Source organism: Pseudomonas sp. Z4-7, from assembly GCF_051131965.1.
Lineage (GTDB): Bacteria > Pseudomonadota > Gammaproteobacteria > Pseudomonadales > Pseudomonadaceae > Aquipseudomonas.
Genome location: NZ_CP071642.1, coordinates 5943434 through 6056580 on the forward strand (window position 1 = coordinate 5943434; position 113147 = coordinate 6056580).

At 61.8% G+C, this 113147-nt stretch carries 111 protein-coding genes and 1 pseudogene (2 of these 112 running past the window's edge); 56 read left to right on the top strand and 56 right to left on the bottom strand.

Annotated elements, in window-relative coordinates; all coding sequences use genetic code 11:
• From J3P91_RS26830 to dadA, 6 genes are all read right to left on the bottom strand, one after another.
• Positions 1–291, bottom strand: the 5' end (the start) of a protein-coding gene (locus tag J3P91_RS26830) for an acetyl-CoA hydrolase/transferase C-terminal domain-containing protein (protein WP_434602241.1). Its footprint begins 1644 nt before the window's first position; 291 of the gene's 1935 nt are visible here — the first part of the coding sequence; the start codon lies at positions 289–291; its stop codon lies off the left edge, out of view.
• A 137-nt stretch (positions 292–428) separates the two neighbouring features.
• Positions 429–842 (bottom strand): c-type cytochrome, encoded by a 414-nt coding sequence (locus tag J3P91_RS26835; protein ID WP_434574329.1) that lies wholly within the window; start codon positions 840–842, stop codon positions 429–431.
• 183 nt (positions 843–1025) lie between these two features.
• Complete coding sequence (locus J3P91_RS26840; RefSeq protein WP_030138196.1) at positions 1026–1574, bottom strand: cupin domain-containing protein; 549 nt, start codon at positions 1572–1574, stop codon at positions 1026–1028.
• A gap of 128 nt (positions 1575–1702) precedes the next feature.
• Positions 1703–2776 carry an alanine racemase gene (gene alr, locus J3P91_RS26845; protein WP_434602242.1) on the bottom strand — a complete coding sequence of 358 codons (1074 nt, stop codon included), beginning with the start codon at positions 2774–2776 and terminating at the stop codon, positions 1703–1705.
• Positions 2777–2873: 97 nt separating this feature from the next.
• Positions 2874–3227 (bottom strand): RidA family protein, encoded by a 354-nt coding sequence (locus J3P91_RS26850; protein ID WP_434602243.1) that lies wholly within the window; start codon positions 3225–3227, stop codon positions 2874–2876.
• Entirely contained in the window at positions 3199–4503 is a 1305-nt protein-coding gene (gene dadA, locus J3P91_RS26855) for a D-amino acid dehydrogenase (protein ID WP_434602244.1), read from the bottom strand. Before dadA ends, J3P91_RS26850 begins: the two co-directional genes overlap by 29 nt.
• Positions 4504–4658: 155 nt before the next feature.
• Between dadA and J3P91_RS26860 the strand changes: the two genes are divergently transcribed.
• On the top strand, positions 4659–5147 hold the full coding sequence (locus tag J3P91_RS26860; protein WP_003206849.1) for an Lrp/AsnC ligand binding domain-containing protein: 489 nt from the start codon (positions 4659–4661) through the stop codon (positions 5145–5147).
• Positions 5148–5256: 109 nt separating this feature from the next.
• Here the strand turns inward: J3P91_RS26860 and J3P91_RS26865 are convergent, their stop codons facing one another.
• Positions 5257–5610 carry a YkgJ family cysteine cluster protein gene (locus J3P91_RS26865; RefSeq protein WP_434602245.1) on the bottom strand — a complete coding sequence of 118 codons (354 nt, stop codon included), beginning with the start codon at positions 5608–5610 and terminating at the stop codon, positions 5257–5259.
• 146 nt (positions 5611–5756) lie between these two features.
• Between J3P91_RS26865 and J3P91_RS26870 the strand changes: the two genes are divergently transcribed.
• Entirely contained in the window at positions 5757–7070 is a 1314-nt protein-coding gene (locus J3P91_RS26870) for an NAD(P)/FAD-dependent oxidoreductase (protein WP_434602246.1), read from the top strand.
• A gap of 113 nt (positions 7071–7183) precedes the next feature.
• Here J3P91_RS26870 and J3P91_RS26875 read toward each other — a convergent pair whose 3' ends face one another.
• Complete coding sequence (locus J3P91_RS26875; protein WP_305497928.1) at positions 7184–7429, bottom strand: DUF1127 domain-containing protein; 246 nt, start codon at positions 7427–7429, stop codon at positions 7184–7186.
• Between the two features lie 178 nt (positions 7430–7607).
• On the opposite strand from J3P91_RS26875, the gene J3P91_RS26880 reads away from it, so the two are divergent.
• Positions 7608–9041 (top strand): PLP-dependent aminotransferase family protein, encoded by a 1434-nt coding sequence (locus J3P91_RS26880; RefSeq protein WP_434570923.1) that lies wholly within the window; start codon positions 7608–7610, stop codon positions 9039–9041.
• A 62-nt stretch (positions 9042–9103) separates the two neighbouring features.
• Positions 9104–10669 (top strand): phospholipase D family protein, encoded by a 1566-nt coding sequence (locus J3P91_RS26885; protein ID WP_434602247.1) that lies wholly within the window; start codon positions 9104–9106, stop codon positions 10667–10669.
• 39 nt (positions 10670–10708) lie between these two features.
• Here the strand turns inward: J3P91_RS26885 and J3P91_RS26890 are convergent, their stop codons facing one another.
• Both J3P91_RS26890 and J3P91_RS26895 read right to left on the bottom strand, forming a co-directional pair.
• On the bottom strand, positions 10709–11851 hold the full coding sequence (locus J3P91_RS26890; protein ID WP_434570919.1) for an MFS transporter: 1143 nt from the start codon (positions 11849–11851) through the stop codon (positions 10709–10711).
• Positions 11852–12059: 208 nt separating this feature from the next.
• Complete coding sequence (locus J3P91_RS26895; RefSeq protein ID WP_434602248.1) at positions 12060–13553, bottom strand: aldehyde dehydrogenase; 1494 nt, start codon at positions 13551–13553, stop codon at positions 12060–12062.
• A 231-nt stretch (positions 13554–13784) separates the two neighbouring features.
• Between J3P91_RS26895 and J3P91_RS26900 the strand changes: the two genes are divergently transcribed.
• Positions 13785–14147: a cupin domain-containing protein gene (locus tag J3P91_RS26900; RefSeq protein ID WP_434570915.1), complete on the top strand. Its 363-nt coding sequence runs from the start codon at positions 13785–13787 to the stop codon at positions 14145–14147.
• A gap of 104 nt (positions 14148–14251) precedes the next feature.
• Positions 14252–14560: a hypothetical protein gene (locus J3P91_RS26905; RefSeq protein ID WP_434602249.1), complete on the top strand. Its 309-nt coding sequence runs from the start codon at positions 14252–14254 to the stop codon at positions 14558–14560.
• Positions 14561–14663: 103 nt separating this feature from the next.
• On the opposite strand, the gene rpmG is transcribed toward J3P91_RS26905, so the two are convergent.
• A complete protein-coding gene (rpmG, locus tag J3P91_RS26910; protein ID WP_003177274.1) occupies positions 14664–14819 on the bottom strand; it encodes a 50S ribosomal protein L33 in 156 nt (51 codons plus the stop codon).
• A gap of 11 nt (positions 14820–14830) precedes the next feature.
• Positions 14831–15064 (bottom strand): 50S ribosomal protein L28, encoded by a 234-nt coding sequence (gene rpmB, locus J3P91_RS26915; RefSeq protein ID WP_003177273.1) that lies wholly within the window; start codon positions 15062–15064, stop codon positions 14831–14833.
• Positions 15065–15511: 447 nt separating this feature from the next.
• Between rpmB and J3P91_RS26920 the strand changes: the two genes are divergently transcribed.
• Positions 15512–17098 (top strand): ABC transporter substrate-binding protein, encoded by a 1587-nt coding sequence (locus J3P91_RS26920; RefSeq protein WP_434602250.1) that lies wholly within the window; start codon positions 15512–15514, stop codon positions 17096–17098.
• 136 nt (positions 17099–17234) lie between these two features.
• Here the strand turns inward: J3P91_RS26920 and radC are convergent, their stop codons facing one another.
• Positions 17235–17909 carry a RadC family protein gene (gene radC, locus J3P91_RS26925; RefSeq protein WP_434602251.1) on the bottom strand — a complete coding sequence of 225 codons (675 nt, stop codon included), beginning with the start codon at positions 17907–17909 and terminating at the stop codon, positions 17235–17237.
• Positions 17910–18053: 144 nt separating this feature from the next.
• Here radC and coaBC point away from each other — a divergent pair, with 144 nt between their 5' ends.
• The 4 genes and pseudogenes from coaBC to argB all read left to right on the top strand — a co-directional run bounded on the left by coaBC (position 18054) and on the right by argB (position 22308).
• Complete coding sequence (gene coaBC / locus J3P91_RS26930; RefSeq protein ID WP_305497916.1) at positions 18054–19262, top strand: bifunctional phosphopantothenoylcysteine decarboxylase/phosphopantothenate--cysteine ligase CoaBC; 1209 nt, start codon at positions 18054–18056, stop codon at positions 19260–19262.
• A 5-nt stretch (positions 19263–19267) separates the two neighbouring features.
• Positions 19268–19723 (top strand): dUTP diphosphatase, encoded by a 456-nt coding sequence (gene dut, locus J3P91_RS26935; RefSeq protein ID WP_092476557.1) that lies wholly within the window; start codon positions 19268–19270, stop codon positions 19721–19723.
• A 251-nt stretch (positions 19724–19974) separates the two neighbouring features.
• Positions 19975–21378, top strand: a pseudogene (locus tag J3P91_RS26940) (phosphomannomutase/phosphoglucomutase); the annotation flags it as partial.
• Between the two features lie 24 nt (positions 21379–21402).
• Positions 21403–22308, top strand: coding sequence for an acetylglutamate kinase (gene argB, locus J3P91_RS26945; protein WP_305497915.1), 906 nt, complete (start codon positions 21403–21405; stop codon positions 22306–22308).
• A gap of 192 nt (positions 22309–22500) precedes the next feature.
• Here argB and pyrE read toward each other — a convergent pair whose 3' ends face one another.
• Positions 22501–23145, bottom strand: a complete 645-nt coding sequence (pyrE, locus tag J3P91_RS26950; RefSeq protein ID WP_186612653.1) for an orotate phosphoribosyltransferase — start codon at positions 23143–23145, stop codon at positions 22501–22503.
• A gap of 82 nt (positions 23146–23227) precedes the next feature.
• Here pyrE and J3P91_RS26955 point away from each other — a divergent pair, with 82 nt between their 5' ends.
• Positions 23228–24007 (top strand): exodeoxyribonuclease III, encoded by a 780-nt coding sequence (locus J3P91_RS26955; RefSeq protein WP_013694557.1) that lies wholly within the window; start codon positions 23228–23230, stop codon positions 24005–24007.
• Between the two features lie 173 nt (positions 24008–24180).
• On the opposite strand, the gene J3P91_RS26960 is transcribed toward J3P91_RS26955, so the two are convergent.
• Together J3P91_RS26960 and rph are read right to left on the bottom strand one after the other, a co-directional pair.
• Positions 24181–24549 carry a DUF4870 domain-containing protein gene (locus J3P91_RS26960; protein ID WP_434570906.1) on the bottom strand — a complete coding sequence of 123 codons (369 nt, stop codon included), beginning with the start codon at positions 24547–24549 and terminating at the stop codon, positions 24181–24183.
• A gap of 30 nt (positions 24550–24579) precedes the next feature.
• On the bottom strand, positions 24580–25302 hold the full coding sequence (gene rph, locus J3P91_RS26965; RefSeq protein ID WP_434570905.1) for a ribonuclease PH: 723 nt from the start codon (positions 25300–25302) through the stop codon (positions 24580–24582).
• Between the two features lie 264 nt (positions 25303–25566).
• Here rph and J3P91_RS26970 point away from each other — a divergent pair, with 264 nt between their 5' ends.
• The 6 genes from J3P91_RS26970 (at position 25567) to J3P91_RS26995 (ending at position 30872) form a co-directional block, all read left to right on the top strand.
• A complete protein-coding gene (locus J3P91_RS26970; RefSeq protein ID WP_305497911.1) occupies positions 25567–26430 on the top strand; it encodes a YicC/YloC family endoribonuclease in 864 nt (287 codons plus the stop codon).
• 12 nt (positions 26431–26442) lie between these two features.
• The gene (gene gmk / locus J3P91_RS26975; protein WP_305497909.1) at positions 26443–27063 is read left to right on the top strand and encodes a guanylate kinase; all 621 of its coding nucleotides are present in this window, start codon (positions 26443–26445) and stop codon (positions 27061–27063) included.
• Positions 27064–27230: 167 nt separating this feature from the next.
• Positions 27231–27494, top strand: a complete 264-nt coding sequence (rpoZ, locus tag J3P91_RS26980; protein WP_003177259.1) for a DNA-directed RNA polymerase subunit omega — start codon at positions 27231–27233, stop codon at positions 27492–27494.
• A 60-nt stretch (positions 27495–27554) separates the two neighbouring features.
• Positions 27555–29660, top strand: coding sequence for a bifunctional GTP diphosphokinase/guanosine-3',5'-bis pyrophosphate 3'-pyrophosphohydrolase (spoT, locus tag J3P91_RS26985; RefSeq protein WP_407682909.1), 2106 nt, complete (start codon positions 27555–27557; stop codon positions 29658–29660).
• Between the two features lie 35 nt (positions 29661–29695).
• Positions 29696–30076 (top strand): RidA family protein, encoded by a 381-nt coding sequence (locus J3P91_RS26990; RefSeq protein ID WP_030142177.1) that lies wholly within the window; start codon positions 29696–29698, stop codon positions 30074–30076.
• Positions 30077–30131: 55 nt separating this feature from the next.
• Entirely contained in the window at positions 30132–30872 is a 741-nt protein-coding gene (locus J3P91_RS26995) for a hypothetical protein (protein ID WP_434602252.1), read from the top strand.
• Between the two features lie 129 nt (positions 30873–31001).
• Here J3P91_RS26995 and J3P91_RS27000 read toward each other — a convergent pair whose 3' ends face one another.
• Positions 31002–31859: an SDR family oxidoreductase gene (locus J3P91_RS27000; RefSeq protein ID WP_434602253.1), complete on the bottom strand. Its 858-nt coding sequence runs from the start codon at positions 31857–31859 to the stop codon at positions 31002–31004.
• A 188-nt stretch (positions 31860–32047) separates the two neighbouring features.
• Between J3P91_RS27000 and exbB the strand changes: the two genes are divergently transcribed.
• The 6 genes from exbB to J3P91_RS27030 all read left to right on the top strand — a co-directional run bounded on the left by exbB (position 32048) and on the right by J3P91_RS27030 (position 39007).
• Positions 32048–33028, top strand: coding sequence for a tonB-system energizer ExbB (exbB, locus tag J3P91_RS27005; protein ID WP_434602254.1), 981 nt, complete (start codon positions 32048–32050; stop codon positions 33026–33028).
• Between the two features lie 6 nt (positions 33029–33034).
• The gene (gene exbD / locus J3P91_RS27010; RefSeq protein WP_434602255.1) at positions 33035–33463 is read left to right on the top strand and encodes a TonB system transport protein ExbD; all 429 of its coding nucleotides are present in this window, start codon (positions 33035–33037) and stop codon (positions 33461–33463) included.
• A complete protein-coding gene (locus tag J3P91_RS27015; RefSeq protein WP_305497900.1) occupies positions 33460–34215 on the top strand; it encodes an energy transducer TonB family protein in 756 nt (251 codons plus the stop codon). Before exbD ends, J3P91_RS27015 begins: the two co-directional genes overlap by 4 nt.
• Positions 34216–34524: 309 nt before the next feature.
• The gene (locus J3P91_RS27020) at positions 34525–35445 is read left to right on the top strand and encodes a hydrogen peroxide-inducible genes activator (protein WP_030142183.1); all 921 of its coding nucleotides are present in this window, start codon (positions 34525–34527) and stop codon (positions 35443–35445) included.
• Between the two features lie 9 nt (positions 35446–35454).
• Positions 35455–37530: an ATP-dependent DNA helicase RecG gene (gene recG, locus J3P91_RS27025; RefSeq protein ID WP_434602256.1), complete on the top strand. Its 2076-nt coding sequence runs from the start codon at positions 35455–35457 to the stop codon at positions 37528–37530.
• 79 nt (positions 37531–37609) lie between these two features.
• Entirely contained in the window at positions 37610–39007 is a 1398-nt protein-coding gene (locus J3P91_RS27030; protein ID WP_434602257.1) for an HDOD domain-containing protein, read from the top strand.
• Between the two features lie 201 nt (positions 39008–39208).
• Here the strand turns inward: J3P91_RS27030 and J3P91_RS27035 are convergent, their stop codons facing one another.
• The 13 genes from J3P91_RS27035 to tagH all read right to left on the bottom strand — a co-directional run bounded on the left by J3P91_RS27035 (position 39209) and on the right by tagH (position 57263).
• Positions 39209–39589, bottom strand: a complete 381-nt coding sequence (locus J3P91_RS27035; protein WP_434570887.1) for a helicase — start codon at positions 39587–39589, stop codon at positions 39209–39211.
• 365 nt (positions 39590–39954) lie between these two features.
• Positions 39955–40896, bottom strand: coding sequence for a type VI secretion system-associated lipoprotein TagQ (gene tagQ, locus J3P91_RS27040; RefSeq protein WP_305497890.1), 942 nt, complete (start codon positions 40894–40896; stop codon positions 39955–39957).
• Between the two features lie 85 nt (positions 40897–40981).
• Positions 40982–42709, bottom strand: coding sequence for a formylglycine-generating enzyme family protein (locus J3P91_RS27045; protein ID WP_434602258.1), 1728 nt, complete (start codon positions 42707–42709; stop codon positions 40982–40984).
• The gene (locus J3P91_RS27050) at positions 42702–43898 is read right to left on the bottom strand and encodes an FtsX-like permease family protein (RefSeq protein WP_434602259.1); all 1197 of its coding nucleotides are present in this window, start codon (positions 43896–43898) and stop codon (positions 42702–42704) included. Before J3P91_RS27050 ends, J3P91_RS27045 begins: the two co-directional genes overlap by 8 nt.
• Positions 43898–44614, bottom strand: a complete 717-nt coding sequence (locus tag J3P91_RS27055; RefSeq protein WP_434602260.1) for an ABC transporter ATP-binding protein — start codon at positions 44612–44614, stop codon at positions 43898–43900. Before J3P91_RS27055 ends, J3P91_RS27050 begins: the two co-directional genes overlap by 1 nt.
• A complete protein-coding gene (locus J3P91_RS27060) occupies positions 44614–47700 on the bottom strand; it encodes a protein kinase domain-containing protein (protein ID WP_434602261.1) in 3087 nt (1028 codons plus the stop codon). Before J3P91_RS27060 ends, J3P91_RS27055 begins: the two co-directional genes overlap by 1 nt.
• Positions 47697–48428 carry a PP2C family protein-serine/threonine phosphatase gene (locus J3P91_RS27065; protein WP_434570876.1) on the bottom strand — a complete coding sequence of 244 codons (732 nt, stop codon included), beginning with the start codon at positions 48426–48428 and terminating at the stop codon, positions 47697–47699. Before J3P91_RS27065 ends, J3P91_RS27060 begins: the two co-directional genes overlap by 4 nt.
• On the bottom strand, positions 48429–49085 hold the full coding sequence (gene tagF / locus J3P91_RS27070; protein WP_434602262.1) for a type VI secretion system-associated protein TagF: 657 nt from the start codon (positions 49083–49085) through the stop codon (positions 48429–48431).
• Entirely contained in the window at positions 49082–52582 is a 3501-nt protein-coding gene (tssM, locus tag J3P91_RS27075; RefSeq protein ID WP_434602263.1) for a type VI secretion system membrane subunit TssM, read from the bottom strand. Before tssM ends, tagF begins: the two co-directional genes overlap by 4 nt.
• Positions 52579–53889, bottom strand: a complete 1311-nt coding sequence (locus tag J3P91_RS27080; RefSeq protein ID WP_434602264.1) for a DotU family type VI secretion system protein — start codon at positions 53887–53889, stop codon at positions 52579–52581. The genes tssM and J3P91_RS27080 overlap by 4 nt, the downstream gene beginning before the upstream one ends.
• A gap of 6 nt (positions 53890–53895) precedes the next feature.
• Positions 53896–55230, bottom strand: coding sequence for a type VI secretion system baseplate subunit TssK (gene tssK / locus J3P91_RS27085; RefSeq protein ID WP_434602265.1), 1335 nt, complete (start codon positions 55228–55230; stop codon positions 53896–53898).
• 15 nt (positions 55231–55245) lie between these two features.
• Positions 55246–55752, bottom strand: coding sequence for a type VI secretion system lipoprotein TssJ (tssJ, locus tag J3P91_RS27090; protein ID WP_434602266.1), 507 nt, complete (start codon positions 55750–55752; stop codon positions 55246–55248).
• A 68-nt stretch (positions 55753–55820) separates the two neighbouring features.
• Entirely contained in the window at positions 55821–57263 is a 1443-nt protein-coding gene (gene tagH / locus J3P91_RS27095) for a type VI secretion system-associated FHA domain protein TagH (protein WP_434602267.1), read from the bottom strand.
• Between the two features lie 405 nt (positions 57264–57668).
• Here tagH and tssA point away from each other — a divergent pair, with 405 nt between their 5' ends.
• The 11 genes from tssA (at position 57669) to J3P91_RS27150 (ending at position 70660) form a co-directional block, all read left to right on the top strand.
• Positions 57669–58694: a type VI secretion system protein TssA gene (gene tssA, locus J3P91_RS27100; protein ID WP_434602268.1), complete on the top strand. Its 1026-nt coding sequence runs from the start codon at positions 57669–57671 to the stop codon at positions 58692–58694.
• Between the two features lie 81 nt (positions 58695–58775).
• Positions 58776–59291 carry a type VI secretion system contractile sheath small subunit gene (gene tssB / locus J3P91_RS27105; protein WP_186633609.1) on the top strand — a complete coding sequence of 172 codons (516 nt, stop codon included), beginning with the start codon at positions 58776–58778 and terminating at the stop codon, positions 59289–59291.
• A gap of 12 nt (positions 59292–59303) precedes the next feature.
• Positions 59304–60800: a type VI secretion system contractile sheath large subunit gene (gene tssC, locus J3P91_RS27110; RefSeq protein WP_305497874.1), complete on the top strand. Its 1497-nt coding sequence runs from the start codon at positions 59304–59306 to the stop codon at positions 60798–60800.
• Positions 60801–61028: 228 nt separating this feature from the next.
• Positions 61029–61517: an Hcp family type VI secretion system effector gene (locus J3P91_RS27115; RefSeq protein ID WP_186615146.1), complete on the top strand. Its 489-nt coding sequence runs from the start codon at positions 61029–61031 to the stop codon at positions 61515–61517.
• Between the two features lie 81 nt (positions 61518–61598).
• On the top strand, positions 61599–62054 hold the full coding sequence (locus J3P91_RS27120) for a type VI secretion system amidase effector protein Tae4 (protein ID WP_434602269.1): 456 nt from the start codon (positions 61599–61601) through the stop codon (positions 62052–62054).
• Positions 62051–62500 (top strand): hypothetical protein, encoded by a 450-nt coding sequence (locus J3P91_RS27125; RefSeq protein WP_434602270.1) that lies wholly within the window; start codon positions 62051–62053, stop codon positions 62498–62500. Before J3P91_RS27120 ends, J3P91_RS27125 begins: the two co-directional genes overlap by 4 nt.
• Positions 62494–63006 (top strand): type VI secretion system baseplate subunit TssE, encoded by a 513-nt coding sequence (tssE, locus tag J3P91_RS27130; protein WP_305497870.1) that lies wholly within the window; start codon positions 62494–62496, stop codon positions 63004–63006. The genes J3P91_RS27125 and tssE overlap by 7 nt, the downstream gene beginning before the upstream one ends.
• Positions 63003–64862 carry a type VI secretion system baseplate subunit TssF gene (tssF, locus tag J3P91_RS27135; protein WP_305497869.1) on the top strand — a complete coding sequence of 620 codons (1860 nt, stop codon included), beginning with the start codon at positions 63003–63005 and terminating at the stop codon, positions 64860–64862. Before tssE ends, tssF begins: the two co-directional genes overlap by 4 nt.
• Positions 64826–65878, top strand: coding sequence for a type VI secretion system baseplate subunit TssG (tssG, locus tag J3P91_RS27140; RefSeq protein ID WP_434602271.1), 1053 nt, complete (start codon positions 64826–64828; stop codon positions 65876–65878). The genes tssF and tssG overlap by 37 nt, the downstream gene beginning before the upstream one ends.
• Complete coding sequence (gene tssH, locus J3P91_RS27145; RefSeq protein WP_434602272.1) at positions 65871–68561, top strand: type VI secretion system ATPase TssH; 2691 nt, start codon at positions 65871–65873, stop codon at positions 68559–68561. The genes tssG and tssH overlap by 8 nt, the downstream gene beginning before the upstream one ends.
• A gap of 158 nt (positions 68562–68719) precedes the next feature.
• Positions 68720–70660, top strand: a complete 1941-nt coding sequence (locus J3P91_RS27150; RefSeq protein ID WP_434602273.1) for a type VI secretion system tip protein VgrG — start codon at positions 68720–68722, stop codon at positions 70658–70660.
• Positions 70661–70852: 192 nt separating this feature from the next.
• Here the strand turns inward: J3P91_RS27150 and J3P91_RS27155 are convergent, their stop codons facing one another.
• From J3P91_RS27155 to J3P91_RS27180, 6 genes are all read right to left on the bottom strand, one after another.
• The gene (locus J3P91_RS27155; RefSeq protein WP_434602274.1) at positions 70853–71116 is read right to left on the bottom strand and encodes a hypothetical protein; all 264 of its coding nucleotides are present in this window, start codon (positions 71114–71116) and stop codon (positions 70853–70855) included.
• A 19-nt stretch (positions 71117–71135) separates the two neighbouring features.
• Positions 71136–72401, bottom strand: a complete 1266-nt coding sequence (locus J3P91_RS27160; protein ID WP_434602275.1) for a PAAR domain-containing protein — start codon at positions 72399–72401, stop codon at positions 71136–71138.
• A 100-nt stretch (positions 72402–72501) separates the two neighbouring features.
• Positions 72502–72924: a GTP pyrophosphokinase gene (locus J3P91_RS27165; RefSeq protein ID WP_434602276.1), complete on the bottom strand. Its 423-nt coding sequence runs from the start codon at positions 72922–72924 to the stop codon at positions 72502–72504.
• A complete protein-coding gene (locus J3P91_RS27170; RefSeq protein WP_434602277.1) occupies positions 72921–73151 on the bottom strand; it encodes a hypothetical protein in 231 nt (76 codons plus the stop codon). The genes J3P91_RS27165 and J3P91_RS27170 overlap by 4 nt, the downstream gene beginning before the upstream one ends.
• The gene (locus tag J3P91_RS27175) at positions 73141–74514 is read right to left on the bottom strand and encodes a PAAR domain-containing protein (protein ID WP_434602278.1); all 1374 of its coding nucleotides are present in this window, start codon (positions 74512–74514) and stop codon (positions 73141–73143) included. The genes J3P91_RS27170 and J3P91_RS27175 overlap by 11 nt, the downstream gene beginning before the upstream one ends.
• 54 nt (positions 74515–74568) lie before the next feature.
• Positions 74569–75003, bottom strand: coding sequence for a DUF1795 domain-containing protein (locus J3P91_RS27180; protein ID WP_434570845.1), 435 nt, complete (start codon positions 75001–75003; stop codon positions 74569–74571).
• 244 nt (positions 75004–75247) lie between these two features.
• Between J3P91_RS27180 and J3P91_RS27185 the strand changes: the two genes are divergently transcribed.
• On the top strand, positions 75248–77179 hold the full coding sequence (locus tag J3P91_RS27185; protein ID WP_434602279.1) for a type VI secretion system tip protein VgrG: 1932 nt from the start codon (positions 75248–75250) through the stop codon (positions 77177–77179).
• A gap of 31 nt (positions 77180–77210) precedes the next feature.
• Positions 77211–77645 (top strand): DcrB-related protein, encoded by a 435-nt coding sequence (locus J3P91_RS27190; RefSeq protein WP_434570841.1) that lies wholly within the window; start codon positions 77211–77213, stop codon positions 77643–77645.
• A 188-nt stretch (positions 77646–77833) separates the two neighbouring features.
• Here J3P91_RS27190 and J3P91_RS27195 read toward each other — a convergent pair whose 3' ends face one another.
• From J3P91_RS27195 to J3P91_RS27205, 3 genes are all read right to left on the bottom strand, one after another.
• Positions 77834–78043 carry a hypothetical protein gene (locus J3P91_RS27195; RefSeq protein WP_434602280.1) on the bottom strand — a complete coding sequence of 70 codons (210 nt, stop codon included), beginning with the start codon at positions 78041–78043 and terminating at the stop codon, positions 77834–77836.
• 114 nt (positions 78044–78157) lie between these two features.
• Complete coding sequence (locus J3P91_RS27200; RefSeq protein WP_434602281.1) at positions 78158–78808, bottom strand: HAD family hydrolase; 651 nt, start codon at positions 78806–78808, stop codon at positions 78158–78160.
• An 87-nt stretch (positions 78809–78895) separates the two neighbouring features.
• Positions 78896–79441: a gamma carbonic anhydrase family protein gene (locus tag J3P91_RS27205; protein WP_186643364.1), complete on the bottom strand. Its 546-nt coding sequence runs from the start codon at positions 79439–79441 to the stop codon at positions 78896–78898.
• A gap of 72 nt (positions 79442–79513) precedes the next feature.
• Here J3P91_RS27205 and prlC point away from each other — a divergent pair, with 72 nt between their 5' ends.
• The 3 genes from prlC (at position 79514) to J3P91_RS27220 (ending at position 83997) form a co-directional block, all read left to right on the top strand.
• Positions 79514–81592, top strand: coding sequence for an oligopeptidase A (gene prlC / locus J3P91_RS27210; protein ID WP_434602282.1), 2079 nt, complete (start codon positions 79514–79516; stop codon positions 81590–81592).
• Positions 81589–81867, top strand: a complete 279-nt coding sequence (locus J3P91_RS27215; protein WP_434602283.1) for a YheV family putative zinc ribbon protein — start codon at positions 81589–81591, stop codon at positions 81865–81867. Before prlC ends, J3P91_RS27215 begins: the two co-directional genes overlap by 4 nt.
• Before the next feature lie 117 nt (positions 81868–81984).
• Complete coding sequence (locus tag J3P91_RS27220) at positions 81985–83997, top strand: M3 family metallopeptidase (RefSeq protein WP_434602284.1); 2013 nt, start codon at positions 81985–81987, stop codon at positions 83995–83997.
• Here J3P91_RS27220 and J3P91_RS27225 read toward each other — a convergent pair.
• Positions 83973–84653: a dual specificity protein phosphatase family protein gene (locus J3P91_RS27225; RefSeq protein WP_434602285.1), complete on the bottom strand. Its 681-nt coding sequence runs from the start codon at positions 84651–84653 to the stop codon at positions 83973–83975. The two genes, J3P91_RS27220 and J3P91_RS27225, sit on opposite strands and share 25 nt — an antisense overlap.
• A gap of 183 nt (positions 84654–84836) precedes the next feature.
• Here J3P91_RS27225 and J3P91_RS27230 point away from each other — a divergent pair, with 183 nt between their 5' ends.
• The 3 genes from J3P91_RS27230 to J3P91_RS27240 all read left to right on the top strand — a co-directional run bounded on the left by J3P91_RS27230 (position 84837) and on the right by J3P91_RS27240 (position 88444).
• Positions 84837–85895, top strand: a complete 1059-nt coding sequence (locus J3P91_RS27230) for a PA0069 family radical SAM protein (protein WP_434602286.1) — start codon at positions 84837–84839, stop codon at positions 85893–85895.
• Positions 85896–86092: 197 nt separating this feature from the next.
• Positions 86093–86824 (top strand): carbonic anhydrase, encoded by a 732-nt coding sequence (locus J3P91_RS27235; RefSeq protein ID WP_434570828.1) that lies wholly within the window; start codon positions 86093–86095, stop codon positions 86822–86824.
• Between the two features lie 90 nt (positions 86825–86914).
• Positions 86915–88444 carry a SulP family inorganic anion transporter gene (locus J3P91_RS27240; protein ID WP_434602287.1) on the top strand — a complete coding sequence of 510 codons (1530 nt, stop codon included), beginning with the start codon at positions 86915–86917 and terminating at the stop codon, positions 88442–88444.
• Between the two features lie 174 nt (positions 88445–88618).
• On the opposite strand, the gene J3P91_RS27245 is transcribed toward J3P91_RS27240, so the two are convergent.
• Positions 88619–89269: a hypothetical protein gene (locus tag J3P91_RS27245; RefSeq protein WP_434602288.1), complete on the bottom strand. Its 651-nt coding sequence runs from the start codon at positions 89267–89269 to the stop codon at positions 88619–88621.
• 374 nt (positions 89270–89643) lie between these two features.
• Between J3P91_RS27245 and coxB the strand changes: the two genes are divergently transcribed.
• The 4 genes from coxB to J3P91_RS27265 all read left to right on the top strand — a co-directional run bounded on the left by coxB (position 89644) and on the right by J3P91_RS27265 (position 94027).
• Positions 89644–90771, top strand: a complete 1128-nt coding sequence (coxB, locus tag J3P91_RS27250) for a cytochrome c oxidase subunit II (RefSeq protein ID WP_434570823.1) — start codon at positions 89644–89646, stop codon at positions 90769–90771.
• A gap of 82 nt (positions 90772–90853) precedes the next feature.
• Positions 90854–92446, top strand: coding sequence for a cytochrome c oxidase subunit I (gene ctaD / locus J3P91_RS27255; protein WP_305497829.1), 1593 nt, complete (start codon positions 90854–90856; stop codon positions 92444–92446).
• Between the two features lie 117 nt (positions 92447–92563).
• Positions 92564–93115 (top strand): cytochrome c oxidase assembly protein, encoded by a 552-nt coding sequence (locus J3P91_RS27260; RefSeq protein ID WP_434570821.1) that lies wholly within the window; start codon positions 92564–92566, stop codon positions 93113–93115.
• 24 nt (positions 93116–93139) lie between these two features.
• Positions 93140–94027: a cytochrome c oxidase subunit 3 gene (locus J3P91_RS27265; RefSeq protein WP_305497825.1), complete on the top strand. Its 888-nt coding sequence runs from the start codon at positions 93140–93142 to the stop codon at positions 94025–94027.
• Between the two features lie 24 nt (positions 94028–94051).
• On the opposite strand, the gene J3P91_RS27270 is transcribed toward J3P91_RS27265, so the two are convergent.
• Positions 94052–94255 (bottom strand): twin transmembrane helix small protein, encoded by a 204-nt coding sequence (locus J3P91_RS27270; protein WP_305497823.1) that lies wholly within the window; start codon positions 94253–94255, stop codon positions 94052–94054.
• A 70-nt stretch (positions 94256–94325) separates the two neighbouring features.
• On the opposite strand from J3P91_RS27270, the gene J3P91_RS27275 reads away from it, so the two are divergent.
• The 5 genes from J3P91_RS27275 to J3P91_RS27295 are packed head-to-tail and all read left to right on the top strand — an operon-like array spanning position 94326 to position 98231.
• Complete coding sequence (locus J3P91_RS27275) at positions 94326–95063, top strand: SURF1 family protein (protein ID WP_434602289.1); 738 nt, start codon at positions 94326–94328, stop codon at positions 95061–95063.
• Complete coding sequence (locus J3P91_RS27280; RefSeq protein WP_434602290.1) at positions 95029–95622, top strand: hypothetical protein; 594 nt, start codon at positions 95029–95031, stop codon at positions 95620–95622. Before J3P91_RS27275 ends, J3P91_RS27280 begins: the two co-directional genes overlap by 35 nt.
• A 10-nt stretch (positions 95623–95632) precedes the next feature.
• Complete coding sequence (locus J3P91_RS27285; RefSeq protein WP_434602291.1) at positions 95633–96712, top strand: COX15/CtaA family protein; 1080 nt, start codon at positions 95633–95635, stop codon at positions 96710–96712.
• The gene (cyoE, locus tag J3P91_RS27290) at positions 96700–97599 is read left to right on the top strand and encodes a heme o synthase (RefSeq protein WP_305497816.1); all 900 of its coding nucleotides are present in this window, start codon (positions 96700–96702) and stop codon (positions 97597–97599) included. The genes J3P91_RS27285 and cyoE overlap by 13 nt, the downstream gene beginning before the upstream one ends.
• Positions 97596–98231, top strand: coding sequence for an SCO family protein (locus J3P91_RS27295; RefSeq protein WP_434602292.1), 636 nt, complete (start codon positions 97596–97598; stop codon positions 98229–98231). The genes cyoE and J3P91_RS27295 overlap by 4 nt, the downstream gene beginning before the upstream one ends.
• 232 nt (positions 98232–98463) lie before the next feature.
• Here the strand turns inward: J3P91_RS27295 and J3P91_RS27300 are convergent, their stop codons facing one another.
• Entirely contained in the window at positions 98464–99237 is a 774-nt protein-coding gene (locus J3P91_RS27300; protein ID WP_434602293.1) for a helix-turn-helix domain-containing protein, read from the bottom strand.
• An 88-nt stretch (positions 99238–99325) separates the two neighbouring features.
• On the opposite strand from J3P91_RS27300, the gene J3P91_RS27305 reads away from it, so the two are divergent.
• Positions 99326–100210 (top strand): alpha/beta fold hydrolase, encoded by an 885-nt coding sequence (locus tag J3P91_RS27305; protein WP_434602294.1) that lies wholly within the window; start codon positions 99326–99328, stop codon positions 100208–100210.
• Between the two features lie 530 nt (positions 100211–100740).
• On the opposite strand, the gene J3P91_RS27310 is transcribed toward J3P91_RS27305, so the two are convergent.
• The 4 genes from J3P91_RS27310 to J3P91_RS27325 all read right to left on the bottom strand — a co-directional run bounded on the left by J3P91_RS27310 (position 100741) and on the right by J3P91_RS27325 (position 104734).
• Positions 100741–101553, bottom strand: coding sequence for an alpha/beta fold hydrolase (locus J3P91_RS27310; protein WP_434602295.1), 813 nt, complete (start codon positions 101551–101553; stop codon positions 100741–100743).
• A 43-nt stretch (positions 101554–101596) separates the two neighbouring features.
• The gene (locus tag J3P91_RS27315; protein WP_434602296.1) at positions 101597–102475 is read right to left on the bottom strand and encodes an alpha/beta fold hydrolase; all 879 of its coding nucleotides are present in this window, start codon (positions 102473–102475) and stop codon (positions 101597–101599) included.
• Between the two features lie 208 nt (positions 102476–102683).
• Entirely contained in the window at positions 102684–103997 is a 1314-nt protein-coding gene (locus J3P91_RS27320) for an ATP-binding protein (protein WP_434602297.1), read from the bottom strand.
• Positions 103994–104734, bottom strand: coding sequence for a response regulator (locus tag J3P91_RS27325; RefSeq protein ID WP_186710633.1), 741 nt, complete (start codon positions 104732–104734; stop codon positions 103994–103996). Before J3P91_RS27325 ends, J3P91_RS27320 begins: the two co-directional genes overlap by 4 nt.
• A gap of 253 nt (positions 104735–104987) precedes the next feature.
• Between J3P91_RS27325 and J3P91_RS27330 the strand changes: the two genes are divergently transcribed.
• The gene (locus J3P91_RS27330) at positions 104988–105254 is read left to right on the top strand and encodes a DUF2790 domain-containing protein (protein ID WP_434602298.1); all 267 of its coding nucleotides are present in this window, start codon (positions 104988–104990) and stop codon (positions 105252–105254) included.
• Positions 105255–105359: 105 nt separating this feature from the next.
• Here J3P91_RS27330 and J3P91_RS27335 read toward each other — a convergent pair whose 3' ends face one another.
• The 6 genes from J3P91_RS27335 to J3P91_RS27360 all read right to left on the bottom strand — a co-directional run bounded on the left by J3P91_RS27335 (position 105360) and on the right by J3P91_RS27360 (position 108323).
• On the bottom strand, positions 105360–106043 hold the full coding sequence (locus tag J3P91_RS27335) for a hypothetical protein (RefSeq protein ID WP_434602299.1): 684 nt from the start codon (positions 106041–106043) through the stop codon (positions 105360–105362).
• Positions 106040–106747, bottom strand: a complete 708-nt coding sequence (locus J3P91_RS27340; RefSeq protein WP_434602300.1) for a hypothetical protein — start codon at positions 106745–106747, stop codon at positions 106040–106042. The genes J3P91_RS27335 and J3P91_RS27340 overlap by 4 nt, the downstream gene beginning before the upstream one ends.
• On the bottom strand, positions 106744–107388 hold the full coding sequence (locus J3P91_RS27345) for a hypothetical protein (protein WP_434602301.1): 645 nt from the start codon (positions 107386–107388) through the stop codon (positions 106744–106746). The genes J3P91_RS27340 and J3P91_RS27345 overlap by 4 nt, the downstream gene beginning before the upstream one ends.
• Positions 107389–107589: 201 nt before the next feature.
• Positions 107590–107832: a hypothetical protein gene (locus tag J3P91_RS27350; protein WP_434602302.1), complete on the bottom strand. Its 243-nt coding sequence runs from the start codon at positions 107830–107832 to the stop codon at positions 107590–107592.
• 12 nt (positions 107833–107844) lie between these two features.
• Complete coding sequence (locus J3P91_RS27355; protein ID WP_434602303.1) at positions 107845–107973, bottom strand: hypothetical protein; 129 nt, start codon at positions 107971–107973, stop codon at positions 107845–107847.
• 8 nt (positions 107974–107981) lie between these two features.
• On the bottom strand, positions 107982–108323 hold the full coding sequence (locus J3P91_RS27360) for a hypothetical protein (protein ID WP_434602304.1): 342 nt from the start codon (positions 108321–108323) through the stop codon (positions 107982–107984).
• 454 nt (positions 108324–108777) lie between these two features.
• Between J3P91_RS27360 and J3P91_RS27365 the strand changes: the two genes are divergently transcribed.
• Positions 108778–109116 (top strand): DUF6124 family protein, encoded by a 339-nt coding sequence (locus tag J3P91_RS27365; protein WP_434602305.1) that lies wholly within the window; start codon positions 108778–108780, stop codon positions 109114–109116.
• Positions 109117–109490: 374 nt separating this feature from the next.
• Positions 109491–110000, top strand: a complete 510-nt coding sequence (locus J3P91_RS27370) for a hypothetical protein (protein ID WP_434602306.1) — start codon at positions 109491–109493, stop codon at positions 109998–110000.
• 232 nt (positions 110001–110232) lie between these two features.
• Here J3P91_RS27370 and J3P91_RS27375 read toward each other — a convergent pair whose 3' ends face one another.
• From J3P91_RS27375 to rsmB, 3 genes are all read right to left on the bottom strand, one after another.
• On the bottom strand, positions 110233–110538 hold the full coding sequence (locus J3P91_RS27375; protein ID WP_434602307.1) for a tetratricopeptide repeat protein: 306 nt from the start codon (positions 110536–110538) through the stop codon (positions 110233–110235).
• A 176-nt stretch (positions 110539–110714) separates the two neighbouring features.
• The gene (gene trkA / locus J3P91_RS27380; RefSeq protein WP_305497805.1) at positions 110715–112088 is read right to left on the bottom strand and encodes a Trk system potassium transporter TrkA; all 1374 of its coding nucleotides are present in this window, start codon (positions 112086–112088) and stop codon (positions 110715–110717) included.
• 23 nt (positions 112089–112111) lie between these two features.
• Positions 112112–113147, bottom strand: the 3' portion of a protein-coding gene (gene rsmB / locus J3P91_RS27385; protein ID WP_434602308.1) for a 16S rRNA (cytosine(967)-C(5))-methyltransferase RsmB. Its footprint extends 275 nt past the window's final position; only the last 1036 of its 1311 coding nucleotides appear in the window; its start codon lies beyond the right edge, outside the window — the gene reads right to left on this strand; its stop codon occupies positions 112112–112114.

A 113147-nucleotide genomic window follows, 5' to 3' on the forward strand; every position in this document is an offset into this window, starting at 1 on the left:
GTCGCGCTGTAGATCGGCAAGGTAATCGAGTTCGGGATAGTCGCCGAAGACCCGTTCGACGAAGGGCTCGAGGAAACGTTTCTGCAGACCATCGCCCAGGCTCGGTCGGCCCAGGCTCAGCGCCGTGTAGATAGTCAGCTGCCGCTCGGGCAGTTGGGCGATGCGCCGGTACAGCGCGTTGGCGAACAGGTTGGGCTTGCCCAGCCCCAATGGCATGCCCAGGTGGATATGCGCGGGCAAGCGCTCGAGCACGTCATCCACTGCCTGTTCGATTGAACACAACTGCACCATCCGACCCTCCGGGACATTCCTTGAATGTGGGTTGGACCGAGCTTGCCGGGTCTTGGTTGCGATGAACAGCCCTGGGAAAAATTCCAGGCGCAAAAAAGCCGCTCGAAAGCGGCTTTTTCGTGAAAGATGCTGGCGAATTACAGGCCGGACATCTCTTTGATGGCGCCCTTGAGCTCATCATCGGAGCAGTCGGCGCAAGTGCCTTTGGGCGGCATGGCGTTTACGCCAGTAATAGCCTTGGCCAGGATGCCGTCGAGGCCGCCCTGGTGATCGGCGCGCTCTTTCCAGGCAGCCTTGTCACCGATTTTCGGAGCGCCCAGCAGGCCGGTGCCGTGGCAGGCGTTGCAATGCTTGGCAATGACGTCTTTGGGTGCCTTGGCACCGCCTGCGCCGCCGGCTGCAGTGGCCACTTCCATGCCTTTGCATTCCTTGCCCTGAACACAAACCTGGCCAACGGGTTCAAGGCGCTTGGCGATTTCGTCGTTCGGCGCCGCTTGAGCGCTCGCAGCCCATAGGGCCAATACGGTTGCTGGTGCAGCCAGCATTTTCATAATTAGGTTCACGCGTACACCCTCAATGGTGGCTAGTCACGCCTGCGGCCACGGTTTGCAGGCGGGCGCAAGTATAGCGGTAAGCCTGTCACTCTGAAACAACCCCAAAGTCACAAGGGTCTTGTTTGTCATGACAGCCCAACATGCGGGCGCCTGTGGCGTGCGGGCCTGGCGCCTCTCGGTCTAGAAATTCGCCGGAGTGGCTGCGCTGATCAGTCGCGCCGGCACGTCGAACGGATTGCGGAAACGATGTGGCTTGGTACTTTCAAAATAGTAGCTGTCGCCGGCCTCGAGCACGAAGGTTTCTGCGCCCACCACCAGTTCCAGTCGCCCTTCCACCAGGATCCCGGTTTCCTCGCCCTCGTGGGTGAGCATTTCGTCACCGGTGTCGGCGCCAGGCGGATAGATTTCGTTCAGGAAGGCAATCGCCCGGCTCGGATGCGCCCGGCCCACCAGTTTCATGGTCACGGCGCCGTCGGAGATGTCGATCAGTTCGTTGGCTTTATAGACGATCTGGGTCGGTTTCTCCTGGAGGATCTCTTCGGAGAAAAACTCGACCATGGACATGGGAATCCCGCCAAGGACCTTGCGCAGCGAGCTGATCGAGGGGCTCACGCTGTTTTTCTCGATCATCGAAATAGTGCTGTTGGTGACGCCCGCGCGCTTGGCGAGTTCACGCTGGGAAAGGCCTTTGAGTTTACGAATGGATTGCAGTCGTTCACCGACGTCCAATGCTGGAGCCTCCAGGGAATCAGGTTGTGTGGAAAGTGAGCGTTATCATGGCGACAGCGTTCAGTATTTACAACACTTTGACCCGAATCCTGTGCGGTGAAGCGACTTCCGGTAGGCGGCGCCTGGTCTCAGGTCCCGGAATAGAGCCGTGGGACACGTCGCAGGTTGCAAAAGATCTGGTAAGGAATCGTGTCGGCGGCCTGCGCCACATCGCTGGCGAGAATGCTCTTGCCCCAGAGTTCGACGGTCGAGCCGAGCCCGGCCTGGGGAATATGGCTCAGGTCGACACACAGCATGTCCATCGAGACCCGCCCGACCAGCTGGCTGCGCTGACCATCCACCAGCACTGGCGTACCGTTGGGCGCCTGGCGCGGGTAACCGTCGGCATACCCCATGGCGACCACGCCGACCCGGGTCGGCTGGGCGGTAACGAAACGAGCGCCGTAGCCCACCGGTTCGCCGGCGGGAAGCTCGCGCACGCTGATGATCTTCGACTCCAACGTCATCACCGGTTGCAGGCGCGAGGCCACGGCATTGGCCTCGTCGAACGGTGTCGCGCCGTACAACATGATGCCCGGCCGCACCCAATCGCTCGGTATCTGCGGCCAACCCAGCACCGCCGGCGAGTTGCGCAAACTGACCTCGGCCATCAGGCCTTGGCGGGCCTGATCGAATACCGCCAATTGTTGCAGACTGCTGGGGTCGTGCAGTTCGTCGGCGCGGGCGAAGTGGCTCATCAAGACGATTTTTGCCACGTTGCCACTGGCCAGCAGGCGACGGTAAGCCGATTGGTAGTCGGCCGGATGCAAACCGACCCGATGCATGCCCGAGTCGAGCTTGAGCCAGACCGTGATCGGCTTGCCCAGCGTCGCGCGCTCTATCGCTTCTAGCTGCCACAACGCATGCACGACACACCAGAAGTCGTGCTCCACGATCAATGCCAGCTCATCGGCCTCGAAGAACCCTTCCAGCAACAGGATCGGCCCACGTATACCACCGGCCCGCAGTTCCAGGGCCTCTTCAATGCAGGCCACGGCGAACCCATCCGCCGTCTCCTGCAAAGCCTCGGCGCAGCGCACCGCGCCATGCCCGTAGGCGTCGGCCTTGATTACTGCAAGGGCCTTGGCCCCAGTAACCTCACGGGCTAGTTGGTAGTTGTGACGCAGGGCTTGGAGATCGATCAGGGCACGGGCAGGACGCATGGCGGCAGGCTTCTAGGCGGTCATGGGTAAAAAAACCGGCGCAGGCTGACGGCATCAGCCATCAACGGCGCCGGGAGAGGGAGCTTTTTGACAGTTGTCAGGGCAGCGCGGCCACCACGGACAGCTCGACCAGGATCTGCGGTTCGCACAACTTGGCCTCGACAGTCGCGCGGGCCGGGGCGACACCCTTGGGCAGCCATTTGTCCCACACCGCATTCATGCCTTGAAAATGGGCGTCGATGTCCTTCAGGTAGATCGTCACCGACAGCAGGCGGCTCTTGTCGGTCCCGGCCAGGTCCAGCAGACGCTCGATATTGGCCAAGGTCTCGCGGGTCTGCTGCTCGATGCCGGCGCTCATGTCGTCGCCGACCTGCCCGGCCAGGTAAACGGTGCCGTTGTGCACAACGACCTGACTCATGCGGTCATTGGTGAGCTGGCGCTGGATTGCCATGTTTAGCGGACTCCTGAGGTTTGCTGCCATAACGGGAAATATCGAGGCCTTCGGCGCTGATCTGCGGCTTTTTCTTCGCCATCAGGTCCGCCAGAAGGCGACCGGAACCACAGGCCATGGTCCACCCGAGGGTGCCGTGGCCGGTATTGAGGAACAGATTCTTGAACGGCGTGGCGCCAACGATCGGCGTGCCGTCCGGGGTGGTCGGCCGCAGGCCGGTCCAGAAACTGGCCTGGGCCAGGTCGCCGCCCTGAGGATAAAGGTCGTTGACGATCATCTCCAGGGTTTCACGCCGACGCGGGTAGAGCGAGAGGTCAAAACCGGCGATTTCCGCCATGCCGCCGACGCGAATCCGGTTGTCGAACCGGGTGATCGCGACCTTGTAGGTTTCGTCGAGGATGGTCGAGGTCGGCGCCATCGCCGCATTGGTGATGGGCACGGTCAGGGAATAGCCCTTGAGTGGATACACCGGCGCGCGGATACCCAGCGGCTTGAGCAATTGCGGTGAATAGCTGCCCAAGGCCAGGACATAACGGTCGGCGGTTTCCAGCTTGCCATCGATCCAGACGCCATTGATGCGATCCCCGGCAAAATCCAGGCGCTCGATGTTCTGGTCGAAGCGAAATTGTACGCCGAGCTTCACGGCCATTTCCGCGAGGCGCGTGGTAAACATCTGGCAATCGCCGGTCTGGTCATTGGGCAGGCGCAGCGCACCGGCCAGGATATCGGTGACATTGGCCAGGGCCGGTTCGACCCGGGCGATGCCTTCGCGATCGAGCACTTCAAACGGCACGCCCGACTCCTTGAGCACGGCAATGTCCTTGGCCGCGCCATCGAGCTGGGCCTGGGTGCGGAACAATTGGGTAGTCCCCAGGCTGCGACCTTCGTAGGCAATGCCGGTTTCGGCGCGCAATTCGTCGAGGCAGTCACGGCTGTACTCGGACAGGCGGACCATGCGCTCCTTGTTGATCGCATAGCGGTTGGCGGTGCAGTTGCGCAGCATCTGCGCCATCCATAGGTACTGGTCGATGTCGGCGGTGGCCTTGATTGCCAGCGGCGCGTGACGCTGCAGCAGCCACTTGATGGCCTTGAGTGGCACACCCGGCGCAGCCCACGGCGAGGCGTAGCCCGGCGACACCTGGCCAGCGTTGGCGAAGCTGGTTTCCATGGCTGGTGCCGGCTGACGATCGACCACCACCACTTCAAACCCGGCACGTGCCAGATAGTAAGCACTGACGGTACCGATGACGCCGCTACCCAAGACCAGAACGCGCATGTTGAAACCCTCATCGCGGATAACCGCTGACGTTTGTTATACAAAGCTTAGATGCGCGCAGTGTAAAAAAGATCAGCCAGTGCTTTTCACTATATAAATGCCTATATTTGGCGAGAATTCTCGGCAAAAACCCTTTTCACGGAGGCGCATCACCTGTGCGTACCAATACCCAGACCAAACGCGAGCTGGACAAGATCGACCGCAACATCCTGCGCATCCTCCAGGCCGACGGGCGAATTTCTTTCACCGAGCTGGGGGAAAAGGTCGGGCTTTCCACCACGCCTTGCACCGAGCGGGTGCGACGGCTGGAGCGCGAGGGGATCATCATGGGCTATAACGCCCGGCTCAATCCGCAGCACTTGAAGGGCAGCCTGCTGGTGTTCGTCGAAATCAGCCTCGACTATAAATCCGGCGACACGTTCGAAGAGTTCCGACGTGCCGTGCTGAAGTTGCCTCACGTACTGGAATGCCACCTGGTTTCGGGGGATTTCGACTATCTGGTGAAGGCGCGAATTTCCGAGATGGCCTCGTACCGCAAGCTGCTGGGCGACATCCTGCTCAAGCTGCCCCACGTTCGTGAGTCCAAGAGCTACATCGTGATGGAGGAAGTGAAGGAGAGCCTGAACCTGCCGATTCCGGATTGATGGTTGGCTTCAGGCCGCCTTCGCGAGCAGGCTCGCTCCCACGTAAGTAGGTGGCGAGCTTGTGGGAGCGAGCCTGCTCGCGAAAGCCGCGACTCGGTATCCCAGACCGCTAGACCAACACCTGCCGAGTGCTGGCCATGTATTCATGAATCTGCTTCTCGACCCGCGGATGAATCAGCTCAACCGGCCGCCGCCCATTAGGGCATGGCAAGGTCGCGGTGGTGCCGAACAACCGGCAGATCAGCGGCCTTTCATCGTAGACCGTGCAACCGTTCGGCCCCAGGTGCACGCAATCGAGCGCCTCCAGGGCCGCGTCCTGTTCGGCGCGGCTCTTGCGTGGCAAACGAGCCATTTCTTCGGGCGAGGTGGTCACCGGACCACAGCAGTCATGACAGTCCGGTACGCACTCGAACGTAGGAATCTGCTGACGTAGCGTGCGGATATTTTGACTGTTGCAGCTCATCGAGGCCATTACCGAATCGGGACAGCTGAGGATTCTGCCTTAAAAGCCCCATGCCAGACAGCGCCAGCCGACCAGTGTTGCCGACTGAGGAAAGCCCGGCTTATGCTCCGTAAAATTTCTCAAACACAACAATCAGGATTACGCACATGAACGCCCGTGTTCAGCAACCTGTCCCGAGCCACGCGCACGCCGCCTCCTACTACGCCGCCAGCAGCCTGCCGCAGCCGGACCATCCGGTGCTGCAAGGCGAGTTGGTGGCGGATGTCTGCGTGGTGGGCGGCGGGTTCTCCGGGCTGAACACAGCCATCGAGCTGGCCGAGCGCGGCCTGAGTGTGGTTCTGCTTGAGGCCCATAAGATCGGTTGGGGCGCCAGCGGGCGGAACGGCGGCCAACTGATTCGCGGCGTGGGCCATGGTCTCGATCAGTTTGCGCCAATCGTGGGCACCGACGGCGTGCGTCAGATGAAATTGATGGGGCTCGAAGCGGTGGAAATCGTCCGCCAGCGGGTCGAACGTTTTCAGATTCCTTGCGACCTCACCTGGGGCTACTGCGACCTCGCCAACAAACCCGCCGATCTTCAGGGTTTCGCCGAGGATGCCGAAGAACTCCGCAGTCTGGGCTATCGCTACGAGACGCGACTGCTGCAAGCCGATGAAATGCACAGCGTGGTGGGCTCGGATCGCTATGTCGGTGGCCTGATCGACATGGGCTCGGGCCACCTGCATCCGCTCAACCTGGCGTTGGGAGAGGCGGCCGCAGCGCAGCAACTGGGGGTCCGGCTGTTCGAACGATCGGCGGTGATACGCATCGACTACGGGCCACAGGTAAAAGTACACACCCAACAAGGCTCGGTCCGCGCCACGACACTGGTGCTGGGCTGCAATGCCTACCTCAACGGCCTGAACCAGGAGCTGAGCGGCAAAGTGCTGCCCGCTGGCAGCTATATCATTGCCACCGAACCGCTGAGCGAAGCGCAGGCAAACGCGCTTTTGCCACAGAACATGGCGGTTTGTGACCAGCGGGTGGCGCTGGATTACTACCGGCTTTCGGCGGATCGACGTTTGTTGTTTGGCGGGGCTTGTCACTATTCCGGCCGAGACCCGCAAGACATCGGCGCGTACATGCGGCCGAAAATGCTCAAGGTCTTCCCGCAACTGGCAGACGTGAAGATCGATTATCAATGGGGCGGGATGATCGGCATCGGCGCCAACCGCCTGCCGCAGATCGGTCGGCTCAAGGATCAGCCCAACGTGTATTACGCCCAGGCCTATTCCGGTCACGGGGTGAATGCCACGCACTTGGCCGGCAAGTTGTTGGCCGAGGCTATCAGCGGCCAGCAGGGCGGTGGGTTCGACCTGTTTGCCAAGGTACCGCACATGACATTCCCGGGCGGCAAGCATTTGCGCTCACCGCTGTTGGCGCTGGGGATGTTGTGGCACCGGTTGAAAGAATTGATCTGACCGTGGCGAGGGAGCTTGCTCCCGCTGCGTTGCGTAGCAGCCCTGAGTTCCTGCGGTCGCTGCGCAACCGAGCGGGAGCAAGCTCCCTCGCCACAGGTTTGTGTGATAACGCTTCAAAGCCGCCAGAACGGCTTCAACCCTTCCGCCCGGGCCTGCTCCCGGCTCAGGCCGATATCGCGCAACTGTTCGGTTGTCAGCTCCAACAAGGCCTTGCGTGTATGCAGACGATGCCAGAACAGGCCCCAGCGGCTCAAGCCGGACGGGGCGTTGCGCAGCATGGCATCACGCAGCCCCTTTTCCTGCCCCGCCGCCAGTTCCTGACTGTGTAACGTCAGCCGTACATCGCTCAAGCCGTTCATTTTGATCGCTCCTGTTTACTTGGGTAGCCAGAGCTTTCATGATGCGCGGGCGGCCAGACTCAATACAGATTCAACCACTACCTTTTAAAGCCATACAGATTGAGCGTTTTGCGCACTGAATTGTAGTTTTGCGGTTCATCTGTATCGGTTGGCGTTTTCATCTCATCGGGGATGCACCATGACTCTTTACGTGAACCTCGCCGAATTGCTCGGCACCCGCATCGAACAGGGCTTCTACCGTCCCGGCGACCGGCTGCCGTCGGTGCGTGCCTTGAGCACCGAACACGGGGTCAGCCTGAGTACCGTGCAGCAGGCCTATCGCGTCCTGGAAGACAGCGGACTGGCGATGCCGAAGCCCAAGTCCGGCTATTTCGTCCCGGTCAGCCGCGAGTTGCCGGACCTGCCAGCGGTTGGCCGCCCGGCCCAGCGCCCGGTGGACATCTCCCAATGGGACCAAGTGCTGGAGCTGATACGCGCGGTGCCGCGCAAGGATGTCGTACAGTTGGGCCGCGGCATGCCGGATATCCATTCACCGACCATGAAACCGTTGCTGCGCAGCCTGGCGCAGATCAGCCGGCGCCAAGACATGCCCGGCCTGTACTACGACAATATCTACGGCAACCTCGAACTGCGTGAGCAGATCGCCCGGCTGTCCCTGGACTCGGGCTGCCAATTCGGCGCCAGCGATCTGATCGTCACCACCGGTTGCCACGAGGCGCTGTCGGTCAGCATCCGCGCCACCTGCGAACAGGGCGACATCGTTGCGGTGGACTCCCCCAGCTTCCACGGTGCCATGCAGACGCTGAAGGGCCTGGGCATGAAGGCTTTGGAAATACCCACCGATCCGCTCACCGGCATCAGCCTGGAAGCGCTGGAACTGGCACTGGAGCAATGGCCGATCAAGGCCATACAGTTGACTCCCAGCTGCAACAACCCGCTGGGCTACATCATGCCGGAAGCCAACAAGCGCGCTTTGCTGACCCTGGCGCAGCGCTTCGATGTGGCGATTATCGAAGACGATGTGTATGGGGAACTGGCCTACACCTATCCGCGTCCCCGCACCATCAAGTCCTTCGACGACGATGGTCGCGTCCTGCTCTGCAGCTCTTTTTCCAAGACTCTTGCCCCTGGCCTTCGGGTCGGCTGGGTAGCGCCGGGGCGCTATCTGGAACGGGTGCTGCACATGAAATACATCAGCACTGGCTCGACCGCGCCGCAACCCCAGATAGCCATCGCGGAGTTTCTCAAAGGCGGACATTTCGAGCCGCATTTGCGGCGGATGCGCAGCCAATACCAGCGTAATCGTGACGTGATGATTGATTGGGTCAGCCGTTATTTCCCGGTAGGTACCCGCGCCAGCCGTCCCCGCGGCAGCTTCATGCTGTGGGTCGAATTGCCCGAGGGCTTCGACACATTGAAGCTCAACCGGATGCTGCACGACCAAGGCGTGCAGATCGCCGTCGGCAGTATCTTTTCGGCCTCGGGCAAATATCGCAATTGCCTGCGCATGAACTACGCTGCCAAGCCAACGGCACAGATCGAGGATGCAGTGCGCAAGGTTGGTGCCGTGGCTATAGCGTTGTTGAACGAAACCCAGCGAGACACCGTCTGACCGTGTAGGCAGGGAAGCAGCACCCAACAGCCGACCCACGCTAACAATCGGAACGAGCCTACGTGAGATCCAGACCGATCCTGTACGCGCTAATGCTAGTCGCCTCGCTGTTGAGCGGCTGCGCCAGTCTTGATGTCACCCGCGAACCCTCCCAGGCGTTGCCGGCCTCCGACTCGGCGTTCGGCCGCTCGGTGGCGCAACAGGCCGCCCCGCACGAGGGCCGCTCAGGCTTTCGCCTGCTGTCCGACAGCACCGAAGCCTTCACCGCCCGGGCCGAGCTGATTCGCAACGCTCAAAGCAGCCTGGATTTGCAGTACTACATCGTTCATGACGGCATCAGCACGCGCATGCTGGTCGACGAACTGCTGAAGGCTGCGGACCGTGGGGTGCGCGTGCGGATCCTGCTTGACGACACCACCAGCGACGGCCAGGAGCAAGTCATCGCGACCCTGGCCGCGCACCCGAACATCCAGATTCGCCTGTTCAACCCGTTGCATCTTGGCCGCGCCACCGGCGTGACCCGCAGCCTGGGGCGCCTGTTCAATCTGTCGCTGCAACATCGTCGGATGCACAACAAACTCTGGCTGGCGGACAACAGCATGGCCATCGTCGGCGGCCGCAACCTCGGGGACGAATATTTCGATGCCGAACCCAACCTGAACTTCACCGACATCGACCTGCTCAGCGTCGGCCCGGTGGCCGAGCAATTGGGACACAGCTTCGACCAATACTGGAACAGCGCGCTGAGCAAACCGATCGAACAATTCCTTTCCCATCGACCGACCCCCAAGAACCTGGAGAGCAGCCGCTTGCGCCTGCAAGCTTCGCTTGAGCAGACGCACAAGGAAAACCAGACGCTCTACCAGCAACTGACCGCCTACAAGACCCAGCCGCGCCTGGACATCTGGCGCGGACAGTTGATCTGGGCCTGGAACCAGGCGCTGTGGGATGCGCCCAGCAAGGTACTGGCCAAGGATGAGCCAGACCCTCGATTGCTGCTGACGACACAACTGGGGCCGGAGCTGACCGGCGTCAGCAAGGAACTGATCATGATCTCCGCCTACTTCGTGCCCGGACAGCCAGGGCTGGTGTACTTGACCAGCCGTGCCGATGCCGGTGTCTCCGTAAGCCTCTTGACCAATTCGCTGGAAGCCACCGATGTGCCGGCGGTTCACGGCGGCTATGCGCCGTATCGCAAGGCCTTGCTGCAGCATGGCGTACGGCTGTTCGAGTTGCGCCGCCAACCCGGCGACAGCGGCGGCAGCCCGCATCTGTTCTACAGCAAGTCTTATGGCGAATCGGACTCCAGCCTGCACAGCAAGGCGATCATCTTCGATCAACAGAAGTCGTTCATTGGCTCGTTCAATTTCGATCCTCGCTCAGTGCTTTGGAACACCGAGGTCGGCGTACTGGTGGACAGCCCGGAACTCGCCGGCCAGGTTCGGGAGCTGGCTTTGCAGGGCATGGCCCCGACCCTGAGTTATCAGGCCCGCCTGGAAGATGAAAGACTGGTCTGGACCACCGAGGACAACGGTAAGCTGCACGACCTGGATCGCGAACCGGGCAGCTGGTGGCGCCGCTTCAATGCCTGGTTCGCCACGACGATCGGGTTGGAGCGGATGCTTTAGAATCTGGACACTCTGGAGCCACAGGGTATCTGGATGTGCTCAAGCGGTTTGTGTCGCGCCGAACGCCCCTTGGCGCAACAACAGAATGACCAGGCCGAGCGCCCCCGCCGCCATGAACAACGGCAGCGCATGGCCGCTGACCCACTGGCTGCCCGCCCCCGCCACCAGCGGCCCGACCAGGCAACCGATCCCCCACAGCTGCGCAACATGGGCGTTGGCCCGCACCAGCGCATCATCGCGGTAGCGCTCGCCGATCAGGATCAGCGACAAGGTAAACAGCCCACCCGCGCTGGCGCCAAACAGCACCCACAGCGGCCAGATCAACAAGGTATCGATCAGCAGTGGCACCGCCAGGCTGGACAACATCAGTGCCACCGCGCAGCCGGTGAACAGCGACCGGCGCGACAGGCGATCGGCCAGGGCGCCAATGGGCAGCTGCAACAGGGCGTCGCCGACCACCACCGTGCTGACCATCGCCAGCGCAATATCGGCACTGAAGCCCTGACGCAGGCAATAAACCGGGAGCAACGTCAGGATCATCGCCTCGAATGCGGCGAACAACGACACCGCCCAACCGATTGCCGGCAGGCCCCGGCAAAATTCCCACAAATCGCCGAAGGTAACGCTGCCCGCCTCACTGGCAGGCGCACCGCTGCGGCCAAGCAACAACAACGGGGCGATCAATAGCAGCCCGACACCCACCCAGAACCCGTAGTCATGATCGGTCCCCAGCGCGCCGAGCAGCAGCGGGCCGGACAATTGGCTCAAGGCATAGCTGGCCCCGTACAGCGCCACCAACCGCCCGCGCCATTGCTCGATGACCAGCTGGTTGATCCAGCTCTCGCCGAGAATGAACACCAATGTCAGCACGACTCCGATCAACAGCCGCAAGACCAGCCAGACCGGATAGCTGGGCAACAGCGCCAACAACCCGATGGACACAGCCCCGCCCCACAGGCACAGGCGCATCAGCGCCGCCGTACCGAAATGCGCCGCCAGCCGGCTCGAAACCTTGGCCCCGACCAGTACGCCAACGGCTGGCATCGCCGCCATGACGCCAATGGCAAACGAGCCATAACCCCAGCCCTCCAGGCGCAGCGACACAAGGGGCATGCTTACGCCGAGGGCAAGGCCGACGCTCAGGACAGAGGCCAACACGGCGAAATAGGTCGCCCAACGCATTTCCACGCTCCTGTGAAGGGTTATCGGTTTGAGCCATCACCCAAAAACATTGTGGGAGCGAGCTTGCTCGCGATGACGGCGCAACATTCAACAAATTCGTCGACTGTCATACCGCTAATCGCGAGCAAGCTCGCTCCCACAGGAGTTGTGTGTCGACTGCCAGCCTCAGTCTCACGTAGGAGCAGACTGCTCGCTCCCACAGGACGGATCAGAGCTTGATCCAGGTCGCCTTCAGTTCGGTGTACTTGTCGAACGCATGCAGCGACTTGTCACGGCCGTTGCCCGACTGCTTGAAGCCACCGAACGGTGCGGTCATGTCGCCACCGTCATATTGGTTGACCCATACGCTGCCGGCGCGCAAGGCCTTGGCGGTCAGGTGAGCCTTGGAGATGTCCTTGGTCCACACTGCCGCAGCCAAGCCGTACGGGGTGTCGTTGGCAATCTGGACAGCCTCTTCGGCACTGTCGAAGGCGATGACTGACAACACCGGCCCGAAGATTTCTTCCTGGGCGATTTTCATCGCGTTGCTCACGCCATCGAAAATCGTCGGTTCGACGTAGGTGCCGCCGGTTTCCTGGAGAATCCGCTTGCCACCCGCGACCAGCTTGGCGCCGTCGCTGTGACCGGCTTCGATGTAGGACAGCACGGTATTCATCTGCTGGGTATCGACCAGGGCACCGACATTGGTCGCTGGATCCAGTGGATTGCCAGGTTTCCAACCCTTGAGAGCCTCGATCACCAGCGGCAGGAACGTGTCCTTGATCGAACGCTCCACCAGCAGGCGCGAGCCCGCCGTGCAGACTTCGCCCTGGTTGAAGGCGATGGCACTGGCGGCAGCTTCGGCGGCGGCCTGCAGGTCCGGAGCATCGGCAAATACGATGTTCGGGCTCTTGCCACCCGCCTCCAGCCAGACGCGCTTCATGTTCGACTCGCCGGAATAGATCATCAGTTGCTTGGCGATCTTGGTGGAACCGGTGAACACCAGCGTATCGACATCCATGTGCAAGGCCAGGGCCTTGCCGACCGTGTGGCCATAGCCTGGCAGCACGTTCAGCACGCCTTTGGGGATGCCGGCCTCGATGGCCAGCGCGGCGATACGAATGGCGGTCAGCGGGGATTTTTCCGATGGCTTGAGCACTACCGAGTTGCCGGTGGACAACGCCGGGCCGAGCTTCCAGCAGGCCATCATCAACGGGAAGTTCCACGGAACGATGGCACCGACCACGCCGACCGGTTCCCGGGTGACCAGGCCCAGCTGGTCATGCGGGGTGGCGGCCACTTCATCGTAGAGCTTGTCGATGGCTTCACCGCTCCAGCTCAGCGCCTGCGCCGCGCCTGGAACGTCAATATTCAGGGAGTCGCTGATCGGCTTGCCCATGTCCACGGTTTCCAGCAAGGCCAGCTCTTCGGCGTGCTGCTTGAGCAGGCCGGCAAAACGAATCATGGTGGCTTTGCGCTTGCTCGGCGCCAGGCGCGACCAGGCGCCAGAGTTGAATGTCGCGCGGGCATTTTCGACGGCGCGCTGGGCGTCGGCCACGTCGCAACTGGCGATCTTGCCCAACAGGCGGCCGTCGACCGGGCTGAGGCAATCGAAGGTCTCGCCGGACACTGCGTCGGTGTATTCGCCATTGATGAAGGCGCGGCCTTCGATCTTCAGGTCGCGGGCGCGCTGTTCCCAGTCGGCACGAGTCAGGGTGGTCATGCGAGTGTCCTCCTCTTGTTTGGGTACGGACGCCACGCTATGCGTAGCGTTCAAGAATTCTGCCTTGCCGATGTGTATTCGGCACAAGGCACCCGCCACCCTAAACCAGCGACTGGGGATGTTTCAATATATTTGACAGAAAACCCGCAAACGGCCTTGCGATGTTCGTTTTAATAAACATAGACTTTTGCTCTCCCAGCCATCCGCGCCGCAAGCACCGAGGGTAACCGCATGAGCATCCAGGACATCGTCGATTTCAGCCAGGCCAATACCACCGCCGACCGCTATCGACCGGACCCGGTCAAGGTACTTAAAGGTGATCCCGAGCAAGCGGTGTTCAATCATTACAGCAGTCCTTGCGGACAGATGAATGCGGGGGTGTGGGAAGGCGCGGTGGGCCAGTGGACGGTCAACTATACGGAGCACGAATACTGCGAAATCGTCCAGGGCGTTTCGGTGCTGCGGGACAGTGATGGCAATGCCAAGACGCTTCGGGCGGGCGATCGCTTTGTAATTCCGGCGGGGTTCAAGGGAACCTGGGAAGTACTGGAACCGTGCCGCAAGATTTATGTAGTGTTCGAGCAGCGGGAGTGAATCAAACACTTACACAGTGCGATATACATAACCATCGCCCTCCTGTAATTATCTCTGGGCGCTTCAATGAGGAGGCGCTGTTATTAATTATGCCAGGAGGCAACATGGCCAAAAAAACTACTAAACCGCAGATCGCAGCGCTGGCTGCCCTGCTGACACTGAGCATCGGAGCGCTTGAAGCAGCTGCCAACGAGATCCGCCCTTCAGGCGTATGCACGGCTAATTTTGCTTTCAACTCCCTGCTGCCGATGAAGGTAGACGCGCAATTTCTGCAAGACATGCAAGCCTATTCGGGAGCAAAGATCATTCGCCATATACGCGCAGGCGAAGCCTACACCATGGACTACCGAGATGACCGGCTCTATGTTTTCAGCGACAAGGAAAACTTTTATACCGGTCATAAGTGTGGCTGATTAACGATCAGATAAAGTTGTAAACGATCAGGACTTTCAGCCCTTAAAGAAAAAGGCCCGTATCTCGCGATACGGGCCTTTTTCTTTAAGGAGGGAAAATCAATTACTTGATTTTGCCTTCCTTGTAGATCACGTGCTTGCGAACAACCGGATCATATTTCTTGATCTCGATTTTGTCCGGGGTAGTACGCTTGTTCTTGTCGGTAGTGTAGAAGTGACCAGTACCGGCGCTCGAGATCAAACGAATCAATTCACGCATGATTAGCTCCCTTAAACCTTGCCATCGCGACGAAGTTCGGCCAGCACGACACTGATGCCACGCTTGTCGATGATGCGCATGCCTTTGGCAGATACGCGCAGACGCACAAAACGTTTCTCTTCTTCAACCCAGAAGCGGTGATGCTGCAGGTTCGGCAGGAAACGACGACGGGTTTTGTTGTTTGCGTGGGAAATGTTATTCCCAGTCACCGGACCCTTACCGGTAACTTGACAGACTCTCGACATGCCTCAGCCCTCTAAAACCACATGCCCAACCCGGCATGGGTTGGCCGCTTAATCTCTCAGTCATTTGGCGCCAGGCGCCGCGTTTCTTTAAGGGTCTTACCGGCTACACCTACAGTGAAGGAACCGGGCCCCTAGAAAAGAGCGCTGCTTTATACCAGAAAGACCCAGGCACAACAACAGCCGGTGTGATTTGTCTTTACTGGAAACCCTCGACCAACAGCCCCAGGCGGCTGCGGCAAGGGCCCGCGATGCCCTGACCGCTCGTCGCGGCGCGCAGGTTTTTTTCATTCATTGGCGAGCTCGCGCCCTGAGCACGTCCCGCGAAGCGCTGCAAAGAGTGCCGGAAAATGCAAAAAGGGGATAGTCATTTGCAGGCGAGCCCACTAGGGTAGACCTTTTCCAGACTGCACTCGCAGATGGGCCTCCGACCTGCACAGGAAATCAATCATGCGCCTCGCTGCCCTACCGCTGTTGTTCGCCCCTCTGCTGATCAGCCCGCTGGCCCAGGCCGCTGCCTTGAGCGTCTGCACCGAAGCCAGCCCGGAAGGGTTCGATGTCGTCCAGTACAACTCCCTGACCACTACCAATGCATCGGCCGACGTGTTGATGAACCGCCTGGTGGATTTCGATACCGCCAGCGGCAAAGTGGTCGCCAGCCTCGCCGAGACTTGGGAGGTCTCCCCTGACGGCCTGACGTATGTCTTCAAGCTTCGTCCGCGGGTCAAGTTCCACCACACCGACTACTTCACACCGCGTCGCGACCTGACGGCCGAAGACGTCAAGTTCAGCTTCGAGCGCATGCTGGATCCGGCCAACCCCTGGCACAAGGTCGCCCAGAGCGGTTTCCCCCACGCCCAATCCATGCAACTGCCGGCGCTGATTACAAAAATCGATGCCCTGGACCCGCTGACGGTGCGCTTCACCCTCGACCATGCCGATTCGACCTTCCTGGCGACGTTGAGCATGGGTTTCGCATCGATCTATTCGGCTGAATATGCCGACCAGTTGATGAAGGCCGGCAAGCCGGAGCAACTCAACAGCCAGCCCATCGGCACCGGCCCGTTCATTTTCAACCGGTTCCAGAAAGATGCCTCGATTCGCTACAAGGCCAACGGGGACTATTTCGGCGGCAAGCCCCAGGTGGACCCGCTGATCTTTGCCATCACGCCAGACGCCAACGTGCGCCTGCAGAAGTTGCGCCGAAATGAATGCCAGATCGCCCTGTCGCCCAAGCCGCTGGACGTGCAGGCCGCGCGGCAGGAGCCGACATTGAAGGTGGCCCAGACTGAAGCATTCATGACCGCTTTCTTGGCGATCAACAGTCAGCATCCGCCGCTGGACAAGCCTGAAGTCCGTCAGGCCATCAACCTGGCTTTTGACAAGGCCAGCTACCTCAAGACCGTTTTTGAAGGCACGGCCGAAGCGGCCAACGGCCCTTATCCGCCCAACACCTGGGGCTACGCGAAAAACCTGCCCGGTTATGCCCATGACCCGGCCAAGGCCCGTGAACTGCTGGCCAAGGCCGGTTTGAAGGAAGGCTTCAAGACTACTATCTGGACTCGCCCCTCCGGCAGCCTGCTCAATCCCAATCCGAGCCTCGGCGCGCAGCTGCTGCAATCGGACCTGGCGGAAATCGGCATCCAGGCGGAAATCCGCGTGATCGAATGGGGCGAACTGATCCGCCGCGCCAAGGCCGGCGAGCACGATCTGCTGTTCATGGGCTGGGCCGGCGACAACGGTGACCCGGACAACTTCCTCACACCGCAGTTTTCCTGCGCGGCGGTCAAGTCCGGGACCAATTTCGCTCGTTACTGCAACCCGGACCTGGACAAACTGATCAGCGCCGGCAAGACCACCAGCGAACAGGGCGTGCGCACCAAGCTCTACGAACAGGCCCAGGCGCAGATCCAGCAGCAGGCCCTCTGGCTGCCCCTGGCACACCCGACGGCATTTGCGCTGACCCGCAAGGATGTGCAGGGTTATACGGTCAGCCCGTTTGGGCGGCAGGATTACTCCAAGGTCAACCTCAAGTAACCCGGCCTAGCCCCAGTCCCCTTGTGGGAGCGAGCCTGCTCGCGAAATCGGTTTGTCAGCCAACTTTGAGTCAACTGACACACCGCATTCGCGAGCAGGCTCGCTCCCACAAATGCTCCATATTGTCAGCCCCTGCCTACATCCACCCACACTCCGCCATCGACAACGGCTCCCCATCGCCGACGATAAAATGGTCGAGCACCCGCACATCGATCAGCTCCAGCGCGTCCTGGAGCCGCTCGGTGAGCATTCGGTCGGCCTGGCTGGGCTCGGTGCTGCCGGAGGGGTGGTTGTGGCACAGGATCACGGCAGCGGCGTTGTGGGCCAGGGCGCGCTTGACCACTTGCCGGGGGTGGACACTGGTGCAAGCGATGGAGCCACGAAAAAGCGCTTCGAACGCCAGCACCTGATGTCGTGAGTTGAGAAACAGGCAACCAAAAACCTCGTGAGGTTCGTGGCGCAGCATTGACTTGAGATAGTCACGAACGGCCTGCGGGTCTTCCAGCATCGACTTCTGTCGAGTCCGCGCCGCCAGATGTCGCCGGCCCATTTCGAGCACCGCACGCAATTGAGCGAATTTCGCCGGCCCCAGTCCCAGGTGGCTGCTGAACGTGAGCTGATCAGCCTCAAGCAGCGCCCGCAGGCAGCCAAATTGGGACAGCAGATGTCGAGCCAGATCCACCGCGCTTTTACCCGACACACCCGTGCGTAAAAATATCGCCAGCAGCTCGGCGTCTGAAAGACTCTCCGCCCCCGACACCAACAATCTCTCCCGTGGCCGCTCGGCCACCGGCCAGTCCCGAATACTCATGGCATCTCCCTGATAATGGGCGCCGCTGTTCCGTAGCGGACGCTGTGATATCTTAGCCCATCTTTTTTGCAGGCGATTTGCACCCAGGCAGGCTGCTGCCGAGGGTTCGCCCTGCACTGACCATTAAAATCGAAAGGCAGGCCTATGCAGCGGCTGTATCGGAAACGCATCGTTCTGGGCGTCGGCGGCGGCATTGCCGCCTACAAGAGCGCCGAGCTGGTTCGCAGGCTTATCGACCAGGGCGCCGAAGTACGGGTCGTCATGACCCGCGGCGGCAGTGAGTTCATCACCCCGCTGACCATGCAGGCCTTGTCCGGGCACCCGGTCCACCTGGATCTGCTCGACCCGGCGGCAGAGGCCGCCATGGGTCATATCGAGCTGGCCAAATGGGCTGACCTGGTGCTGATTGCCCCGGCCACGGCCGACCTGATCGCCCGCCTGGCCCAGGGCATCGCCAACGACCTGCTGACCACCCTCGTACTCGCTACCGACGCCGTAGTCGCCGTGGCGCCGGCCATGAACCAGGCCATGTGGCGCGACCCCGCCACCCAGGCCAACCTGCAACTGCTCGAAAGCCGCGATCTGAAAGTCTTTGGTCCAGCCTCTGGCAGCCAGGCCTGCGGCGATGTCGGCATGGGCCGCATGCTCGAAGCCAACGACCTGGTTCAGTGCGCCGCCGACTGCTTCCAGCGCCAGGCGCTGACCGGCAAGCATGTGCTGATTACCGCCGGCCCGACCCAGGAAAACATCGACCCGGTGCGTTACATCACCAACCACAGCTCGGGAAAAATGGGCTTCGCCCTGGCCGAAGCCGCCGTCGAAGCGGGCGCGCGGGTGACGCTGATCACCGGGCCGGTGCACCTGCCGACCCCGGATCGAGTGACCCGCATCGACGTCGTCAGCGCCCGGGACATGCTTGCGGCCTGTGAGGCCTCGATCCCGTGCGACCTGTTCATCGCCTCGGCGGCGGTGGCGGACTACCGCCCCGAAGTCGTTGCCCCGCAAAAATTGAAGAAAGACCCTACGAGCGGCGACGGCCTGCTCCTGCAAATGGTACGTAACCCGGACATCCTGGCCACCATCGCCACCCGTCCCGACCGTCCATTCAGCGTCGGTTTTGCCGCCGAAACCGAACACCTCCTCGATTACGCCGCGCGCAAGCTCAAGGACAAGAATCTGGACCTGATCGTCGCCAACGACGTCGCCAACCCGAGCATCGGCTTCAACAGCGAAGAGAACGCCTGCAGCGTGATCGACCGCCAGTTGCACGCCACGCTTTTCGCCCAGACCAGCAAGGGCAAGATTGCCCGCCAACTGATCACTTTCATCGCCGAACGGCTGAACCAGGTTTAATTTCAATGCACGCTCTACAAGCCAAGATCCTCGACCCTCGCATCGGCAGTGAATTCCCGCTGCCGCAGTACGCCACGCCGGGCTCAGCCGGCCTCGATCTGCGGGCGATGCTCAAGCAGGACACGATCCTGGAACCGGGCCAGACCCTGCTGATTCCCACCGGCCTGTCGGTCTACATCGGCGATCCGGGCCTGGCCGCGCTGATTCTGCCACGCTCGGGCCTTGGCCATAAGCACGGCATCGTGCTGGGCAACCTGGTGGGCCTGATCGACTCCGATTACCAGGGCGAACTGATGGTGTCCTGCTGGAATCGCGGCCAGACCGCTTTCAACATCGTCGTGGGCGAACGCATTGCCCAGCTGGTGCTGGTGCCGGTGGTCCAGGCCCATTTCGAATTGGTCGAGGAATTCGACGAGAGCCAGCGCGGCGCCGGCGGTTTCGGTCACTCCGGTAGCCACTGATCCGGCTGCTCGGGCCGGGCAGCAGGCCCGGCCGCTTTATTAAGCTTCTGTTTCAGGACGAAAAATGCGTAACGGCTCGAGGCGACGTTTCCCATCCGGAATCAACGTTTTAGACCGTTCGCGCTGGGGTAACGCTGTCTCATGGCACTTTCCCACCGCGAACTCTCTGTCAAAAACGCCGTCATACCCTTCAGCTTGAGCCTGCCGACGCCCGTCGTCGGCCTGTCCAGTCACTTTCCTGATAGAGCGCCCCGCCCATGAACACCCCAGCCGCAATCGCCCCGATCTTCCCTGACAGCATCTTCCGCGCCTACGACATCCGTGGCGTCGTGCCGGAAACCCTGACGGCTGAAACCGCCTACTGGATCGGCCGCGCCATCGGCTCCCAGAGCCTGGCCCAGGGCGAACCGAACGTGAATGTTGGCCGCGACGGTCGCTTGTCCGGCCCGGAGCTGGTCGAGCAGTTGATCAAAGGCGTTGCCGACAGCGGTTGCCACGTCAGCGACGTCGGCCTGGTGCCGACCCCGGCGCTTTATTACGCCGCCAATGTCCTGGCCGGCAAATCCGGCGTGATGCTCACCGGCAGCCACAACCCGTCGAACTACAACGGCTTCAAGATCGTCATCGCCGGCGACACCCTCGCCAACGAGCAGATCCAGGCCCTGCACACCCGTCTCAAGACCAATGACCTGAGCAGCGGCCAGGGCAGCGTGACCAAGGTCGACATCCTCCCGCGCTACAACGACGAAATCGTCAAGGACGTGAAACTGGCCCGCCGCCTGAAAGTAGTAGTCGATTGCGGCAACGGCGCGGCCGGCGTCATCGCCCCGCAACTGATCGAAGCGCTGAACTGCGAAGTCATCCCGTTGTTCTGCGACGTCGACGGCAATTTCCCAAATCACCACCCGGATCCGGGCAAGCTGGAAAATCTTCAGGACCTGATCGCCAAGGTCAAGGAAACCAACGCCGACCTGGGCCTGGCCTTCGACGGCGACGGTGACCGCGTGGGTGTGGTGACCAATACCGGCAGCGTGGTGTTTCCGGACCGCCTGCTGATGCTGTTCGCCAAGGACGTGGTGGCACGCAACCCCGACGCCGAGATCATCTTCGACGTGAAGTGCACCCGTCGCCTGGTGCCGCTGATCAAGGAATATGGCGGTCGTCCGCTCATGTGGAAAACCGGCCACTCGCTGATCAAGAAAAAAATGAAACAGAGCGGCGCCCTGCTGGCCGGCGAAATGAGCGGCCATATCTTCTTCAAGGAGCGCTGGTTCGGTTTTGATGACGGCATCTACAGCGCGGCACGCCTGCTGGAAATCCTCAGCAAGGAGAAATCCACCGCCGAAGAGCTGTTCGCGACCTTCCCGAACGATATTTCTACGCCGGAAATCAATATCCATGTGACCGAAGAGAGCAAATTCAGCATCATTGATGCACTGCACGACGCCCAGTGGGGCGAAGGCGCCGAACTGACCACCATCGATGGTGTGCGGGTCGACTACCCACAAGGCTGGGGCCTGGTTCGCGCCTCCAACACCACACCGGTGCTGGTGCTGCGTTTCGAGGCCGACAACGAGGCGGAACTGCAACGCATCAAGGATGTGTTCCACGCCCAACTCAAACGTGTTGCACCTGATCTCCAACTACCGTTCTGATTTGAATCACCACCGGAGCCCTGAATGACCCTCGAACGCGAAGCCGCCGCCAACACCGCCAAGGTCCTGTCCGAAGCGTTGCCTTATATCCGACGCTACGTCGGCAAGACCCTGGTGATCAAGTACGGCGGCAACGCAATGGAAAGCGAGGAGCTCAAGACCGGCTTCGCCCGCGACATCGTGCTGATGAAGGCGGTGGGCATCAACCCGGTGGTGGTTCACGGCGGTGGTCCGCAAATCGGCGACCTGCTCAAGCGCCTGTCGATCGAAAGCCACTTCATCGACGGTATGCGCGTGACCGATGCGCAGACCATGGATGTGGTGGAGATGGTCCTCGGCGGCCAGGTGAACAAGGACATCGTCAATCTGATCAACCGCCACGGCGGCAGCGCCATCGGCCTGACCGGCAAGGACGCCGAACTGATCCGGGCGAAGAAACTCACCGTAACCCGCCAGACGCCGGAGATGACTCAGCCGGAAATCATCGACATCGGCCAGGTCGGCGAAGTGGTCGGCATCAACACCGATCTGCTGAACCTGCTGGTCAAGGGCGACTTCATTCCGGTCATCGCGCCGATCGGCGTGGGCGCCAATGGCGAGTCGTACAACATCAACGCCGACCTGGTGGCCGGCAAGGTTGCCGAAGCGCTGAAAGCCGAGAAGTTGATGCTGCTGACCAACATCGCCGGTCTGATGGACAAGACCGGCAAGGTCCTGACCGGGTTGTCGACCCAGCAAGTCGACGATTTGATCGCCGATGGCACCATCTACGGCGGCATGCTGCCGAAGATCCGTTGCGCGCTGGAAGCGGTCCAGGGCGGTGTTGGCAGTTCGCTGATCATCGACGGCCGCGTGCCGAATGCGATCCTCCTGGAGATCTTCACCGATACCGGTGTGGGTACGCTGATCAGCAATCGCAAGCGTCATTAAGCGACACCTGTAAAAAAAGACCCCGCTCAACCTGGTTGAGCGGGGTCTTTTTCATCACTTCTTCAGAAGATGCTTATGTGGCGAGGGAGCTTGCTCCCGCTCGGTTGCGTAGCGACCGTAAAGTATTGGGGCCGCTGCGCAGCCCAGCGGGAGCAAGCTCCCTCGCCACAAGATCAAAACCAGCGGGGCTTTTTAGACGCCGAACTGGGCGCGATAGGCCTCAACCGCCGGCAAATGCTGCTTGAGCTGCGGATCATCGGCCAAAAACTCCAGCACCTGGTTCAGCGACACAATGCTGATCACCGGGATACCGAAGTCGCGCTCCACTTCCTGGATCGCCGACAGCTCACCGTTACCGCGCTCCTGGCGGTTCAGGGCGATCAGCACGCCGGCAGCCTTGGCGCCTTCCTGGGAAGCGATGATCTGCATCACCTCGCGAATGGCGGTACCGGCGGTGATGACGTCATCGATGATCAGCACTTCGCCGGTCAACGGCGCGCCGACCAGGCTTCCGCCTTCACCGTGAGCCTTGGCTTCCTTGCGGTTGAAGCACCAGGGCAGGTCACGGTCATGGTGCTCGGCCAGGGCGACGGCGGTAGTGGCGGCCAATGGGATGCCCTTGTAGGCCGGGCCGAACAGCACGTCGAACGGAATGCCGCTTTCAACGATGGCGGCGGCATAGAACCGGCCCAACTGCGCCAGGGCGGTTCCGCTGTTGAACAGGCCGGCGTTGAAGAAGTACGGGCTGGTGCGCCCGGACTTGAGGGTGAATTCACCGAAGCGCAAAACGCCGCGATCGATGGCAAAGCGAATGAAATCGCGCTGATACGCCTGCATGAAAAAAGCCTCAAATACCGCGGATTTAGCTAAATAGGTAGACGGCGTGTATCATACACGCACGTGATTTTTGGGGCCATTTATGCGGATCATCAGTGTGAACGTCAATGGTATTCAGGCTGCAGTGGAGCGTGGTTTGCTCAGTTGGCTGCAAGCACAGAATGCCGACGTCATCTGCCTGCAGGACACCCGCGCCTCCGCCTTTGAACTGGACGATGCAGCCTTCCAACTGGACGGTTACTTCCTTTACGCCTGCGATGCCGAAGTCCCCGCCCAGGGTGGCGTGGCTTTGTACTCGCGGCTGCAACCGAAGGCTGTCATCAACGGTCTCGGTTTCGAGACGGCGGACCGCTACGGGCGCTACCTGCAAGCCGATTTCGACAAGGTCAGCATCGCGACCTTGCTGCTCCCTTCGGGGCAGAACGGCGATGAAGATTTGAATCAGAAATTCAAGTTGATGGACGACTTCGCCCGTTACCTTGATAAACAGCGGCGCAAACGTCGCGAGTACATTTATTGTGGCTCGCTGTACGTGGCGCAACAGAAGCTGGATATCAAGAACTGGCGCGACAGCCAGCAGTCGCCTGGCTTCCTGGCGCCGGAACGGGCCTGGATGGACGAGATCATCGGCAACATGGGTTATGTCGACGCCCTGCGCGAAGTCAGCCGCGAAGGCGACCAGTACAGCTGGTGGCCGGATAACGAGCAGGCCGAGATGCTCAACCTCGGCTGGCGCTTCGACTACCAGTTGCTGACGCCCGGGCTGCGCCGCTTCGTCCGCAGCGCCCGCCTGCCACGCCAGCCGCGGTTCTCGCAGCACGCGCCGCTGATCGTGGACTACGACTGGACGCTGACCATCTAGGTCCTTTTCGTACCCATAAAAAACCGACAGCAATGTCGGTTTTTTTATGGGTACGAAAACAACTGTGGGAGCGAGCCTGCTCGCGATAGCGGTGGGTCAGCCGACATAAATGCGGACTGATAGATCGCCATCGCGAGCAGGCTCGCTCCCACAGGGGATATATGTGCTGCTCGTTACTTGACCAGCCGCCAGGTAAACGGATACCGATACGGCTGCCCTTCATTGGCCTTCACCCCAGCAATGATGGTCAGCACCAGCGCACCGATCGCCACCAGGCCAAACAGGAAGAAACCAATCACCACGATCATCAGCAGCAAGCTGATCGCCGCGGCGATCGCCACAGTGATCTGGAAGTTCAGCGCTTCCTTGCCCTGGGCATCGATGAACGGGTCGGATTCACGCTTGAGCTGCCAGATGACCAGCGGCCCGATCAGCGAACCGAACGGAATGAAAATGCCCAATAGTGCAGACAGGTGACAAAACATTGCCCACTGCCGCGCTTCTCTGCTCGGCTGGGGCAACAGGACTTGCTCATCACTCATGACACTCTCCTTGTCTGAAGCGCAAAAAAATCAGTCGGCCAACGCGGCCTTTTGCAATTCGAAGATTTCGCCCATGCCTTTCTTCGCCAGCTCCAGCATAGCGGTCAATTCTTCCGGCTGGAACGGCGCGCCCTCGGCGGTGCCCTGGACTTCGATGAAGCCGCCGGCACTGGTCATGACCACGTTCAGGTCGGTCTCGGCAGCGGAGTCTTCCAGGTAATCCAGGTCCAGCACCGGCTCGCCCTGGTACATGCCCACCGACACCGCGGCGATCATTTGCTTGAGCGGATCGCCGCCCTTGAGGCCGCCACGCTTCTTGATCACTTTCAAGGCATCGGCCAGCGCAACCATGGCACCGGTGATGGAGGCGGTGCGGGTGCCGCCATCAGCCTGGATCACGTCGCAATCGACATACAGCGTCACATCGCCGAGCTTGGACATGTCCAGCGCGGCGCGCAGCGAGCGACCGATCAGACGCTGGATTTCCAGGGTCCGTCCGCCCTGCTTGCCACGACTGGCCTCGCGCTGGTTCCGCTCGCCGGTAGCCCGCGGCAGCATGCCGTATTCGGCAGTCAACCAACCCTGGCCCTGGCCCTTGAGGAAACGAGGCACGCCGTTTTCGACGCTGACGGTGCAGATGACCTTGGTATCACCGAACTCCACCAGTACAGATCCCTCGGCGTGTTTGGTGTAGTTGCGGGTAATGCGGATCGAGCGAAGCTGATCGGCAGCGCGACCACTTGGACGTTTCATAGGGAACACCTGTACAGAGGACGGAAAACTGCCGGCATTATAGAGCCGCAGACCGCGAGAGGGCAGTTTAAAAAAGCCGACGCGACCGGCGAGCGCGCCGAAAGCCCCGCCCGACGGGCTGCAGCGCTTTGTAACCGGAGCTGTTTGGGCGCTTGCGTCCCACTGCGCTACAATCCTGCGCCTTTGCTGCCCTTCGGCATCCACCCACAGATCCCAGGCCCCACAATGAACGGTTGTGGCCAGCCTGCATTGCGAGGAACCCCCATGGTGCACAGCATGACCGCCTTCGCCCGCGTCGAAAAGGCCGGCGCCCAAGGCACGCTGAGCTGGGAGCTGCGCTCGGTCAACAGCCGTTACCTGGAGCCGCACCTGCGCTTGCCCGAGTCCTTCCGCGACCTAGAAGGCGGCGTGCGTGAAGCGCTGCGCCAGGGCCTGTCCCGGGGCAAACTGGAATGCACCCTGCGGTTTACCGAAGAGAGCAGCGGCAAAACCTTGCAAGTGGACCGCGAGCGCGCCGCGCAATTGGTCGCCGCCGCCGAAACCGTCGCCAGCCTGATCAACAATCCCGCCGCCCTGAACCCACTGGAAGTCCTGGCCTGGCCGGGCGTGTTGGTGGGTGACGCGAGCGACCCGCAGGCGCTGAACGCCGAGGCCCTGGCGTTGTTCAATCAAGGGCTGAACGAGCTCAAGGCCGGCCGCGAGCGCGAAGGCGCGGAACTGGCCCGACTGATCAACGAGCGCCTGACCTCCATTGAAGAGGACGTCGCCACCCTGCGCGAACTCGTTCCGCAGATGCTCGCCACCCAGCGCCAGAAAGTCCTCGACCGCTTCGCCGACATGAAGGCGGAGCTGGACCCGCAGCGCCTGGAACAGGAAATGGTCATGCTCGCCCAGAAGAGCGACGTGGCCGAAGAACTGGATCGCCTGAGCACCCACATCATTGAAGTCCGCCGGGTGCTCAAGTCCGGTGGCGCGGCCGGCCGCCGCCTCGACTTCCTGATGCAGGAGCTCAACCGCGAAGCCAATACACTGGGCTCCAAAGCCTTCGACCCGCGCAGCACCCAGGCGGCGGTCAACCTCAAGGTGTTGATCGAACAAATGCGCGAACAAGTGCAGAACATTGAGTAAGGCTAACCCGACATGACCCACAGCACTGGCACCCTCTACATCATTTCCGCGCCCTCCGGCGCCGGCAAGACCAGCCTGGTCAAGGCGTTGATCGACGCCGAGCCGCAAATTCGCGTCTCGGTCTCCCACACCACCCGCGCCATGCGTCCTGGTGAAGTGAACGGCGTGAATTATCACTTCGTCGACCGCGAAGAGTTCGTGCGGATGGCCGAACACGGGGACTTCCTGGAGCGCGCCGAAGTCTTTGGCAATCTCTACGGCACCTCGCAAAGCGTCCTCCAGCAGACCCTGGACGAAGGCCATGACCTGATCCTGGAAATCGACTGGCAAGGCGCCGAGCAGGTGCGCAAGTTGATGCCCCAGGCCCGCTCGATCTTCATCCTGCCGCCGAGCCAGCAGGCCTTGCGCCAGCGCCTGACCAACCGTGGCCAGGACAGCGACGAGATCATCGAAGGGCGGATGCGGGAAGCGGTCAGCGAAATGAGTCACTACGTTGACTACGATTACCTGATCATCAACGACGATTTCTCCCACGCGCTGGACGACCTGAAGGCAATTTTCCGCGCCAGCCAGCTCCAGCAGAAACGCCAGCAGCAACGTTTCGGTAAATTACTGGCCGAACTGCTGGGCTGAACAGCCCTTCCCAAAACCGCTGCGACGGCTTTACATTGGTAGTCGCAGCGCGCCGAGGGGTTTGCTCAAAAAATCAGCGCTTCCCTAAACGCTGGTGTTTTTTTAAACTGTCGAGTCCGCTCGCCCAACCGGGCAGCGCGCATATTGCATTCGCTCCGAGGAATACCATGGCCCGCGTAACCGTTGAAGACTGCCTAGAACACGTGGAAAACCGCTTTGAGCTGGTCATGCTCTCTACCAAGCGTGCCCGTCAACTGGCCACCGGTGGCAAAGAGCCGTTGGTCCAGTGGGAAAACGACAAGCCTACCGTGGTAGCGCTGCGTGAAATCGCCGAAGGCCTGATGAGCTACGAGTTCATCGCCAACGCTGAAATCGTTGAAGACGAACCGCTGTTCGCAGCGTTCGAGGACGAGTCCAACGAGGCGGTCTAAGCCTATGCCTGGTCGACGTAGCAAGGCGCGGGGTCACAGCAGACGGCAGGAGTCATCATCATGCCGAGCATAGACGCCCTCGCCGATCGCTTATCGGCCTACCTCGGCACGGACCAGGTCAACCTGGTCCGCCGAGCCTATTTCTACGCCGAACAAGCCCACGACGGCCAGCGCCGCCGCAGCGGCGAGGCGTACGTCACGCACCCGCTTGCGGTGGCGAATATTCTTGCCGACATGCACATGGACCATCAGAGCCTGATGGCGGCGATGCTGCATGACGTGATCGAAGACACCGGCATTGCCAAGGAAGCGCTGCAAGCGCAGTTCGGCGAAACCGTGGCCGAGCTGGTCGACGGGGTCAGCAAGCTGACCCAAATGAACTTCGAGACCAAGGCCGAGGCCCAGGCCGAGAACTTCCAGAAAATGGCCATGGCCATGGCGCGCGACATCCGGGTGATCCTCGTCAAGCTCGCCGACCGCTTGCACAATATGCGCACCCTGGAAGTGCTGTCCGGCGAAAAACGCCGGCGCATCGCCAAGGAAACCCTGGAAATCTATGCACCCATCGCCAACCGGCTGGGTATGCACGCGATCCGCATCGAGTTCGAGGACCTGGGCTTCAAGGCCATGCACCCGATGCGTTCGGCGCGGATCAACCAGGCCGTCAAGCGCGCCCGGGGCAATCGCAAGGAAATCGTCAACAAGATCGAAGAGTCGCTGAGCCACTGCCTCGCAATCGACGGCATCGAAGGCGAAGTCAGCGGGCGGCAGAAACACCTCTACGGCATCTACAAGAAAATGCGCGGCAAGCGCCGAGCCTTCAACGAGATCATGGACGTCTACGCGTTCCGGATCATCGTCGACAAGGTCGATACCTGCTACCGCGTGCTCGGTGCTGTGCATAATCTGTACAAACCATTGCCGGGGCGCTTCAAGGACTACATCGCGATCCCCAAGGCCAACGGCTACCAGTCGCTGCATACCACGCTGTTCGGCATGCATGGCGTACCGATCGAAATCCAGATCCGCACCCGTGAAATGGAAGAGATGGCCAACAACGGCATCGCCGCCCACTGGCTGTACAAATCCAGCGGCGATGAACAGCCCAAGAGCACTCACGCCCGCGCCCGCCAATGGGTCAAGGGTGTGCTGGAAATGCAGCAGCGCGCCGGCAACTCCCTGGAATTCATCGAGAGCGTCAAGATCGACCTGTTCCCGGACGAGGTCTACGTCTTCACGCCCAAGGGCCGGATCATGGAGCTGCCCAAAGGCTCCACCGCGGTGGATTTCGCCTACGCCGTGCACACCGACGTCGGCAACAGCTGCATCGCCTGTCGCATCAATCGCCGCCTGGCCCCGTTGTCCGAACCGCTGCAAAGCGGCTCCACCGTGGAGATCGTCAGCGCCCCCGGTGCGCGGCCGAACCCGGCGTGGCTCAATTTCGTGGTCACCGGCAAGGCCCGCACGCACATCCGTCACGCGCTCAAGCTGCAACGTCGCTCCGAATCCATCAGCCTTGGCGAACGCCTGCTGAACAAAGTGCTGAACGGTTTCGACAGCTCGCTGGACAAGATCCCGGCCGAGCGTGTGCAGGTCATGCTCAACGAGTACCGCCTCGAATTGATCGAAGACCTGCTCGAAGACATCGGCCTGGGCAACCGCATGGCCTATGTCGTCGCCCGCCGCCTGCTCGGCGAAGGCGAACAGCTGCCAAGCCCCGAAGGTCCGCTGGCGATTCGCGGTACCGAGGGCCTGGTGCTCAGCTACGCCAAGTGCTGCACGCCGATACCGGGCGACCCGATTGTCGGCCACCTGTCGGCCGGCAAGGGGATGGTGGTGCACCTGGACAACTGCCGCAACATCAGCGAAATCCGCCACAACCCGGAAAAATGCATCCAACTTTCGTGGGCCAAGGATGTCACCGGCGAATTCAACGTCGAGCTGCGTGTCGAACTCGAACACCAGCGCGGCCTGATCGCCTTGCTGGCGAGCAGCGTCAACGCCGCCGACGGCAACATCGAGAAAATCAGCATGGACGAACGCGACGGCCGCATCAGCGTCGTCCAACTGGTGGTCAGCGTGCACGACCGTGTGCACCTGGCCCGCGTGATCAAGAAACTGCGCGCCCTGACCGGGGTCATTCGCATCACCCGCATGCGCGCATAGCGCTTTATAGCCGCCCTCATTACAAGGAGTCATGAATGACCAAGACCGTTATTTCCAGCGACAAGGCCCCGGCCGCCATCGGTACTTATTCCCAGGCGATCAAGGCGGGCAACACGGTGTACATGTCGGGCCAGATCCCGCTGGACCCGAAAACCATGGAGCTGGTCGAGGGCTTCGAAGCCCAGACCGTGCAGGTCTTCGAGAACCTGAAGGCCGTGGCCGAAGCTGCCGGCGGTTCGTTCAAGGACATCGTCAAGCTCAACATCTTCCTCACCGACCTGAGCCACTTCGCCAAGGTCAACGAGATCATGGGCAAGTATTTCGACCAGCCTTACCCTGCCCGCGCCGCCATTGGCGTGGCCGCCCTGCCGAAGGGTGCCCAGGTCGAGATGGACGCCATCCTGGTCATCGAGTAATAAACCCGGCGCAGCTTCCTCCGCTGCGCCGTTTTCGTTCTGAAAGGATTCCTCCATGCGCAACGCGCTTGCTTTCTCGCTGCTCGCCCTGATTCTCGGCGGTTGCGCCAGCGACCCTGCCGACCGTGACATCAGCGGCACCTGGATCAACCAGGCCGCCATTGACGCTGCCGCCAAGGGCGGCCCTTTGCGCGAAGCGCTGCAAGGCTACGGCCCGAACCTGGAATGGGACGTCAACACCCGGGCCGGTCAGGCGCGCTACACCAACGGTTTTGAAAACGTCGAAGGCAAGCTGCTCGGCGAAGAAGACGGTGCCTGGAAAGTCGATTTTTATGGCAGCTCGGCCAGCGAACTGAAGCGCGACGGCGACCAACTGAGCCAGGCTGCCACCGAAAACGAACCGCAGCAGGTATTCGAGCGCGCCAAGGTGCAGGTCCCGGACGGCGCGCCCATCGGCGCCAGCTTCGAGCGGGCACTGTATGGCGCCTACCTGGGCGGCACCTGGAACATCGCCGAAGGCCCCGGCCAAGGCGCCACGGTGCAATTCCAGCCCGACGGCCAGGTCAGCGGCCTGCCGGGCGCTGATCGCTACGCCTTGTGCCTGGCCGGCGACTGCGCCTCGATGAGCGGCGGCAACGACAACATCTGGCTGCAGCAGAACGGCCAGGGCAACACCTGGATCTTCGCGCGTAATGGCAAGAAGCTGGAAATCTTCCAGACCGTGAATGCGGCGCTGGCCGATGAAATGCCTTCGTTCACGCCGGGTGACCGGCGCTGGGTACTGGAGAAACAGTAACTCAGTGTGCCATCCCTGTGGGAGCGAGCTTGCTCGCGATGAGGCCATAACGCTCGACATCGAGTTGACTGTTACGCCGCTATCGCGAGCAAGCTCGCTCCCACAGTTGCTTTTGCGGCGACAGGAAAGTCAGCAGCGCCGTTCCAGAATCGCCGCATACCCCTCGCGATAACTCGGATAACGGGGCACCCAGCCCAACGCCTTCGCCCGGGCATTGCTGCAACGCTTGCTACCCGTGCGACGCACGCTGGCGTCATCGGCCCACTCGGTCACGCCCAGATATTCGCGTAGCCAACCCACCACTTCGGCCAACGGCGCAGGTGCATCGTCGACACCGATGTAGAAATCCTCCAGCTGTCCGCCCTGCCGATCCTTTTCCAACAGAAACGCCAGCAATCCAGCAGCATCGTCCGCATGAATCCGGTTGCCATAGAGCGGCGGCTCCGTCGCCACGCGATAACCCCGACGCACTTGCGTGAGCAGCCATTCGCGGCCCGGGCCATAAATGCCCGTCAGGCGAAGGACACTTGCGCGAATACCGCTCTTTAGTGCTACCTGCTCGGCCTCAAGCATCAGGCGTCCGGAATAGCCGGTAGCGACAGTCTCGGAGGTCTCATCGATCCATGCACCGTCCTGCTGGCCATACACGCTGCTGCTGGATACAAAAATCAGTCGATCGGGCACCTGTCCATAGTCACCCAACCAACTCAGCACGTTCTGCAGCCCCTGGACGTAAGCCTTCCGATAGCCATCCTCATCGTGGTCGGTGGCGGCGGCGCAATAAACCACATAATCGATAGCGCCCACCGGCCAAGTCATTGGGCAGTCTTCGTTGAACAGGTCGCCGGCAACGCCAGTCACACCCTCCGGCAACCGCGAGACATCACGGCGCAGCCCGTAAACATGCCAGCCAGCCGCCAGCAATTTCGTGGCCAGGCGACCGCCGACATCACCACAACCGGCAATCAAAACAGAAGGCGCGGGCATCAGGATCTCCTTTTGGAAAAGCCGCAGCCTAGCTGCCAGAGGGACCAGCGGCTAGCCATGCGACAAAAAAAGTAACTGTATTACTTTTGTTAACAAGAATTACTTGCAATAATGCTCGCCACTTTTGTTCTCGGCCTCACGAGGCCTGGAAGAACATCAACCTTCTTTTCCTCTCAGGTCCGGCCAGCATGACACGCTCTCTTTCTTCCGCTTCGCCAACCAACCAACCTCGCGCCTGGGGCGCCGTGGCAGCCTTGCTGCTCAGCCTGGTGCTGGCGCCGAGCGCCGCCTTCGCTGATGCACAGACGCCCGCCACGACACCGGCCACCGCGCCTGCTGCCGCACAGGCACCTGCCGACCCGGCCGCCCCTGTTGCGACGCCAGTGGCCACGGATCCGGCCCAGGCCGTCGAAGCCAGCGCAGCCGACGCGCCTCAAGTGCTTGAAGCCGACAACACCCTGGGCATGGCCCACGACCTGTCGCCCTGGGGCATGTACAAGAACGCCGACGTGGTCGTCAAAGCCGTGATGATCGGCCTGGCCATCGCCTCGATCATCACCTGGACCATCTGGATCGCCAAAGGCTTCGAGCTGCTGGGTGCCAAGCGCCGCTTGCGTGGCGAGATCGCCGCCCTGAAAAAAGCCGCCACCCTCAAGGAAGCCAGCACCACCGCCGGCAAGGAAGGCACCCTCGCCAACCTGCTGGTGCACGATGCGCTCGAAGAGATGCGCCTGTCGGCCAACAGCCGCGAGAAGGAAGGCATCAAGGAACGCGTGAGCTTCCGTCTCGAGCGCCTGGTCGCGGCCTGCGGTCGCAACATGAGTAGCGGCACCGGCGTACTCGCCACCATCGGTTCCACCGCGCCCTTCGTCGGCCTGTTCGGCACCGTGTGGGGGATCATGAACAGCTTCATCGGCATCGCCAAGACCCAGACCACCAACCTCGCCGTCGTTGCTCCCGGCATCGCCGAAGCTCTGCTGGCGACGGCTTTGGGCCTGGTCGCAGCGATCCCGGCCGTGGTCATCTATAACGTCTTCGCCCGCTCCATCGCCGGCTACAAGGCCCAGGTCTCCGACGCTTCGGCCGAAGTCCTGCTGCTGGTCAGTCGCGACCTCGACCACCTGCCGCCCGAGCGCAGCTCGCAACCGCACATGGTGAAAGTGGGGTAATCGGCCATGGGCCTGCATTTGAAAGAAGGCGCAGACGACGATCTGGCCGAGAACCACGAAATCAACGTCACGCCATTCATTGACGTGATGCTAGTGCTGTTGATCATCTTCATGGTGGCCGCCCCGCTCGCCACCGTGGACATCAAGGTAGACCTCCCCGCGTCGACGGCCAAGCCTTCGCCACGCCCGGAGAAACCGGTGTTCCTGAGCGTCAAGGCCGACCAGCGCCTGTTCCTCGGTGAAGAGGAAATCAAGGTCGACAGCCTCGGCGCGACCCTGGACGCCAGGACCCAGGGCAAGAAAGACACGACGATCTTCTTCCAGGCCGACAAAGGCGTGGACTACGGCGACCTGATGAGCGTGATGGACGCACTTCGTGGCGCCGGCTACCTGAAGGTCGGTCTGGTCGGACTCGAGACGGCGCCGAAGAAATGATCACGACGCGCCAAAAGCTGACGCGTTACAGCGGTAGCCTGGCCGTGGTGCTGGGCGTGCATGCGCTTGCCATCGCACTGGCGCTGAACTGGACGACGCGTGCGCCCATCGAATTGCCTCCCCAGGCGATGATGGTCGAACTGGCGCCGGTTCCAGCACCGCCACCGCCTGCGCCGCCAAAAGTCGTCACGCCGCCGCAACCGCCCGAGCCGGTCGAAGAGCTGCCGCTGCCTAAACTGGCCGAGGCGCCGAAGGCGGAAATCGCCGTGCCCAAACCGGTCAAGCCAAAGCCAAAACCACAGCCGCCCAAGCCAAAGCCGGTGGAGAAAAAGCCGGAGCCGCCGAAGGAAACGCCGTCGGAGCAAAAGCCCGCCGACACTCAGCCGACCCAGGCACCGACGGAGAAGTCCGCGCAACCGGCCCCTGGCCCATCGCCCGCGCAGATGGCCGCCAAGGCCAGTTGGCAAGGTACGTTGCTGGCGCACCTGGGCAAGTACAAGAAGTACCCGGCCAGCGCCCAGGCACGTGGCAAGGAAGGCATGAACCGCTTGCGGTTCGTGGTGGATGCCGAAGGCAACGTGGTGTCGTTCGAATTGGTGGGCAAGTCAGGCAACGCCGATCTGGACCGGGCCACCCTGGAAATGATCCGCCGCGCCCAACCGCTGCCCAAGCCACCGGCCGACCTGCTGAGCAACGGCACGGTCGAACTGACGGCACCGTTCCTGTACTCCATCGACAAGCGCCGGCGCTGACCCAAATACCCAATGGCAGGGTGAATCTTGTGGCGAGGGAGCTTGCTCCCGCTGGGCCGCGCAGCGGCCCCAAACCGGTGAATGCAATGCATCAGACTGATCACCTCCACCGAACCGGGGCCTGCTGCGCAGGCCAGCGGGAGCAAGCTCCCTCGCCACGATGAAACCAAGGCATCGAAAGATGCCTTTTTCATATCCGGCAACGACCACACAGGCATTCGCCAGTGTCGCACCGCGCCTCCAGTCTGATAACGTGCGTCTATCGATTGCAGCCGGTATGCTTGGCTTGCAACTTCACGGACGCTCGCCATGACCCTCACAGAATTACGCTACATCGTGACCCTCGCCCAAGAGCAGCACTTCGGCCATGCGGCCGAGCGTTGCCATGTCAGCCAACCGACGCTGTCGGTGGGCGTGAAAAAGCTTGAAGACGAACTCGGTGTGCTTATTTTCGAGCGCAGCAAAAGCGCGGTGCGCCTGACGCCGGTCGGTGAAGGCATCGTCGCCCAGGCGCAAAAAGTCCTGGAACAGGCCCAGGGCATTCGCGAACTGGCCCAGGCCGGCAAGAACCAGCTGACTGCCCCGCTGAAAGTCGGCGCGATCTACACCGTCGGCCCGTACCTGTTCCCGCACCTGATCCCGCAACTGCACCGGGTCGCCCCGCAGATGCCGTTGTACATCGAAGAAAACTTCACCCATGTGCTGCGCGACAAGCTGCGCAACGGTGAGCTGGACGCGATCATCATCGCCCTGCCGTTCAACGAAGCCGATGTCCTGACCCTGCCGCTCTACGACGAGCCGTTCTACGTCCTGATGCCGGCCCAACACCCGTGGACCCAGAAAAAAACCATCGACGCCGCCCTGCTCAATGACAAGAGCCTGCTGTTGCTTGGCGAAGGCCACTGCTTCCGCGACCAGGTGCTCGAAGCCTGCCCGACCCTGACCAAGGGCAGCGAAGGCGCCAAGCACACCACGGTGGAATCCAGCTCCCTGGAAACCATTCGCCACATGGTCGCCTCCGGCCTGGGCATTTCGATCCTGCCGCTGTCGGCGGTGGACAGCCATCATTACTCACCCGGCGTGATCGAAGTCCGTCCATTGACCGCGCCGGTGCCGTTCCGCACCGTTGCCATCGCCTGGCGCGCCAGCTTCCCGCGACCCAAGGCCATCGAGATCCTCGCCGATTCGATCCGCCTGTGTTCCGTGGCCAAGCCGCCCGCCGCCAAGTAAGCCGCTGCCATGACTGAGCTGTCGAAAGTGCCGGTCACGGCACTCAAGGGTGTCGGTGAAGCCATGGCCGAGAAACTCGCCAAGGTCGGCCTGGAAACCCTCCAGGACGTGCTATTCCACCTGCCGCTGCGTTACCAGGATCGCACCCGCGTGGTGCCCATCGGCCATTTGCGACCCGGGCAGGATGCGGTGGTGGAAGGCACGGTCAGCGGCGCCGACGTGGTCATGGGCCGGCGGCGCAGCCTGGTGGTGCGCCTGCAGGACGGCACGGGTGGGCTCAGCCTGCGCTTCTACCATTTCAGCAACGCGCAGAAGGAAGGCCTCAAGCGGGGCACCCGCGTGCGCTGCTACGGCGAGGCGCGGCCCGGCGCGTCCGGGCTGGAAATCTACCACCCGGAATACCGCGCGATTACCGGCGATGAACCGCCGCCAGTGGCTGAAACCCTGACGCCGGTCTATCCGCTCACCGAAGGCCTGACCCAGCAGCGCTTGCGCCAGCTCTGCCAGCAGACCCTGACGATGCTCGGCCCCACCAGCCTGCCGGACTGGCTGCCCAAGGAACTGGCGCGGGACTATCAATTGGCGCCGTTGGCCGACGCGATTCGTTATCTGCACCACCCGCCCGCCGATGCCGACGTCGAAGAACTCGCCCTTGGACATCACTGGGCCCAGCATCGCCTGGCGTTCGAAGAGCTACTGACCCATCAACTGTCCCAGCAACGCCTGCGCGAAAGCCTGCGCTCGCTGCGCGCCCCGGCCATGCCCAAGGCGACAAAACTGCCGGCCCGCTACCTGGCCAATCTCGGTTTCACCCCCACCGGGGCCCAGCAACGGGTCGGCAATGAAATTGCCTACGACCTGAGCCAGCCCGAGCCGATGCTGCGGTTGATCCAGGGCGACGTGGGTGCCGGCAAGACCGTGGTCGCCGCTCTTGCCGCGCTGCAAGCGCTGGAGGCGGGTTATCAGGTGGCGTTGATGGCGCCAACCGAAATTCTCGCCGAACAGCACTTCATCACGTTCCAGCGCTGGCTCGAACCACTGGGCATCGAAGTCGCCTGGCTGGCCGGCAAGCTCAAGGGCAAGAACCGCGTCGCCGCCCTGGCGCAGATCGCCGAGGGCGCGCCGATGGTGGTCGGCACCCACGCCCTGTTCCAGAACGAAGTGCAATTCAAGAACCTGGCCTTGGTAATTATCGACGAACAACACCGCTTCGGCGTCCAGCAGCGCCTGGCCCTGCGCCAGAAAGGCGTGGGCGGACGAATGTGCCCGCACCAGTTGATCATGACCGCCACACCGATTCCGCGGACCCTGGCGATGAGCGCCTACGCCGACCTCGACACCTCGATCCTCGACGAACTGCCCCCGGGCCGCACGCCGGTCAACACCGTGCTGGTCACCGACACCCGGCGGGTCGAAGTGATTGAGCGCGTGCGCAGCGCCTGCGCCGAAGGCCGGCAAGCCTATTGGGTGTGCACCTTGATCGAGGAATCGGAAGAGCTGACCTGCCAGGCGGCTGAAACCACCTTCGAGGACCTCACCGCCGCCCTTGGCGAACTGAAGGTCGGGCTGATCCACGGTCGCATGAAGCCTGCCGAGAAAGCCGCGGTCATGGCCGAATTCAAGGCCGGCGCCTTGCAATTGCTGGTTGCGACCACGGTGATCGAGGTCGGCGTCGACGTACCCAACGCCAGCCTGATGATCATCGAGAACCCCGAGCGCCTGGGCCTGGCGCAGTTGCACCAGTTGCGTGGCCGGGTCGGCCGGGGCAGCGCGGCCAGCCATTGCGTGTTGCTGTACCACCCGCCGCTGTCACAGATCGGCCGCCAGCGGCTGGGCATCATGCGTGAAACCAACGACGGTTTCGTCATCGCCGAAAAAGACCTCGAACTGCGCGGCCCGGGTGAAATGCTCGGCACGCGCCAGACCGGTCTGCTTCAATTCAAGGTAGCCGACCTGATGCGCGACGCCGACCTGCTCCCTGCGGTCCGCGACGCCGCCCAGGCGTTGCTGGAGCGCTGGCCGGACCACGTCAGCCCGCTGTTGGATCGCTGGCTGCGCCACGGGCAGCAATACGGCCAAGTGTGAGCACGCGCTCAGTTTTCTGGACGCGCCTGCCCGACAAGCTGGTTATACTGACCAACTTGTAGGAAAACGGATACAGACCATGACCGAAGCTGCCCTCGTCCCCGAAACCCCGCACGCTCCGTCTGTTATTCGGCAGTTGCTCGAGAAATTGGGCATCGCCTTTGACGAAGTCATCGAGCGACCGGGCTTGAACCCCGCTCGTAAAGTGCAGGCCGTGCTGCTGCACGACGCTGTCGGCGCGCTCATGGTCCTGTTTCCGCAAAATCAGTTGCTGGACCTTAACCGGCTGGCCGAGCTCACTGGTCGTAAGCTCACGGCAGTGCAGACCGAGCGCCTGGAACGCATGCTCGGCAAGCACAACCTGAGCCTGCTGCCCGGCCTGCCAGCGCTCACCAGCTCGCCGTGCCTGTATGAAGAAGGCCTGCTGCGCGAGCCGAAACTGCTGATCAACTCCGGCGAGCCAGGGCTGCTCCTGGAAGTCACCAGCGAAGCCTTCAAGACCATGCTCACCAAGGCCAGCGCCGCGACGTTCGGCGAGCCTTTGAGCAATATCACGCCAAACCTGGACCGCCCGGACGACGACCGCAAGGAAATCACCATGGCCGTGCAGGCCTTCACCGCGCGGCGTATCCAGCAACGCCTGGAAGAAACCATCGAGATTCCGCCGCTGGCCGAAACCGCGCAGAAGATCATCAAGTTGCGGGTCGATCCCGATGCGACCATCGATGACATCACCGGCGTGGTGGAAACCGACCCGGCCCTGGCCGCGCAAGTGGTGAGCTGGGCCGCGTCGCCGTACTACGCCTCGCCAGGCAAGATTCGCTCGGTGGAAGACGCCATTGTCCGGGTGCTGGGCTTCGACCTGGTGATCAACCTGGCATTGGGCCTGGCCCTGGGCAAGACCCTGAGCCTGCCCAAGGACCATCCGCAACACACCACGCCTTACTGGCAACAATCGATCTACACCGCAGCCGTCATCGAAGGCCTGACCCGCGCCATGCCGCGCGCCCAGCGCCCCGAAGGCGGCCTGACCTACCTGTCGGGGCTGCTGCACAACTTCGGCTATCTGTTGCTGGCCCACGTGTTCCCGCCGCATTTCTCACTGATCTGCCGGCACTTGGAGGTCAACCCGCACCTGTGCCACAGCTACGTGGAGCAGCACTTGCTGGGCATCAGTCGCGAGCAGATTGGCGCCTGGCTGATGCGCTACTGGGACATGCCCGACGAACTGGCCACCGCCCTGCGCTTCCAGCACGACCCGCACTACGACGGCGAATACGCCGCCTACCCGAACCTGGTGTGCCTGGCCGTGCGCCTGCTGCGCTCGCGCAGCATCGGCTCGGGCCCGGACGAGGACATCCCGGACTCGCTGCTCGAACGCGTGGGGCTGACCCGGGAAAAGGCCAACGACGTGGTGAGCAAAGTGCTCGAAGCCGAAGTGCTGCTGCGGGAACTGGCTTCGCAGTTCAGCCATTGATCAGCTGCTGGACAAGCTCACTGATGAGCCTCCGTGGCGAGGGAGCTTGCTCCCGCTCGGCTGCGCAAGTCGCGAAACCAGCCGACGCGATCCGCCTGAAGGATCGCGCCAGCCCATCTTGGGGCCGCTGCGCAGCCCAGCGGGAGCAAGCTCCCTCGCCACGGGTGTTAACCATGACCCCGGACCAAACAGGGATCTTGGTTAAACCTTCTTCGGTTTCCTCGGCTTCAAATACTTCATCAACCCCTGAAACCAAATCACCAGCGCCGGGTTGCCTTTGATCTGGATCGATTTGTCCTGGATCCCGGTCATGAATGCCAACTGCTTGTTCTTCGCCTGGAGCGTGGCGAAGCCATAGGCTGCATCCTTGAAGGCGATGGCGAAGGCCGGTGTCGGGTACACACCGGAGTGGCTGGTGATGCGCTGGTTCTTCACGGTGTAATGCCTGGCGACCTTGCCGTCCAGGGTTTGCAGCTGGAACACCAGCTCCCGGTCGGCCAACTGTTGCTGGAACGCCGGATTGTTACGACTGGCCTTGCCCATCAACAACCCGAGCATCCACAGCAGCAAACGAAATTTCATGGGCACAGCCTCGTGAGAAAATGAACGGCCGGCGCAGTTTAGCGATTCCGCACCAGAACGCCATCATCGAATCCGGTTTGCGGAAGATAGACCTGGAATCCTGCATGATGACTGCCAAGTCACGTTTACATTGATGCCGACTGAACGGACGCTTTCGCGAGCGGGCTCGCTCCCACAGGGATTTGGGGTTGATGCGGATCTTTCAGCTACACACAAAACAACTGTGGGAGCGAGCCTGCTCGCGAAAGCGGTGCCTCAGTCGACATCAATGCCAACTGAACGGACGCTATCGCGAGCAAGCGCGCTCCCACAGGTTTTACGCGATGATCACCCCCCTGAGGGAGTGACCAACCGTCATCAATCAATCAGACATTCGGGCAAGGCACCGGTGCCCAATCGCCCAGGTCCGGGTTTTTGCACATGCTGTTGACCTGGGTGGTGCCGGCGCTGGCGACCTGCTTGCCTTCATCCTGCTTGGCCTTGGCGGTCTGCAGGGTCTTCTCGGTGGCGACCGCTTCTTTCGGCACGGTTGGCAGCTCTTTCTTCTTCGCCGGCGTCACTTTCTTTTTATTCTTGGTGCTGGTCTGTGCCGCCACAACTTGCGTGGTATCAGCAGTGGCCACGGTCACCACGTCGGTACGCTGCACACCCACTTGCTGCAGGTCTTTTTCATAGGCCTGGGTGTAGTTGTTCAGGTCTTCGGCGGCTTTGCCGTTCACGGCGACGATCAGGTCGTTGGACTCTTTCAGGCCGGCAACGATTTCCGCCAGGCGCTTGCGGCCTTCGGTGTCGTTGACAGTCTTGGCCTTGCGGTCGGCGACCAGTTTGCTGAACGCGTTCTGGTAGCACTGTTGCGAAGCCTTGGCGTACGCGGTGCTGCGGTCGATGTCCGAAGCGCTTTTGCTGACATCGGCGGCGTAGGAGGCGATGCGCATGTTGTCATCGGCGATCTGCTTCTGGCGCTCGGTGTAGTAACCGGCAGCACCACCGGCCAGGGCGCCGCCCGCGGCACCGATGGCGGCATTGCGGCCACGGTCTTCCTTGTCAGCGGTCAGCGCGCCCAGCAAGGCACCGCCGACGGCGCCGACGGCTGCGCCGGTGACCACCGACTTGGTCATGTTGCCTTCAGTGGAGCGCAGGTGCTGCACCGGCTCGTAGCAGTTCGGGTAGTACTCGACCTTGGTGCTCGAAGCGACCTTGGAGGTCGGCGACGTGGCGCAGCCGGTCAGCACGGTGCTGAAGCCAACAGCGACCATCAGCAAATGACGCTTGGAAACCGAAGCAAAAGGTTTACGGGAGAAAAGCATAGTTGTGTTCTCGTTTAAGTTTTGACCAGCTCAGCACAGCCCTATCGCCGCCTGAGTCCCTTCCAAGCTCGCTGACAACGAACACTCAAGACCGCTGAGCGCTCGATGCGAGCAATTCCTTCAATATCGCCGCCGGGTCGGCTCGTTTCTGCTGACGATAATCCCCGACATGACGAACGAATAACGTTGCACGCGCCACCAGGCTCTTGCCCAGTACCGGTTTGCGCTCCAGCTCTTCCTTGATGCGCTGGAATTGCGCCTGGATCACGGCATCGGTGTAGCGCGTGCCGGTTGCCAGGTTGTCGATGTAGATCGCCACCGCGCCATCCAGCGCGCTGCGGCCGTTGTCGATGGCCGTGGCGAACAACGTGGCGCTGGCCTCGTCCTTGGCGTCCAGGGCCGCCTGCCGGCTGTTTTGCAGGTTGGTCAGGCGAATGTTGTAGTTGTTGATGGTCTCCGCCACCAGGGCCGAAGACTGGATCAGGTTGCCCGCCGCTTCCTCGCGCTGCTGGGCAATGAGCGAGACGTTGCGCTTGAGTTCTTCGTTGACCAATCCCAGCTCGGCTTGCAGGCGCGGGTCGGCGCTGGCGGCGATGATGCTGTCCAGGCGCTTGGTCGGGTCTTCGGCATCGTCGATGGCATCGGTGAGGGACGCGAGCCGGCCTTCCTTCTGCCATTGGGCGAACAATTCCTTGTAGCGCGAGCGCGGCGCCGACAACGCCCCGACGGCCACGCGAAAGCCGGTGGTTTCGTTGCTCTGTTCGGTGCCATCGGCGGCGAACAACGGGTACTCGCGGCGCATGCCGGTAAACAACGTGCCCTCGCCTTCCAGGTAGTTGCCACCCTTGACCACAAAACCGCCATAGGCGCCCTGACGGCGGCCGGCATGCACAAGCTGGAAGGATTCCTGGACCATCTCGGCGGCGTTGCCCACCACATCGAACAACCCGATCGGGTTCGGCAGCTTGGTGCCGATGGGCATCAGTCGCGCCGCCTGGCCGGTGCCGCCGGCGACCTGGTTGAACACCGCCCACTCGGCCAATGGCCCGTCGCTTTCGCTGCCTTCCAGGCGGCGGGGAAACAATCGTCCTTCCAGGTCCTGGCGGCTCACGGCATGTCCACCACGGGCGGCGAATTCCCATTCGACCTCGGTGGGCAGGCGCACGAAGCCCAGCCCACCGTCTTCAGCGGAGGTACCGCGGCCGCTGACCGGCAACAGGTCCTTGTGGTATTTCATCAGCCAGGCGCTGTATACCGCCGAGAAGCGCTCGGCCTCGAATTTCGACAGCTTCACCTTGGGCAAGCGCCCGGCCATGCCTTGGGGCAACTCGGCCAGCAACGCTTCGCAAGTCGGCGCCGGCTCGCCGCTGGCCAGCGACTGGGCCTGGGCCATGACCTGGGCGTACTGGCGGGCGGTAACCTCGTATTTGCCGATAAAGTACAACATCGGCTTGAGCGGCGTCTTGGCGTCAGTCTTGGGCATCAACGGCGTGATGGTCTTGTTCCAGTCCTTGGGCAAATCCTTGAGGGTGAACTGGCCGTTGATGAAATCGCGCCGGTAGCCGGAAATGAACGACTGTTGATAGCCCGCCTCGCCTTCACTGAACGGGTAGCCGAGGCTGATCTCGCGGTCGTCCAGGGTGCCCTGGGCGAGGATGTAGACGTAGCGGAACACCATCTGCCCCTCGCACGGCAGCGGCAGGCTGACGTCGTCGGGCAATGGCTTGGGGTTGTCCAGTTTATCCGTGCCTTCATCAGCCCAGACCAGACCGGCCAGGCTCAGCGCCACGGCGGCGCCCAATAACTTATACATCGCGAATTCCTTCACACGCCTGGATGCGCGCCACCCGCCAACCGCCACAGGCCGCCGCAACGGCACTGACGCCGAGCACGGCCACCAGGGCCAAGGTGTAATGACGCATCAGCAGATGGCTGGCGTATTCGCCGGGCATCTGCGCAAATAAATGATTCAGGCCCGACTGCGCCAGGCCATACAGGCCAGCACTCAGCAGGGCCGCAAACGTGGCGCTGTAGAGCGCCTGCAAGACCACGAACAACAACAGCGCCGCGGTGGACACACCCAACAGGCGCAACACCGACAGCTCCCGGCGCTTGCGCTCGACCGCCGCCAGGGCGCCGGCAAAAATCGCCGCGAACGCACCGGCCAGCGCCAACCCGGCGATGATCCAGAACACGATCGAGAGGTTGCGGCTCAACGATTGCACTTGTGCGATGGTCTGGGCCTGGGTCGACACCAGCAGGTTCTGTCCGGCGAAGTACTGACGCAGCGGCTCGACATCGCCGAGGCTGCGGGCATACAAACGAAACGCCGGATAAACCCGCTGCCCGGCCTCGCCCAGCGCATCGCCCGGCCAGCCGAACGCGGGCACGGCCCGGCCGTCACGGTAATCCTCCGCCGCCTCGAGCAATGCCAGTGGCGCGAACAGACCGTCCCGGGCGAAGGCCTCCAGCGGCAGCACCTGCAGCACCTGCACCCGTGTGCGCTGCGCCTCGCTACGACCGGCCACCTGCCGGCCGAAACTGGCCTGCAACCAATCGCCGGCCCTGGCGCCGAGTTTTTCCGCGGCGGTCTGGCTGAGCACCACTTGCTCCAGGCCTTGCGGCACCGGCAGTTGGCCGAACAGCGGATCGCCCATGGCCGTGGGAATCATTTCGACCGTGACCGCCGAAGCCTCATTGCTCAGGTCCGCCGTGGCCGCGATCTGCCGGGTGCGCGGCAAGGCGAAAGCCACGTCGTTGCGCTGCCCCAGTTGTTCGACGAATCCGGCGCTGAAACGGCCACCGCCCAAGGGGATAATTTCCCGGGTCGCGGGGTCACGTTCCAGGCGCTCGGTCAGACTGCTGACCAGACCGAACTTCAGGCCGAACAACACCAGCAACGGCGCCACCACGGCGACCAGCGCCAGCACCGAACAGGCCGACAGCCAGGCGTCGTTGCGATAATCCTGCCAGGCCAGGGAAGCCACCAGCGCGCCGCGCATCAGCAAGCCTCCCCAAGGGTGGCGGTGACGCCGCCGTCCGTGTCGCGACGGCAGCTGATACGCCGCACCTGCAAGCCGCTGGCGCGGGCCAGCGCCTCGTCATGGGTGGCAACGACGCAGCACACACCCTGCTCGCGGGCCTGGGTCACCAGCAAGTGCATGACGCGCTCGGCGTTCAACGGGTCCAGCGCGGCGGTCGGCTCATCGGCCAACAGCAGGCGCGGGCCATGGGCCAAAGCGCGGGCGCAACTGACCCGCTGGCGCTGACCCACGGACAGGTCCGTCGGTTTCTTGTCCAGTTGATCGGCGATGTCCAGTTGTTCAGCCAGGCGCGTCACGCTGCCGTCATCCTTCAAGCCCAGCAATTTGCGCGACAACGCGATGTTGCCGCGCACGTCCAGGAAACCCAGCAGGCCTCCGGTTTGCAGAACATAGCCCAGGTGACGGCTGCGCAGCTCGGCCAAGGTTTCCTGTTGCGACGCACGCCACAGTTTGGCGATGTCCAGCGGTGTATTGGCGGGCGTGAAATCGAATTGCCCGGCCTGATCCGGCGCCAGCACCAGGGCGAGCAAGTCCAGCAGGGTGCTCTTGCCGCAGCCGCTGGGGCCGACTACCGCCAGTTGTTCACCGCCACGCAGTTGCAGCCGTGGAATCACCAGGCTGTAGCGCTGGCCGCCGGTGCCCCGGGTTTTGTGCACGGCGTTCAGGTTCAGCATCACGGCAACGTCGACAACGGAACGCGGTACAAGGCATCGCCCGGCTCGGCATCGCCGAAACGCACCCAGTTGGCGAGATCGTTGTGGAAGGTTTCGTAGAGACGGATCTTCGACTCCAGCTCGTCGATGAAATCTTCCTGCTCGGCCACGCTCAAGGACAGCCACAGGTCCTGGGTCATGTTCAGCGATTTGCTGCGATACGGCAGCCCTTCCAGGTACTCGCCGAGGATCCCGCCGGTGGCGAGGTTGCCGCCCTTGCGCAGGGCCGACGGGTCGCGGCTCATGTAGGCGCTGGCACTGGCGATTTCCTGGAAGAAATCCTTGGGCGAACTTTGGGTCTTGCGGGCCGCGTCGACGATCAGCTTCAGCGATTGCTGTAGGTCGTTGAGCTGCAGCTTGGTCAGCATCACGCAGACCTGGAACGCCGGCAGCGCCGGGTTGGTCAGGTCGCGGTCGGCGGTCCAGGCGCTGACCAGTTGCGGCGCCTGGCTGGCGCTCTTGCGGCCGAGGAAATCCATGTGCATGGCGTAACCGACCGCCGCCGATTTGTCCGCCAGGCTTGGCGCGGCGCTGAGCAGCGGCACGCTTTGCGGCTTGTTGCTGCGCACCTGGTGCACGAGATCGGCGAACACCGAGCCGATCTCGTCGACCCGCTCGCCGAACTTGCGCACGTCGGCGCCCGGCACCGGGATGTACAGGTCGCCGATCTGCGGATTGGCGTCGGCCGTCAGGGTGCGGTACTGGGTCTGGGCGCCGGCGTGGGTTTTCTTGCCGGCGTCGCTGAGCAGGTGCAGGGCGTAGATCTTGATCTGCTTGCCCAACGCCGCCTGGCGCACTTCGGCCTCGTTCATTTGCGTCGCGGCAAACGGGTCGTTCTTGCGCAGGGCACCGGCATCGGTCACCAGCAGGATCAGGCGCCCGCCGTAACCGGACCAGTCCATGCCTTCCACGGCTTCCATGACCCCGGCAAACGCATCCTCGTTGAACGAATGGCTCGACACGGTAGACGCCTTGACCTGCCGCGCCATCTCCAGGAAGCGTTGCGGGTCGCGACCCTGCTCCAGCGTGATGAGAGTCTTGGCGGTGTACTCCAGGCCCGGGGTTTTCTTGATGCTGCTGCGGAAACCGACCATGCCGAAGCTGACACTGTCCAACTCGCCACGTTCGCCGATGCGGGTCTGCAACTGATGCACCACGTCGCGGACCTGATCGATATAGGGCTGCATGGACACGGTGGTGTCCACCACCAGCACCACGGCGGTACGGAACGCGTCGGCATTGGCGGTGGTGATCGGCGTGTTGGTCGCGGCCTTTTGCGTGTTGCCGGGGTCGATGGAGGCGACGTTCAGCAACTGCACCGGCTGGCCGTTGTCGTCGAAGCTTTCACGCGAATCGAAGATCGGCAACAGGTAGAACTGGTTTTGCGGTACGGCGCTGGCGGCCGGTTCCAGGGCCAGCACCTGCTGGTTGTCCTGAGGGCTTTGCTGGGCCTTGAGCAACGCATTTTTCGCGGCCGAAGGGTTCGCCAGGAGCTTTTCCACTTCGCCGGGCTGGCGCAGGAACATCACCGGCGCACGGCCGGAGCGTTCGGTGAACTTGAGTACCAGGCTCTGTTTCCAGTCGCTGACCTGGGCGGCGGGCAGCCAGCCGTCGCTGCGCCCGTCGGTGGCCGCGCCGACCCGCACCCAGGCGCTGCCATCCACGTCCTTGCGCTGATACACATACAACACCGAGAACGCCGGCAGCGACTTGCCCGCCGCGGCGCCCGGCGCGTCGGCGAGTTTCGCCCCCGGCTTGCTGAGCACACGCTGGAACAGGGTTTTTTTACCGGCCATCAGCAATGGTCGCTGGCCGCCATCGGCCTCGGTCGCCACGGGGGGCTGAGCCGGAGGCGCGACGGGAGGCTTGACCGCTGGCACTTCCGGGGCCTTCGGTGGCTTCACTTCCGGTGGCTTGACCGAGGTGGTCGTAGTCACTGGCGTCTTCACTTTTTTGCCATTGTCACCGGCCAACCACCAATAACCTGCGCCGCCCAAGGCCAGCGCCACGGCGACCGCAACGGCGGCCAGGGCGAACACCGGCCGCTTGCGTTGCTCCGATACCGGCGACTGAGGCGTCGGTTTTACCGGCGGCGGGACCGGCCTGGGCTGCGGTTGTGCGTAAGCCGGGCCACTGGGAATGTCGATGGACGTGGGCGTCAGGCCGGCCAAGTCATCCACCGGAGGCGGCGCGACAGGCAGCTCAAACGACAACGGCCGGATCAGCGTCGCTTCCGACGATTCCTCTGGCAGGTTATCCAACGCGCGCAGCAACGCAGTCGCATCCGGGAAACGCTCCGCCGGATCCTTTGCCAGCAGTTTGCGCAGCACTTCCTGGTAACGACCGTGGTGCACCGGCAATTCCGGCAGCGGTTCGGTCAGGTGGGCCAGGGCCGTCGACAGCGCGTCGTTGCCGATATACGGCAGCTTGCCGACGAGGATCTCGTAGAGCACCACGCCCAGGGCGTACAGGTCGGCGCGGCCGTCGATGTCTTGCCCACGGGCTTGCTCAGGGCTCATGTAGCTCGGTGTGCCAACCGCGAAACCGGCTTGGGTGAATTGGGTGCGGTCGTCCAAGGACTTGGCGATACCGAAGTCCGACAGCACCGCCGTGCCATCGGCGCGAAACAGGATGTTGGCCGGCTTGACGTCACGGTGCACCAGGCCCAGGCCGTGGGCGTACCCCAGGGCCGAAGCGATCTGGCGGATGTAGGTCAGGCCCTGCTCCGGCGTCAGGCCCGCGGCGATGCGTTCCTTGAGCGTGCCGTTGGGCAGGTATTCCATCGCCATGTAGTACAGCTCACCGACATTGCCGATGTCATGGATGGTGACAGTGTGCGGGTGCGACAGGCGCGCCAGGGTCTTGCCCTCGCGCAAGAAACGCTCGCAGAAAGTCGGGTCGGCCGCCAGCGCCGCGGCCATGACTTTCAACGCGACCTTGCGCTCAAGCGAACGCTGGGTCGCCAGGTACACGCTGGCCATCGCGCCTTCGCCGATCTCGCCATCGATGTCGTAGCCGGGGATGACAATATTCAGGGGCAAGCTCATGACGGCACCTTCACAACGACCACGGTGATGTTGTCCGGCGCGCCGCGCATCAGACCCAGGGACACCAGGCTGCTGGCGATTTCGCCGGGCTCGTCGTGGCTCAATACTTCTCGGATTTCTTCGTCCTCGACGGTCTTGGTCAAGCCGTCGCTGCACAGCAGGTAGCTGTCGCCGGGCACCAGCAGCAGCTCGGTCATCGCCAGGTTCAATTGCGCCTCGACGCCGATGGCGCGGGTGACGATGTTGGCCCGCGGATGCACACGGGCTTCGGCCTCGCTGAGCAGGCCGCTGTCCTGCAGATCCTGGACATAGCTGTGGTCGCGCGAGATGCCTTCCAGCACGCCATCGCGCAAGCGGTACAAGCGGCTGTCACCGGCCCACAGGCACATGCCGCGCAGGTCGCGCGTGGCCAGCACCACCACGGTGCTGCCCATCATGGTCACGCCACGGTTGGCGGTTTCTTCGCGCACGGCGGCGTTGACCCGCAGCAGGTCGCTTTGCAGCGCCGCGATGTACTCGTCCAGGGAACGGCCCACCGCAATGCTACGCAGGCTGTCGACAATCAGGCTGCTGACGTAGTCGCCCGCCGCGTGCCCGCCCATGCCGTCGGCGACCACCCACAGGCCGTTTTCCGGCAGGTCCAGGCAGGCGTCCTCGTTGACCTGGCGGACCATGCCGACATGGCTTTTGCTTGCAGACTTGAAGGCTTTTCCAGCACTTGGACGCATCTACACAACACCTTCTTGGCCGAGCAAAAATTGCGCAAAATCAGCGGCGGCCGGCAGTCCCTGGCACCGCATCAAACCGGGCGCGATGCGCTCCGAACCCTGGCCCCACCACAGGCTGACGCCTTCGCAAGCCGACTCGGCGAGGGCGCTCATTCGCCGCTGCGAATCGGTGGCATCGAAGCGATGCAGGCTGGCGAAGCGACTGCTCGGGGTGCGCGGCAGGTACATCGGGCCATCCAGGGTTTCCAGCTCCGCGTTGAAGGCTTCGAAACTGGCCTCCACGTTCAGTGTGCTCAACAGCAGGTTCTCGACCCGCTCGAACCAGTCGTCCGCGCCGCCGACCACCGAGGCCGGGTCGGCATCCGGGTCGAGCAACGCTGCAACGGTCAGCGGGAAATACCGCCCGACCCGGTCAATGCTTGGCATCACCACGCCAACGGCAGCGTCCGGCCCGCACACGCCGGGCGCGACCATGAAGCGCCACAGCGGGCTGACCAGATAGGCATCCAGCCAACGCTCGCCGAGGCTGGCCTGGCTGGCGAGCAAACCCGCCGCCAGCCACGAGTCCCACGGGCCGATAAAACTCTGCGGCAAGCCACGGCTGACGAAGTCTCCACGGCTGGCCAACTTTCCATAGAAACCCGCTGTACTGCTCATAGGCGCTCCGGCAGGCTGAACCCACTGAGTACCCGGCTCTTGAATGGGTTGAAGGCGCTGTTGGCCCGCAATTCGTAAGAGGCGCTGGCGCCATCGACCCGCAGCCGCAGGTTGAAGCGATCCGGCGAGTTGCCGGCGGTCAGGTCCGACTGCTCCAGCAATCGGAACCAGGCCCATGGCCCATCCAAGGTGATGCCGGAACGACCGCTGGACGACGGCGGCATGATCGAGATGCGCACCACACCGATGCTGCCCGGGTTCGGCCATTGCATGGCGGTCGGCCGGCTCGGGCCGTGGTCGTAGCTCAACTGCTGGCCGTCGAGGTCTAGCAGGAATTGGGTGATGGTCGAATCCATCGCCACCGGCTTTAGCTCGAAGCGCACCATCGGCTGCGTGCCGCCGGAACGGAAGAACGCATCGCGAATGGTCGCCGCGCGCTGGAAGGTTTGCAGCACACCCGGGGAAATCCCGAGCTTCTGCGCCGCGCCCGGCTGCCAGCGCCAAGTCTGCGTCGAGGTATCCACGTACGGTTGCAGGTATTTGCGGAAGTAGTTGTCCATCACCCCGCCGACGCCGAAGAACTGGCCGAAGTCATCGAGGGTCGCGTCCCGCGCACTGCCCGGCGACATCGGGTAGCGCCCGGCCAGGGATTGGCGATAGATGTTCACCACTTCGCTGGTCCAGGCGGCGTTCAGTTGATTGCGCACCCCGCCCATCATGGTGTTGGTGGTGGAGTTGACCACCGACTTGACCAAGCCCTGCACCAGCGGTGGCTGGCGTTCGGCGTTGAGGCTGACGCGGGTCGCCGCGGCCGACGCCTGGTTCTTGGCCTCGCCGAGCAAGGCGTCGCCGCTGGCGCCGACCATGGCGCTGACCTGCACATACAGGGCGTTCATGTCGGACAGCAGGCCGTCGATGGCCGCCGGTTCGCCTTCGCTCTTGCTGACGATGCTGTTGAGCTCGGCGAAGTGCGCGGTGATCGGGTCATCGCTGGTTTGCGGCGCGTTTGGCGTTGCCTGCTCCTGGCCGAGCAGGCTGCCGAGGCGCTCCTTGAGCTTGTCCACGCCGTCGCCCGCCGGTACGCCTTGGGCGGCGAGCAGGCGTTCGTCCTGTTGCAGGTCGGTTTCCTTCGCCACCGCCACCAGCAGTTTTTTCAGCGGCGAGGTCGGGCCGGAAATCACCCGCAGCACATCGGCAGCCTGGGCCACGCTAGTGATCGGGACGAAGTCGATGTCGGCCAGCAAGGCATCCCATTGGCGCATGTAGTCCTGGAAGTACAAGCGACGCACATCGGCGGCGAGGCTGGCGACGTTCTGCTGATCGGCCTGCTCAAAGCCCAGCACCCATTGCTCTTCAGCGAGGGTGCCGGTCTGGCTCAGGCTGGAGAGCAAGAAGCCCTGACGGTAACCCTTGACCGTGAAGAAGCCGCTCAGCGGTTCACCCAACGGCTTGCCGCTCTTGCGGCTGAACACCAGCGCGGCGTCACGCCCGGCGGCTTCGTTGATGCGGAAGTCGGGGATGCCGTCGGGCAGCTTCTGCCGTTTGATGCGGTCGTAGACGCGCTGGGCCACCGGCAGTTGTTGCAGCTGGCGGCGCAGGTCCTCGATCAGGCGTGGGTCCAGGCGCGCGGTCGGCGGACGCCGCTCGAACAGCGCCTGCAAGTGCCCGGTCAAAGCCTGACGCTGTTCGGCCGGCAGGTCGCGCGGCAGGCTGCGGTCCCAATCAAGCGCAATCCAGGCCTTGATGAAATCGGCGTCGTAATGCTCGTTGTCCGCGAGCATCAGGTAGGCCTTCAGCCCCTCGTAAAGGAAGTCCGAGTTGCCGCCGCCGTGCAGTTGCTCTTCGATGCGCGTCAGCAGGCGCGGCGCAAACACCGCGATCAGCAGTTTGCGATAGACGCTACCGGACTCGGCTTCGAGCATGTCGCCCTGATACAGGCCCAGGCCTTCGGCCCAGTCCGGAGCATCGTCGGCCAGATGCTTCACGGCGTTGAGCAGCGGCAATACCGCGAGTACGTCGCGCTGGGCCGGGCTGAGGTTCTGCACGGTCTGGCCCAGCGGCGCGACCTTCTGGTCGACCTGGGCGATGTAGGCCTGGTTGGCGCGGTAGCTGACCCACCACAACGTGCCGACCACCAGCACCACCAGCACGGTAGACGCCAGCACGCCACGAGCGATCCACTTGCGCCGGCGCTCGACTTTCGGGTCCACCCCCACCAGCCCGCGCTCGGCGAAGGCCACGGCGCTGAAGAGTTTTTCGATGAAGTAACTGCGCCCGGTACCGGTCTGGCGCGCCAGGTGCTGGCGGTCCAGGTTCATGCTTTGGGCCATGGAGCCGATCAGGCGATCGATCGGGCTGCCTTCCTGGGTGCCGCTGGTGAAATACACGCCACGCAGCAACACACGCTCTTCGAACGCATTGGGTTTGAACACGCCGTCGAGGAAACTTTGCAGGCAATCCTTCAATGCACCGAACTGCTGCGGGAAGCCGTAGATCAGGTCGCGCCGCGCCGGGTCGCGTTCCTGTTGCAGGCGCTCGACCAGGCGGTCGTTGAGGCGCTGCTCGAGCAGGGCGAATTCGCTTTGCAGGTGCGCCAGCGGGCTGTCATTGCTCTTGCCGTCGTCCAGGGTGAAAGTCATGCCCCAGACCTGGGCACGCTCTTCCTTGCTCAGGTTGTCGAAGTACTCCATGAACCCCGGCACCAGGTCGAGCTTGGTGAGCATCAGGTACACCGGGAAACGCACGCCCAGCTGCGTGTACAACTCCTGGATCCGCAGGCGGATTGCCGCCGCGTGGGCGGCACGTTCGGCGTCGCTGCCCAACAGCAGGTCCGAGAGGCTGATGGCGATGAACGCGCCATCGATCGGGCGTCGCGCCCGCTGTTTTTTCAGCAAGCCGAGGAAGCCCAGCCACGCGGCCTTGTCGACGGTCGCATCGCTGTCCTGGGTGGTGTAGCGACCGGCGGTGTCGAGCAACACCGCCTCGTCGGTGAACCACCAGTCGCAGTTGCGCGTGCCACCGACACCGCGTACTGCGCCGGCGCCCAATTGCGCCGCCAGCGGGAAATGCAGCCCTGAGTTGACCAGTGCAGTGGTCTTGCCCGAGCCCGGTGGGCCGATGATCACGTACCACGGCAACTCGTAGAGATTGCGCCGCTCGTCACCGCCCAGCTTGGCTTTCTTGAGCAAGGCCAGGGCCTCGTCCATGCGCTGGCGCAACGTTTCGAGCTCTTCGGCGGTGGCGATGCTGGTCGGGTCCGGCGGAGTCTGCGCGGCCAGGCTGCGCATGACTTCGGCGGCCTGCCGGCGGGCCTGGATGATGCGGAACAGGCGATAGGCGATCCATACCGCAAACACCAGGATGATCAGCGCCCAACGGCGCCCTTCAGGCGCCAGCCAATCGAGCAGCGGGCCGACGAACCAGATGATCAGGCTCAGGGCGATCAGCCCCAGCAACGGGATGACCCAACGGGTCATGAAACTGAAAAACGCCTTCACTCGACCCCCTCCGCCAATACTGTGATTTCAACCCGACGATTGCGCGCCCGCCCCTCGGTCGTGGCGTTGGACGCCAACGGCTCGGTGTCGCTGCGGCCTTCGGCGCTGAAGCGCTCGGGCTGGCCGGTCTTGGCCGAAAGAATGTCCAGCACCGACCTGGCCCGTGCTTCGGACAAGGCCCAGTTGGACGGAAACCGCAAGGTCGCGATCGGGCGATTGTCGCTGTGGCCGGTCACCAGCACCTGGCCCTTGACCTTGCGCACGGCATCGGCGATGCGCAGCATCAACGGCTGGAAATCATCCTTGATGCTGGCGCTGCCGGAGGCGAACAGTTCATCGCCACGGATGGTCACCACCGAGCGGTCGACGGCGTCTTCCACAGCAATCCGGCCGGCCCTGATTTCATCGGCGAGGAACCCGGCCAGGCGCGGACGTTCGATCACTTTCGGCTGGACCACCGGACGGTCGATGGTCTGCACCGGGATTTCGCCGAGGAAATGAATATTCTTGAACACCGGCTCGGCATCAGCGGCCAGCTTCATGCGCAGGCCGAACAGCAACGCCAGCAACAGGGCGACGCCAATGGCCACGGCGATCCATGGCGGCATGAACTGCGCCAGGCGATCGCGGGCCACGGTGACCCCACGCCAGTGCGGCGACAGCTCGCGTTCGTAGTCGCCACGGGCGCTGCGGATGACCGCTGCGGTGCGTTCGCGCAGCGCTTCCAGTTGGCTGCGGCCGTCGTTCATGACCCGGTAGCGCCCTTCGAAACCCAGGCACATGCACAGGTACAAAAGCTCCAGCAGGTACAGACGCTCGCGCGGGCTTTGCAGGCAGTGTTCCAGCAGCTGGAAGACCTTTTCGCCGCCCCAGGCTTCGTTGTGGACGGTGATCAACAGGCTCTGCTTGCCCCAGTCGCTGGTGCCGCCCCAAGGCGTGCTCAGCACCGCCTCATCCAGCGCGGTGCACAAGGCGTAGCGGGCCAGCAAGACGTCGTTGCGCACCACGCCGGCGGCTTCGGCGCGCTCTTCGAACTGGCGCAGGTAGGCCAGCAATTGGGCGCGCAAGCTGGCCGGTGCCGGGTGGGCGATGGTGCTGCGCAAGCGCGTCAGCAGGGCCAGCAGCGGGCCGGCGGCGCTCTCCAGCGGGTTGAGGCCCTGGGCTTTGCCGGTCAACAGCGGCGCGGCCGGCATCGACAGCGGCGCCGTCGCGGGTGCCGGTTGCGGCCGCCCCGGGTCCGGGCGGAAAGGGTCCGCGCCACGGCCACCGGGGGTCGGCATGAACTGGGTACGATCGTCGTTGCTCATCGCGGTTTATCCTCGGATCGCCCAGAAAGCCAGGTTCAGCCCCGGGAACTGGCCGGCGATGTGGAACGCAAAGCCGCCGGAGTTGCTCAGCTGTTGCCAGTGATCGCTGCCCCGGTCCAGCTCGTAATAGGTGGATCCGGCGTGGTACGGAAGCTGGCGTGGCGCCACCGGCAACGGCAGCAGGCCAATGCCCGGCAGTTGCAGGTTGACCAGGTCGCGAATGTGCTCCACCGAGCCGACTTTGCTCTGCTGGCCGAAGCGGCCGCGCAGGGTTTCGGCGGGGACGTCGGCGCGCACCACGAGAATGAAACTGGCGCTGTCGAGCAAGGTCTTGTCGGCCAGCATCGCCACATGGATGCCGTAGGCTTTCTCGACAATCGGAATCGGCGTGGCCTTGCTGTCGATGAGCATCGACAGCGCCTCGCGCAAGGCTTGCATCACCGGCGTGAAACTCAGCACCAGGTCATCGTGCTGGTACTGCGGATATTCCTGCGGGCGGCGGCCGGATGCGGTAAAGGTCGAGAACTCCCCGGCCAGGCTCACCAGCTCGCTGTAAAAACGCTCGGGGTGCAGCGGGCTCAGCTGACTCAGGTGCTGGATCAGCGGCTGGGCGCGGTTGACCAGTTGCAGCAGCATGAAATCGGCAATCTCCGAGGCCCCACCCGCGCCGGAGGCCACAACCCGTCCGGCCAGGGCTTCGCCGCGCTGGTGCAGCAGGCCCAGCAGCTCACTGCGAAACGCTGCCAGTGACTTCGAAGCCGCTACGTCCAGCAGCGGCGGGATGTAATTTTCATCCAGCACCAGAGCGCGGTCGGCGCGTTTTTCCTTGATGCGCACCACGCCAATCGCGGCGTAATCGCCGATGCCATCCTGGGCGGTCAGCAAACGCAGCGCCCGGGAACCCACGGCCACCGGCGCACGGTTCTCGAACGGCGCATTGTCATCACGCACTTCGCAGACCTGGCTCACGTAGCGCGCGGCGCCCAAGGGTTCACCTTCGTCCACGGTGTCGCGGGCGCCGGCGCGCTTGAGCGGCAGGGCCAGGTACACGAGGCCGTCTCGCAGGTTGTCGTCGATGTTCAGCGGCGTCGGCGCAACGTCGTCCTGGGGAATATTGAACGGCGTGCCGTCGGGCAGCAGGCCCTTGGCCGAAATGATCGCCAGCTTGCCCTGGGCCAGCAGGCCCTGATCGATCAGCAATTCGGAAAAACCCCAGGCGCCGGCCGACAATGGGCGGCTGCGGGAATCGATAAGGTTTTCCAGGTAACGGTCATGCTGCTGGAAGTGCTGCGTTCCAATGAACATGCCTTCCGACCAGACCACTCGATTGTTCCAGGACATGGGGGCTCCGATTGCTTATTGGGCAGGGCTGGATGGGGGGACGACGACGGCGCTGCGCACGGCACGCACATCGAGGCTGATCTGGTATTCGGTGTATTGGCGCGCCGGGACATTCATCACCGTGCGCCACAGCGACTGGTCCAGCTCGCGATAGCCCACCAGGATTCCGATGTGCCGGGTGGCCGGGTCGAGATCGCGTTGCAGGCTCAGTTGCTGGTCCGGCTGGATCAGCACTTCGTCCTGGTCGATCAGGTCAGCCCCCAATGTCGCCTGCGCCCGTTCGGCCAGGGCGAAATAGTCGGCGCGGGCAAAAGTGGCGGCGTTCTTCAACTCGAAAATGCGCACCCGTACCGGCGCCGGCTGGCCGCTGGCGCCGGGGTTGAGCCCGGCGATGGCGTGGAAGTGCAACTCGACGGCGGCGGTGTCGGCTTCAGCCTCTTCGGGCTGGGGAGCGGCCGCATCCTTGGCGCACGCCGTCAGCATAAGTGCTGCGGCGACTGCGAGTAAAAACCTGGGAATCATCCTGCGTCCTCAATGACGTTTGAGCTATCCGTTGTGTGCTTGAAAAGTGTTGTCTGGCCCGGTGCCGCTCAACGACGTCGCTGTCGCGTGCTGTGTTCTTCATAGGCGCGGCTGAACTCCCGACCGAACAGGTCCTGGAAGTCTTCCTGGGCCTCCCGGGAAATGTTGCTGTAGAGCTCGGTGAATTGCTGCCAGTACTGGGCCTGGCGCGACCCGCTGAAAATTCCCGACAACCCGCCGGGCTTGCCCATGCGCTCTTCCAGCTGGGCCGGCTCGAAACGCGCCAGCAGATGCTTGATGGCCGCTTCCACACCGGCCATCACCGCCAGCTGATGGGCGCGCAAATCGTCAAAGCTGTCGCGAACCGCCACGTCCGGCGCCATGAAGGCCTGGTTGCCGTGGCGCAACAGCAACAGCAGGGCTTCGTCGACGTTCGGGGCAAATTTGAGCGGGTTGTTTTCCACCGGCTGGATCATTGTCTGCTGGATGCGGAATTCACCCTTGAGGCTGCTGCGGGCGCGCAGCACATCGATCAGGCCCTCGACCATCAATCGATAGCTGCGCCCGATGCTTTCCATCTGCGCCTCAGCCTGGGCTTTGTCCAGGCGCAACTGATCCAGCCCGGCGCCGCGCAGGAACGCTTGCAGCAGGTCAGGGCCAGAGGTGTCGGTTGGGGTAGCCGTCGGCTCGACGCGGCTGACCGGCGCTTCGCGCGGTGGCGCGGGCTCAATCGGCGCAACGACTTGCGGAATCGGCGGCGCGGAAACGGGCTCGATCACCGGCAATGGCGGCACGGAAACCGGCTCCGGCAGCGGCGCGACGGGAATCGGCGCAACCGGCGCAGGCGTGTCGCTGAACAGGTCCCAATCATCCGGGATAACCGGAGCAGGCGTCATCGGCAGCGGTTGGACCACTGGCGGCGGACTCGGGCGCGGAATCGGCGTGGGCGGGCGGAAATCATGTTGCTCGGCCGGAACGTGATCGGGCTGGGTGGCTGGAGGGACGCTGCTCGGAGCGAGGAAGTCGAACAGGTCCGGCAGCGTGTCCATGGACGACACGCCCTGGAAATGCGCAGGCGTGGCCACGGGTATCGGCGCCGGCGTATTCACGGCGGCACCCTGGCGCCCCATCAAGGCTTCGAAGCTGCTCGGCGCTTCGGCGAACGGATTGCTGTCGGTGACCGGCAGGCTGAAATCCACGCGCGCCTGGATCTCGTAATCACCGATGCGAATGACTTCGCCATCCTGCAGCGGCTCGCTGTTGCCTTTGCGCAGGCGAATGCCGGCCTTGACCAACTCCACGCCATTGGTGCTGTTATCGGTCAGATAATAGCGCTCGTCCTTGTACTGGATAACGCAATGTTGTCCAGAAACCAGGCGCTCCGGGTCGGGCAATACCCAGTCATTATCGGAATTACGGCCAATTGCCATCACGCCTTGGTTCAGGGTCTTTTCAGAACACTGTCCAGGGGTAATCTTGTGATAACTAGTGATAGTCAAACACAGCGGCATCTTGCCTCCTTGCTGATTACTTCTTTTTGCCGACGGAACAATGGACCTGAGCCCCCCGGCTGCGCGCTAAAAACCTTGCAAACAACCCGGAACGGCGTTTTGCCAGCATGATTGCTGATCTTAACCGGCCTGCGTGACAAAAAAACCTGCATCGGTGCCTGCTTCGACCTACCAGTCGCGCGGGTTGTTAAGCACCTCACAACTGTCACATCGGCGAAATAGCTTACCTTGACAAGGGATAAGTACTACACCAAAAATGCACAACTTCTTGAATATACATGATGGCACTTTAAGATCATCTCGCACTTATAGCGCCATTACGGTCAAGGAACATGTGAAGTTTCATCCGAAACTTTCATGTGCACTGCCCGACTTCTTCAGCGGGTGATAGGGAGATCGATCCAAGTGGATGTGCCTTTGCTGCTCGCCGCCGTTTCCGCGAATTCGCCTTGCGGTGAAGACCTGGAATATGACGCGGATTTCTTGCGCCTGGAACGCGATTCCCGAGGCCAGCCCGAGCGCAGCATGGGCGACTCGATCCTGCCTGCAGAACCCCCTGAATGGCGCAGCATCCAGCAGCAAAGCCTGGACCTGCTCGCGCGCAGCAAAGACCTGCGCATCACCCATTTCCTGCTGCAAAGCTCCCTGGCCCTGGAAGGCATTCCCGGCCTGGCCCGTGTATTGACGCTGATCAACGAGCTGCTCAAGCAATACTGGGCCGACCTGCACCCGCGCCTGGATGCCGATGATGACAACGACCCCACCGTGCGCATCAATGCCCTTGCCGGCCTGACGTCGGACGTCACCATCCGCCTGCTGCGCGAGAGCATCCTGGCTCGCTCGCGCACGTTCGGCAACGTCAGCCTGCGCGCCGCCGCCAACGCCAGCGGCTTGCAAAGTTTCCCCGATGAAAGCCTCGGCGCCGAACAACTCGCCGGCGCCCTGCTCGACAGCGATCCCGAGCAGCTGGAAGTCATTCGTGCCGCCCTGCTGGAAGCCCGCAGCGCCGCCGAGTCCATCGAACAGCAAGTCAGCGACCAGGTCGGTTCCGCCCAGGGCGTGGACCTCGGCCCGCTGAAACAACCGCTGAAGATGGCCCTGCAGATTCTCGGTCAGTTCGCCCCGCAGAGCGGCGACAGTGCCCTTGCCGATCCCGTCGAAACCGACAACGCCGCGCCGGTTGAATACGCCAGCGCACCCAGCGCGCCGCGCAGTACCGTCGTCGGAGAAATCAACAACCGCGACGACGTCCTGCGCAGCCTGGACCGGATCCTGGCGTACTACACCCGTCATGAGCCCTCCAGCCCGCTGCCGGTGCTGTTGAACCGGGCGAAGAATCTGGTGCACGCCGATTTCGCGGCGATCGTACGCAACCTGATTCCCGACGGCATGAGTCAATTTGAAAACCTGCGCGGCCCGGAAAGCGAATAAAAAGCGAGCGGATCACGCAGTCACGTCATAGGTACCCCCGATGACGCCAACACCGTCGCTCAAGCGACCAGGAGCAGCAACGTGGCGAAGCAAAGTTCTCAGAAATTCATTGCGCGCAACCGCGCGCCTCGAGTGCAGATCGAGTACGACGTCGAGCTCTACGGCGCCGAGAAAAAGGTCCAGTTGCCCTTCGTCATGGGGGTAATGGCGGACCTGGCCGGCAAGCCCGCGGAGCCTCTGGCGCCGGTGGCCGATCGCAAGTTCCTCGAGATCGACGTCGACAACTTCGACTCGCGTCTCAAGGCCATGCAGCCTCGCGTGGCGTTCCATGTGCCTAACGAATTGACCGGCGAAGGCAACCTGAGCCTGGACCTGACGTTCGAAAGCATGGACGACTTCAGCCCAGCGGCCGTGGCCCGCAAGATCGATTCGCTGAACAAGCTGCTCGAAGCACGCACCCAACTGGCCAACCTGCTGACCTACATGGACGGCAAGACCGGTGCCGAGGAAATCATCATGAAGGCGATCAAGGACCCAGCGCTGCTGCAGGCCCTTGCCAGCGCGCCGAAGCCCGCCGATGCAGAGCCCAAGGCTTAAGGACAAACGATCATGAACGATTTGGTACGCGACAATCAGCCCCAGAACCTGGGCGCCACCGAAGAAACCAGCGAGTTCGCCTCGCTGCTGCTGCAAGAGTTCAAGCCCAAGACCGAACGCGCCCGCGAAGCCGTCGAGACCGCCGTGCGTACGCTGGCAGAACAGGCCCTGGCGCAGACCGACCTGGTGTCCAACGACGCCATCAAGTCGATCGAGTCGATCATCGCCGCGATCGACGCCAAGCTCACCGCCCAGGTCAACCAGGTCATCCACCACCCGGACTTCCAGCAACTGGAAAGCGCCTGGCGTGGCCTGCATTACCTGGTCAACAACACCGAGACCGATGAGCAGCTCAAGATCCGCGTGCTCAACATCTCCAAGACCGACCTGCACAAGACCCTGAAGAAATTCAAGGGCACCGCGTGGGACCAGAGCCCGCTCTTCAAGAAGATGTACGAAGAAGAATACGGCCAGTTCGGCGGCGAGCCTTACGGCTGCCTGGTAGGCGACTACTACTTCGACCAGTCGCCACCGGACGTGGAACTGCTGGGCGAGCTGTCGAAAGTCTGCGCCGCCATGCACGCGCCATTCATTGCCGCCGCCTCGCCAACCGTCATGGGCATGGGCTCGTGGCAGGAACTGTCGAACCCGCGCGACCTGACCAAGATCTTCACCACCCCGGAATACGCCGGCTGGCGTTCGCTGCGTGAATCGGAAGACTCGCGCTACATCGGCCTGACCATGCCGCGCTTCCTGGCGCGCCTGCCGTATGGCGCCAAGACCGATCCGGTGGAGGCCTTTGCCTTCGAAGAAAGCACCGACGGCGCCGACAGCTCCAAGTACACCTGGGCCAACGCCGCCTATGCGATGGCCGTGAACATCAACCGCTCGTTCAAACACTTCGGCTGGTGCTCGCGCATCCGCGGCGTGGAATCGGGCGGTGAAGTGGAAAACCTGCCGGCCCACACGTTCCCTACCGATGACGGTGGCGTGGACATGAAGTGCCCGACCGAAATCGCCATTTCGGACCGCCGTGAAGCGGAACTGGCGAAGAACGGTTTCATGCCGCTGCTGCACAAGAAAAACACCGACTTTGCCGCCTTCATCGGCGCCCAGTCGTTGCAGAAACCGGCCGAATACGACGACCCGGACGCCACCGCCAACGCCAACCTGGCCGCGCGCCTGCCGTACCTGTTCGCCACCTGCCGTTTCGCCCATTACCTGAAGTGCATCGTGCGCGACAAGATCGGCTCCTTCAAAGAGAAGGACGAGATGCAGCGCTGGTTGCAGGACTGGATCCTCAACTACGTCGATGGCGATCCGGCGCACTCCACCGAGACCACCAAGGCCCAGCATCCACTGGCTGCCGCCGAAGTGATCGTCGAAGAAGTCGAAGGCAACCCGGGGTACTACAACTCCAAGTTCTACCTGCGCCCGCACTATCAGCTCGAAGGGCTGACCGTGTCGTTGCGCCTGGTATCGAAACTGCCGTCGGCCAAGGGCGCGTAAGGATTTACTGAGCGGTACGCAATGGAAAAATGTGGGAGCGAGCCTGCTCGCGAAAGCGGTGCATCAGTCGCCACTTGTGTTGCCTGAGACATCGCCTTCGCGAGCAGGCTCGCTCCCACAGGGGGTCTTCATTGAGTTGGAGAACACCCTGGTTCCGGTCGGCAATAAAAATTTTCGCAAGGTCAGCGTCAACCAAACAATGTGGTAAAGACCACACAGGGAGAAAACATGGCTGTTGATATTTTCATCAAGATCGGCGACATCAAGGGCGAGTCCATGGACAAGGTCCACAAGGACGAGATCGACGTCCTGAACTGGAGCTGGGGCATGTCCCAGACCGGTAACATGCACGTCGGCAGTGGCGGTGGCGCGGGCAAGGTGAGCATCCAGGACCTGTCGCTGACCAAGTACGTCGACAAGGCTTCGCCGAACCTGATGATGCACTGCGCCAGCGGCAAGCACGTCGACAAGGTCAAGCTGACCGTGCGCAAGGCCGGCGGCGAAAGCCAGGTCGAGTACATGATCATCAACCTGGAAGAAGTACTGATCACTTCCCTGAGCACCGGTGGCTCGGGCGGCGATGATCGCCTGACTGAAAACGTCACGCTGAACTTCGCCAAGGTGCTGGTGGATTACCAGCCACAGAAAGCCGACGGCACCAAGGAAGGCGGTCCGGTCAAGTTCGGCTGGAACATCCGCCAGAACGTCAAGGTGTAATCGAACACGCCCCCGGCGCCACGCGCCGGGGGTGTTTGGTGCTTGCTCGCAACCCATCCTTTCCCTTCCGGTGTCTGAGTCATGGCCAAGCCTGCGTTTATCAATTTGTGGAAAGCCTATTCCGATTTGCTGGTCACCCATCCCGACGCGAAACCTTGCGACGGCCCTTGGGCAAACCAGTGCGCGATTCGCATGAGCATCACGCTCAATACCGAACTGACCATCAAGGTCAACAAGTCCACCTACACCGAACCCAAATGTGCCCATGGGCATGCGCGTGGGGCCGAGTCATTGGCAAACTGGCTGTGGAGACATCATCTGGGCCGCCCGTTGATCCTTGGCGGAACTGCCGCGGACCGACGCAAGCTGCAAGACAAGACGGGCCTGATTTTTTTCAAGGATTGTTTCCAGCAAGTAGGGGAAGCCTCGGAAGGTCGTACCGGCGATCATATCGACCTCTGGAACCGTGGCCTGACCCTCGGTTATGACGATCCGGCCTATCGATCCCGAGCGATCTGGTTCTGGGAGCTCGTATGATCAAGGCCCATTGCGCGATATGGGTCGGCTGCCTGTTGACCAGCCTGACCGCCTGTGCCCAGCAGCAGTCGCCATCGGCGACTTCCTCCGTCCCGGTGGAACATGTCGTCTCGATGGGTGGGCAAACGCTGACGCTGGAGAATGACCGGGCGCGCTGCGTGCTACGCAAGCCCGACCAGACCCTGATGCCACTCGACTTGGCCTGGCCCTGCCAGTTCACGGTCGATCGACAAGGCAAACCCCATGTCGAAACCTTCGACAACGTGCCCATTGTCATCGTTGTCCATGTAGCGGCTGGTCCTCATAACAATCAGGAATGTCGCTCCGAGTATCGCGCCATACGCCAGATCAATGGACAGCTCGAACCCTCGATCATCGCTCGCAACGCCAGCTGCATGCGTGGCGCAGGTGACCAGAAGAATTACACGGGCCTTTTCACTTGGTAACCGAAATCGCCACCCGCGATCGCCTGCAACCGTCCCTGCTGGACCGGCTGACCGACGACGATCCGAGCAACCCGAAGGAAAGCGCCGACAAGCGCGTGCTGTCCCTTACCCAATTAAAAGCCTCGGTGCTGCGTGACCTGGCGTGGCTGCTCAACACCACGTCGTTGCTCGACGCCGATGCCACGCTGCACACCCCGGCGGGCACCTCGGTGGTGAATTTCGGGCTGCCGGCGCTGGCCGGCAACAGCGCCTCGAACATCGATGTGCCCGCGCTGGAAACCCTGATCCACCAGGCCATCGCCACGTTCGAGCCGCGTATCTTGCGCCACACCCTGCGCGTGCGCGCCCGGGCAACCGCCGAGATGAACCATAACGCCCTGAGCTTCGAGATCGAAGGCGATCTCTGGGCGCAGCCGGTGCCGCTGCGCCTGATGCTGCAAACCGACCTGGATCTGGAGACCGGCCACGTGCGCGTAGTCAACGCCGACCAGCGGAGACGCCCATGAACCCGCGCCTGCTGGAGCTGTACAACCAGGAGCTGCACCACGTGCGCGAAAGCGCGGCGGAGTTCGCCCAGGAATACCCGAAGATTGCTAGCCGGTTGTCGCTGGCCGGCATGGACTGCGCCGACCCGTACGTCGAGCGCCTGCTGGAAGGCTTCGCTTATCTGACCGCAAGGGTGCAGCTCAAGCTCGACGCCGAATACCCGACGTTCACCCACAACCTGTTGGAAATCGCCTATCCGCATTACCTGGCACCGACGCCGTCGATGACCGTGGTGCAGATGCAGGCCGACCCGGACGAAGGTTCACTGAGCAGCGGTTTCCCGCTGCCCCGTGACACCGTCCTGCGTGCTGCCCTGGGTCGCGAATCCCAGACCTGCTGCGAGTACCGTACCGCCCACGCGGTGACGTTGTGGCCGTTGCAGGTCAGCCAGGCCGAGTACTTCGGCAACCCGTCAGCGGTACTCGGGCGCCTGGCCGCCAGCGAACCGAAAGCCAAGGCCGGCCTGCGCCTGACCCTGCGCACCGGCGCCGAACTGCCGTTCAACAGCCTGGCCCTGGACAATCTGCCGCTGTACTTGAGCGGCGCCGACGAACAGCCCTTCCGCCTCTACGAACAACTGCTGGGCAATGCCTGCGCGGTGTTCGCCCGCCAGCCCGGCGGCAACTGGGTCGAACGGTTGCCGCAGGATGCGTTGCGCGCGCAAGGCTTCGATGACGCCGAGGCCGCGCTGCCGGTAGTGTCGCGGGCGTTCCAGGGTTATCGCCTGTTGCAGGAATATTTCGCCCTGCCGCACCGCTTCCTGTTCGTCGATTTCACCCAGCTCGGTCGCGCCGTCAAGCGCTGCGATGGCCAGGAGCTTGAGCTGATCGTGCTGTTCGACCGCCACGATCCGAGCCTGGAAGGCAGCGTCGGCGCTGCGCAGTTCCTGCCGTTCTGCACGCCAGCGATCAATCTGTTTCCCAAGCGCCTGGACCGCATTCACTTGTCGGACCGGGTCAACGAACATCATGTGATTGCCGACCGCACCCGGCCAATGGATTTCGAAGTGCATTCGCTGACCGGGCTGGCCGGCCACGGCACCGGCCCGGAGCAGCCGTTCCTGCCCTTCTACGCCGTGCGCGATCCGTCCCGCTATGGCCGCGACAAGGCCTATTACACGGTGCGCCGCGAACCGCGCGTGCTGTCCAGCGATCAGCGCCGCAACGGCCCGCGCTCGACCTATATCGGCAGCGAGACCTTCGTCAGCCTGGTGGACAGCCAGCAAACGCCCTATCGCCATGACCTGCGTCAATTGGGCGTGACCGCGCTGTGCACCAACCGCGACCTGCCGCTGTTCATGAGCGTGGGCAACGGCAAGACCGACTTCACCCTGGCCGACAGCGCGCCGGTTGGCGCGGTGCGCTGCGTCGCCGGGCCGAGTCGCCCGAGGGCCAGCCATGCCCACGACGCCAAGGCCTGGCGGCTGATCAGCCAGCTGTCGCTGAACTACCTGTCCTTGAGCGAACAAGGCCAGGGCGCGGCCGCCCTGCGCGAACTGCTGCGCCTGTATGGCGACAGCAACGATGCGGCGCTGCAATTGCAGATCGAAGGCCTGCGCGAAGTCAGCAGCAAGGCCTGCACCCGGCGCCTGCCGATGCCCGGCCCGATCGTGTTTGGTCGCGGCCTGGAGATCACCCTGGAATTCGATGAAAACGCGTTTCGCGGCACCGGGGTGTTCCTGCTCGGCGCGGTGTTCGAACGCTTCCTGGCACGCTACGTGTCGATCAACAGTTTTACCGAGACGGTGATCCGTACCACCGAACGCGGCGAGATCATGCGATGGAAAGCCAAGCCCGGACGTCGTCCGACCCTGTGAGTACCCTGGAAGCGATGCACCAGGAACCCTGGGAATACGACTTCTTCCAGGCGTTGCGGCGCATCGAATGCGAATCCCCCGAACTGCCGCGCCTGGGCCATTCCCTGCGCCTGGCCGATGATCCGCTGCGTCTCGGGCAACAGGCCGAGTGCACCTTCGCCCCGGCGACCCTGGCCTCGGTGCAACCGGGCGTCGACGGTGCGCCGGCGCGCCTGGAGCAGTTCTTCTTCGGCCTCGGCGGCCCCAACGGCCCAATGCCGTTGCACATCACCGAATACGTGCGCGAACGCCAACGCAACAATGGCGACAGCACCAGCAAACGCTTTCTCGACGTCTTCCATCATCGCCTGCTCAGCCTGTTCTACCGGGCCTGGGCCGAAGCACGGCCGACGGTCAGCCACGATCGCCCGGACGATGATTACTGGTCGGCGCGCCTGGCGGCACTCAGCGGCCGGGGCATGCCGAGCCTGCTCAACCAGGGGCTGATTCCCGATACGGCGAAGCTGCACTACAGCGGTCACCTGTCGGCGCAAACCCGCTACCCGGACGGTTTGAAAGCGATCCTCAGCGAGTACTTCGGCCTGCCGGTGGAAATAGAAGAATACGTCGGCCAATGGCTGGAACTGCCGGAGCGCAGCCGCGTTGGTGTCAGCGCCCATCAACTGGGCGTGGACTTCTGCCTGGGCCGCTACGTTTGGGATCGCCAGCACAAATTCCGCATTCGCCTGGGGCCGCTCAAGCTCGTCGACTACATGGGCATGCTGCCCGGCAGCCAACCGTTCAATGAGCTGGTGGCCTGGGTCGCCGAATACCTGGGGCATGAACTGGACTGGGACCTGAACCTGGTCCTGGAGCAGCCCGAAGTGCCCGCACTACAACTCAATGGTCGTTTCCGCCTGGGTTTCAACACCTGGCTGGGACGTCCTGAAAAAGATGCCAACGATCTAATACTGGCCCGGCATTACGCCGAACAGGCCAACACCTCACAGACCTCAAGGAGCCATGAGCATGGGTGAAATCAGTCGCGCCGCGTTGTTCGGCAAACTCAACAGCGTGGCCTACAAAGCCATCGAAGCCGCAACCGTGTTCTGCAAGTTGCGCGGTAACCCTTATGTGGAACTGGCCCACTGGTTTCATCAGTTGCTGCAACTGCAGGACTCGGACCTGCACCGCATCATCCGCCAGTTCAACATCGAGCCGGCACGCCTGGCCCGCGACCTGACCGAGGCGCTGGATCGCCTGCCACGGGGATCGACCTCCATCACCGACCTGTCTTCCCACGTGGAAGAAGCCGTGGAACGCGGCTGGGTCTACGGCAGCCTGATGTTCGGCGAAAGCCAGGTGCGCACCGGTTACCTGGTGCTGGGCATCCTCAAGACGCCGAGCCTGCGTCATGCGCTGCTGGGCCTGTCGTCGGAATTCGACAAGGTCAAGGTCGAAGCCCTGAGCGAACGGTTTGACGAATACGTCGGCGACTCGCCGGAAAACGCCCTGACCGCCAGCGACGGCTTCAACGCCGGCGCCGTACCTGGGGAGGCCAGCGGCGCGATGGCCCCCAGCGCCATGGGCAAGCAGGAAGCGCTCAAGCGCTTCACCGTCGACCTCACTGAACAGGCTCGCAGCGGCAAGCTCGACCCGATCGTCGGCCGAGACGAAGAGATCCGCCAACTGGTGGACATCCTCATGCGCCGCCGGCAGAACAACCCGATCCTCACCGGTGAAGCCGGCGTCGGCAAGACCGCGGTGGTCGAGGGCTTTGCCCTGCGCATCGTCGCCGGGGACGTGCCGCCTTCGCTCAAGGACGTGGAGCTGCGCAGCCTCGACGTTGGCCTGTTGCAGGCCGGCGCGAGCATGAAAGGTGAATTCGAGCAGCGCCTGCGTCAGGTCATCGAAGACGTCCAGGCCTCGCCGAAACCGATCATCCTGTTCATCGACGAAGCCCACACCCTGGTGGGTGCAGGTGGCGCCGCCGGTACCGGCGACGCGGCCAACCTGCTGAAGCCGGCCCTGGCGCGCGGCACCTTGCGCACCGTCGCTGCCACTACCTGGGCCGAATACAAGAAGCACATCGAAAAGGACCCGGCGCTGACCCGGCGTTTCCAGGTGGTGCAAGTCGCCGAGCCGTCGGAAGACAAGGCCCTGCTGATGATGCGCGGCGTGGCCTCGACCATGGAAAAACACCATCAGGTGCAAATCCTCGACGAGGCCCTGGAGGCCTCGGTCAAGCTGTCTCACCGCTACATTCCCGCGCGCCAGTTGCCGGACAAGTCCGTGAGCCTGCTGGACACCGCTTGCGCCCGCGTCGCCATCAGCCTGCACGCCGTACCGGCCGAAGTGGACGACAGCCGCCGGCGCATCGAAGCGCTGGAAACCGAGCTGCAGATCATCGCCCGTGAACATGCGATCGGCATCGCCATCGGCACCCGCCAGACCCAGACCGAAAGCCTGCTCGCCGCCGAGCGCGAACGCCTGGCCGAGCTGGAAAGCCGTTGGGCCGAAGAGAAAACCCTGGTCGACGAATTGCTGGAAACTCGCGCTACCCTGCGCGAGCGCGTCGGCCTGGTGGACAGCGAGAACGGCAGCGAAGCTTCCGACAACGACAGCCATGCCCTGCGCGAGAAACTGGTGGACCTGCAACAGCGCCTGACCGCCCTGCAAGGCGAGACCCCGCTGATCCTGCCGACCGTGGATTACCAGGCCGTGGCCTCGGTGGTCGCCGACTGGACCGGTATCCCGGTGGGCCGCATGGCCCGCAACGAGCTGGAAACCGTGCTCAACCTCGACCAGCACCTGAAAAAACGCATCATCGGCCAGGACCATGCCCTGCAGATGATCGCCAAGCGCATCCAGACCTCGCGCGCCGGCCTCGACAACCCGAGCAAGCCGATCGGCGTGTTCATGCTCGCCGGCACCTCCGGCGTGGGCAAGACCGAAACCGCCCTGGCCCTGGCTGAAGCCATGTACGGCGGCGAACAGAACGTCATCACCATCAACATGAGCGAGTTCCAGGAAGCCCATACCGTGTCCACCCTCAAGGGTGCGCCACCGGGTTACATCGGGTACGGCGAAGGCGGTGTGCTGACCGAAGCCGTGCGGCGCAAACCGTACAGCGTGGTCCTGTTGGACGAGGTGGAAAAAGCTCACCCGGACGTGCACGAGATTTTCTTCCAGGTGTTCGACAAAGGCGTGATGGAGGACGGCGAAGGCCGGGTGATCGACTTCAAGAACACCTTGATTCTGCTGACCACCAACGCCGGCACCGAGCTGATCGCCCAGGTCTGCAAGGACCCGCAGAACGTGCCCGAGCCGGAAGAAATCGCCAAGGCCCTGCGCCAGCCGCTGCTGGAAATCTTCCCGCCGGCGCTGCTCGGCCGCCTGGTGACGATCCCCTACTATCCGCTCAGCGATGAGATGCTCAAGGCCATCACCCGCCTGCAACTCAACCGCATCAAGAAGCGCGTGGAGAGCACCCACAAAGTCGCCTTCGACTACGACGATGCGGTGATTGACTTGATCGTCTCGCGTTGCACCGAAACCGAAAGCGGCGGGCGCATGATCGACACCATCCTGACCAACAGCCTGCTGCCGGACATGAGCCGCGAGTTCCTGACTCGCATGCTCGAAGGCAAGGCCATGGCCAGCGTGCGGATCAGCGCCGTGGATAACGAACTGAAGTACGATTTCAGCGACGCGGCCTGACTTCAGGTAACACCGCACAACCCTGTGGGAGCGAGCTTGCTCGCGATAGCGCAATCACATTCAACATCCATGTTGACTGACATACCGCTATCGCGAGCAAGCTCGCTCCCACAGTTGGTTGTGTTACTCCAGCTCCTACAACTAGCACGAGACCCCCGATGTTATTCAACCAAGCCTCACGCCTGGCGAAAATCACCAGCCCCCTCGGGCCCGAGGTGCTGCTGCTCAAGGACATGGGCGGCGGCGAAGAGCTGGGGCGGTTGTTCAACTATGAGTTGCAGCTGCACTCGCTGGACAATGCCATCGACCTCAACCAGGTGCTGGGCAAACCCATGTGCGTGAGCGTTCAGCTGGATGGCGGTGGCGAGCGGCACTTCCACGGCATCGTCGCGCGCTTCAGCCAGAACATCGACCAGGGCCAGTTCGCCAGTTACCAGGCCACGCTAAGGCCCTGGCTGTGGCTGCTGACCCGCACCTCCGACTGCCGGATTTTCCAGAACCTGACGGTTCCGCAGATCATCAAGCAGGTGTTCCGCGACCTGGGTTTCTCCGACTTCGAAGACGCCCTCAGCCGGCCGTACCGCGAGTGGGAGTACTGCGTCCAGTACCGTGAGACCAGCTTCGATTTCGTCAGCCGGCTGATGGAACAGGAAGGCATCTACTATTTCTTCCGTCATGAACAGGGTCGCCATGTGCTGGTGCTGGCCGACGCCTACGGCGCCCATACCAAAGCGCCCGGCTACGGCTCGGTGCCGTATTACCCGAAGAACGAGCAGCAGCGTGAACGCGATCATATCCATGATTGGCACTTGGCTCAGGAAGTCCAACCGGGGTCGCTTGAGCTCAACGATTACGACTTCCAGCGCCCAAGTGCACACATTGACGTGCGCGCAGCCATGCCGCGCCCGCACACTGCTGGCGACTATCCGCTGTATGACTACCCCGGCACCTACGTGCAAAGCGAAGACGGCGAGCACTACGCCCGCACCCGCATCGAAGCCTTGCAGACCCTGCACGAGCAGGTCGAGCTGGCCGGCAACGCCCGAGGCCTGGGCTCGGGGCACCTGTTCAGCCTGACCGGCTTCAGCCGCCAGGACCAGAACCGCGAATACCTGATCGTCGGCGCGCGTTATTACGTTTCCCAGGAAAGTGGCGAGAGCGGCGTCGGCGCGCCTTCGGCACAGTTCGAAAGCAGCCTGACCTGCATCGACGCCCAGCAAAGCTTCCGTCCGATGGCGATCACCCACCGCCCCATCGTCAAGGGACCGCAGACAGCTTTGGTGGTCGGGCCCAAGGGCGAGGAAATCTGGACCGACCAGTTCGGCCGGGTGAAGGTGCATTTTTATTGGGATCGCCACGATCAATCCAACGAAAACAGCTCGTGCTGGATTCGTGTGTCGCAGGCTTGGGCCGGCAAAAATTGGGGATCGGTGCAGATCCCGCGTATCGGCCAGGAAGTCATCGTCAGTTTTCTTGAAGGGGATCCTGACAGGCCCATCGTCACCGGTCGTGTGTACAACGCCGAACAGACCGTCCCCTATGCGTTGCCCGCCAATGCCACCCAGAGCGGTACCAAGAGTCGTTCGAGCAAGGGCGGCACGCCGGCGAATTTCAACGAAATCCGCATGGAAGATAAAAAGGGCGCCGAGCAACTTTACATCCACGCCGAGCGCAACCAGGACATCGCCGTGGAAGTGGATGAAAGCCACTGGGTGGGTCGCGATCGTCGCAAGAATATCGACCGCAACGAAACCGTACGCATTGGCGAAGACCGGCTGCGGGCCGTACAGCGCAACGACACGTTGCTCATCGGCGGGGCCAAGAGCGACAGCATCGCGACCCAATACCTCATCGAGGCGGGTTCGCAGATTCGGCTGGTGTGTGGCAAAAGCGTGCTGGAGTTCAACGCCAGTGGCGAGATCAATATCTCCGGCACCGCGTTCAACCTCTACGCCAGTGGCAATGGCAACATCGACACCGGCGGCCGCCTTGACCTCAACTCCGGTGGCGCCAGCGCCGTGGACCCCAAGGGCAAAGGCATCAAGGGCGTGATCGAGGCGGCGGTGAAAGCTTTGTTTCCGGCGAAGGCCAAGCAGTGAGGTTCACCGCAGAACAACCCCAGCCTGACTCACTCAAGAAAAACGCTGATCCCGTGGCGAGGGAGCTTGCTCCCGCTTGAGTGCGAAGCGCTCACAAAAGGGGCTGCTACGCAGCCCAGCGGGAGCAAGCTCCCTCGCCACGGGGTATCTACGGACCTAGTGAAAACTGCGACCCACCGGCCCTTTCGGCGGTCAAATGGCTGTGCCGCGCTTCGTTCCCGGTTGAATGATCAACAGCTCGTCCAACTCACGTTTTCTACAACGCGACACAAAAGGAAGCGCGGCTTTCGGGTCACGCTTGAACAGCTCAAAGGTCGCCTGATTAATTTCGTAATATTCCTCGTAGTCAGCCATGCCATTGCTGACCGGGATGGAGACATAAAACCGACCCGAATCCTGTTCTATGCCCACGGAAAACATGTGTTCGCGACTGACTAGGACATCTTGAAACTTCATGGTTTGACTACCTCTACGGTCATAATGCCGTCCAACTGAAATCTTTGGGTGAGATGCCCCCGGCGTCGATGACCGCCTCGCTGGCACCGGTCGGCAGCTTGCCGCCTGGAATCCAGAATTCGTTAGCGCCGGCCTCATTGCCCGACGGAATCCGCAGGTTCATGTCTTTAGGTGCAGGAATATCGACCCGGACAAGGCTACTACTTTCCAAGGTATTTTCCGGAAGCCCAAGCGCCTTCTCCAATGCCCTCTTATCGCCCTTGGCATTGGCAACCAATTGATCGGCTTCAGCTTTGGGCATGAGGAACGTCGTGCCGTCGCGCTGGGCGATGCCGTACTTGTCCAGGTTGTTCTTCGTGGTGAAGCGCGAGGCACCGTTCTCGAACTGGGCCAGATGTTCTTTCACATACTGCGGTGACAAATACTTGTGGGCTTCGGGTCGAGACCCCTTCGGCATGGCCAGGATATCGGCCTCGGTCACGCCAGGCTTGTACTTGGGCGGCGGCAGTTCGACAGGCTTGGCCGCCTTCGCCATTTTCGGGCTCAGCCCCAGCATCGCCATTCCGGCGACGCCTTGCAGCAGGTCACGATAGCCTGGCCCCAGACGGTCGCCTAAATCGCCGAGAAGCTCCATGCTCCCCACGATCAGGCCACCCACCACGACGAATTCGACGAGAACGGCGATACCCGCCATTGCGGCCATCACCAATGCGGCGCCCGCAGCCAGCAACCCCAACACTTCCAGCCCGGAATGCATCCAGCCTTCGAGGTCGAGCACAAACGCCACCGACACCGTCGGTCCGCCAATGAAGGTGTTCGGGCTGCCGCTCTTGATATGAGCGCCGCAGACCATCTTGCTGTGCAGGCGCGCGGCTGGTTTGCCGTTGATGAAGACCGTGGCGCTGCCTTCGGCGATCAGCACCGGAAAGGGCCAGATCGGATGGTTAATCGGCAGGCCGGTGCAGGAGGAGGCGATGTCTTCGCCCGCCCGCATGGCATTGCGGTCGTTGATATAGACGTTGAAGCTGCCCATGATCAACGCCCCAGTCGTGGGCTCGGGCAGGTTGAATATGGTGGACAGGCCCTTGACGATCTGGAACATCGACAAGCCGCCAGCCGCGATCGAGCCGGCCATGATCGCCAGCGCCACACCGCCCGTGGCGACCGTCGCGGCGACCACCGCAGCGCCGATCAAGGCGCCGGCCACGGCTCCGGCGACCATAGCGGCCAACCCGAACCCGTGGGCTATTTCGTCACCCAGACGGGCTGCTGCCTGTGCATCCATTGCGAAAATTTACCTTACTGGTGTGTATGACTGCACAGGGGACGTATCGATATCAGAGATCGCCGGTGTTGCCCTCAACGATCGGATGGCGGCGGATGATTCATTGCTCTTGCAGATAACGCAATGCCCGATGATATTTCGCGGCGCGTTCCAGGTCCTTGTCGCGCACGACGGGCAGCCGGGTGAGGTCAAGATTGTCGTGGATGTCCGCTATCTTCACTTGGGTCGCCAGTGGATTGGGACGAATCCGCGCAATGAACTGTTCATAGGACTCGCCCTGACGCTTGGTCAGGCAGTCGATAGCCGTCACCACGGCCTCGGGAATGCCAAGCTCGCGCAGCTCATCCAGCGTGACATCGCCGTCTTCGACCACATCATGCAACAGGCTGACCAGTTGCTCTTCAAGCCCGTCGAACTTCATCATCAGGCGCAACGGGTGGAGAATGTAGGGCTTGCCGGCCTTATCCACCTGGCCCGCGTGGACCTTTGAAGCCAAGGCGATTGCAGCGTCCAGAATGCTCATTGGCGATCAAAGCCCTTCTCGTATTGTTCTTTGGAAATCTCGCGACCATACAAGACGGCGTCGTTGTACAGCCGGTTGTCCGAGGGAACCGGTTGTTCACTTTCGGCAGCACCGTAAAATTTCCTGAATACGGTCCCGGTGCGATGATCCCAACGGAAGGTGACCTCTTCGTAGTCGTAGTCCAGGAACACATCCCGACTGGCGAAGGCACTCAAATCAATTCCCACCGTTCCCCCTGACTGCGTCGTAATAGGCCTTGCTCTTGTCCGCGATAGCTTGCGCCTGCGCACTGGCCTTGTCCAAGACCCGGAAGTCTTCGTAATACTTGTGGCCCAGCCCGCCAGGGACCTGGGTTTTTGCGGCGACGGCATTATAGGTGTCGTCCCCCAGCAACACCCGAGCCAGCGGCTCTGGCTCCTTGGCGTAGATCATTTCCGGTGAGTTGACCTGGATTTCTCCCGGTATTCCAGCGCGGGTCTGCATCGTGGAATTGACGCCGCTATAGCCCATTTCGTTAGCGGCACCGTCAATCACTTTCACATTCGCGCCGCGCTTGCCGAGCTCTGCCGCAACGGAACTGATCTGGTCGGATTCGACAATGATCGTATTCCTCGCCAAGTCCTTGATCCGGGTCGCATCCCCACCATAATCGTTGTCGATTTTCTCTCGGGCACGCGCCTCGGACTTGATCGGCGCCTTGGCGACCTTGCCCCCATACTGGGCGGCGATTTCATCGGCGACGGTATCGATTTCCGCCTTCGCGGCCGGGGCTTTTGCGTAGACCTCTTCGAAGGTCTTGGGAGCCTTGGAGGTGGTGGCGGGCTTGCCCAGCTTCGCCAACTTCGGCCCCATGCCCAGCAAGGCCATGCCGGCCACGCCTTGCAATAGATCCCGGTAACCCGGACCAAGGCGGTCGCCCAAGTCCCCCAGCAGGGCCATGCCTGCCATCGCGGCACCGCCAATGGCGACGGCGGCAGCAAGGGCAGCAGCGCCGGCCATTGCCGCCAATACCAGCGCAGCACCCGCAGCCACGATGCCCAGCGCTTCCAGGCCGGTATGCAACCAGCCTTCGAGGTCCAGCACAAACGCCACCGACACCGTCGGCCCACCGATGAAGGTGTTCGGGCTGCCCGTCTTGATATGGGCGCCGCAGACCATTTTGCTGTGCAGGCGCGCCGCCGGTTTACCGTTGATGAACACCGTGGCGCTGCCTTCGGCGATCAGCACCGGAAAAGGCCAGATCGGATGATTCATTGGCAGCCCGGTGCAGGAAGAGGCGATGTCTTCGCCCGCCCGCATGGCATTGCGGTCGTTGATATAGACGTTGAAGCTGCCCATGATCAACGCCCCCGTCGTCGGTTCGGGCAGGTTGAATATGGTGGACAGGCCCTTGACGATCTGGAACATCGACAAGCCGCCAGCCGCGATCGAGCCGGCCATGATCGCCAGCGCCACACCGCCCGTGGCAACCGTTGCGGCGACGACCGCAGCGCCGATCAAGGCCCCGGCCACGGCTCCGGCGACCATCGCGGCCAACCCGAACCCGTGGGCTATTTCGTCACCCAGACGTGCCGCGGCCTGTGCATCCATCGCAGGAATCTACCTCACTGTTTGGTCTGACTGCGCAGTGGCACGTATCGAATCTCAGGCAATCGGAGGCTGTGGCTTGAGCGAATGCATCGCCAGCTTCCAGGCCGGCTCGTGATAGGCGAAGTCGTTGGGTGTGGTGGTCAAGGTGGTGATCAGCACGGACGGCTTACGCTCGATGAACACCTGGCGCAGCATCAGGTCGCGTCCTTCGCGCTGCCAGGTGTAATCCAGCAAGGTGGTGGTGTGTCCATGCAGCACCGTGTCCCAGCGCTGAACCAGCTTGAAGCCCGGCAATTGCTGCTCCGCGCTTTTGAGTTGGCGGTCCACGTACTCGGCAAAGGGAGCGTCACCCTGGGTGGCATCGCGGCTGATGACGAAACTGGCCTCTTTGGCGGGCCCCACTGCCGGCAGCTTGAAAATGTTGATGCTCTGGTCCTGCCAGGTATCGGGGATTTCGAGATCGGCTTCTTGAATGCGGTATGAGGTCACGGTAATCGCTTTCCATGGACATGAGTGACGCGTGGAGGAGCAGATATTCGGGTAATGCCTGGCAACAATCAAGAACCGGGTTCCTCTCCTCCAGGTAACCCTCTACATTATGCGATCAGCGTCACCACTCTGATGATTCACGCCTCTGCAGAAGCCGTCGAAGGGCATATCCTGTTGATTTTTTGAATCAGACGATTGCAGTCTTCGCCAGCATAAGGGACTGCGGCAGCGATAAGGACAACCGATGTTATTCAACCAAGCCTCCCGCCTGGCGAAAATCACCAGCCCCCTCGGGCCCGAGGTGCTGCTGCTCAAGGACATGGGCGGCGGCGAAGAGCTGGGGCGGTTGTTCAACTATGAGTTGCAGCTGCACTCGCTGGACAACGCCATCGACCTCAACCAGGTGCTTGGCAAACCCATGTGCGTGAGCGTTCAGCTGGATGGCGGTGGCGAGCGGCACTTCCACGGCATCGTCGCGCGCTTCAGCCAGAACATCGACCAGGGCCAGTTTGCCAGCTACCAGGCCACGCTAAGGCCCTGGCTGTGGCTGCTGACGCGCACCTCCGATTGCCGGATTTTCCAGAACCTGACGGTTCCGCAGATCATCAAGCAGGTGTTCCGCGACCTGGGTTTCTCCGACTTCGAAGACGCCCTCAGCCGGCCGTACCGCGAGTGGGAATATTGCGTCCAGTACCGTGAGACCAGCTTCGATTTCGTCAGCCGGCTGATGGAACAGGAAGGCATCTACTACTTCTTCCGCCATGAACAGGGTCGCCACGTGCTGGTGCTGGCCGACGCCTACGGCGCCCATGCTCAAGCGCCCGGCTACGGCTCGGTGCCGTACTACCCGAAGAACGAGCAGCAGCGCGAACGGGATCATATCCACGATTGGCATCTGGCCCAGGAAGTCCAGCCGGGTTCGCTGGAGCTCAACGACTACGACTTCCAGCGTCCCAGCGCGCGCATCGATGTACGTTCGGCCATGCCGCGCCCGCACGCCGCTGGCGACTATCCGCTCTATGACTACCCCGGCACCTACGTGCAAAGCGAAGACGGCGAGCACTACGCCCGCACCCGCATCGAAGCCTTGCAGACCCTGCACGAGCAGGTCGAGCTGGCCGGCAACGCCCGAGGCCTGGGCTCGGGGCACCTGTTCAGCCTGACCGGCTTCAGCCGCCAGGACCAGAACCGCGAATACCTGATCGTCGGCGCGCGTTATTACGTTTCCCAGGAAAGTGGCGAGAGCGGCGTCGGCGCGCCTTCGGCACAGTTCGAAAGCAGCCTGACCTGCATCGACGCCCAGCAAAGCTTCCGTCCGATGGCGATCACCCACCGCCCCATCGTCAAGGGACCGCAGACAGCTTTGGTGGTCGGGCCCAAGGGCGAGGAAATCTGGACCGACCAGTTCGGCCGGGTGAAGGTGCATTTCTATTGGGACCGCCACGATCAATCCAACGAAAACAGCTCGTGCTGGATCCGGGTGTCGCAAAGCTGGGCCGGGAAAAACTGGGGCTCGATGCAGATTCCACGTATTGGGCAGGAAGTCATCGTCAGCTTCCTCGAAGGCGATCCGGACCGACCGATCATCACCGGCCGTGTCTACAACGCCGAGCAGACCGTGCCTTACGACCTACCTGAGAATGCCACCCAGAGCGGCATGAAAAGCCGTTCGAGCAAGGGTGGCACGCCGGCAAATTTTAATGAAATCCGCATGGAAGACAAGAAAGGCGCCGAGCAGCTTTACATCCATGCCGAGCGCAACCAGGACATCGTGGTCGAGGTGGATGAGAGCCATTCGGTCGGCCACGACCGCACCAAGAGCATCGGCCACGACGAAACGGTGATCATCGGCAACAACCGCCTGCGCATCGTCAAGCAGGAGGACATCCTGTCGGTGGGTCAGCGCAAGACCGACAGCATCAGCCAGAGCTACGTCATTGAAGTGGGCGAAAACCTGCGCCTGGTATGCGGCGAGAGCATCCTGGAGCTCAACGCCAGCGGCCAGATCAACCTGACCGGCGTGCAGATCAGCTTCTACGCCAGCGGCGATGCCGAGTTCAACACCGGCGGTGTGCTGCACCTGAACAACGGCGGCGGCCCCGGCGCCACGCCGGACGGCCAGGGCGTCAAGGCCAGCATCGATGCCAACGTCGCTGCCGCCTTTCCCAAAGGCTAACCCAAAGGCTAACTTCGAGACCTGATGCGCCATGACTTACCGTTTGAATGAATTTCAGCTCCAGCTGCCGCCCAGTGAGTTGCTCGACGCCTCGATCAACATCCTCAAGTTCCCCGAACTAGGCACGTCCCTGATCGTCAGCCGCAGCCTGCTCGCAGAGGGAGAAACCCTGCAAAGCAACCTCGACGACCAACTCAAGCGCCTGGAAAAGCAGGTCCAGGACCTGCGCTGCCAACCCGGCGCCACGTTGCGCGTGGGGGCTCGGCAGGAAGTCGAAGCCATCGAGTTGCGCAGCCAGTTCAACAAGGGCAACGAAAAGGTCTTTCAGTATCAGCTCGCCCTGGTACTGCCGGGCACGCGCAAGATGCTTGCCCTGAGCTACGTCAAGGCCGAGAAGCTGGGCGACGCCGAAGCGGCGCATTGGGCGACGATCAAGGGATCGCTGGTGTTTGACGCGCCGGCGTGATCAACGCCGGGCTCGTGTGGCGAGGGAGCTTGCTCCCGCTGGGTTGCGAAGCGGCCCAAAAACCTGCCAAACGCGGAGCATCAGACACACCGCACCCGCTGGTTTTACGACTGCTTCGCAGCCGAGCGGGAGCAAGCTCCCTCGCCACAGATGTCCGCCTTGTCCCGACAGGCGTCGGATTTATTTTTTCATTTCACCGTTGCGTCCCTGACCGGCAGAGTCCTTTGTGCCACCGTGCGACGCTCGCGGCGCTCCACCAGCATTTCATCGGCGACTTCGGCCGCGCTCTCCGCAATCAACTCGGGACGGCGGCCCGGTAACTGCTGCATCACCTGCGGCAAGGCGCTGACAAAATACATATCCCAGATCACCTGCTCCGTTTGCGACAGCTGAATCATGCTGTTCTCCTTGCTCGATGGATAAATTTTCTGCAGAGAACCTATGCCCGGTTACAGGTGCTGACAATCAGACAATTCCTCATGGCACGTAGGACGTTTCCTAGAGTGGCGTCTTTAGCCCCGTAAAAACGCCTGGTGCAGCTCATCCAGCGTCTGGAAATGATGTACCGGGTTCTGCTCACTCAACTCCTCGAAACTGCCAAATCCGTACCCCACCGCCGCCGCGTCCAGACCATTGCTGCGCGCGCCGATCAAGTCGTGTTTGCGATCACCGATCATCAGGGTGCTGGCCGGGTCGAGGCTTTCTTCGGCCATCAGGTGGGCGATGAGCTCGACCTTGTTGGTACGGGTACCGTCCAATTCGCTGCCGTAGATCACTTTGAAGTGCCGGGCGAAATCGAAATGACGGGCGATTTCCCGGGCGAAAACCCAGGGCTTGGACGTGGCAATGTAGAGCTGTCGGCCTTGGCCACCGAGCGTTTCCAGCAGCGGCACGACACCGTCGAAGACACGGTTTTCGTAGAGGCCGGTGACCTTGAAGCGCTCGCGATAGAAATTCACCGCGTCCCAGGCTTTCGCTTCATCGAAGGCATAGAACTGCATGAAGGCCTGCAACAGCGGCGGGCCGATGAAGTGTTCGAGACGGGTCAGGTCGGGTTCGTCGATGCCCAGTTTGTCCAGGGCGAACTGGATCGAACGGGTGATGCCCTCGCGCGGGTCGGTAAGCGTGCCGTCGAGGTCAAAAAGTATGGTCTGGTAGTGCATGGCTGGTCCTGAGGAAGTAAGTGGGCTGCTACGCAGCCCAGCGGGAGCAAGCTCCCTCGCCACGAGAATAAGGGCCTGGCAAATCACTCAAGGCTGGTCGTAGCCTTCAGCCAGATGCAAATCCTTGAGCTTTACGTAGTTCGCCGCGCTGTAGGTGAAAAAGGCCCGCTCTTTGTCCGTCAGCGGCCGGACCTGCTTCACCGGGCTGCCCACATACAAAAAACCGCTTTCCAAGCGCTTGCCCGGCGGTACGAGGCTGCCGGCACCGATGATTACGTCGTCTTCGACCACCGCGCCATCCATGACAATGCTGCCCATGCCGATCAGGATCCGGCTGCCGACTGAACAGCCATGGAGCATGACTTTATGGGCAATCGTCACGTCGTCGCCGATCAGCAACGGGAAGCCATCGGGGTTGAACGGCCCGGCGTGAGTGATGTGCAGCACGCAGCCGTCCTGGACACTGGTGCGGGCGCCGATGCGGATGCGGTGCATGTCGCCGCGAATGACCGTCAGCGGCCAGACGGAGCTGTCTTCGCCGATCTCAACGTCGCCGATCACCACCGCGGTGCTGTCGACAAAAGCGCCCCGGGCAAGCCGCGGGCTGTGGTTCTGGTACGTTCGAAGGGTCACGATAGGCTCTCTCTTGTCCGATGATAGGCGCTGCTAGCTGCGGTGAACGTCGATTGTAATTAAGATGGGCCCATGTTTCTTCCAGCCAAGGTGCCAACCGTGAGCGTGAACAACCCTCTTTTGCAGCCCTACGACCTGCCGCCATTCTCGGCGATCCGTGCCGAGCACGTGCAACCGGCCATCGAGCAGATCCTGGCTGACAACCGTGCCGCCATCGCCGAGATTCTCAAGACACAAGTCAAACAGCCCACCTGGGCCGGCCTGGTATTGGCAATGGATGAGCTCAATGATCGCCTGGGCGCGGCCTGGAGCCCGGTGAGCCATTTGAACGCGGTGCGCAACAGTCCCGAGTTGCGCGAAGCCTACGAGGCTTGCCTGCCGGCGCTGAGTGCCTATTCCACCGAGCTGGGCCAGAACCGCGAACTGTTCCAGGCGTTCGAAGCCCTGGTGAACAGCCCCGAGGCCGCCGGTTTCGACGTGGCCCAGAAAACCATCCTGGAACATTCGCTGCGCGACTTCCGCCTGTCGGGCATCGATCTGCCGCCCGAGCAGCAAAAGCGCTACGCCGAAGTGCAAAGCAAGCTGTCCGAACTGGGCAGCCGCTTTTCCAACCAGTTGCTCGACGCGACCCAGGCCTGGACCAAGCATGTCACCTCTGAGGCCGCCCTCGCCGGCCTGACCGACTCGGCCAAGGCGCAGATGGCCGCGGCGGCCCAGGCCAAAGGCCTCGACGGTTGGCTGATCAACCTGGAATTTCCCAGCTACTACGCGGTGATGACCTACGCCGAAGACCGCGCCCTGCGCGAAGAAGTCTACGCCGCCTACTGCACCCGCGCCTCGGACCAGGGCCCGAACGCCGGTCAGAACGATAACGGCCCGGTGATGGAGCAGATCCTCGACCTGCGCCAGGAACTGGCCCAGTTGCTGGGTTTCGCCAACTTCGCCGAATTGAGCCTGGCAACCAAGATGGCTGAATCCAGCGATCAGGTGCTCAGCTTCCTGCGCGACCTGGCCAAGCGCAGCAAACCGTTCGCCGCCCAGGATCTGGAACAATTAAAAGCCTTCGCCGCCGAACAGGGCTGCCCCGACCTGCAAAGCTGGGACAGCGGCTTTTATGGTGAAAAACTCCGCCAGCAACGTTACAGCGTCGCCCAGGAAGCCCTGCGCGCCTACTTCCCGATCGACAAGGTACTGAGCGGCCTGTTCGCCATCGTGCAACGCCTCTATGGCATCGAGATCGCTGAACTGAAGGGTTTCGACGCCTGGCATCCGGACGTGCGCCTGTTCGAGATCAAGGAAAACGGCCAGCACGTCGGGCGCTTCTTCTTCGATCTGTACGCCCGCCCCAACAAGCGTGGCGGCGCCTGGATGGATGGCGCCCGCGATCGTCGCCGCACCCTTGATGGCGCGCTGCAAAGCCCGGTCGCCAACCTGGTGTGCAACTTCACCCCGGCCGACAGTGGCAAGCCAGCGCTGCTGACCCACGACGAAGTGACCACGCTGTTCCACGAGTTCGGCCACGGCCTGCATCACCTGCTGACCCGCGTCGACCATGCCGGCGTGTCGGGCATCAACGGCGTGGCCTGGGACGCCGTGGAGCTGCCGAGCCAGTTCATGGAAAACTGGTGCTGGGAGCCTGAAGGCCTGGCGCTGATTTCCGGTCACTACGAAACCGGTGAGCCATTGCCCCAGGACCTGCTGGAAAAAATGCTCGCGGCGAAGAACTTCCAGTCCGGCCTGATGATGGTCCGCCAGTTGGAATTCTCGCTGTTCGACTTCGAACTGCACGCCACCCACGGCGATGGCCGCAGCGTGCTGCAAGTGCTTGAAGGCGTACGCGACGAGGTGTCGGTGATGCGTCCGCCTGCCTACAACCGCTTCCCTAACAGCTTCGCGCATATTTTCGCCGGCGGTTACGCGGCGGGTTACTACAGCTACAAATGGGCGGAAGTGCTGTCGGCCGATGCGTTCTCCAGATTCGAAGAAGACGGCGTGCTCAACGCCGAAACCGGTCGGGCTTTCCGCGAAGCCATCCTGGCGCGTGGCGGCTCCCAGGAGCCGATGGTGCTGTTCGTCGACTTCCGTGGCCGTGAGCCTTCGATTGACGCACTCTTGCGCCATAGCGGCCTGAGCGAGGACGCGGCAGCATGAGTGAGGGGCCTGTGATTACCAAACGACGCTTCATCGCCGGGGCAGTCTGCCCGGCGTGCAGTGAACCGGACAAGTTGATGATGTGGAACGAAGACGGCGTGCCCCATCGCGAATGCGTGGCCTGTGGTTATTCCGACACGCTCAACGAACAAGGCCTGTCGGTGCCCAAGGAATTGGGCACCCGGGTCAATACGTCCGCCTTGAAAGTACCGGACGCCAAGGTCCAGGCGGTGCAGTTCTTCCCCAACCCCAAGCTTAAGAAAAAATCCGACTGAAATCTCCGGCATCACCTTCCGGGCTGCCCGGCCCGGAAGCGATATATATATACCGCAAGTCGCCCTGCCTTCCTCTTCAGACTGGTCCGACACGTCCAGACTGAAAGGAAGCTTTCCATGCCAAACGCTGATAACCCGCTACTGCAGGACTACGACCTGCCGCCCTTTTCGCGCGTCCAGGCCGAACACTTTTCCCCGGCCCTCGACCAGATAATCGTTGAAAGCCGCATCAAAGTTGCCGCGATCATTGCCAGCCAGACACCCTTCCCAACCTGGGACGACCTCGTCTTGGCAATGGACGAAATCCACACGCGGCTGGAGGGTTTCGGCTACCTGCTGAATCGCCTGACCTCGACCCGGACAGGTGACGCCTGGAAGCAGGCCGCGCTCGATTGCGATGTACGATTGCGCGACTTTCAGATCGGGCTGCAACAAAACACCGAACTGTTTCAGCTCTACGAGCGCCTGAACAACAGCGAGATAGCCAGGAATTTCGAACCGGCACGCAAGAGGGTACTGGAAAAAAACCTGCGACAGTTTCGTGAAAACACGCCGATGACCACGGCGAGCGACCTGAGCCTGCTGCAAGTCCGTATTCGAAACGCCGAAGGTCTGTTTTTTGACCAGTTGGAAATGGCCAGCAAAGCCTGGGACATCCTCTTTGACGACGAGGCCCAGCTCAGCGGCTTGCCAGCGGCATTCAAACAGCACATGGCCCACTTGGCCCGCAAGGTCGGGCGCACCGGATGGCTGCTGACTCTCAATGAAGAGTCGCATCGCATCGTCACCCACTATGCCGACAATCGCTCGTTGCGCCAGCAGATCCACGAGGCCTACAGCACGCGTGCTTCCGATCAAGGACCGCACGCTGGACAGTTCGACAATGGCATCGTCCTCAGGCAGCTGCTGGACGATCGGCACGAGTATGCGAACCTGATGGGCCATACGGATTTCGCTGAATGGGCGGTCGCGGCAGAGCAGGCCGGGTCCGCCGAACAGGTACTGGCTTTCCTGGACAACCAACTCCAGTCGCAGCAGGGCACCTTTTGTGTGGAGGCCGAACAGCTCAAGGCCTTCGCCAGGGAACGAGGCCTCAGCGAGCCCGAACCTTGGGACTATCGGTACCTGGCGGAAAAAATTCGCCAGCGAGCGGCAGGCATCTCACAGGAGGCACTGAGCGCCTGGTTTCCGTTGGAAGCGGTTTTTTCCAGGCTGCTGGTGATCGCGTCGAATCTATTCGCCGTGAACTTCGTCGAACGCAAGGATGTGGCCAGCTGGGATCCTGACGTACGTCTTTTTGAAGTCACGGAGAGCGGAACGAGCATCGGTTATATCTATTTCGATCCGTTCGAGTCCGATAACCATGAAGGTTATCCTCAAACCACAACCATTCGTGACCGCCAGATTACCGCTGAAGGCTTGCTCCGACGCCCTATCGCCGTCCTGCATGGCTGGCTGCCACGGGGAACAGCGGCGAACCCGACCCTGCTCGACCATCTGCAGCTACGCATCCTTGTCCATGAATTTGGTCATTGCCTGCATCAGGTCTTGAGCCAGGCAGCCTATCGGGACATATCGGCCATCATCAAGTTATCCCGCGATACGGTCGAATTCGCAGGTTGCCTGCTCGAAAAATGGTGCTTCGCCAAGGAGTTTCTGATCCGCGTATCGGCGCATCATCAAACCGGAGCAGCCTTGCCTGACGAGATGGCCGATCAGTTCATGAGGCTCATCAGCACCCAGGCCAGTTGGGAAACCGCCAACGAGTTGCGCAACGCGCTGCTGGATTTCGAGTTGCACCGTAACCACGCCGATGGACGCAGTGTCCAGCAGGTATTCCAGCAGGTCAGCGAAAAGATCCGCCATTTGCCAGTGATTGCCAATGCACGTCTGGCCAACGGGCTGGACCATATGGTGACGGGCTACGACGCAAGAATGTACGCCTACCCATGGTCCAAGGCCCTGGCCGAATCGGTTTTCCAGAGGTTCCAGCGCGACGGAATCTTTAAAGCGACGACCGGCAGGGCGCTTCGCGAACATATATTCGGGCCGGGCGACTCGCGTCCGTTGTCCGAATCCATAAGCGCGTTCCTCAGCGCGACCAATCAGCGTGAAGGAGCCAATGACTGAGGATCGAGGTGACGCGCCGTGGTCGTTGAATTGACCCAGCCTTTCAACGAGCACAGCGCAAACACGCTGGTACTGCAATCGCCATCTCTCAAGGCAACACGGAGCTTCTCGACATCGGCTTGCATCATGTAGCGAACCCCGTCCTTGAAGTGGTGGCTGTCGCCGAAACCGCCTTCGGTCATTTCCTCCAGGGCGTCTTCCTTGCTCCAGCCCTGCACGACCACCCGGTACATGGCGGCCATCAAGCCGGTACGGTCCGAGCCGTGCTTGCAATGCATGAGCACCGGACCCTTGGCCTGCGCGTCCTGGATGGCGCGCAGGGCCTTGAGAACATCACTGTCGTCGACGTGATTGGTGCGATAGGGCAACTGCACTTGCTTGATATCAGGCGCGGACAACCAGTTCGCGTCCGAATCAGGCAGAAAATTGATGACTGTGCCGATATCGAGTTTCGCCAGCAGGGGCAAGGCACCACCGTCCGGCAAGGAACTGCGATAGAGCGTAGGCGACATCTGGTAGAGGTCGTAGCGTTTTTCTACGGGCTGGGCCCATTCGCCGGGCCTGGCATCGTCGCTGGTGGCGGCCTGGGCGGCGGAGTCGACCAGCGCGACGAGCAAGGCCAGGCACAGCAGGGAACGCAAACAGAGCTTGAGCATGAGGAGCAACCGCCGACCAAGGATTTGGAAGTCGTCAGTTTCGGTTCGCCTCGGTTAAAAGCCTGTGAGCAAGACGTCAAAGCGCCGTGAACCAGAGCCTGCTTTTCCTGAACCGCCAAACGGCACTGGCTTGAATCGACGGCAGCGAATACTGTATGCGCATACAGCTTTCGGAGTATTCCCATGTCCGTCTCACTTCCGCCCCGTGGCCGCGGCACCGCCACCAACCCGCACAACCGCTTCGCGCCGAGCCGTTCGGTGGCCGAGGACGATGGCTGGTATCAGGAAGTGCCGCCGACCCAGGGCACCGAGGTGCGCATCGAAACGGCCAAGACCATCATCACTCGAAACACCTCCACGGATATCCCTTTCGATCGTTCGATCAATCCTTATCGAGGCTGCGAACACGGCTGCATCTACTGCTATGCGCGACCCAGCCATGCCTACTGGGACATGTCGCCCGGGCTGGATTTCGAAACCAGGCTGATCGCCAAGACCAACGCCGCCGATGTGCTGGAAGAGCAGTTGTCGCGGCGCGGCTATCAATGCGCGCCGATTGCCCTGGGTTCCAATACCGATCCCTACCAGCCGATCGAACGCGAACAGCGCATTACCCGGCGGATTCTCGAAGTGCTGCTGCGATACCGGCACCCGGTGACGATTGTCACCAAGGGCTCGCTGATCCTGCGCGACCTCGACCTGCTGACCGAACTGGCAGAGCAACGCCTGGTACATGTGATGATCAGCCTCACCACGCTGGACGACGAACTCAAGCGCATCCTCGAACCCCGCGCGGCGGCGCCGAAGGCCCGGTTGCGGGCGATAAAGGTCATGCGCGAGGCGGGCATCAACGTCGGCGTGCTGTGCGCGCCGATGATCCCGATGATCAACGACAGCGAGATTGAAAGCCTGCTGACCGAAGCCCACGCTGCCGGTGCACAGAATGCCGCCTACGTCATGTTGCGCCTGCCGCTGGAAGTGGCGCCGCTGTTCGAGGAGTGGTTGCAGGCGCACTACCCGCAGCGCGCCGCTCATGTGCTGAGCCTGGTGCGCCAGAGCCGCGGTGGCGAATTGTATGACAGCCGGTTTGGCGTGCGGATGCGCGGCGAAGGCCCGTTCGCCGACCTGCTGGCCCAGCGCTTCGCCAAGGCGCTCAAGCGTTTGGGCCTGAACCGACGAGATGGTTACAATCTTGACTGCGATGCCTTCTGTCCGCCCGGCCGACAGATGTCGTTGATTTGATTAAAGTTGACCTTGGAACGGGCACTGGACATGAGCTGCGCCAGTGTTTCGCCACCCCTGGAATCGTTGTCCTAGAGCCTTCGATTCAGTTTGAGTTAAGTTTCGGCCGCTACCTTGTTCAGCGAGTGACTGACGGGTCGAACACGTCGACCTGGATATTTTTTAACCAGCCACTGGCGTCTTAAAGAGGATGAATCATGAGTGACAAGGATAAACAGCCGTTGGCTGCGTCGGCTTCAGCCCAACCCGAGGCGGAAACCGCCGATGCAGCGCTGCAGCACATTGTTGACGGCTTTTTGCATTTCCATCACGAGATCTTTCCCCAACAGGAAGAACTCTTCAAGAAACTCGCCACCGCCCAGAAACCCCGGGCGATGTTCATCACCTGCGCCGATTCGCGCATCGTGCCCGAGCTGATCACCCATAGCTCCCCAGGCGACCTGTTCGTGACCCGTAACGTCGGCAACGTCGTTCCACCGTACGGACAAATGAACGGCGGCGTTTCCACTGCCATTGAATACGCCGTGCTGGCCCTGGGTGTGCAACACATTATCGTTTGCGGCCATTCCGATTGCGGCGCCATGCGTGCGGTGCTCAACCCCGACACCCTGGAAAAAATGCCGACGGTCAAGGCCTGGCTGCGCCACGCCGAAGTGGCCAAGACCATGGTCCACGACAACTGCCCGTGCGGTGACGAAAAGCAGACCATGCCCGTCCTCACCGAAGAAAACGTGATCGCCCAGTTGCAGCATTTGCGAACGCACCCTTCGGTGGCCTCTCGCATGGCCAGCGGCCAGTTGTTCATCCATGGCTGGGTGTACAACATCGAGACCAGCGAGATCAAAGCCTTTGATGCGGACCGGGGTTGTTTCCTGCCGCTCGATGGCAGCCATCCGATACCGGTGGCGACGCCCAAAGCGCGCTTCTAACCGCTCCTAAACATCCTTGTGTGGTCGAGCCTCCCGCCATTTGCGCGGGCGGGCCTCGCCATGCCTGAAGAAAATTTCGGGAGAGTCGCCATGCGCGCTGCTCAATTAAAAGCTGTTCTGCCACGGGAGCTCCTGGCTTCGGTGGTTGTATTCCTGGTGGCGCTGCCCTTGTGCATGGGCATCGCCATTGCATCGGGCCTGCCACCCGCCAAAGGCCTGATTACCGGTATCGTCGGTGGTCTGATCGTGGGCTTCCTGGCTGGCTCCAAGCTGCAAGTCAGCGGCCCGGCGGCCGGTTTGGCGGTGCTGGTCTTCGAACTGGTGCGCCAGCATGGCGTAGCAATGCTCGGGCCGATCCTCTTGCTGGCCGGGCTGCTGCAACTGCTGGCCGGGCGTTTTCGCCTCGGTTGCTGGTTCAGGGTCACCGCGCCTGCCGTGGTCTACGGCATGCTGGCCGGTATCGGTGTGCTGATCATCTTGTCCCAGGTCCATGTGATGCTTGACGCGGCGCCCAAGCCTTCCGGGCTGGATAACCTGGCGGCGTTCCCGGCGGCAGTCGCCCAGGCTTTACCTTCGTTCGGCTGGCAGGCCGGTTTGCTCGGCCTGTCGACGATCGCAGTGATGTGGCTGTGGGAAAAGTTTCGCCCCCATAGCCTGCGCTTCGTTCCTGGCGCCCTGCTCGGCGTGGGCCTGGCAACGGTTGCCAGCCTGCTGCTGGCGTTGCAGGTCAAGCGCGTGGAGGTTCCGGAAAACATGGCCGAAGCCATCGACTGGTTGCGCCCGGCGGATTTGCTGAACCTGGCCGACCCCTCCGTGTTGATCGCCGCGTTCGCGGTCGCTTTCATCGCCAGTGCGGAAACCTTGCTCTCGGCGGCTGCCGTCGATCGCATGCACAGCGGCGAGCGGGCGGATTTCGATCGGGAACTGTCCGCCCAAGGTATCGGCAACATGCTCTGTGGCCTGCTCGGTGCCTTGCCGATGACCGGCGTGATCGTGCGCAGCTCAGCCAACGTCCAGGCCGGGGCGACCACACGGATGTCGACGATCTTCCACGGTTTGTGGTTGCTGCTCTTCGTGCTGCTGCTGTCCAGCGTGCTGCAAAGCATCCCGGTGGCGAGCCTGGCGGGTGTGCTGGTCTACACCGGTTTCAAACTGGTGGATATCAAGGCGTTCCGTGGCCTGGGCCGTTATGGCCGGATGCCGATGTTCACCTACGCCGCGACGGCGCTGGCGATCATCTTCACCGACCTGCTGACCGGCGTGCTGATCGGTTTTGGCCTGACCCTGGTGAAACTGGCGTGGAAAGCCTCGCGCCTGAAGATCAGCCTGATCGACTTGCCCCAGGACGGCGAGATGGAACTGCGCTTGGTGGGTGCGGCAACCTTCCTCAAGGTTCCAGCCCTGACCCAGGTGCTGAACACCATTCCCGAAGGCGCAACGGTGCATGTGCCGCTCAACAACCTGAGCTATATCGACCATTCCTGCCTGGAATTGCTCGAAGAATGGAGCCGGGCGAATGCCAGCAAGGGTTCGAAGTTGTTGATCGAATCACGCGGGCTCAAGCGCCGGCTGGAAGGACGGTTGCGCACGACCGTGGGGGTTGGCGCAGCCTCTGCCTGATGTCTCTCACCCCCATAAGGGTTGGGTGTAGGGCACATGATTCATGAACACCACAGATCCAATGTGGGAGCGAGCTTGCTCGCGATAGCGGTGTGTCAGTCAACTACGATTTTGCTGATCCGACGCCATCGCGAGCAAGCTCGCTCCCACGGGGTTTGATGTTTGCCTGAGAGATCAAGCCGCCGGCTGATCCAGATCCAGGCCCACGCCCAAGCGGCGGGACATGCAGGGCCAGCGCTTCCAGGCTGCGCCGGTTTCCGGGCTGCTGAGCTTCTCGCGGTAGGTTTCCACCGACTCCAGTGCAAACGTCTCGTCGTTGAGCATCTCGTCGAACGCGTGATGCACCACCTCATCGAGTTGGTTGGCAAATTCCTCACCGATCAACTGATGGGCAATCAGATTGGCAACCGTCATGTCCAAGGGGATCAGCGGCTGGCCGAAATGCTTGATGTACAGGTCGTTGACCTCCTCCACAAACCGGTGCGCCAGATAGGCTTCGTCAAGCAGGCTGTTGAGCCCGACATGCCCGGCCATGATCGTCGGAGGCTGGAGGAAATACTGCTCGGCAATTTTCAGTACGGGCTTGATCTGCGACTCGATACCCGCCTCCCTGGCGACGTCGTTGGCTGCATCCAGCAGGTCAGGCACTTCGTTGATATAGGCTGCGACAAACCGCGCCAGAACGTCGTTGGCGTTCGCGTCCGGGAGCTGAATGGCGGGGTGCAGCGTCGGTAACTGGGCCGTCAACTGACGACTCAGCAGACCGGTCTCGGCCTCGTGCTGTTGGGCTTTTTGGATCTGCTCGCGCAATGCGGCGGTGTTCATGACAACTCCAGGAAACAACAGGCAATGAAATAGGAATGACATAACTTAGCTGGCGCATAAAAACTCCTAAGACCTATTTTTCATAACTGCCTCATCCTTGATACGTCGCCGTTATATCGGTTTGCCATCACTCTGCTGCGCATCCTTCTCCATTCGTGGGCTCTGGCGCAAGTCCCAGCTGTTTCAAACGATTTACGCCGTCGCGTTGCGAGGTTGCGGGTGCTGTCTATACTCGGTTTGGAATGGAGTTAGCCGATGACACCCGATTGCATGTGCAGCAAGGCGCGGCGAGTCAAGTAAGCAGTCTGGAATGCCGATCCCTTGCCGCAGGCGTTACGCCTACGGGATAACAAGAACGATAAGGGGAACCCGCAATGACGCGACATCCACACGTATGGATGGGCCTCCTGTTGTGGTCGATTTTCAGCCAGGCGCAAGCGGCCTGGACTGTGAATATGGCGCCTGGAGCGACACAGATCAGCAACGCAGTGTTCGACTTGCACATGACCATCTTCTGGATCTGCGTGGTCATCGGCATCATCGTCTTTGGCGCCATGTTCTGGTCGATGATGATGCACCGCCGCTCAACCGGGCAGAACGCCGCCCACTTCCACGAAAACACTCGCGTGGAAATCCTCTGGACCATCGTGCCCTTCCTGATCCTGGTGGCCATGGCGGTTCCCGCCACCGCCACGCTGATCAAGATGTACGACTCCAGCGAATCGGAGATCGATGTCCAGGTCACCGGCTACCAATGGAAGTGGCACTACAAATACCTGGGCCAGGACGTCGAGTTCTTCAGCAACCTGGCCACGCCTGCCGAACAAATCCACAACCAGAGCACCAAGGGCGAGCACTACCTGCTTGAAGTCGACAAGCCGCTGGTGCTGCCAGTCGACGCCAAGGTGCGCTTCCTGGTGACCTCCGCCGACGTGATCCACTCGTGGTGGGTGCCGGCCTTCGCCGTCAAGCGCGACGCCATTCCGGGGTTCGTCAACGAAGCCTGGACCCGCGTCGACAAGCCCGGCATTTATCGCGGCCAGTGCGCCGAGCTGTGCGGCAAGGACCATGGTTTCATGCCGATCGTGGTCGAGGTCAAGAGCAAGCCCGACTACGAAAAATGGCTGGGCGAACGCAAGGCCGAAGCCGCGCAGCTCAAAGAGCTGACCAGCAAGGAATGGACCCTGGAAGAACTCAAGGAACGTGGCGACAAGGTCTACCACACCACTTGCGTGGCCTGTCACCAGGCCGAAGGCCAGGGCCTGCCGCCGATGTTCCCGGCGCTCAAGGGCTCGAAAATCGCCACCGGGCCGATCAAGGATCACTTGAACATCGTCTTCCACGGCAAGCCCGGCACCTCCATGGCCGCGTTCGGCAAACAGCTGTCGGAAGTCGATATCGCCGCGGTCGTGACCTACGAGCGTAACGCCTGGGGCAACAACAAGGGCGACATGGTCACCCCTAAAGAAGTGCTGGAACTCAAACAGGCGGATAGCCAATGAGCCGCCCTGACGTCCGTTCCCGCAACCGGTCGGGGCTCGTTGCCCCGCGCCGACCAGCCCATTCGTTCGAAGGAGACAGGACATGAGTGCTGTGATCGATGACCACGGTCATGCCGGCGCCGACCACGCCCACGGCCCCGCCAAGGGCCTGATGCGCTGGGTACTGACCACCAACCACAAGGATATCGGCACGCTGTACCTGTGGTTCGCGTTCTCCATGTTCCTGCTGGGCGGCTCGTTCGCCATGGTGATCCGCGCCGAGCTGTTCCAGCCCGGCCTGCAGATCGTGCAGCCGGAATTCTTCAACCAGATGACCACCATGCATGGCCTGGTGATGGTCTTCGGCGCGGTGATGCCGGCCTTCGTCGGCCTCGCCAACTGGATGGTCCCGCTGATGATCGGCGCACCGGACATGGCCCTGCCGCGGATGAACAACTTCAGTTTCTGGCTGTTGCCGGCGGCGTTCCTGATGCTGGTTTCCACCCTGTTCACACCGGGCGGCGGGCCGAACTTCGGCTGGACCTTCTACGCGCCGCTGTCCACCACCTATGCGCCGGAAAGCGTGACGTTCTTCATCTTTGCCATCCACCTGATGGGCATCAGCTCGATCATGGGCGCGATCAACGTGGTCGCCACCATCCTCAACCTGCGCGCCCCCGGCATGACGCTGATGAAGATGCCCCTGTTCGTCTGGACCTGGCTGATCACCGCTTTCCTGCTGATCGCGGTGATGCCAGTGCTGGCCGGCTGCGTGACGATGATGCTGATGGACATCCACTTCGGCACCAGCTTCTTCAACGCCGCCGGTGGCGGTGACCCCGTGCTGTTCCAGCATGTGTTCTGGTTCTTCGGCCACCCTGAGGTGTACATCATGATCCTGCCGGCCTTCGGTGCCGTCAGCTCGATCATCCCGGCATTCTCGCGCAAGCCGCTGTTCGGCTACACCTCGATGGTCTACGCCACGGCGGCCATTGCCTTCCTCTCGTTCATCGTCTGGGCGCACCACATGTTCGTGGTCGGCATCCCGCTGGTGGGCGAACTGTTCTTCATGTACGCCACCCTGCTGATCGCCGTGCCCACCGGAGTGAAGGTGTTCAACTGGGCGAGCACCATGTGGCAAGGCTCGCTGACCTTCGAGACACCGATGCTGTTTGCCGTGGCGTTCGTGATCCTGTTTTCCATCGGCGGTTTCTCCGGGCTGATGCTGGCTATCGCGCCGGCGGACTTCCAGTACCAGGACACCTACTTTGTGGTCGCGCATTTCCACTACGTGCTGGTGCCTGGTGCGATCTTCGGGATTTTCGCCTCGGCCTACTACTGGCTGCCGAAATGGACCGGCCACATGTACGACGAAACCCTCGGCAAGCTGCACTTCTGGCTCTCGTTCATCGGCATGAACATGGCGTTCTTCCCGATGCACTTCGTTGGCCTGGCGGGCATGCCCCGGCGGATTCCCGACTACAACCTGCAGTTCGCCGATTTCAACATGGTCTCGTCGATCGGCGCGTTCATGTTCGGCACCACGCAGATTTTCTTCCTGTTCATCGTGATCAAGACCATCCGTGGCGGTGAGCCGGCACCGGCCAAGCCGTGGGATGGCGCAGAAGGGCTGGAATGGAGCGTGCCGTCGCCGGCGCCATATCACACCTTCACCACGCCGCCGGAAGTGAAATGAACACGCCAGCTTCTGTGGGAGCGAGCCTGCTCGCGAAAACGGTATGCCTGGCACACCGCGTCGCGTCTTTCGCGAGCAGGCTCGCTCCCACAGGGTTCTCGGTGCGGAGCGCAGGCCATGGCTGACTCGATCTCGCTGAAAAAACTGGTCACCCGCCTGTTGCTGGTGGTGGCGGCCATGTTTGCCTTCGGGTTTGCCCTGGTGCCGATCTACGACGTGATGTGCAAAGCGTTCGGCATCAACGGCAAAACCGGCGGGCAGTACACGGGTGAGCAAACCGTTGATGAGTCGCGGCAGGTCCGGGTGCAGTTCTTGTCGACCAACTCGGTGGACATGGTCTGGGACTTCTACCCCAAGGGCGATCAATTGGTGGTCAAGCCGGGAGCGGTCAACGAGATGGTGTTCATTGCCCATAACCCCACCGATCGGCCGATGAGCGCCCAGGCGGTGCCGAGCATTTCGCCGAGCAACGCCGCGGCGTATTTCCACAAGACCGAATGTTTCTGTTTTACCCAGCAAGTGCTGCAACCCGGCGAACGCATCGAAATGCCCATGCGCTTCATCGTCGACCGGGACATGCCCAAGGAAGTGAAGCACCTGACGCTGTCCTACACGCTGTTCGATATCACCGCTCGTCATCCACCGGTGGCTGTAAACACTGACCGATAGCGTGCCCGATAAGGAGAACAATAAATGGCAACTCATGAGCACTATTACGTTCCGGCCCAGAGCAAATGGCCGATCATCGCCACGGTCGGGATGTTCGTCACGGTGTATGGCCTGGCGACCTGGTTCAACGACCTGAAAGCGGCGCGTCCGGATTCCCACGGCCCGCTGATCTTTTTCGTCGGTGGCCTGCTGCTGGCCTACATGCTGTTCGGCTGGTTTGGCGCGGTCATCAAGGAAAGCCGCGCCGGGCTGTACAGCGCGCAGCTCGATCGCTCGTTCCGCTGGGGCATGAGCTGGTTCATTTTTTCCGAGGTGATGTTCTTCGTCGCCTTCTTCGGCGCGCTGTTCTATGTGCGCGTGGTGTCGGCGCCCGGCTTGGCCGGCGAAGGCAGCAAGGGCCTGTCGGAAATGCTCTGGCCAAATTTCGAATACGTCTGGCCATTGCTGAACAACCCCGATCCGAAACTCTTTCCGGCGCCCAAGGACGTCATCAGCCCGTGGGGCTTGCCGCTGCTCAACACGATCCTGCTGGTCAGCTCCAGCGTCACCGTCACCATCGCCCACCATGCCCTGAAGAAAGGTCATCGCGGCGCGCTGAAAATCTGGCTGGCGATCACCGTGCTGCTGGGTTGCGCCTTCCTGGGTTTCCAGGCCGAGGAATACATCCACGCCTACAAGGAACTGGGCCTGACCCTGGGTTCGGGGATCTACGGCGCGACGTTCTTCATGCTCACGGGCTTTCACGGCGCCCACGTCACCATCGGCACGATCATCCTGTTCGTGATGCTGATGCGCATCATGCGCGGGCATTTCGACAACGAGCATCAGTTCGGCTTCGAGGCCGCGAGCTGGTATTGGCACTTCGTCGATGTGGTGTGGATCGGCTTGTTCTTCTTCGTCTACATACTCTGAGGCAACCGTTATCAGGGCGGCTCTTTACCAAGGAGCATGGGACACCAACTGGCCGCTGAAAAAGCCCCAGGCGATCAAGCCGACGGTGACGACGGCCAGGCTGACGCGAATCGCCAGGGCGATGACCAGGCGATTGGAATTGCTGTCGTCCTTGACCAGAAAAAACAAGCCGCTGAACAGGCTGGCAATCGTGGCGATCAGCATCAGGACGATGGCTGCTTTTAGCATCAGGAACACTCCGGGGGAACGCGATGCACGTGAGTATAGCTATCCCGTTCTACAGCTTTCGGCCGGCGCCATGAAAGGCTTCCGGCCAGGTCTCGTGCCGTCGCTGGTGGTGGCCGTGCTGGTGCCGGTGATGGTGTGCCTGGGGTTCTGGCAATTGAGCCGGGGCGAGCAGAAACGCCTGCTCATGGACACCTACGCCGAGCGCCGCGTGGCCAAGCCGATGGACAGCGTGGAGCTTTCGCAAACAACGGATCCGGCCTTTCGTCTCGTCAGCCTGCACGGCCAGTTCGACGCCGAACACAGCCTGCTGCTGGATAACCGCCAGCACGACGGCAAGGTCGGCGTCGAACTGCTGCAACCGTTCCTCGACCACGCCAGCGGGCTGTGGCTGCTGGTCAATCGCGGCTGGCTGCCCTGGCCTGATCGCCGTACGCCGCCGGTCTTCAATACGCCCGAGCAACCCATCGACCTACAAGCCTGGGTCTACGTCGCGCCCGGCGCCACGTTCCAACTGCACGCCGACCCGGCCAGCGCCCCGTGGCCGCGGCTGGTCACCGCTATCGAACCGCAGAAGCTCTGGGCCGAACTGGGGCGCGGCGGCTTTGCTTACGAATTGAGACAACAAACCGGCCCTGGCGCCTACCGGACCGATTGGCCAGTGGTCGCCATGGGCCCGGAAAAACACCTCGGTTATGCCGTGCAGTGGTTCGCCATGGCGGCGGCGCTGTTCGGCCTTTTCCTTTATCTCGGATGGCACAACGCAGGGAGACACCATGGGAAGCACCATGAATCCAACCAACATGTCTGACGCGCCCGACACACGCAGCCGGCGCAAGGGGCGCGTGCAATTGCTGTTGATTGTGCTGGGCGTGGTCGGCCCGATGATCCTCGCCACCGGCATGTACAAGTTCCAGTTCTGGGTTCCGGACAGCCGCAGCTATCACGGCGAGTTGATCGGCAACGGCCAGTCCCGCGTGGACATCGGCGTGCAGGCCGATGAGCAGCGCTGGCAGATCCTGGTAACGGCGCCGCAGGAATGCTCGGTGGATTGCCGGCAACTGGTGTACCTGGCCCGGCAGGTGCAGATCGGCCTGGGCCGCGAGGCGGGCCGCGCCAGCCATGCCCTGGCGATAGCGCAACCGCTCGAGGCGGAATACGACGCCCAACTGCAGCGCGAATATCCGCAACTACAACGTTATCCGCTGGACCTGCCGGCCTATCAGAAAGGCGCCCAGGGCTCCGGCGGCGCCCAGTTGTGGATCATCGACCCCCACAGCAACCTGGTGCTGCGCTACGACGCCCGGGTCAAGGGCAAGGACCTGCTCAACGACCTGCGCCATCTGCTGAAACTGTCCAACATCGGATAAGGGCATCGACATGGCCAAGCCTGGATTTCGCCTCGCGCTGTTTGCCACGTTGCTGGCATTGATTGTCGTACTGTTGGGCGCGTACACCCGCCTGACTCACGCCGGCCTCGGTTGCCCCGATTGGCCCGGTTGCTACGGTTTCATCAGCGTGCCCAAGGGCGAAGCCCAACTGGCCCATGCCGAGTTGCATTTTCCCGACACCCCGGTGGAAGCCCATAAAGGCTGGAACGAAATGGTCCATCGCTATTTCGCCGGTGCGTTGGCACTGATGATTGCCGCGCTGGCCGCCCGCGCCTGGACGAACCGCCGGCACCCCGGCCTGCCATTAAAACTGCCGCTGTTCCTGCTGGCGGTGGTGTTCGCCCAGGCGGCGTTCGGCATGTGGACCGTCACGCTCAAGCTCTGGCCGCAGGTGGTCACCGGGCATTTGCTGGGCGGGTTCGCGACGTTGAGCCTGCTGTTTCTGCTCACGTTGAGATTGTCCGGCGTGTTGCCGTCGCTGACCGTGCCCAAGCGCCTGCAACACTGGGCCACGGCTGGGCTGTTGCTGGTAATCGGCCAGATCGCCCTGGGCGGTTGGGTCAGTTCCAATTACGCCGCGGTGGCCTGTATCGACTTTCCTACCTGCCACGGCCAATGGATGCCCCCCGCGGATTTCGCCAATGGCTTCCACCTGACCCAGCACATCGGCCCGAACTACCTGGGCGGGCAACTGGACAGCGACGCTCGCACCGCCATCCACGTGACCCACCGCATCGGCGCCTTGCTGGTGACTGTGGTGCTGCTGGGGCTGGCCTGGCAGCTCAAGACTGTGGGCATGACCCGACTGGCGGGACTGGTCCTCGCCGCACTCGCAGCGCAAATTACCCTGGGTATAAGCAACGTCGTGTTTCATCTGCCGCTGCCGGTGGCGGTGGCCCATAACGCTGGGGGTGCCGCGCTGTTGCTGAGCCTGGTGCTGGTCAACTATCACGCCCGGACCAGCCTGGTCCGGGTACGGCATCAGGTCCCGCTGCGCTGGCGCTTCAATCCGCCTGAACACGGCGTCGGCCCCATCACGATCAAAGGAGAGATGCCATGGCAACCCTGACCGGTACACGCCACAGCCAGGCGATCTGGCGCGATTACCTGGAGCTGACCAAGCCCAAGGTGGTGGTATTGATGCTGATCACCTCGCTGGTCGGCATGTTCCTCGCGACCCGCGCGGGAGTGCCCTGGACGGTGCTGGTGTTCGGCAATCTGGGGATTGCGCTGTGCGCCGGTGGCGCGGCGGCGGTCAACCATGTGGTGGATCGGCGTATCGACGCGGTGATGGCGCGCACACACAAGCGGCCATTGGCCGAGGGCCGGGTCTCGCCGGCCGCCGCACTGACGTTCGCCCTGGCACTGGCGCTGGCCGGCCAGGCGATGCTGCTGGTGTTCACCAATCCGCTGACCGCCTGGCTGACCCTGGCCTCGCTGCTCGGCTACGCGGTGATCTACACCGGGTTTCTCAAGCGCGCCACACCTCAGAACATCGTCATTGGCGGCCTCGCAGGCGCGGCGCCACCGTTGCTGGGCTGGGTCGCGGCCACCGGTCACGTCAGCGCCGAACCGTTGCTGCTGGTGTTGATCATCTTTGCCTGGACGCCACCACATTTCTGGGCCCTGGCGATCCATCGCAAGGAGGAATACGCCAAGGCAGACATCCCGATGCTGCCGGTGACCCACGGCGAGCACTACACCAAGATCCATATTCTGCTGTACACCCTGGTGCTGCTGGCGGTCAGCCTGATGCCGTTCGTGATCCAGATGAGCGGGTTGCTGTACCTGGCGTGCGCGCTTGTACTGGGCGCCAGGTTCCTGCAATGGGCCGTGGTGCTGTACCGTGGCAGTCGGCCGCACGCGGCGATCAACACGTTCAAGTACTCTATCTGGTACTTGTTCCTGCTGTTCATCGCCCTGCTTGTAGATCACTACTTACTGTTGAGCCTATGACCCGAACCCAGAAAACCGTCTTCATCCTCGTGGCCGTGATCGCCCTGATCCTCGGCCTGACCATCAATAAAGTGCTGTCCGGCAAAGGCCAGGGCGACCCGACCGCGCTGATCGACGCCGGCATCATCCTGCTGCCGCAAAGCCGCAGCCTGCCGGACGTGAAAATGACCGACCAGGACGGCCAGCCGGTGACGATCAATGAGCTGAAAGACAAGTGGAGCCTGCTGTTCTTCGGCTACACCTTCTGCCCGGACATCTGCCCGACCACCCTCGCCCAGCTGCGCCAGATCAAGAGCGAGCTGCCGCCCGAGGCGGTGGCAAAGTTGCAGATCGTGCTGGTGAGCGTCGACCCGAACCGCGACACGCCCAAGCAACTCAAGCAGTACCTGGGTTACTTCGACCCGCAGTTCATCGGCCTGACCGCCGCCTCGGTGCAAGACCTGCAAAAACTCGCCAACGCGGTAAGCATCCCGTTCATCCCGGCGGACACCAGCAAGCCCAACTACACCGTCGACCACAGCGGCAACCTCGCCGTCATCGGCCCGGACGGCACGCAGCGCGGGTTTATTCGGGCGCCGATGAATAATCAGAAGTTGGTGGCGCAGTTGCCGGAGATGCTGAAACACAAATAAACGATGCAAGACCTGTGGCGAGGGAGCTTGCTCCCGCTCGGTTGCGCAGCAGCCGCAAGACCGGACGATACGGTTCGCCCGAAGAAATGCAGGGGCCTGCTGCGCAGGCCAGCGGGAGCAAGCTCCCTCGCCACAAAAGCTGCTCTGCGCCAGGTCGCTTTACAGACCCTGACTCTGTTCTTGATGGTGGCTTTGAGATCGACGCAATGTGTAGCGGGATCATAAAGGCCGTTCACAGGCGGTTGGAAAAGAGGATGCGTAGATCATCGCCAGCAAGCACGTCAGTCGGCTTGACCCCCAGTAGCTTGCGGCAACTGTTGCTGAAGTGGGCTGAGTCGCTGAACCCCGCCATCTGCGCGGCTTCGGTGAGCGATAGCCCCTGGCTGACAAAACTGACCAGCGCGCGCAGACGCAGCCACACCCGGTAGCGCCTCAGCGGCAGCCCCATGGCCTGGTTGAACAGTGCAGAAAGGCGGCTTGGCGATAGACAAACGAGGGCCGACAGTTCCTGGGTGGTGAAATTGCGCTGGGGCTGCGCCTGCATCGCATCCAGCACCTTGAGTACCCGTGGGTCTGCATGGTTCGACTCGCCCGTATCGGGCAGCAAGCGCATGGCGATTTGCCCGAGGAGGGCTTCGCCTTCCTGCACATCGCGGCCCGTCAACCCTTTGAGTTCCGTCAGCCAGTTGCCAGCGCTCGGCCCGGGATCGCTCAAGTGCTCGGTAGATAGGTTGTAACGCAGCATTAACTGCTGGTAGAGGCGGCTCTGTTTCTCAAAGAACAACACCGCCACAGGTTGCCCGGAAAACGCCAAAGCATGCGCGACACCTGCTGGCACGAATAACTGATCGTAACGCTGCCATGGGCTTGCGTCGGTGCCCCGTGCCTGAATCGGCGCCTGTAACCCCAGGCATAGAGCGCTGGCGCTATGTCGATGGAGGCTGATGTCGGGTAGCGGCCCGACATACAGGGTGAGCTGATTGCCCAGGATCAAAAAATTCTGCACGGCGCCCTCAAGTCAGTTGGTTCTTACAAGTCGCTCGCCCTGTCTGCCACTACATTGGCCGAAACTCCACAGCACTTGAGGCAGCGCAATGAATGCATACACCAGCGGCTTCCTTGCCGCACCGCATCAGTTCATCAGTATCGAAGGGCTGCGTTTTGGTTATCGCGACTATGGAACAGGTCCGGTACTGCTGATGCTGCACGGCTGGCCACTTAATGGCGATACCTTTGCGCCGTTGGTCGATGCGCTTGCCTCAGGCTTTCGTTGCATTGTGCCGGATCTCCCTGGCGCAGGCATGACAGCCTGGTCAACAGAACATGATCTGAGCCCCGCCGGCCAGGCGCGTCTGCTCCAGGGTTTACTTGCGGCCTTGGGCATTGCGCAGGGCTATAGCCTGTTGGGTAATGACAGCGGCGGTATCGCCGCCCGCTACCTTGCACTTTGGGACGCCAGCCGCGTGGCCAAGTTGATTCTGCTCAATAGCGAAATACCTGGGCATCGCGCACCCAACCAGCGTCTGTACAAACAACTGGCGCGTTGGTTACCGGGATACGGCGCGCTTGCTCGCATCCAGCTAAGAAGTGCTGCCTATCTGTGTTCGAAGCGGGGGTTTGGCGGAACGCTCTACGATCACCAGCACTTGCTCGGCAGCTTTCATCGGCGCTTTATCGCGCCGCTGATCCAGTCCGCGCAGAGCATGGAGCAAGCCCGGTGCGCCTTTATCGCAGTGCTCGATTGGCCGCAGCTCGATGCCTTGAGCCGTCTTCATGGCCAGATCGAGGCGCAGACCTTGCTGATCTGGGGGCGGCAGGACGATACCTTCCCTGAGCCGTATGCCATTGAGATGAGCCGGAGCTTTGCCAACCTTACCGGCTTTATCAGCATCGACAAGGCCAAGTTGTATGTTCATGAAGACCAACCAGAGCAGGTGATTCAACACCTCAAGGTCTTTCTGCTGGCAAAGCAGGAGTAGGGTGGAGTGATACCGGAGCTGGGCTCCTGGTTCGCCGGCTTTGGCTTAAGCACACCCAGAGTGAAGCGCAGAGCGGTGACTGCCGGTCAGTTAAGCCACAAACCTGTGGGAGCAAAGCTTGCTCGCGATGACGCCAGCCCAGACACCGCCCGTGGCGAGGGAGCTTGCTCCCGCTCGGCTGCGCAGCAGTCGCAAAACCGGGCGATGCGGTTTGCCTGGAGGAATGCAGGGGCCTGCTGCGCAGGCCAGCGGGAGCAAGCTCCCTCGCCACAGGGGGGTTGTGTCGAACCGAATACCGAGCCCAAGGCTGCACACTGTGCGCCGCCATGGTGAGTGACCTGACATTTGGTCTGGATGGATCGAGGCGTCATGTGGCGCAGGGTACTAGCCGCTGATTGAGCTGAGGTCGTGGAACCGCGGCAATAGTATTTATGCCCCAACGAAAAAACCCGGCCACCTGTGCCGGGTTTTTGGTTCTTCTCGAAGACAAACGGACGAGGCTTTTAGGTCAGTCGCCCCGCTTTACGCGGTCATCCTTTGGAACTGGCCTGCGCCGCTTCAACGATCAGCTCTGCAACTTTCTTCGGATTCGACGTCATCACCACATGGGAAGCCCCTTGAACGGTGACAGTCTTTTTCGAGCCCGCGCGTTCGGCCATGAACTTCAGGGCGGCCTCGGGGATGTTCTTGTCCGCCGAGCCGTAGATGAACCAGGACGGCAGTTTTTTCCAGGCCGGGTCGCCAGACGCTTCCTTCAATGCAGCCTCGCTGATGGGGCGTTGTGTAGCAGCCATCAGGGCGGAGTCCGCCGCTGGGACGTCGGCGGCAAACTGTTGGCCGAATTTGTCCTGCTGGATGTAGAGGTCCTTATTGCCGTCGTCCAGCTGCACCGGAGCCGCCAAGGTCGGGCCGAGGGTGCCGCCAGGGTAGCGACCGGACAGTTCGATGGCGGTTTCGCCTTTGTCCGGCGCGAAGGCTGCGACGTAGACCAGTCCCTTGACCTTGGGGTTGTCGTGCACGGCGTTAGTGATCACGGCGCCGCCGTAGGAATGACCCACCAGGATCACCGGGCCGGCGGTTTGCTCGACGATATCAGCGACGTAATCGGCGTCCTGCTTCACGCCCCGCAGCGGGTTGGCCGCGGCAACGACCGGATAACCCTGGGTCAGCAACTGGGCGGCAACGCCATTCCAACTGGACGATTCGGCGAAGGCGCCATGGACCAGCACGATGGTTGGCTTGGCAGCATCGGGTTGCGCGGCGGTTGCGCTATTAACGGAGGTCAGTGCCAGCGCAGCGGTGATGGTGACGGCCAACAGCGATTTGATAGTGAGCATGATCATTCCTTTTTTCATTGATTGGAGGGGTGACGCTGCAGCGATGGGTTTACTTGGCCAGAAAGTCCAGCAGGTCCTGGTTGAGGCGGTCCTTGTGGGTGTCGGTCAGGCCGTGCGGGGCGCCCGGATAGACGATCAACTCGGCGTTCTGCACCAGCTTGGCGGCGGCATGGGCGGAGGCGTAAATCGGGACGATTTGGTCATCGTCGCCATGCACGATCAGTGTCGGCACGTCGAACCTGGCCAGGTCGGCGCGGAAGTCTGTCACCGAGAACGCTGCGATGCAGTCATAGGTGTTTTTGTGGCCCGCTTGCATGCCCTGCACCCAGAACGTATCGATCAGCCCTTGGGAGACTTTTGCCCCGTCGCGGTTGAAGCCGAAGAATGGGCCAGAGGCGATGTCGCGGTACAGCTGCGAGCGGTTGTCCAGCGAGGCCTTGCGCAGGCCGTCGAACACCTCGATCGGCAGGCCGCCTGGGTAGTCTTCGGTCTGGAGCATCATCGGCGGAACGGCGCTGATCAGTGCGGCCTTCTTCACCCGGTCGGTGCCGTGGCGGCCGATGTAGCGGGTGATTTCGCCACCACCGGTCGAGAAACCCACCAGGGTCACGTCGTTAAGGTCCAGGGTGTTGATCACAGCGGCCAAGTCATCGGCATAGTGATCCATGTCGTTACCTTCCCACGGCTGGCTGGAACGGCCATGGCCGCGGCGGTCATGGGCGATCACTCGATAGCCTTGGTCCGCCAGGAACAGCATCTGCGACTCCCAGCTATCGGAATTCAGCGGCCAGCCATGGCTGAAGGTGACGACTGGCCCATCTTTCGGACCCCAGTCCTTGTAATAGAGCTGTACGCCATCTTGGGTGGTGATATAGCTGCCGGCTTGGGCTTGGTTGGCTGCTTGAGCGCGGGAGGACTGGGTATTCATGGCAAGATCTCCTTAGGTCATGGCTCGCCACCGGGGATCCGATGGCGACTTGATGGGGAGCATTCTTGCAGCGGCGTGTATACCGGAAATGTTCGACACCCGGTCGTTATGCGTTCTTTTGAGTCTGTAGATGCGCTGGATACAGTGGCTTACAAATGCATTCGAATGAGTCGTAAAAAGGCTGCACGTGACGTGCAGCCGGCTCGGCCTACTGATCGACGCCGAAGTCGAGGGTCACGCAAAGACCACCGCCGTCGCGGTTGCGCAGGCTCAGTGAGCCACCAATCGCGACGGTCAACTGTTGAGCGATGGCAAGCCCCAGGCCGGTGCCGCCAGAGCTGCGGTTGCGTGAGCTTTCCACCCGGTAGAACGGCTTGACCACCTCTGCCAGGATTTCCTCGGGAATGCCCGGCCCTCGGTCAAGCACACTGATCGAAACGCCGGTGCTCGCATTGCCGCCGATTTCCACCTCGGCGGTGCCGGCGTACTTCAGCGCGTTATCCACCAGATTCACCAGAACACGCCGCAGGGCATGGGGCCTTGTCTCGATGATCGCGCCGTTCTGGCCGCGCAGACTGACCTCCCGACCGGTGTCCTGGTAGTCGCACACCAGGCTGTCGAGAAAAGAATCCAGGCTGATGCGGCAACTGGTCTCCGTCGCACCATGGACACTGCGCGCATAAGCGACACCCTCGCGCACCAGGTGCTCGATTTCGTCCAGATCGTTGCCCAGTTTGTCTTTCTCTATCGAGTCGTCCATGAACTCGGCGCGCAGCTTCATGCGCGTGATGGGCGTCTGCAAGTCATGGGAAATGGCCGCCAACAACTGCATGCGCTCTTTCAAGTAAGCGGCAATGCGCGCCTGCATGCTGTTGAAGGCCCGGGCGGCGTAGGCCACTTCCCGTGGACCGGTTTCGTCCAACGGCACGGGATGGGCGTTCGGGTCGAGGTTCTCGACCGCCTCGGCCAGTCGACTGAGCGGGCGTATCGCGATCCGCACGGCAAGCCAGGTGCAGCCGATCATCAACAGCAACTGACCGACCAGGGCAAAGGGCAACCAGGGCGACAACGGCCTGACCGAGGGACGCACATCGATGGTTACCGGGCTGCCGTCAGCCAATCGCACCTGGGCTTGGAAATGCTGGCGTGGACCGGGGATTTCGACAAAGGTCAGGTCATAGTTGCGGCCCAGCGAGACTTGCAGGGATTGCGCCGCCGTCGCCGCGAGATCGTTGGAAGTGAGCGGAATGCCGGGATCATGCTCCCGCAGCAAATAGTCATAGTTGCGACGCTGCAGGCGTTTGGTCCATGCCAGGCGCTCATCGGCAGGCAGACGGTCGAGGATGGCGATGGACGTCGCCGTGTCGTGCTCGAAGTTGCCCAACATCGCCGTCTTGGTGCTTTCGTAGCGTTCGTAGTACTGGGCTGCGAATGTCAGGGCCTGGGCCAGTATCAAGCCGACCAGGAACACCAGCCACAGCCGCGAGGCCAGCGTGCGAGGCCATTGCAACGCGAGTTTCATGCCTGCTCCTCAAGCATTTCGACCGCAAAGGTGAAGACGTACCCTTCGTTGCGCACCGTCTTCAAGTAAAGCGGTTCGCGTGCGTCATCCAACAAGCGCTGGCGCACGCGGCTGACCAGCAGGTCAATGGAACGGTCGAAAATGTCGGCGTCACGGCCCTGCGTCAGGTTGAGCAACTGGTCGCGACTCAATACCCGCTGCGGATGATCGAGAAAGACCCGCAGCAGCCGGTACTCGGCGCCGCTCAGCGAGACCAGCGTGTCGTCTTCATCGAGCAGATGGCGGGCGGTGGTGTCGAGGCGCCACCGGCCGAACTTGAGCATCCGGCCGCTTTCGGTCACGACAAAGTTGGGCGGCAGCATGCGAGTGCGCCGCAGCACCGCGTTGATGCGCGCAAGCAGTTCCCGGGCCGCGAAGGGTTTGGCCAGATAGTCATCGGCGCCCATTTCCAGGCCAATGATGCGATCGGTCTCGTCGCTGCGCGCCGTCAGCATCAGCACCGGCGTCGCCTTATGCTTGCCGGCGCGCAGCTCCCGACACAACAGCAGCCCGTCATCTCCCGGCATCATGATGTCGAGCACGATCAGGTCGACCTGATTGGCTTCGAGAAAGGCCCGCATCTGGCGACCATCCGCGACCACGGTGGTGCGCAGGCCATTCTTCACCAGGTAGTTGCCGACCAGCTCCCTGATTTCCCGATCATCATCCACGATCAATACGTGATCGACATGTTCCATGCCCTGCTCTCCGAAATGCGCGCATCGATTGCGCAGTGTGACGATGCCGTGTTGCCGGTTGGCGACGCACCGTGCGTTCAGCTTATCCAGCCCTGGATCAAGCCAGAGCCAAGCAAAAACAGTGGCGATTGTATCGATCTGTATCGCAATTCACCTCAGATACGTACGCATCCAACCACGGCATTTTTCGACACAGCCGAGATACCGCACGGGCTTTTAATGAGCGCCATCAACTCATTGAAGGGAAACGACCATGAACCTGAAGACCATCGCTACTGCTTGCCTGATCACGGCCCTGAGCGCCGGCGCATTACCCGCCTTGGCCCAGGACAAAGCGGCCGGCGAAAGCTATTCCTACGGCACGCACCTGGACGTCGATAAGGTGATCTCGCTGACGGAAGACAGTGGCCAGACCTGCGGGTTGGTGAATGCGCAAATCGCTTATCTTGATTCGATGGGTGAGCGGAAAGCGCTGACATATCTCAAGCATGCGGCCAGTTGCAACAATGAGGGGAGCTGAGGGGTGGTTCGGGGGGGGGACGACCAGAAGCTGCTCGTTGCTAGAAGCCAAAACCGGCCCAAAAGCGATTATCTGATGCCTATCAAGTCGGGTTAATCGATTCGCTCATACCGAAATGACGAAAAGCCCTTCGCTGTTCGTTGGGGCGCGAGCAGGTTTGTTCGGCTGCAAAGCCAGGATACTCGTGTCGTCCTCTACTTTTTGCAGAGCAACACCCAATTGTTGATGTTCGTACCAGTAACCATCGCTGCAAAGGACCAGACTGGCATCCGCGGGAAAGGGGATATTCTGGCATTCCGGAACGTAGAAGCGCTTTGCATTCAAAGAGCGGGTCAGCATATGGCGGTACTGCAAAGCCTCCGCGTATGAGGAAGGCCAAATGGGCTGCTGGCTCAGATCATGCGGACGGGTCAGCCAATCGATATGACCGCTGCTCTGGCGGATGCCGGCCCGGCAATCTCCCACGTGCAGGAGATACAGGTGCTGCAACCGCAGGTCGATAAGCGCGCAGCAGTAGCTGGCGACGGCATGCAGGTGCTGATGGCGCAGCTTATGCTGTTCGACGCGCATCACATCGAGCAGGCTGGCCGTACTCGGCGGCTCGTTGGCGACAAGTGCGTTTCTGACAATGATTTGGGCCCAGTGTCGCGCCAGGGCCTGACCCTCACCTCTCTCGGCTGCATCCACCAGCATTGCCAGCAGGAAGTGACCTTTTTGACCGACAGCGGCGGCATCATTGTTGCTTTGTCTCCGCCATCCTTGGCGGCTGCTCCAGTCAATTTGCGTCAAGGACGGACTCCGGCCAGTGACTCCAGACGTTCGAACAACAAATTTTCGCGATCTGAATCGCCTCTAGATTGGGCGCTTACCGCATACTCGAAATTGTTATCGTCCAACAGCTTGGCGACTTCGTGGCTTATGTAAGTGCTGACCTCCACCTTGGCGCTCTGAATTTCGCCCAACAACTCGGAGCGCCCGTCGACCAAGTGGAGAATGTCCTCAATGTCTCGGCTGGTTAGCGCATCGCCACGGCCACGGCCTTTCCAAGCCTCCAGTTTGGTTGCTACAAAGTAGACGGGGCTGACCAGATTGATGGTGGTTTCCGCATCCAGCTCGTATGGCGTTGCAGTGGCCATGGCGTCTTTGTACCAACGATTGCTGAATCCGAGGGTGTCGTCGTCCGGCATGAAATCGACGCGCAACTCGCCCAGCTTCATAGCGCAGATCGGTAGGTCATCCCCCTCGTCGTTCGGGCTGAGCCGAAAGCCTCGCAGGGAAAGCTGTTCTTGTAGGCGGACGAAGCCTATCGCCCCCATAACATGCACGATCAGATCGATGTCTTCCGTACTTCGGACCTGCTCGCGGGTGAAGTCATCGGTCAACAGCAGACCGGTGGTACAACCACCAACAAAGGTCATCTGCTGGCACATATCGGGCCCAAGGGCCTTGGCAACCTCTTTAAGCATGTCTCGCAGGACATTGAATACCGTCATCGAAACTCCAAGCGCTCTTGCAGGTTTTTTGCTGCCAGATTGCTTTCGCGTGGCTGGCCGAGGCGTACTGCGTCGACCAAGGCGAGTAGCGCGTACATTTCCGGATCCCTTCTCGCCGCGTCGGGCGCTGTCTTGAACAGCGGTTCAACCTTCATGCCCATGGTGTTGCCGCGTGCGTATGACCAGACCAGCGGGTGCTCTCCAGCGCTGAGAAGCTGATTGGCCAGCACAGGGGCGGCAAAGCTGGTCGAAATGCCACGAGTCAGTTCGCTGGGTCGAACAGGAAAAACATATTTCACACCGTAAACGATGAACTCCAGCAGCGCTTTAGTATTGACCCTGGGAACATTTAGCTTGCGGTCGTTCCTGGCCAGACCAATGTCCATACAGTGTTTGAGCGAGCGGTTTATCTGAGTCTTGCTGATGCCAGTCTGCATCTCCAGAGAGCGGGCCGTATAGCGTGAAAGGCTGATGATTCCGACATCCGGATCCAGCTCCTCTTCCGTTGCTCCCAAAGGATCCTCTTCAAGGCTCTTCCAGTCTTTCCAGTCATGCGGCCAGGCAGCCATAGCCTTCCCGTGCAATTCGTGTCGTTGCAGACAAATTAATTTGAGGAGTACGCCAATGTCTTGACCTTTCATGCCTACCTCGAACTATCTGTCCCAGATCCCGGGACTCGGGACAATTAGTTCATGTATTCATTTTGGAAGCAAGACGGTTTCTGGAAAAAAGCACTTCATTGCCTATCCAAGTCAGAAGCTCTCCTGCGGCAAGGGCTACATCGCTAGCATTCAACAGGTGCCCCAGATCTTTTCGGATGTGAGATCCGCCCCTTTTTCCACTCAGCCAACCTCCTCAAACCGCCGCCGCTTCGAGAACAATCCCATCCCTATCGCCACGGCAAAAACCGCCAGCAACCCCAGATCAAACCCCAACAAGCGGTTCTGACCCGCCACAAAGCAGCCAACCGCACCCGCCGCCACCAACGCCACGCCTAGCCACTTGCGTAGCAGATAGGGCTTGAGGAATCGATCAAGCAGAAAGGACACCACCAAGGCGATGACCAATTGTGTAAGTTCGGACATGTACGTCTCCGGTCAGGCCTTGATGATCAATGTCGAGAGGGTGCGTTGCGGGCCGATGCCGCCGTTGACCTGCGCCTCGATGCTGACCAGTACGTCGCCCGCATGGTAGGTGGGTAGAATTTGATTGGTATACGTGCGCACAGCCACCCCTACAGATGCCGCCATGTAAGGGAGGCTACGGCCTTGGCGGCGGAAGCGAATGCCGCGGCTGCAAGGGTAGCGATCGTGGTGCGCTGGGCGTTGTGGGCATCGCCCTGTTGTCGGGTCAGCGGCTTGGAGATGCCGATCATCATCATGCAAGGCAGACCCTTGGCCTGCATCTTGTCGTATACCTCGACGACCTTGCTGTTGACTTCATAGTGAGCGTGTTTTGCCTCGCCAAAATGCAGCTCGCGCAAGCGCCCACGTTCGCTGTCGGTGAGGGTGATCTGCGAGACGTTGAAGACGATCCCGTGATTGCCCATGTATTGGAAAGTCCCTTCGAACTTCATCGCCCGTATCCTTTTTGGGGTAAGGGGACAATTCTCTGAAACGGGGGGGTTGGATTCAAATCATTTCGTACTGCTGGACTGAGCAAAACAACCCACCTGCATCGCCAAAACACTTCTCTCCTACAGCCCCCGCCTACAACGTCCATCTAGCTACGCATCCTTGCGCCTTTGCCTACAACTACGCCAGAATCCGCCGGCTTGTGCGCCTTGTTCCTGGGTTCTATTGTCGTCCTGCCACTGCCCATCAGTGGTCGGGTTTAGTAGCCCGGTTAAGGATACGGTCGCATGAGTCTCATCAGTCGGGCATTGCCTGCACTCGATGGTGGCTGTGCGCATGGCGCCTTCGGGCGCGCCGGGTTTTCCGTTTTCCTACCGGTCTACTAACTTGCGCACAGTTGCCTCCCTTTCGTTTAGTAGCGAGACGGTAGCGGCTACTAACAAAGGAAACGTGAGCATGTTCAAAGAAACTCCGAACCAGCCAGAGGCAGGTTCCACCTCTACCTCCGCAAAATCCAAAGCCAAGCAACAAGACGAAACCACCGAACCGAAACCGGAAGAATCCCAAGAGGACCTCAAACCGGGGCAGCTATACACCGTCGTGAAAGGCCTCGATAACGAATGCCTGCTCGCCAACCTCAGCGAGACGTTGGCTTCGGCTGATGCGATGGTGAGTGATCTGGCGTTTGATCTGGATGGGACACGGCGTCATGTGGCGCTGGGGATTCAGCAGTTGATTGAGTTAAGTTCGTTGTTGGCGAATCGGGTGTTGGATAACGTGGAGCCGCGGCGGTAGGATTTAATTTCAACGGAATAACCCGACGTTTTGCGTCGGGTTTTCTTCCCTCCGTGGAAACAGTCGTGAAGCTACGGTGCGGGCCAATACAGCGATTGACCTGCACCTCGATGCTGACCAGTACGCCGCCAGCATGGTAAGTAGGCAGGATTTCATTGGCATACATATGCGAGCCGAGCGCATTGGATTCAAATTAACTCTATGCCGCTGCCACAAAGCGAGGCTCTTGAGAATTATCTGTAGGACAACCGGATCGAACTCCTTTGCGGAAACTTTAAATGACAAACAACCCGCCTAAACCGGAGTCGTCCATTATGTAAATCTCCATTTCTGAGTGAAACTCAAGGCCTTGTGAATTCATCAAGGATTGAAGAATGGAATTCGAAAAGTATCAGTTCACCACCCATCACGGAATCAATTTCTGCGTAAGCCGTTTCACCGTCATGCCCGCAGACAGAGGCGGGCTCAGAACGCTGTATTTTCGCGAGGCGAAAGCGGCCAACTTTGAAGTCATCCGATTGCTGGTGGAGCTCTATGACAAGATGCTCGCCAGGGATTTGCCTTGTGTCATGAACGTCGGAATTTCCAATCCCCTGACTCGCAGCCAGGGGGATTTGCTCAATGAGCAACGCACGGATCTTCTCACCATGACCACTGGGATTTTTACGGGGGTGGCTGGTCAAGTGCCAGGCATTGGCAAAGTTGTCGCACCAGCAGCAGGCTACTTAGGCCGAAGGTGGGCCAAGGGCCTGTTACCGACCTATCACACCGGCGATGTAATCGTCAGCCTGGGTGCTCAAGTCAGCGGCGGTATCGGGCCACAGCGCTCAACTTCGTCCATCATCATTCAGTCCCGAGGAAACATAAGCTATGAGTCTCAATAGTCAGTATGTACTGGCCGGTTTGGGAATCCTCCTGCTGCATGTTTGTGTGAGACGCTACGTGCTCAGGGTGCGACTGGGGATAGCCCTGGTTTGCTTGGGTTTTTTGGTGATATTTGTGTTGCCGTCGTTCATTGGCAGCATCGATGTCGGGCTCTTTGCGATTGCAGCGATAGCGGCGGGATCAGGGATGCTCTCCAGTCGAAGGCTGTACGAGAAGTGATGGTGGCCGCTCCTATCGATCCAGTTTCTTGAGGAACACAGTCATTTCCTTTTCCGCCTGTTTGTCACCATGGGCTCGGGCGGCTTGCAGGCCTTGTTCCCAGGCTTGGCGGGCCGCCGCTACATCGCCCTGGCCTTGGTGGGCCTTGCCCAGCAGTTTCCAGGCAGCCGAATACTTGGGGTCGAATTCGACGCAGCGTTGGAGGTGTTCGGCGGCGCGGGGGAATTCGCCTAGGTCGAGGTAGCCTTTGCCGAGGCCGAAGCGGAGAAGGGAGTTGTCCATGCCCTTGGCGAGCATTTTTTCGAGGGAGTCGAGCATGGGGGCGACCTTATCGGTTGTGTCAGGGGTTGAGCGGTTGGCTGCTGGATAGCTTTCGCGAGCAGGCTCGCTCCCACAGAGGATCTCCAGTGTTCACAGACGTTGTGAACGACATGGCCCCCTGTGGGAGCGAGCTTGCTCGCGATGAGGCCATGACTGCCACTGCACAGCCTGGCTCAGAAAAAGCTCAACCCCACATGGAACAGCTTCTCGACATCACGAATGTGCTTCTTGTCCACCAGGAACAGGATCACATGGTCGCCGGTCTGGATGGTGGTGACGTCGTGGGCGATCAGTACCTGTTCGTCGCGGATGATCGCGCCGATGGTGGTACCGGGCGGTAGGCCGATGTCGCGGATGGCTTTGCCGATCACTTTGCTCGACTTGGCATCGCCATGGGCGATCGCCTCGATGGCTTCGGCCGCGCCGCGGCGCAGGGAGTGCACGCTGACGATGTCGCCGCGGCGCACGTGGGCGAGCAAGGTGCCGATGGTTGCCAGTTGCGGGCTGATGGCGATGTCGATGTCGCCGCCCTGGATCAGGTCGACGTAGGCCGGGTTGTTGATGATGGTCATGACCTTCTTCGCACCCAGGCGTTTGGCGAGCAGCGAGGACATGATGTTGGCTTCGTCGTCGTTGGTCAGGGCGAGGAAGATGTCGGCGTCGGCGATGTTTTCTTCCAGCAGCAGGTCGCGATCCGAGGCACTGCCTTGCAGCACCACGGTGCTGTCGAGGGTGTCCGAGAGGTAGCGGCAGCGCGCCGGGTTCATCTCGATGATCTTGACCTGGTAACGGCTTTCGATGGCTTCGGCCAGGCGCTCGCCGATCTGCCCGCCGCCGGCGATGACGATGCGTTTGTAGTTCTCGTCGAGACGGCGCATTTCGCTCATGACTGCGCGAATATTCGCCTTGGCGGCGATGAAAAAGACTTCGTCGTCCGCTTCAATCACTGTGTCGCCCTGGGGCAGGATCGGTCGGTCACGGCGGAAAATCGCCGCGACCCGGGTTTCCACATTCGGCATGTGTTCGCGCAACTGACGCAGTTGCTGGCCCACCAGCGGCCCGCCGTAGTAGGCCTTGACCGCCACCAGTTGGGCCTTGCCCTCGGCGAAGTCGATCACCTGCAAGGCACCGGGATGCTCGATCAGGCGCTTGATGTAGTTGGTCACCACCTGCTCGGGGCTAATCAGCACGTCCACCGGAATCGCTTCGTTGTCGAACAGGTCGGCACGAGTCAGGTAGGCCGCTTCACGCACCCGGGCGATTTTGGTCGGGGTGTGGAACAGCGTGTGGGCGACCTGGCAGGCGACCATATTGGTTTCGTCGCTGTTGGTCACGGCCACCAGCATGTCGGCGTCGTCGGCACCCGCCTGGCGCAGCACGGTGGGCAAGGAGCCACGCCCTTGCACGGTGCGGATGTCGAGACGGTCGCCGAGGTCGCGCAGGCGCTCGCCGTCGGTGTCGACCACGGTGATGTCGTTGGCCTCGCTGGCCAGATGTTCCGCCAGCGAACCGCCGACTTGCCCTGCACCGAGGATGATGATTTTCATCCAGCCACTCCTATCGAATCGGTTTAACCGCGTGCGGCGGCGATCTTGATCAACTTGGCGTAATAGAACCCGTCATGCCCGCCCTCCTGGGCCAGCAACTGGCGGCCATGGGGCTGTTTGATACCGGCCTGGGTGGCGATGTCCAACTCTCTCGCTCCCGGCGTGCGGGCGAGGAATGCTTCGATCACGTCGGTGTTCTCGGTCGGCAAGGTCGAGCATGTGGCGTACAGCAGCATGCCGCCGACCTCGAGGGTCAGCCACAGGGCGTCGAGCAGCTCCCCTTGCAGTTGCGCCAATGGGGCGATGTCGTCCGCCTGACGGGTGAGCTTGATGTCCGGATGGCGACGGATGACGCCAGTGGCCGAGCAAGGCGCGTCCAGCAGGATGCGCTGGAAAGGCTTGCCGTCCCACCAGGCGGCGGTGTCGCGGCCATCGGCGGCGAACAGCTCGGCATCCAGGCCCAGGCGCGCGAGGTTTTCCTTCACCCGCACCAGGCGCTTGGCTTCCAGGTCCACCGCCACCACACCGGCCAGTTTCGGCTCGGCCTCAAGGATGTGGCAGGTCTTGCCGCCCGGGGCACAACAGGCGTCCAGCACCCGTTGGCCCGGCGCCAGTTCCAGCAAGTCGGCGGCCAGCTGCGCGGCTTCGTCCTGGACGCTGATCCAGCCGTCGGCGAAACCTGGCAGGGCACGGACGTCGCCCGGGGTTTCCAGGACGATGCCGTCGCGGCTGTATTGGCACGGGATGGCCGGGATGCCGGCTTCGCCCAGCAAGGCCAGATACGCATCACGGGTGTGATGACGGCGGTTGACCCGCAGGATCATCGGCGGATGGGCATTGTTGGCCGCGCAGATGGCTTCCCACTGATCAGGCCAGAAGGCTTTCAGGGATTTCTGCAGCCAGCGCGGATGAGCAGTGCGCACCACCGGGTCATGCTCCAGTTCCGCCAGCAGGGTTTCGCTTTCCCGTTGTGCGCGGCGCAGCACGGCATTGAGCAGCGCCTTGGCCCAGGGCTTTTTCAGTTTGTCGGCGCAACCCACGGTTTCGCCGATAGCGGCG

Excerpts from the sequence above, each read along its gene's own strand:
- J3P91_RS26835 (WP_434574329.1), bottom strand. The coding sequence starts at position 842 with ATGAAAATGCTGGCTGCACCAGCAACCGTATTGGCCCTATGGGCTGCG.
- alr (WP_434602242.1), bottom strand. The coding sequence starts at position 2,776 with ATGCGTCCTGCCCGTGCCCTGATCGATCTCCAAGCCCTGCGTCACAAC.
- J3P91_RS26850 (WP_434602243.1), bottom strand. The coding sequence starts at position 3,227 with ATGGCAATCCAGCGCCAGCTCACCAATGACCGCATGAGTCAGGTCGTT.
- dadA (WP_434602244.1), bottom strand. The coding sequence starts at position 4,503 with ATGCGCGTTCTGGTCTTGGGTAGCGGCGTCATCGGTACCGTCAGTGCT.
- J3P91_RS26865 (WP_434602245.1), bottom strand. The coding sequence starts at position 5,610 with ATGAGCTGCAACAGTCAAAATATCCGCACGCTACGTCAGCAGATTCCT.
- J3P91_RS26870 (WP_434602246.1), top strand. The coding sequence starts at position 5,757 with ATGAACGCCCGTGTTCAGCAACCTGTCCCGAGCCACGCGCACGCCGCC.
- J3P91_RS26875 (WP_305497928.1), bottom strand. The coding sequence starts at position 7,429 with ATGAACGGCTTGAGCGATGTACGGCTGACGTTACACAGTCAGGAACTG.
- J3P91_RS26880 (WP_434570923.1), top strand. The coding sequence starts at position 7,608 with ATGACTCTTTACGTGAACCTCGCCGAATTGCTCGGCACCCGCATCGAA.
- J3P91_RS26890 (WP_434570919.1), bottom strand. The coding sequence starts at position 11,851 with ATGCGTTGGGCGACCTATTTCGCCGTGTTGGCCTCTGTCCTGAGCGTC.
- J3P91_RS26895 (WP_434602248.1), bottom strand. The coding sequence starts at position 13,553 with ATGACCACCCTGACTCGTGCCGACTGGGAACAGCGCGCCCGCGACCTG.
- J3P91_RS26900 (WP_434570915.1), top strand. The coding sequence starts at position 13,785 with ATGAGCATCCAGGACATCGTCGATTTCAGCCAGGCCAATACCACCGCC.
- J3P91_RS26905 (WP_434602249.1), top strand. The coding sequence starts at position 14,252 with ATGGCCAAAAAAACTACTAAACCGCAGATCGCAGCGCTGGCTGCCCTG.
- rpmG (WP_003177274.1), bottom strand. The coding sequence starts at position 14,819 with ATGCGTGAATTGATTCGTTTGATCTCGAGCGCCGGTACTGGTCACTTC.
- rpmB (WP_003177273.1), bottom strand. The coding sequence starts at position 15,064 with ATGTCGAGAGTCTGTCAAGTTACCGGTAAGGGTCCGGTGACTGGGAAT.
- J3P91_RS26920 (WP_434602250.1), top strand. The coding sequence starts at position 15,512 with ATGCGCCTCGCTGCCCTACCGCTGTTGTTCGCCCCTCTGCTGATCAGC.
- radC (WP_434602251.1), bottom strand. The coding sequence starts at position 17,909 with ATGAGTATTCGGGACTGGCCGGTGGCCGAGCGGCCACGGGAGAGATTG.
- coaBC (WP_305497916.1), top strand. The coding sequence starts at position 18,054 with ATGCAGCGGCTGTATCGGAAACGCATCGTTCTGGGCGTCGGCGGCGGC.
- dut (WP_092476557.1), top strand. The coding sequence starts at position 19,268 with ATGCACGCTCTACAAGCCAAGATCCTCGACCCTCGCATCGGCAGTGAA.
- argB (WP_305497915.1), top strand. The coding sequence starts at position 21,403 with ATGACCCTCGAACGCGAAGCCGCCGCCAACACCGCCAAGGTCCTGTCC.
- pyrE (WP_186612653.1), bottom strand. The coding sequence starts at position 23,145 with ATGCAGGCGTATCAGCGCGATTTCATTCGCTTTGCCATCGATCGCGGC.
- J3P91_RS26955 (WP_013694557.1), top strand. The coding sequence starts at position 23,228 with ATGCGGATCATCAGTGTGAACGTCAATGGTATTCAGGCTGCAGTGGAG.
- J3P91_RS26960 (WP_434570906.1), bottom strand. The coding sequence starts at position 24,549 with ATGAGTGATGAGCAAGTCCTGTTGCCCCAGCCGAGCAGAGAAGCGCGG.
- rph (WP_434570905.1), bottom strand. The coding sequence starts at position 25,302 with ATGAAACGTCCAAGTGGTCGCGCTGCCGATCAGCTTCGCTCGATCCGC.
- J3P91_RS26970 (WP_305497911.1), top strand. The coding sequence starts at position 25,567 with ATGGTGCACAGCATGACCGCCTTCGCCCGCGTCGAAAAGGCCGGCGCC.
- gmk (WP_305497909.1), top strand. The coding sequence starts at position 26,443 with ATGACCCACAGCACTGGCACCCTCTACATCATTTCCGCGCCCTCCGGC.
- rpoZ (WP_003177259.1), top strand. The coding sequence starts at position 27,231 with ATGGCCCGCGTAACCGTTGAAGACTGCCTAGAACACGTGGAAAACCGC.
- spoT (WP_407682909.1), top strand. The coding sequence starts at position 27,555 with ATGCCGAGCATAGACGCCCTCGCCGATCGCTTATCGGCCTACCTCGGC.
- J3P91_RS26990 (WP_030142177.1), top strand. The coding sequence starts at position 29,696 with ATGACCAAGACCGTTATTTCCAGCGACAAGGCCCCGGCCGCCATCGGT.
- J3P91_RS26995 (WP_434602252.1), top strand. The coding sequence starts at position 30,132 with ATGCGCAACGCGCTTGCTTTCTCGCTGCTCGCCCTGATTCTCGGCGGT.
- J3P91_RS27000 (WP_434602253.1), bottom strand. The coding sequence starts at position 31,859 with ATGCCCGCGCCTTCTGTTTTGATTGCCGGTTGTGGTGATGTCGGCGGT.
- exbB (WP_434602254.1), top strand. The coding sequence starts at position 32,048 with ATGACACGCTCTCTTTCTTCCGCTTCGCCAACCAACCAACCTCGCGCC.
- exbD (WP_434602255.1), top strand. The coding sequence starts at position 33,035 with ATGGGCCTGCATTTGAAAGAAGGCGCAGACGACGATCTGGCCGAGAAC.
- J3P91_RS27015 (WP_305497900.1), top strand. The coding sequence starts at position 33,460 with ATGATCACGACGCGCCAAAAGCTGACGCGTTACAGCGGTAGCCTGGCC.
- J3P91_RS27020 (WP_030142183.1), top strand. The coding sequence starts at position 34,525 with ATGACCCTCACAGAATTACGCTACATCGTGACCCTCGCCCAAGAGCAG.
- recG (WP_434602256.1), top strand. The coding sequence starts at position 35,455 with ATGACTGAGCTGTCGAAAGTGCCGGTCACGGCACTCAAGGGTGTCGGT.
- J3P91_RS27030 (WP_434602257.1), top strand. The coding sequence starts at position 37,610 with ATGACCGAAGCTGCCCTCGTCCCCGAAACCCCGCACGCTCCGTCTGTT.
- J3P91_RS27035 (WP_434570887.1), bottom strand. The coding sequence starts at position 39,589 with ATGAAATTTCGTTTGCTGCTGTGGATGCTCGGGTTGTTGATGGGCAAG.
- tagQ (WP_305497890.1), bottom strand. The coding sequence starts at position 40,896 with ATGCTTTTCTCCCGTAAACCTTTTGCTTCGGTTTCCAAGCGTCATTTG.
- J3P91_RS27045 (WP_434602258.1), bottom strand. The coding sequence starts at position 42,709 with ATGTATAAGTTATTGGGCGCCGCCGTGGCGCTGAGCCTGGCCGGTCTG.
- J3P91_RS27050 (WP_434602259.1), bottom strand. The coding sequence starts at position 43,898 with ATGCGCGGCGCGCTGGTGGCTTCCCTGGCCTGGCAGGATTATCGCAAC.
- J3P91_RS27055 (WP_434602260.1), bottom strand. The coding sequence starts at position 44,614 with ATGCTGAACCTGAACGCCGTGCACAAAACCCGGGGCACCGGCGGCCAG.
- J3P91_RS27060 (WP_434602261.1), bottom strand. The coding sequence starts at position 47,700 with ATGAGCTTGCCCCTGAATATTGTCATCCCCGGCTACGACATCGATGGC.
- J3P91_RS27065 (WP_434570876.1), bottom strand. The coding sequence starts at position 48,428 with ATGCGTCCAAGTGCTGGAAAAGCCTTCAAGTCTGCAAGCAAAAGCCAT.
- tagF (WP_434602262.1), bottom strand. The coding sequence starts at position 49,085 with ATGAGCAGTACAGCGGGTTTCTATGGAAAGTTGGCCAGCCGTGGAGAC.
- J3P91_RS27080 (WP_434602264.1), bottom strand. The coding sequence starts at position 53,889 with ATGAGCAACGACGATCGTACCCAGTTCATGCCGACCCCCGGTGGCCGT.
- tssK (WP_434602265.1), bottom strand. The coding sequence starts at position 55,230 with ATGTCCTGGAACAATCGAGTGGTCTGGTCGGAAGGCATGTTCATTGGA.
- tssJ (WP_434602266.1), bottom strand. The coding sequence starts at position 55,752 with ATGATTCCCAGGTTTTTACTCGCAGTCGCCGCAGCACTTATGCTGACG.
- tagH (WP_434602267.1), bottom strand. The coding sequence starts at position 57,263 with ATGCCGCTGTGTTTGACTATCACTAGTTATCACAAGATTACCCCTGGA.
- tssC (WP_305497874.1), top strand. The coding sequence starts at position 59,304 with ATGAACGATTTGGTACGCGACAATCAGCCCCAGAACCTGGGCGCCACC.
- J3P91_RS27115 (WP_186615146.1), top strand. The coding sequence starts at position 61,029 with ATGGCTGTTGATATTTTCATCAAGATCGGCGACATCAAGGGCGAGTCC.
- J3P91_RS27120 (WP_434602269.1), top strand. The coding sequence starts at position 61,599 with ATGGCCAAGCCTGCGTTTATCAATTTGTGGAAAGCCTATTCCGATTTG.
- J3P91_RS27125 (WP_434602270.1), top strand. The coding sequence starts at position 62,051 with ATGATCAAGGCCCATTGCGCGATATGGGTCGGCTGCCTGTTGACCAGC.
- tssF (WP_305497869.1), top strand. The coding sequence starts at position 63,003 with ATGAACCCGCGCCTGCTGGAGCTGTACAACCAGGAGCTGCACCACGTG.
- tssG (WP_434602271.1), top strand. The coding sequence starts at position 64,826 with ATGGAAAGCCAAGCCCGGACGTCGTCCGACCCTGTGAGTACCCTGGAA.
- tssH (WP_434602272.1), top strand. The coding sequence starts at position 65,871 with ATGGGTGAAATCAGTCGCGCCGCGTTGTTCGGCAAACTCAACAGCGTG.
- J3P91_RS27150 (WP_434602273.1), top strand. The coding sequence starts at position 68,720 with ATGTTATTCAACCAAGCCTCACGCCTGGCGAAAATCACCAGCCCCCTC.
- J3P91_RS27155 (WP_434602274.1), bottom strand. The coding sequence starts at position 71,116 with ATGAAGTTTCAAGATGTCCTAGTCAGTCGCGAACACATGTTTTCCGTG.
- J3P91_RS27160 (WP_434602275.1), bottom strand. The coding sequence starts at position 72,401 with ATGGATGCACAGGCAGCAGCCCGTCTGGGTGACGAAATAGCCCACGGG.
- J3P91_RS27165 (WP_434602276.1), bottom strand. The coding sequence starts at position 72,924 with ATGAGCATTCTGGACGCTGCAATCGCCTTGGCTTCAAAGGTCCACGCG.
- J3P91_RS27175 (WP_434602278.1), bottom strand. The coding sequence starts at position 74,514 with ATGGATGCACAGGCCGCGGCACGTCTGGGTGACGAAATAGCCCACGGG.
- J3P91_RS27185 (WP_434602279.1), top strand. The coding sequence starts at position 75,248 with ATGTTATTCAACCAAGCCTCCCGCCTGGCGAAAATCACCAGCCCCCTC.
- J3P91_RS27190 (WP_434570841.1), top strand. The coding sequence starts at position 77,211 with ATGACTTACCGTTTGAATGAATTTCAGCTCCAGCTGCCGCCCAGTGAG.
- J3P91_RS27195 (WP_434602280.1), bottom strand. The coding sequence starts at position 78,043 with ATGATTCAGCTGTCGCAAACGGAGCAGGTGATCTGGGATATGTATTTT.
- J3P91_RS27200 (WP_434602281.1), bottom strand. The coding sequence starts at position 78,808 with ATGCACTACCAGACCATACTTTTTGACCTCGACGGCACGCTTACCGAC.
- prlC (WP_434602282.1), top strand. The coding sequence starts at position 79,514 with ATGTTTCTTCCAGCCAAGGTGCCAACCGTGAGCGTGAACAACCCTCTT.
- J3P91_RS27215 (WP_434602283.1), top strand. The coding sequence starts at position 81,589 with ATGAGTGAGGGGCCTGTGATTACCAAACGACGCTTCATCGCCGGGGCA.
- J3P91_RS27220 (WP_434602284.1), top strand. The coding sequence starts at position 81,985 with ATGCCAAACGCTGATAACCCGCTACTGCAGGACTACGACCTGCCGCCC.
- J3P91_RS27225 (WP_434602285.1), bottom strand. The coding sequence starts at position 84,653 with ATGCTCAAGCTCTGTTTGCGTTCCCTGCTGTGCCTGGCCTTGCTCGTC.
- J3P91_RS27230 (WP_434602286.1), top strand. The coding sequence starts at position 84,837 with ATGTCCGTCTCACTTCCGCCCCGTGGCCGCGGCACCGCCACCAACCCG.
- J3P91_RS27235 (WP_434570828.1), top strand. The coding sequence starts at position 86,093 with ATGAGTGACAAGGATAAACAGCCGTTGGCTGCGTCGGCTTCAGCCCAA.
- J3P91_RS27240 (WP_434602287.1), top strand. The coding sequence starts at position 86,915 with ATGCGCGCTGCTCAATTAAAAGCTGTTCTGCCACGGGAGCTCCTGGCT.
- J3P91_RS27245 (WP_434602288.1), bottom strand. The coding sequence starts at position 89,269 with ATGAACACCGCCGCATTGCGCGAGCAGATCCAAAAAGCCCAACAGCAC.
- coxB (WP_434570823.1), top strand. The coding sequence starts at position 89,644 with ATGACGCGACATCCACACGTATGGATGGGCCTCCTGTTGTGGTCGATT.
- ctaD (WP_305497829.1), top strand. The coding sequence starts at position 90,854 with ATGAGTGCTGTGATCGATGACCACGGTCATGCCGGCGCCGACCACGCC.
- J3P91_RS27260 (WP_434570821.1), top strand. The coding sequence starts at position 92,564 with ATGGCTGACTCGATCTCGCTGAAAAAACTGGTCACCCGCCTGTTGCTG.
- J3P91_RS27265 (WP_305497825.1), top strand. The coding sequence starts at position 93,140 with ATGGCAACTCATGAGCACTATTACGTTCCGGCCCAGAGCAAATGGCCG.
- J3P91_RS27270 (WP_305497823.1), bottom strand. The coding sequence starts at position 94,255 with ATGCTAAAAGCAGCCATCGTCCTGATGCTGATCGCCACGATTGCCAGC.
- J3P91_RS27275 (WP_434602289.1), top strand. The coding sequence starts at position 94,326 with ATGAAAGGCTTCCGGCCAGGTCTCGTGCCGTCGCTGGTGGTGGCCGTG.
- J3P91_RS27280 (WP_434602290.1), top strand. The coding sequence starts at position 95,029 with ATGGGAAGCACCATGAATCCAACCAACATGTCTGACGCGCCCGACACA.
- J3P91_RS27285 (WP_434602291.1), top strand. The coding sequence starts at position 95,633 with ATGGCCAAGCCTGGATTTCGCCTCGCGCTGTTTGCCACGTTGCTGGCA.
- cyoE (WP_305497816.1), top strand. The coding sequence starts at position 96,700 with ATGGCAACCCTGACCGGTACACGCCACAGCCAGGCGATCTGGCGCGAT.
- J3P91_RS27295 (WP_434602292.1), top strand. The coding sequence starts at position 97,596 with ATGACCCGAACCCAGAAAACCGTCTTCATCCTCGTGGCCGTGATCGCC.
- J3P91_RS27305 (WP_434602294.1), top strand. The coding sequence starts at position 99,326 with ATGAATGCATACACCAGCGGCTTCCTTGCCGCACCGCATCAGTTCATC.
- J3P91_RS27310 (WP_434602295.1), bottom strand. The coding sequence starts at position 101,553 with ATGATCATGCTCACTATCAAATCGCTGTTGGCCGTCACCATCACCGCT.
- J3P91_RS27315 (WP_434602296.1), bottom strand. The coding sequence starts at position 102,475 with ATGAATACCCAGTCCTCCCGCGCTCAAGCAGCCAACCAAGCCCAAGCC.
- J3P91_RS27320 (WP_434602297.1), bottom strand. The coding sequence starts at position 103,997 with ATGAAACTCGCGTTGCAATGGCCTCGCACGCTGGCCTCGCGGCTGTGG.
- J3P91_RS27325 (WP_186710633.1), bottom strand. The coding sequence starts at position 104,734 with ATGGAACATGTCGATCACGTATTGATCGTGGATGATGATCGGGAAATC.
- J3P91_RS27330 (WP_434602298.1), top strand. The coding sequence starts at position 104,988 with ATGAACCTGAAGACCATCGCTACTGCTTGCCTGATCACGGCCCTGAGC.
- J3P91_RS27340 (WP_434602300.1), bottom strand. The coding sequence starts at position 106,747 with ATGACGGTATTCAATGTCCTGCGAGACATGCTTAAAGAGGTTGCCAAG.
- J3P91_RS27345 (WP_434602301.1), bottom strand. The coding sequence starts at position 107,388 with ATGAAAGGTCAAGACATTGGCGTACTCCTCAAATTAATTTGTCTGCAA.
- J3P91_RS27350 (WP_434602302.1), bottom strand. The coding sequence starts at position 107,832 with ATGTCCGAACTTACACAATTGGTCATCGCCTTGGTGGTGTCCTTTCTG.
- J3P91_RS27360 (WP_434602304.1), bottom strand. The coding sequence starts at position 108,323 with ATGAAGTTCGAAGGGACTTTCCAATACATGGGCAATCACGGGATCGTC.
- J3P91_RS27365 (WP_434602305.1), top strand. The coding sequence starts at position 108,778 with ATGTTCAAAGAAACTCCGAACCAGCCAGAGGCAGGTTCCACCTCTACC.
- J3P91_RS27370 (WP_434602306.1), top strand. The coding sequence starts at position 109,491 with ATGGAATTCGAAAAGTATCAGTTCACCACCCATCACGGAATCAATTTC.
- J3P91_RS27375 (WP_434602307.1), bottom strand. The coding sequence starts at position 110,538 with ATGCTCGACTCCCTCGAAAAAATGCTCGCCAAGGGCATGGACAACTCC.
- trkA (WP_305497805.1), bottom strand. The coding sequence starts at position 112,088 with ATGAAAATCATCATCCTCGGTGCAGGGCAAGTCGGCGGTTCGCTGGCG.